This is a genomic window from Streptomyces sp. LE64, from assembly GCF_052606915.1.
The window spans coordinates 2,986,858-3,098,752 of sequence record NZ_CP199708.1; the positions used below are offsets into that span (position 1 = coordinate 2,986,858).

The 111,895-nt window shown below is 73.0% G+C and carries 106 protein-coding genes, 2 tRNA genes, 1 pseudogene and 1 CRISPR repeat array (2 of these 110 running past the window's edge); of the genes and pseudogenes, 47 read left to right on the forward strand and 62 right to left on the reverse strand.

Annotated features, from left to right (window positions below):
* Positions 1–278: the 5' portion of a YbaK/EbsC family protein gene (locus ACSMX9_RS13530; RefSeq protein WP_445402574.1), read on the reverse strand. Its footprint begins 214 nt before the window's first position; the window shows 278 of its 492 coding nt (coding positions 1–278); its start codon is at positions 276–278; the stop codon falls past the left edge of the window.
* A 131-nt stretch (positions 279–409) separates the two neighbouring features.
* On the opposite strand from ACSMX9_RS13530, the gene ACSMX9_RS13535 reads away from it, so the two are divergent.
* The 3 genes from ACSMX9_RS13535 to ACSMX9_RS13545 all read left to right on the forward strand — a co-directional run bounded on the left by ACSMX9_RS13535 (position 410) and on the right by ACSMX9_RS13545 (position 2,237).
* Positions 410–940, forward strand: a complete 531-nt coding sequence (locus ACSMX9_RS13535) for a helix-turn-helix domain-containing protein (RefSeq protein ID WP_445402575.1) — start codon at positions 410–412, stop codon at positions 938–940.
* A 287-nt stretch (positions 941–1,227) separates the two neighbouring features.
* Positions 1,228–1,974, forward strand: coding sequence for an AAA family ATPase (locus ACSMX9_RS13540; RefSeq protein WP_445402576.1), 747 nt, complete (start codon positions 1,228–1,230; stop codon positions 1,972–1,974).
* A complete protein-coding gene (locus ACSMX9_RS13545; RefSeq protein WP_445402577.1) occupies positions 1,971–2,237 on the forward strand; it encodes a hypothetical protein in 267 nt (88 codons plus the stop codon). Before ACSMX9_RS13540 ends, ACSMX9_RS13545 begins: the two co-directional genes overlap by 4 nt.
* On the opposite strand, the gene ACSMX9_RS13550 is transcribed toward ACSMX9_RS13545, so the two are convergent.
* From ACSMX9_RS13550 to ACSMX9_RS13570, 5 genes are all read right to left on the reverse strand, one after another.
* Positions 2,218–2,667: an NUDIX hydrolase gene (locus tag ACSMX9_RS13550; RefSeq protein ID WP_445402578.1), complete on the reverse strand. Its 450-nt coding sequence runs from the start codon at positions 2,665–2,667 to the stop codon at positions 2,218–2,220. The genes ACSMX9_RS13545 and ACSMX9_RS13550 overlap by 20 nt on opposite strands.
* A 155-nt stretch (positions 2,668–2,822) precedes the next feature.
* A complete protein-coding gene (locus ACSMX9_RS13555) occupies positions 2,823–3,038 on the reverse strand; it encodes a DUF397 domain-containing protein (protein WP_445402579.1) in 216 nt (71 codons plus the stop codon).
* A 111-nt stretch (positions 3,039–3,149) separates the two neighbouring features.
* The gene (locus tag ACSMX9_RS13560; RefSeq protein ID WP_445402580.1) at positions 3,150–3,347 is read right to left on the reverse strand and encodes a DUF397 domain-containing protein; all 198 of its coding nucleotides are present in this window, start codon (positions 3,345–3,347) and stop codon (positions 3,150–3,152) included.
* 134 nt (positions 3,348–3,481) lie between these two features.
* Positions 3,482–3,679, reverse strand: a complete 198-nt coding sequence (locus ACSMX9_RS13565; RefSeq protein WP_445402581.1) for a DUF397 domain-containing protein — start codon at positions 3,677–3,679, stop codon at positions 3,482–3,484.
* Between the two features lie 14 nt (positions 3,680–3,693).
* A complete protein-coding gene (locus tag ACSMX9_RS13570) occupies positions 3,694–4,560 on the reverse strand; it encodes a helix-turn-helix domain-containing protein (RefSeq protein ID WP_445402582.1) in 867 nt (288 codons plus the stop codon).
* Positions 4,561–4,871: 311 nt separating this feature from the next.
* On the opposite strand from ACSMX9_RS13570, the gene ACSMX9_RS13575 reads away from it, so the two are divergent.
* The 9 genes from ACSMX9_RS13575 (at position 4,872) to ACSMX9_RS13615 (ending at position 13,244) form a co-directional block, all read left to right on the forward strand.
* Positions 4,872–5,333: an ATP-binding protein gene (locus tag ACSMX9_RS13575; RefSeq protein ID WP_445402583.1), complete on the forward strand. Its 462-nt coding sequence runs from the start codon at positions 4,872–4,874 to the stop codon at positions 5,331–5,333.
* Complete coding sequence (locus ACSMX9_RS13580; protein ID WP_445402584.1) at positions 5,330–5,623, forward strand: hypothetical protein; 294 nt, start codon at positions 5,330–5,332, stop codon at positions 5,621–5,623. The genes ACSMX9_RS13575 and ACSMX9_RS13580 overlap by 4 nt, the downstream gene beginning before the upstream one ends.
* A gap of 857 nt (positions 5,624–6,480) precedes the next feature.
* Positions 6,481–7,131, forward strand: a complete 651-nt coding sequence (locus ACSMX9_RS13585) for an XRE family transcriptional regulator (RefSeq protein ID WP_445402585.1) — start codon at positions 6,481–6,483, stop codon at positions 7,129–7,131.
* 15 nt (positions 7,132–7,146) lie between these two features.
* Positions 7,147–8,337 (forward strand): M20 family metallopeptidase, encoded by a 1,191-nt coding sequence (locus ACSMX9_RS13590; RefSeq protein ID WP_445402586.1) that lies wholly within the window; start codon positions 7,147–7,149, stop codon positions 8,335–8,337.
* 138 nt (positions 8,338–8,475) lie between these two features.
* Positions 8,476–8,646 carry a hypothetical protein gene (locus ACSMX9_RS13595; protein ID WP_445402587.1) on the forward strand — a complete coding sequence of 57 codons (171 nt, stop codon included), beginning with the start codon at positions 8,476–8,478 and terminating at the stop codon, positions 8,644–8,646.
* An 81-nt stretch (positions 8,647–8,727) separates the two neighbouring features.
* A complete protein-coding gene (locus ACSMX9_RS13600) occupies positions 8,728–10,473 on the forward strand; it encodes an asparagine synthase-related protein (RefSeq protein WP_445402588.1) in 1,746 nt (581 codons plus the stop codon).
* Positions 10,474–10,589: 116 nt separating this feature from the next.
* Positions 10,590–10,757 carry a hypothetical protein gene (locus tag ACSMX9_RS13605; RefSeq protein ID WP_445402589.1) on the forward strand — a complete coding sequence of 56 codons (168 nt, stop codon included), beginning with the start codon at positions 10,590–10,592 and terminating at the stop codon, positions 10,755–10,757.
* Positions 10,754–11,248 carry a lasso peptide biosynthesis B2 protein gene (locus ACSMX9_RS13610; RefSeq protein ID WP_445402590.1) on the forward strand — a complete coding sequence of 165 codons (495 nt, stop codon included), beginning with the start codon at positions 10,754–10,756 and terminating at the stop codon, positions 11,246–11,248. The genes ACSMX9_RS13605 and ACSMX9_RS13610 overlap by 4 nt, the downstream gene beginning before the upstream one ends.
* Before the next feature lie 160 nt (positions 11,249–11,408).
* Positions 11,409–13,244, forward strand: a complete 1,836-nt coding sequence (locus tag ACSMX9_RS13615; protein WP_445402591.1) for an ABC transporter ATP-binding protein — start codon at positions 11,409–11,411, stop codon at positions 13,242–13,244.
* Positions 13,245–13,272: 28 nt separating this feature from the next.
* Here ACSMX9_RS13615 and ACSMX9_RS13620 read toward each other — a convergent pair whose 3' ends face one another.
* Both ACSMX9_RS13620 and ACSMX9_RS13625 read right to left on the reverse strand, forming a co-directional pair.
* A complete protein-coding gene (locus ACSMX9_RS13620) occupies positions 13,273–14,670 on the reverse strand; it encodes an MFS transporter (RefSeq protein ID WP_445402592.1) in 1,398 nt (465 codons plus the stop codon).
* Positions 14,667–15,404: a GntR family transcriptional regulator gene (locus ACSMX9_RS13625; RefSeq protein ID WP_445402593.1), complete on the reverse strand. Its 738-nt coding sequence runs from the start codon at positions 15,402–15,404 to the stop codon at positions 14,667–14,669. Before ACSMX9_RS13625 ends, ACSMX9_RS13620 begins: the two co-directional genes overlap by 4 nt.
* A gap of 259 nt (positions 15,405–15,663) precedes the next feature.
* Here ACSMX9_RS13625 and ACSMX9_RS13630 point away from each other — a divergent pair, with 259 nt between their 5' ends.
* Entirely contained in the window at positions 15,664–16,560 is an 897-nt protein-coding gene (locus tag ACSMX9_RS13630; protein ID WP_351238878.1) for a D-alanyl-D-alanine carboxypeptidase family protein, read from the forward strand.
* 335 nt (positions 16,561–16,895) lie between these two features.
* Positions 16,896–17,912: direct repeats of the CRISPR family, unit length 29 nt; unit sequence GTCCTCATCAGCCCTGGTGGGTTGGAAAC.
* A 203-nt stretch (positions 17,913–18,115) separates the two neighbouring features.
* On the opposite strand, the gene ACSMX9_RS13635 is transcribed toward ACSMX9_RS13630, so the two are convergent.
* The 4 genes from ACSMX9_RS13635 to pdhA (ACSMX9_RS13650) all read right to left on the reverse strand — a co-directional run bounded on the left by ACSMX9_RS13635 (position 18,116) and on the right by pdhA (ACSMX9_RS13650) (position 23,222).
* Positions 18,116–19,474, reverse strand: coding sequence for a hypothetical protein (locus tag ACSMX9_RS13635; RefSeq protein ID WP_445402594.1), 1,359 nt, complete (start codon positions 19,472–19,474; stop codon positions 18,116–18,118).
* A gap of 104 nt (positions 19,475–19,578) precedes the next feature.
* Complete coding sequence (locus ACSMX9_RS13640; protein WP_445402595.1) at positions 19,579–21,042, reverse strand: dihydrolipoamide acetyltransferase family protein; 1,464 nt, start codon at positions 21,040–21,042, stop codon at positions 19,579–19,581.
* A gap of 21 nt (positions 21,043–21,063) precedes the next feature.
* Positions 21,064–22,044, reverse strand: coding sequence for an alpha-ketoacid dehydrogenase subunit beta (locus tag ACSMX9_RS13645; protein ID WP_445402596.1), 981 nt, complete (start codon positions 22,042–22,044; stop codon positions 21,064–21,066).
* Between the two features lie 2 nt (positions 22,045–22,046).
* A complete protein-coding gene (gene pdhA, locus ACSMX9_RS13650) occupies positions 22,047–23,222 on the reverse strand; it encodes a pyruvate dehydrogenase (acetyl-transferring) E1 component subunit alpha (protein WP_445402597.1) in 1,176 nt (391 codons plus the stop codon).
* A gap of 333 nt (positions 23,223–23,555) precedes the next feature.
* On the opposite strand from pdhA (ACSMX9_RS13650), the gene ACSMX9_RS13655 reads away from it, so the two are divergent.
* Positions 23,556–24,230 (forward strand): response regulator, encoded by a 675-nt coding sequence (locus ACSMX9_RS13655; protein WP_445402985.1) that lies wholly within the window; start codon positions 23,556–23,558, stop codon positions 24,228–24,230.
* Positions 24,231–24,315: 85 nt separating this feature from the next.
* Positions 24,316–24,759, forward strand: a complete 444-nt coding sequence (locus ACSMX9_RS13660; RefSeq protein WP_351238868.1) for a pyridoxamine 5'-phosphate oxidase family protein — start codon at positions 24,316–24,318, stop codon at positions 24,757–24,759.
* Positions 24,760–24,786: 27 nt separating this feature from the next.
* Here the strand turns inward: ACSMX9_RS13660 and ACSMX9_RS13665 are convergent, their stop codons facing one another.
* From ACSMX9_RS13665 to lxmA, 11 genes are all read right to left on the reverse strand, one after another.
* Positions 24,787–25,527 (reverse strand): ABC transporter permease, encoded by a 741-nt coding sequence (locus tag ACSMX9_RS13665; protein ID WP_445402598.1) that lies wholly within the window; start codon positions 25,525–25,527, stop codon positions 24,787–24,789.
* Positions 25,520–26,335: an ABC transporter ATP-binding protein gene (locus ACSMX9_RS13670; protein WP_445402599.1), complete on the reverse strand. Its 816-nt coding sequence runs from the start codon at positions 26,333–26,335 to the stop codon at positions 25,520–25,522. Before ACSMX9_RS13670 ends, ACSMX9_RS13665 begins: the two co-directional genes overlap by 8 nt.
* Before the next feature lie 58 nt (positions 26,336–26,393).
* Positions 26,394–27,437 carry a F420-dependent peptide dehydroalanine reductase LxmJ gene (gene lxmJ, locus ACSMX9_RS13675; RefSeq protein WP_445402600.1) on the reverse strand — a complete coding sequence of 348 codons (1,044 nt, stop codon included), beginning with the start codon at positions 27,435–27,437 and terminating at the stop codon, positions 26,394–26,396.
* Positions 27,434–28,768, reverse strand: a complete 1,335-nt coding sequence (locus tag ACSMX9_RS13680) for a M16 family metallopeptidase (RefSeq protein ID WP_445402601.1) — start codon at positions 28,766–28,768, stop codon at positions 27,434–27,436. Before ACSMX9_RS13680 ends, lxmJ begins: the two co-directional genes overlap by 4 nt.
* Complete coding sequence (locus tag ACSMX9_RS13685) at positions 28,765–30,006, reverse strand: M16 family metallopeptidase (protein ID WP_445402602.1); 1,242 nt, start codon at positions 30,004–30,006, stop codon at positions 28,765–28,767. Before ACSMX9_RS13685 ends, ACSMX9_RS13680 begins: the two co-directional genes overlap by 4 nt.
* Positions 30,003–30,809 (reverse strand): class I SAM-dependent methyltransferase, encoded by an 807-nt coding sequence (locus ACSMX9_RS13690; RefSeq protein WP_445402603.1) that lies wholly within the window; start codon positions 30,807–30,809, stop codon positions 30,003–30,005. The genes ACSMX9_RS13685 and ACSMX9_RS13690 overlap by 4 nt, the downstream gene beginning before the upstream one ends.
* On the reverse strand, positions 30,806–31,813 hold the full coding sequence (locus tag ACSMX9_RS13695; protein ID WP_445402604.1) for a T3SS effector HopA1 family protein: 1,008 nt from the start codon (positions 31,811–31,813) through the stop codon (positions 30,806–30,808). Before ACSMX9_RS13695 ends, ACSMX9_RS13690 begins: the two co-directional genes overlap by 4 nt.
* Positions 31,810–32,961: a class V lanthionine synthetase subunit LxmK gene (gene lxmK / locus ACSMX9_RS13700; RefSeq protein ID WP_445402605.1), complete on the reverse strand. Its 1,152-nt coding sequence runs from the start codon at positions 32,959–32,961 to the stop codon at positions 31,810–31,812. Before lxmK ends, ACSMX9_RS13695 begins: the two co-directional genes overlap by 4 nt.
* Positions 32,948–33,991: a hypothetical protein gene (locus ACSMX9_RS13705; RefSeq protein WP_445402606.1), complete on the reverse strand. Its 1,044-nt coding sequence runs from the start codon at positions 33,989–33,991 to the stop codon at positions 32,948–32,950. Before ACSMX9_RS13705 ends, lxmK begins: the two co-directional genes overlap by 14 nt.
* Positions 33,988–34,620 carry a peptide terminal cysteine decarboxylase LxmD gene (lxmD, locus tag ACSMX9_RS13710; RefSeq protein ID WP_445402607.1) on the reverse strand — a complete coding sequence of 211 codons (633 nt, stop codon included), beginning with the start codon at positions 34,618–34,620 and terminating at the stop codon, positions 33,988–33,990. Before lxmD ends, ACSMX9_RS13705 begins: the two co-directional genes overlap by 4 nt.
* 154 nt (positions 34,621–34,774) lie before the next feature.
* Positions 34,775–34,990: a lexapeptide family class V lantibiotic gene (gene lxmA, locus ACSMX9_RS13715; protein WP_351238846.1), complete on the reverse strand. Its 216-nt coding sequence runs from the start codon at positions 34,988–34,990 to the stop codon at positions 34,775–34,777.
* A gap of 267 nt (positions 34,991–35,257) precedes the next feature.
* Between lxmA and ACSMX9_RS13720 the strand changes: the two genes are divergently transcribed.
* Both ACSMX9_RS13720 and ACSMX9_RS13725 read left to right on the forward strand, forming a co-directional pair.
* A complete protein-coding gene (locus ACSMX9_RS13720) occupies positions 35,258–37,030 on the forward strand; it encodes an ABC transporter ATP-binding protein (RefSeq protein WP_445402608.1) in 1,773 nt (590 codons plus the stop codon).
* Positions 37,031–37,098: 68 nt separating this feature from the next.
* On the forward strand, positions 37,099–37,617 hold the full coding sequence (locus tag ACSMX9_RS13725) for a hypothetical protein (protein ID WP_445402609.1): 519 nt from the start codon (positions 37,099–37,101) through the stop codon (positions 37,615–37,617).
* 96 nt (positions 37,618–37,713) lie between these two features.
* Here the strand turns inward: ACSMX9_RS13725 and ACSMX9_RS13730 are convergent, their stop codons facing one another.
* On the reverse strand, positions 37,714–37,983 hold the full coding sequence (locus tag ACSMX9_RS13730; RefSeq protein WP_351238840.1) for a helix-turn-helix transcriptional regulator: 270 nt from the start codon (positions 37,981–37,983) through the stop codon (positions 37,714–37,716).
* Positions 37,984–38,179: 196 nt separating this feature from the next.
* On the opposite strand from ACSMX9_RS13730, the gene ACSMX9_RS13735 reads away from it, so the two are divergent.
* Entirely contained in the window at positions 38,180–39,172 is a 993-nt protein-coding gene (locus ACSMX9_RS13735) for a helix-turn-helix transcriptional regulator (protein ID WP_445402610.1), read from the forward strand.
* A gap of 20 nt (positions 39,173–39,192) precedes the next feature.
* Here ACSMX9_RS13735 and ACSMX9_RS13740 read toward each other — a convergent pair whose 3' ends face one another.
* The 3 genes from ACSMX9_RS13740 to ACSMX9_RS13750 form a co-directional block, all read right to left on the reverse strand.
* Positions 39,193–39,441 (reverse strand): hypothetical protein, encoded by a 249-nt coding sequence (locus tag ACSMX9_RS13740; protein WP_445402611.1) that lies wholly within the window; start codon positions 39,439–39,441, stop codon positions 39,193–39,195.
* A 7-nt stretch (positions 39,442–39,448) separates the two neighbouring features.
* Complete coding sequence (locus tag ACSMX9_RS13745) at positions 39,449–39,676, reverse strand: hypothetical protein (RefSeq protein ID WP_445402612.1); 228 nt, start codon at positions 39,674–39,676, stop codon at positions 39,449–39,451.
* Between the two features lie 271 nt (positions 39,677–39,947).
* Positions 39,948–41,753 carry a protein kinase domain-containing protein gene (locus ACSMX9_RS13750; RefSeq protein ID WP_445402613.1) on the reverse strand — a complete coding sequence of 602 codons (1,806 nt, stop codon included), beginning with the start codon at positions 41,751–41,753 and terminating at the stop codon, positions 39,948–39,950.
* Between the two features lie 327 nt (positions 41,754–42,080).
* Between ACSMX9_RS13750 and ACSMX9_RS13755 the strand changes: the two genes are divergently transcribed.
* Positions 42,081–43,706, forward strand: a complete 1,626-nt coding sequence (locus tag ACSMX9_RS13755; RefSeq protein ID WP_445402614.1) for a protein kinase domain-containing protein — start codon at positions 42,081–42,083, stop codon at positions 43,704–43,706.
* 63 nt (positions 43,707–43,769) lie between these two features.
* Here ACSMX9_RS13755 and ACSMX9_RS13760 read toward each other — a convergent pair whose 3' ends face one another.
* From ACSMX9_RS13760 to ACSMX9_RS13770, 3 genes are all read right to left on the reverse strand, one after another.
* Positions 43,770–44,312, reverse strand: a complete 543-nt coding sequence (locus tag ACSMX9_RS13760; protein ID WP_351243755.1) for a bacterial proteasome activator family protein — start codon at positions 44,310–44,312, stop codon at positions 43,770–43,772.
* Between the two features lie 99 nt (positions 44,313–44,411).
* Positions 44,412–45,119 carry a hypothetical protein gene (locus tag ACSMX9_RS13765; RefSeq protein WP_445402615.1) on the reverse strand — a complete coding sequence of 236 codons (708 nt, stop codon included), beginning with the start codon at positions 45,117–45,119 and terminating at the stop codon, positions 44,412–44,414.
* A gap of 98 nt (positions 45,120–45,217) precedes the next feature.
* Complete coding sequence (locus ACSMX9_RS13770) at positions 45,218–46,195, reverse strand: NAD(P)H-quinone oxidoreductase (RefSeq protein WP_445402616.1); 978 nt, start codon at positions 46,193–46,195, stop codon at positions 45,218–45,220.
* A gap of 114 nt (positions 46,196–46,309) precedes the next feature.
* Here ACSMX9_RS13770 and ACSMX9_RS13775 point away from each other — a divergent pair, with 114 nt between their 5' ends.
* From ACSMX9_RS13775 to ACSMX9_RS13795, 5 genes are all read left to right on the forward strand, one after another.
* Entirely contained in the window at positions 46,310–46,729 is a 420-nt protein-coding gene (locus ACSMX9_RS13775; RefSeq protein WP_445402617.1) for a hypothetical protein, read from the forward strand.
* Positions 46,719–47,375 carry a hypothetical protein gene (locus ACSMX9_RS13780; RefSeq protein WP_445402618.1) on the forward strand — a complete coding sequence of 219 codons (657 nt, stop codon included), beginning with the start codon at positions 46,719–46,721 and terminating at the stop codon, positions 47,373–47,375. Before ACSMX9_RS13775 ends, ACSMX9_RS13780 begins: the two co-directional genes overlap by 11 nt.
* Positions 47,376–47,377: 2 nt before the next feature.
* Positions 47,378–52,141, forward strand: a complete 4,764-nt coding sequence (locus tag ACSMX9_RS13785) for a putative T7SS-secreted protein (protein ID WP_445402619.1) — start codon at positions 47,378–47,380, stop codon at positions 52,139–52,141.
* Positions 52,142–52,154: 13 nt separating this feature from the next.
* Positions 52,155–52,925, forward strand: coding sequence for a hypothetical protein (locus ACSMX9_RS13790; RefSeq protein WP_445402620.1), 771 nt, complete (start codon positions 52,155–52,157; stop codon positions 52,923–52,925).
* Positions 52,926–53,091: 166 nt separating this feature from the next.
* The gene (locus tag ACSMX9_RS13795) at positions 53,092–53,481 is read left to right on the forward strand and encodes a hypothetical protein (protein ID WP_445402621.1); all 390 of its coding nucleotides are present in this window, start codon (positions 53,092–53,094) and stop codon (positions 53,479–53,481) included.
* Positions 53,482–53,566: 85 nt separating this feature from the next.
* On the opposite strand, the gene ACSMX9_RS13800 is transcribed toward ACSMX9_RS13795, so the two are convergent.
* The 7 genes from ACSMX9_RS13800 to pdhA (ACSMX9_RS13830) form a co-directional block, all read right to left on the reverse strand.
* On the reverse strand, positions 53,567–54,520 hold the full coding sequence (locus tag ACSMX9_RS13800) for an IS481 family transposase (protein WP_445402425.1): 954 nt from the start codon (positions 54,518–54,520) through the stop codon (positions 53,567–53,569).
* Between the two features lie 283 nt (positions 54,521–54,803).
* On the reverse strand, positions 54,804–55,904 hold the full coding sequence (locus ACSMX9_RS13805) for a potassium channel family protein (protein WP_445402622.1): 1,101 nt from the start codon (positions 55,902–55,904) through the stop codon (positions 54,804–54,806).
* Entirely contained in the window at positions 55,892–57,244 is a 1,353-nt protein-coding gene (locus ACSMX9_RS13810) for a molybdopterin molybdotransferase MoeA (protein ID WP_445402623.1), read from the reverse strand. The genes ACSMX9_RS13805 and ACSMX9_RS13810 overlap by 13 nt, the downstream gene beginning before the upstream one ends.
* Positions 57,241–58,134: an NTP transferase domain-containing protein gene (locus ACSMX9_RS13815; protein ID WP_445402624.1), complete on the reverse strand. Its 894-nt coding sequence runs from the start codon at positions 58,132–58,134 to the stop codon at positions 57,241–57,243. Before ACSMX9_RS13815 ends, ACSMX9_RS13810 begins: the two co-directional genes overlap by 4 nt.
* 66 nt (positions 58,135–58,200) lie before the next feature.
* Positions 58,201–59,652: a dihydrolipoamide acetyltransferase family protein gene (locus ACSMX9_RS13820; RefSeq protein ID WP_445402625.1), complete on the reverse strand. Its 1,452-nt coding sequence runs from the start codon at positions 59,650–59,652 to the stop codon at positions 58,201–58,203.
* Complete coding sequence (locus ACSMX9_RS13825) at positions 59,652–60,662, reverse strand: alpha-ketoacid dehydrogenase subunit beta (protein WP_445402626.1); 1,011 nt, start codon at positions 60,660–60,662, stop codon at positions 59,652–59,654. The genes ACSMX9_RS13820 and ACSMX9_RS13825 overlap by 1 nt, the downstream gene beginning before the upstream one ends.
* A complete protein-coding gene (gene pdhA / locus ACSMX9_RS13830; RefSeq protein WP_445402986.1) occupies positions 60,659–61,840 on the reverse strand; it encodes a pyruvate dehydrogenase (acetyl-transferring) E1 component subunit alpha in 1,182 nt (393 codons plus the stop codon). The genes ACSMX9_RS13825 and pdhA (ACSMX9_RS13830) overlap by 4 nt, the downstream gene beginning before the upstream one ends.
* Before the next feature lie 223 nt (positions 61,841–62,063).
* Between pdhA (ACSMX9_RS13830) and ACSMX9_RS13835 the strand changes: the two genes are divergently transcribed.
* Positions 62,064–62,645, forward strand: coding sequence for an Lrp/AsnC family transcriptional regulator (locus ACSMX9_RS13835; RefSeq protein ID WP_445402627.1), 582 nt, complete (start codon positions 62,064–62,066; stop codon positions 62,643–62,645).
* A 4-nt stretch (positions 62,646–62,649) separates the two neighbouring features.
* Here ACSMX9_RS13835 and ACSMX9_RS13840 read toward each other — a convergent pair whose 3' ends face one another.
* Positions 62,650–63,240 carry a TetR/AcrR family transcriptional regulator gene (locus tag ACSMX9_RS13840; protein ID WP_445402628.1) on the reverse strand — a complete coding sequence of 197 codons (591 nt, stop codon included), beginning with the start codon at positions 63,238–63,240 and terminating at the stop codon, positions 62,650–62,652.
* Positions 63,237–64,751 carry a 3-hydroxyacyl-CoA dehydrogenase gene (locus tag ACSMX9_RS13845; RefSeq protein WP_445402629.1) on the reverse strand — a complete coding sequence of 505 codons (1,515 nt, stop codon included), beginning with the start codon at positions 64,749–64,751 and terminating at the stop codon, positions 63,237–63,239. Before ACSMX9_RS13845 ends, ACSMX9_RS13840 begins: the two co-directional genes overlap by 4 nt.
* Before the next feature lie 146 nt (positions 64,752–64,897).
* Here ACSMX9_RS13845 and paaN point away from each other — a divergent pair, with 146 nt between their 5' ends.
* Entirely contained in the window at positions 64,898–66,613 is a 1,716-nt protein-coding gene (gene paaN, locus ACSMX9_RS13850; protein WP_445402630.1) for a phenylacetic acid degradation protein PaaN, read from the forward strand.
* 148 nt (positions 66,614–66,761) lie between these two features.
* Here paaN and ACSMX9_RS13855 read toward each other — a convergent pair whose 3' ends face one another.
* The 4 genes from ACSMX9_RS13855 to ACSMX9_RS13870 form a co-directional block, all read right to left on the reverse strand.
* On the reverse strand, positions 66,762–68,045 hold the full coding sequence (locus ACSMX9_RS13855; RefSeq protein ID WP_445402631.1) for a BRO-N domain-containing protein: 1,284 nt from the start codon (positions 68,043–68,045) through the stop codon (positions 66,762–66,764).
* A 254-nt stretch (positions 68,046–68,299) separates the two neighbouring features.
* A complete protein-coding gene (locus tag ACSMX9_RS13860) occupies positions 68,300–69,085 on the reverse strand; it encodes a TrmH family RNA methyltransferase (RefSeq protein WP_445402632.1) in 786 nt (261 codons plus the stop codon).
* A 50-nt stretch (positions 69,086–69,135) separates the two neighbouring features.
* Positions 69,136–70,461 carry an HTTM domain-containing protein gene (locus ACSMX9_RS13865; protein WP_445402633.1) on the reverse strand — a complete coding sequence of 442 codons (1,326 nt, stop codon included), beginning with the start codon at positions 70,459–70,461 and terminating at the stop codon, positions 69,136–69,138.
* On the reverse strand, positions 70,458–71,345 hold the full coding sequence (locus ACSMX9_RS13870) for a DUF5819 family protein (RefSeq protein ID WP_445402634.1): 888 nt from the start codon (positions 71,343–71,345) through the stop codon (positions 70,458–70,460). The genes ACSMX9_RS13865 and ACSMX9_RS13870 overlap by 4 nt, the downstream gene beginning before the upstream one ends.
* Before the next feature lie 401 nt (positions 71,346–71,746).
* Here ACSMX9_RS13870 and paaA point away from each other — a divergent pair, with 401 nt between their 5' ends.
* The 5 genes from paaA to ACSMX9_RS13895 are packed head-to-tail and all read left to right on the forward strand — an operon-like array spanning position 71,747 to position 75,402.
* Positions 71,747–72,781 (forward strand): 1,2-phenylacetyl-CoA epoxidase subunit PaaA, encoded by a 1,035-nt coding sequence (gene paaA, locus ACSMX9_RS13875; RefSeq protein WP_445402635.1) that lies wholly within the window; start codon positions 71,747–71,749, stop codon positions 72,779–72,781.
* Positions 72,778–73,068 (forward strand): 1,2-phenylacetyl-CoA epoxidase subunit PaaB, encoded by a 291-nt coding sequence (gene paaB, locus ACSMX9_RS13880; protein ID WP_445402636.1) that lies wholly within the window; start codon positions 72,778–72,780, stop codon positions 73,066–73,068. Before paaA ends, paaB begins: the two co-directional genes overlap by 4 nt.
* Positions 73,065–73,799, forward strand: coding sequence for a 1,2-phenylacetyl-CoA epoxidase subunit PaaC (gene paaC, locus ACSMX9_RS13885; RefSeq protein ID WP_445402637.1), 735 nt, complete (start codon positions 73,065–73,067; stop codon positions 73,797–73,799). Before paaB ends, paaC begins: the two co-directional genes overlap by 4 nt.
* The gene (paaD, locus tag ACSMX9_RS13890; RefSeq protein WP_445402638.1) at positions 73,793–74,347 is read left to right on the forward strand and encodes a 1,2-phenylacetyl-CoA epoxidase subunit PaaD; all 555 of its coding nucleotides are present in this window, start codon (positions 73,793–73,795) and stop codon (positions 74,345–74,347) included. The genes paaC and paaD overlap by 7 nt, the downstream gene beginning before the upstream one ends.
* On the forward strand, positions 74,347–75,402 hold the full coding sequence (locus tag ACSMX9_RS13895; RefSeq protein ID WP_445402639.1) for a 2Fe-2S iron-sulfur cluster-binding protein: 1,056 nt from the start codon (positions 74,347–74,349) through the stop codon (positions 75,400–75,402). The genes paaD and ACSMX9_RS13895 overlap by 1 nt, the downstream gene beginning before the upstream one ends.
* A 31-nt stretch (positions 75,403–75,433) precedes the next feature.
* On the opposite strand, the gene ACSMX9_RS13900 is transcribed toward ACSMX9_RS13895, so the two are convergent.
* The 4 genes from ACSMX9_RS13900 to ACSMX9_RS13915 form a co-directional block, all read right to left on the reverse strand.
* The gene (locus ACSMX9_RS13900; protein ID WP_445402987.1) at positions 75,434–75,763 is read right to left on the reverse strand and encodes a rhodanese-like domain-containing protein; all 330 of its coding nucleotides are present in this window, start codon (positions 75,761–75,763) and stop codon (positions 75,434–75,436) included.
* Between the two features lie 86 nt (positions 75,764–75,849).
* Complete coding sequence (locus ACSMX9_RS13905) at positions 75,850–76,860, reverse strand: hypothetical protein (protein ID WP_445402640.1); 1,011 nt, start codon at positions 76,858–76,860, stop codon at positions 75,850–75,852.
* A 97-nt stretch (positions 76,861–76,957) separates the two neighbouring features.
* Entirely contained in the window at positions 76,958–78,475 is a 1,518-nt protein-coding gene (locus ACSMX9_RS13910) for a DUF2252 domain-containing protein (RefSeq protein ID WP_445402641.1), read from the reverse strand.
* 213 nt (positions 78,476–78,688) lie between these two features.
* Positions 78,689–79,048: a winged helix-turn-helix transcriptional regulator gene (locus ACSMX9_RS13915; RefSeq protein WP_445402988.1), complete on the reverse strand. Its 360-nt coding sequence runs from the start codon at positions 79,046–79,048 to the stop codon at positions 78,689–78,691.
* 416 nt (positions 79,049–79,464) lie between these two features.
* Between ACSMX9_RS13915 and ACSMX9_RS13920 the strand changes: the two genes are divergently transcribed.
* Complete coding sequence (locus tag ACSMX9_RS13920; protein ID WP_445402642.1) at positions 79,465–80,124, forward strand: FMN-dependent NADH-azoreductase; 660 nt, start codon at positions 79,465–79,467, stop codon at positions 80,122–80,124.
* Between the two features lie 70 nt (positions 80,125–80,194).
* On the opposite strand, the gene ACSMX9_RS13925 is transcribed toward ACSMX9_RS13920, so the two are convergent.
* On the reverse strand, positions 80,195–81,184 hold the full coding sequence (locus ACSMX9_RS13925) for a hypothetical protein (RefSeq protein ID WP_445402643.1): 990 nt from the start codon (positions 81,182–81,184) through the stop codon (positions 80,195–80,197).
* Between the two features lie 360 nt (positions 81,185–81,544).
* Between ACSMX9_RS13925 and ACSMX9_RS13930 the strand changes: the two genes are divergently transcribed.
* Together ACSMX9_RS13930 and ACSMX9_RS13935 are read left to right on the forward strand one after the other, a co-directional pair.
* Positions 81,545–83,812, forward strand: coding sequence for a heavy metal translocating P-type ATPase (locus tag ACSMX9_RS13930; RefSeq protein WP_445402644.1), 2,268 nt, complete (start codon positions 81,545–81,547; stop codon positions 83,810–83,812).
* 246 nt (positions 83,813–84,058) lie between these two features.
* On the forward strand, positions 84,059–85,477 hold the full coding sequence (locus tag ACSMX9_RS13935) for an MFS transporter (protein WP_445402645.1): 1,419 nt from the start codon (positions 84,059–84,061) through the stop codon (positions 85,475–85,477).
* 96 nt (positions 85,478–85,573) lie between these two features.
* On the opposite strand, the gene ACSMX9_RS13940 is transcribed toward ACSMX9_RS13935, so the two are convergent.
* The 3 genes from ACSMX9_RS13940 to ACSMX9_RS13950 form a co-directional block, all read right to left on the reverse strand.
* Complete coding sequence (locus ACSMX9_RS13940) at positions 85,574–86,131, reverse strand: DUF4240 domain-containing protein (protein WP_445402646.1); 558 nt, start codon at positions 86,129–86,131, stop codon at positions 85,574–85,576.
* Between the two features lie 58 nt (positions 86,132–86,189).
* Entirely contained in the window at positions 86,190–86,684 is a 495-nt protein-coding gene (locus ACSMX9_RS13945; RefSeq protein WP_445402647.1) for a GNAT family N-acetyltransferase, read from the reverse strand.
* A 208-nt stretch (positions 86,685–86,892) separates the two neighbouring features.
* Positions 86,893–86,976, reverse strand: a tRNA-Leu gene (locus ACSMX9_RS13950).
* 860 nt (positions 86,977–87,836) lie between these two features.
* Between ACSMX9_RS13950 and ACSMX9_RS13955 the strand changes: the two genes are divergently transcribed.
* From ACSMX9_RS13955 to pknB, 6 genes are all read left to right on the forward strand, one after another.
* Positions 87,837–88,658 carry an FhaA domain-containing protein gene (locus ACSMX9_RS13955; protein WP_445402648.1) on the forward strand — a complete coding sequence of 274 codons (822 nt, stop codon included), beginning with the start codon at positions 87,837–87,839 and terminating at the stop codon, positions 88,656–88,658.
* Between the two features lie 10 nt (positions 88,659–88,668).
* The gene (locus tag ACSMX9_RS13960; protein WP_351243816.1) at positions 88,669–89,181 is read left to right on the forward strand and encodes an FHA domain-containing protein FhaB/FipA; all 513 of its coding nucleotides are present in this window, start codon (positions 88,669–88,671) and stop codon (positions 89,179–89,181) included.
* A gap of 131 nt (positions 89,182–89,312) precedes the next feature.
* Complete coding sequence (locus tag ACSMX9_RS13965) at positions 89,313–90,938, forward strand: Stp1/IreP family PP2C-type Ser/Thr phosphatase (RefSeq protein ID WP_351243818.1); 1,626 nt, start codon at positions 89,313–89,315, stop codon at positions 90,936–90,938.
* 26 nt (positions 90,939–90,964) lie between these two features.
* Positions 90,965–92,392 carry an FtsW/RodA/SpoVE family cell cycle protein gene (locus ACSMX9_RS13970; RefSeq protein ID WP_445402649.1) on the forward strand — a complete coding sequence of 476 codons (1,428 nt, stop codon included), beginning with the start codon at positions 90,965–90,967 and terminating at the stop codon, positions 92,390–92,392.
* Positions 92,389–93,858, forward strand: coding sequence for a peptidoglycan D,D-transpeptidase FtsI family protein (locus tag ACSMX9_RS13975; protein ID WP_445402650.1), 1,470 nt, complete (start codon positions 92,389–92,391; stop codon positions 93,856–93,858). Before ACSMX9_RS13970 ends, ACSMX9_RS13975 begins: the two co-directional genes overlap by 4 nt.
* A gap of 172 nt (positions 93,859–94,030) precedes the next feature.
* The gene (pknB, locus tag ACSMX9_RS13980) at positions 94,031–96,085 is read left to right on the forward strand and encodes a Stk1 family PASTA domain-containing Ser/Thr kinase (RefSeq protein WP_351243824.1); all 2,055 of its coding nucleotides are present in this window, start codon (positions 94,031–94,033) and stop codon (positions 96,083–96,085) included.
* A gap of 79 nt (positions 96,086–96,164) precedes the next feature.
* Here the strand turns inward: pknB and ACSMX9_RS13985 are convergent, their stop codons facing one another.
* The 5 genes from ACSMX9_RS13985 to ACSMX9_RS14005 all read right to left on the reverse strand — a co-directional run bounded on the left by ACSMX9_RS13985 (position 96,165) and on the right by ACSMX9_RS14005 (position 100,232).
* Entirely contained in the window at positions 96,165–96,920 is a 756-nt protein-coding gene (locus ACSMX9_RS13985) for a class E sortase (RefSeq protein ID WP_445402651.1), read from the reverse strand.
* 41 nt (positions 96,921–96,961) lie between these two features.
* Positions 96,962–98,179 carry a class E sortase gene (locus tag ACSMX9_RS13990; RefSeq protein ID WP_445402989.1) on the reverse strand — a complete coding sequence of 406 codons (1,218 nt, stop codon included), beginning with the start codon at positions 98,177–98,179 and terminating at the stop codon, positions 96,962–96,964.
* Between the two features lie 248 nt (positions 98,180–98,427).
* The gene (locus tag ACSMX9_RS13995; protein ID WP_445402652.1) at positions 98,428–99,066 is read right to left on the reverse strand and encodes an aminodeoxychorismate/anthranilate synthase component II; all 639 of its coding nucleotides are present in this window, start codon (positions 99,064–99,066) and stop codon (positions 98,428–98,430) included.
* On the reverse strand, positions 99,063–99,248 hold the full coding sequence (locus tag ACSMX9_RS14000) for a hypothetical protein (protein WP_351243945.1): 186 nt from the start codon (positions 99,246–99,248) through the stop codon (positions 99,063–99,065). Before ACSMX9_RS14000 ends, ACSMX9_RS13995 begins: the two co-directional genes overlap by 4 nt.
* Positions 99,249–99,455: 207 nt before the next feature.
* Positions 99,456–100,232 (reverse strand): DUF881 domain-containing protein, encoded by a 777-nt coding sequence (locus tag ACSMX9_RS14005; protein ID WP_445402653.1) that lies wholly within the window; start codon positions 100,230–100,232, stop codon positions 99,456–99,458.
* Positions 100,233–100,376: 144 nt separating this feature from the next.
* Here ACSMX9_RS14005 and crgA point away from each other — a divergent pair, with 144 nt between their 5' ends.
* Positions 100,377–100,628: a cell division protein CrgA gene (crgA, locus tag ACSMX9_RS14010; protein WP_351243834.1), complete on the forward strand. Its 252-nt coding sequence runs from the start codon at positions 100,377–100,379 to the stop codon at positions 100,626–100,628.
* A 296-nt stretch (positions 100,629–100,924) separates the two neighbouring features.
* On the opposite strand, the gene ACSMX9_RS14015 is transcribed toward crgA, so the two are convergent.
* Together ACSMX9_RS14015 and ACSMX9_RS14020 are read right to left on the reverse strand one after the other, a co-directional pair.
* Complete coding sequence (locus tag ACSMX9_RS14015) at positions 100,925–101,815, reverse strand: rhomboid family intramembrane serine protease (RefSeq protein WP_445402654.1); 891 nt, start codon at positions 101,813–101,815, stop codon at positions 100,925–100,927.
* 115 nt (positions 101,816–101,930) lie between these two features.
* On the reverse strand, positions 101,931–102,458 hold the full coding sequence (locus tag ACSMX9_RS14020) for a peptidylprolyl isomerase (RefSeq protein ID WP_351243838.1): 528 nt from the start codon (positions 102,456–102,458) through the stop codon (positions 101,931–101,933).
* A gap of 230 nt (positions 102,459–102,688) precedes the next feature.
* Here ACSMX9_RS14020 and ACSMX9_RS14025 point away from each other — a divergent pair, with 230 nt between their 5' ends.
* Complete coding sequence (locus ACSMX9_RS14025; RefSeq protein ID WP_445402655.1) at positions 102,689–103,387, forward strand: DUF5324 family protein; 699 nt, start codon at positions 102,689–102,691, stop codon at positions 103,385–103,387.
* Positions 103,388–103,976: 589 nt separating this feature from the next.
* Here the strand turns inward: ACSMX9_RS14025 and ACSMX9_RS14030 are convergent.
* Positions 103,977–104,555, reverse strand: a complete 579-nt coding sequence (locus ACSMX9_RS14030; RefSeq protein WP_445402656.1) for a DUF6344 domain-containing protein — start codon at positions 104,553–104,555, stop codon at positions 103,977–103,979.
* Positions 104,556–104,882: 327 nt separating this feature from the next.
* On the opposite strand from ACSMX9_RS14030, the gene ACSMX9_RS14035 reads away from it, so the two are divergent.
* Positions 104,883–105,011 (forward strand): DLW-39 family protein, encoded by a 129-nt coding sequence (locus ACSMX9_RS14035; protein WP_003999697.1) that lies wholly within the window; start codon positions 104,883–104,885, stop codon positions 105,009–105,011.
* Positions 105,012–105,158: 147 nt separating this feature from the next.
* Complete coding sequence (locus ACSMX9_RS14040) at positions 105,159–106,550, forward strand: hypothetical protein (RefSeq protein WP_445402657.1); 1,392 nt, start codon at positions 105,159–105,161, stop codon at positions 106,548–106,550.
* A 9-nt stretch (positions 106,551–106,559) separates the two neighbouring features.
* Here the strand turns inward: ACSMX9_RS14040 and ACSMX9_RS14045 are convergent, their stop codons facing one another.
* Together ACSMX9_RS14045 and ACSMX9_RS14050 are read right to left on the reverse strand one after the other, a co-directional pair.
* Positions 106,560–108,044, reverse strand: a complete 1,485-nt coding sequence (locus ACSMX9_RS14045) for a serine/threonine-protein kinase (RefSeq protein ID WP_445402658.1) — start codon at positions 108,042–108,044, stop codon at positions 106,560–106,562.
* A gap of 45 nt (positions 108,045–108,089) precedes the next feature.
* Positions 108,090–108,638: a helix-turn-helix domain-containing protein gene (locus tag ACSMX9_RS14050; RefSeq protein WP_351243848.1), complete on the reverse strand. Its 549-nt coding sequence runs from the start codon at positions 108,636–108,638 to the stop codon at positions 108,090–108,092.
* Between the two features lie 175 nt (positions 108,639–108,813).
* Here ACSMX9_RS14050 and ACSMX9_RS14055 point away from each other — a divergent pair.
* The 3 genes and pseudogenes from ACSMX9_RS14055 (at position 108,814) to ACSMX9_RS14065 (ending at position 111,428) form a co-directional block, all read left to right on the forward strand.
* A tRNA-Ala gene (locus tag ACSMX9_RS14055) sits at positions 108,814–108,886 on the forward strand.
* Between the two features lie 597 nt (positions 108,887–109,483).
* On the forward strand, positions 109,484–109,945 hold the full coding sequence (locus ACSMX9_RS14060) for a PhzF family phenazine biosynthesis protein (protein ID WP_445402659.1): 462 nt from the start codon (positions 109,484–109,486) through the stop codon (positions 109,943–109,945).
* A 144-nt stretch (positions 109,946–110,089) separates the two neighbouring features.
* Positions 110,090–111,428 (forward strand): annotated as a pseudogene (locus ACSMX9_RS14065) (replication-associated recombination protein A).
* A 77-nt stretch (positions 111,429–111,505) separates the two neighbouring features.
* Here ACSMX9_RS14065 and ACSMX9_RS14070 read toward each other — a convergent pair.
* Positions 111,506–111,895 carry the 3' portion of a RidA family protein gene (locus tag ACSMX9_RS14070; protein WP_445402660.1) on the reverse strand. It continues 6 nt past the right edge of the window, so only the last 390 of its 396 coding nucleotides appear in the window; its start codon lies beyond the right edge, outside the window — the gene reads right to left on this strand; the stop codon is at positions 111,506–111,508.

The window sequence follows — 111,895 nt, forward strand, 5'->3', positions numbered from 1 at the left end:
GCCCGGCGCAGCTTTCCGCGCCCCCAACGGGCGGCGAGCGCCGTGGTGTCCACCTTGTGCCGGCCGCTGGTGAGGACGAGCACCGCCTCCTCGTCGGAGAGGAACACGAGGCTGTTGGCGATGGCGCCCACCTCGCACCCGAGGGCTTCGGCGGCCTCGGCGGCGGTGCGCGTCGAGGCCGCCAACTCGCGCACCTCGCCCGTGACGCCCGCCTCGGCGAGGACCCGCGCCACCTCCGCGCTGCGGGTGGGCAGGGTGGTGCCTTCCTGGGGTGCCATGCGCTTGCTCCTTCGTACGGTGCGGACCAGCGGCCATCACGTTCCATATACGGAACGTTCTGTGTGTGGAACGATAGGACCCCCAGGGGCCCGGATCAACCGACCCCCTCCGGAGCCGGGAAGGCACCCCTTTGGACCTCGCCGCCGACCTCGCCGCCGACGTCGGCGCACGGGTGCGGGAGTTGCGCGAGGCGCAGGGCCTGTCGCTCTCCGAACTGGCACGCAGGTCCACCCTCGGCAAGGGGACGCTCTCCGAACTGGAGAGCGGGCGCCGCAACCCCACCCTGGAGACCCTCTACGCCCTGACGACCGCGCTCGGGGTGCCGCTGAGCACCGTCCTGCACGACCTCGCGCCACCCGTGAAGGTCTCGGGTCACGCCGTCGAAGCCGTTCTCCTCGACCGTTTCGAGGCCGACGCCTCCGTCACGGAGACCTACCGCATCCGCATCCACTCCGGAGCCACGCAGCACTCCGCCGCACACGCCCCGGGCACCACGGAACACCTCGTCGTCCTCACCGGCACCGCCCGCGTCGGCACCCTCGCCGAACCGGCACTCATCGGCCCCGGTGCACACGGCAGTTGGCCCGCCGACGTCCCGCACCTGTACGAGGCCCCCGACGGTGACGTCGAGGCCGTGCTGATCGTGCGCCATCCGCGGTGACGCCTCGGGCGGCGCCTCCCGCTGGCTGCCCGTCGGGAACGTGTTGAACGCCGAGCTGGCCGATATCCTGGCCGGCCCCGAGGCCCAGCGGGTACGGGCGGAGCTGGCGGCCGACTTCGCCGCCCGCGCGGTGACCACGACGGACGGGAACCAGAACCCCTCTACGCCGTGCGACCCGCAGTGCGGGCCGTCGTGCGGACCGGCCTGCACCCCCTCCTGCCGGCCTACCGGGGCGGGTCCCTGTACGCCGAACGGGGGTTGCCAGCCGAACTACGACTAGGAGCAGCGTGTTCGTCGACCGGGTCTCCGTACCGCACGGATTGGCTCCCGACCAGGCCGAGCGGGCTCGGTGGCCGTTCACCGTGCCCGCGGTCGCCCAGCTCCTGAACGAGGGGCTGGCCTTCACCCGGCCGGTGACGTTCCTGGTGGGGGACAACGGATCGGGGAAGTCCACGCTGGTGGAGGCCATCGCGGAGAGCTTCACGCTGGACGCGTACGGCGGGCGTCTCGCCCGGCTCCGCGGACGGCCCGACGCGACAAGAACCCCGCTCGGCGAGGTGCTGCGCGCGGAGACCACCCGGGCCGGGGCCCGGATGCTCGCCGGGCCCCGCCGCCACAAGAAGGGCTTCTTCCTCCGGGCCGAGACCGCGTTCGACATGACCGAGAACCTCGGCGGCGTCCCCGGCTACTGGGACGAGGACACCAGCGCCATGAGCCACGGCGAGGGCTTCCTCACCATGTTCCGGACCATGTTCGACGCCCCCGGCTTCTACGTCATGGACGAGCCCGAGGCCGCCCTGTCGTTCACCGCGAGCCTCCAGCTCGTCGGGCTGATGCACCAACTCGGCGAGACCGGCGCGCAGGTCGTCTGCGCCACCCACTCGCCCGTCCTCGCCGCCACCCCCGGCGCGGACGTCATCGAAGTCGGCGACCACGGCTTCCACCGCACCACCTGGAAGGACCTGGAACTCGTCGACCACTGGCGCCGCTACCTGAGCGACCCGAACGCCTACCTCCGCCACATCGTCCCGTGACCACCACCCCGGCCACCGGCTCCGATGCGGTCGCCGAGGCCGACCGCCGCTTCCGCCTCTGGATGCGACAGAACCTCGACCGCGCCGCCGCCCGCTTCGGCCTCACCGTCACCGGTGAGCCCGTGTTCGGCTGGCGCAACCGCTCCATCAGCGCCCTCGGGGACAGCTCGGACGGAGCCCCCGAGGACGGACCGACGCTTCAATCACGCCCGACGGCCGCAGCATCGTCCTCACCCCGCGGACCTACCAGCCGTGCTCGGTGAGGCCGGCCCTGGCGTCGCCCCGCAGATAGCCGAACAGGCCGGCGGCGGGGTACTCGATGATGTCCTCGGGCAGCTCGTGAACGGCCCACCAGCGCAGGCCGAGGCACTTCTCGGGTTCGCGGTTGACGGGCTCGCCATCCCATGCGGTGGCCTCGAAGAACAGACCGATGCGCTCGGCGTCCGGGCCCTGCCGGTGGTGCACCACGTGCACCAGGCGCAGGTGTTCGGGATCGACCTCGACGCCGGTCTCCTCGCGCAGTTCGCGTGCCGCGCCCACGGTCAGCGGCTCGCCTGCGTCGAGCTTCCCCGAGGGGGCGTGCCATCTGCCGTAGCCGTACGGTCCCCCGCGCTGCGACAACAGGACCTTGTCGCCGTCGCGCAGGATCACGTGCGTGTCGATCACGGGGGCTGCCGGTGCTGCCGTGTTCATGAGTTCACCGTGGGGTCGTCGAATCGGGGGACTGCCGACGCTACCCCTGGCAGGGGGACAGCGGCGGCGATTCCCTACGCCCGTAGGCGTGGCGTCAGTGGTATCGAGTACGAGCACGTCGACACCCAGGGGTGATCCACGCGCCACGGTGGTGGCTACGCCTCCGCGGCGAAGCCCACGAACGTACGCCAGGCGTCGTGGTCTACGAAGAACGCCGGACGCTGACGGTCCTTCGAGTCACGAACACCCGTGCTGTGCGAGAGAAGGGCGACCTCCACGCAGGCGTCCTCAAAATCGCCGCTGTACGAGGACTTGAACCAGCGAGGAGAAACATCGAACTCGGTTGCCACCATGGGAAGTACACCTCTCATGCAAGGATCGACGGTGCTCAAACCCAGCATGCCCGAGACCCCATCGGACTGCCCCGTCCCAAGTACAGCAGTGGCGCACGACCGGCCTCCGGCCACGCGCCACGGTGGTGGCTACGCCTCCGTCGCGAAGCCCACGAACGTACGCCAGGCGTCATGCCCGACGAAGAACGCCGGACGCTGACGGCCCTTCGAGTCACGAACACCGGTGCTGTGCGAGAGAAGGGCGACCTCCACGCAGGTGTCCCCCTTCTCACTGCTGTACGAGGACTTGAACCAGCGAGGGAAAACGTCGAACTCGGTTGCCGTCATGGGAAGTACACCTGTCCTTCAAGGCTCGACGACGGTGCTAGAACCCAGCCTGCCCGAGACCTCACCGGGCTATCCCCCGCCGAGTACGGCACTGGCGCGCGACCGGGACTTCGGCCGCGCGCCACAGGTGCTGGCTACGCCTCCGTCGCAAAGCCCACGAACGTACGCCAGGCATCGTGGTCCACGAAGAACGCCGGACGCCGCCGATCCTTCGAGTCACGAACACCCGTGCGCTGCGGGAGGAGGGCGACCTCCACGCAGGCCCCCCCTTGGCTATCGCTGTGGGAAGACGTCTTCCAGAGATTCTGTTCGGGCATGTCCACGTCCGTCATCTGTATGTTGATGGCTACTCGATCTCTCGTGCTAGTCGTTGCAGGAATCCAGGTGTTGCGGACGGTCCCAGTGCCTCGCTACGCATCGCATCGAACCGCTGGTTGTACTTCCACACATCGATCCGCTTGTCCGTGACCGTGATGCTTCCGGGGATGTCCGCCTGAACCACGGGGTCCACGGGGGAATCGAAGTCCAGCAGGATGAAGTTGCTATCCGCCCGGTAGGCGGCCGAACTCTGCGGGAGGATCTGGACCGTCACGTTGTCTAGAGAGCAGAGGCGTTCGATCTCCTCGTACTGCTCCCGCATGACATCCGTACCGCCGATCACCCGTCGCAGGGCCGACTCGTCCAAGACGACCTTCAACACGATGGGGTTGTCCGGTCGGGTGATGAGGAGCTTCCGTTCCATCCGCAGGCTGACGTTGTTCTCGACGAACTGGGTTGTGGTCTCCTCGATGGGCTTGGCTGCCATGAACTGCGCTTGGGTGTAGCTCTCGCACTGGAGAAGGCCGAAGACGACCATGGGCTGCCACGCCCGGATCTCCCGCGCGTCCGACTCCAGCCCGACATACATCGGCATGCCAGACGGCATCGAGTCGCGGTAGGGGATGTACGGATCGCGGCTGAGCGAGTCGCGGTGGAGCGTGAGCAGAGCATCCCGTTGGTCGATGTCCTCGATCCCGTACCGGTCCAGGAGCCCTTCTAGGTCCTCAACCCTGGGCAGGCTGTTGTGTCCAGTCTCGACACGGCTGAGCTTCGTGTCGCTGAACCCCATCCCTGCTGCGGCTTCCTGGATCGTGATCCCCGTCCGCTCACGGAGAAGCCGAAGCTCCTTTCCTAATGCCCGTCTCCGGAACGTGGGACCCCGTCGTGCTGCCACGTGTATGTCCTTCCCTTGTTCCTGTCCGTCCATGACGCGCACGTGCCGGCGGTTCTGAGTGGCCTGTTGGCCATGCTCATAGGCCCTGTCCGCGTGCTGGCATGTGCCAATTTCTCCGCAGAGCGGATTGCGCTTGCGGGTAAAGCGAGTGATGCAGGACTGTAGTCGAGCGATTACGGAAAGCGCATCCGGTTCGCACTCATGCGCCCCCGCGCACGCGCCCCAGGGACGGGTGTGCGTTCAGCGGGCCCCCGGCCAGGGCCCGTTGCGGGGTCCCCCTCACCCCTCGGTACGAGAGAAGGCACCCTCACATGCCCAGCGCTCCCCCGACCACCGAGCCCGCGGTCACCAGAACACCCGCGGCGGAAACCGCGTTCTGCTTCGAACGGACCCCGGGCCGCCCGGGCACCTACCCCGCCCCCGCCGACCGACTGTGGGTCGGCCAGGTGCGCCGCATCACCGAAACCCGGCTGTGCTACTGGGGGTTGGAACGGCTCCAGGACGACGCGGGCCTCCTCGTCAGCGAGTTGCTCACCAACGCCCTGCTGTACGGGAGCGGTACGGCGGTGCACGTCCGGATCTCCTGCGCCCGGGACGAGGTGCGATTGGCCGTCCGCAGCGGCCCCGCCTGCACCGACCGGGTGCGGGTGTGCGAGGCGGGGCCGAGCGACGAGAGCGGGCGCGGCCTGCTGCTCGTCGCCGCGCTGACCGAGACCTGGGGCGTGGACCGGGAGGGGTGGGTGTGGTGCAAGCTGCCCGTACCGGCCGTATGAGGGCCTGGCTGCGACGGCTGTGCGGACGCCGCCGGCCCGCCGACCGCGCGTTGCCGGGCGGACGCCGTGCGGCGGGGCCCCGGCACGCCCGCCGGCCCACGTTCGTCGACGACTGCGGCAACCCCTGGTCCCGCCCCTGGACGACCCCGACCCCACCGCACGTCCACGCCCGGTACGCCCCGCTGCGCGGCGAGGACATCGCCTTGGTGCGCCCGTACGTACGGGCCGCGATGCTGACCCACGCGGACGACGACACCCTGTGCCTACGGGCGCTGGGCAGAACCGCGTGACCGGAGAGGGCCTGACGGTGCCGGTGCCCCGCGCCCGTACGGTCCGCTGTGTGCGCTGCGCACGGCGGACCGCCGCCGCCCTTCCCGTCCAGGTGAGCGGGCGGACCCGGGCCGCCTGCCCCCGCTGCGGCCCGGACCTCGCGCCCGGACCCAGCTGGGACGAATCGCCCCGTCCGGTGGCCGTCCCGGCCCAAACGATGCGCGGGCTGCGGTCCCCGTGCATGGGCGTACCAGTGGCGGCCCGGGCGAGCGGGCCGGTACCCACCACCGCCTCCGTCGTCCCACGCGGCCACCGCGCCGGCGCCCACGGCCCCTGAAGGGGGGCGACACCGCCGCCCGGCCCGAACCGTCCGGTCCGAGCGCCTGCACCACCTCGTAGCCGAGCCGGGGCAACGGCCGGGGCCGGGCAACAGGCGCCCGGACCGGCTCGACCAGTGGCATCGTCTGACGTGTTGCTCTCACGTACGACGACATCGCGGAGCAGCAGGCGGACACCGCACGCCTGCTGCTCCACCACATCCACGCCCCGCCGACTGACGGCCGGTTCATCCGTGGTGTCCTGCCTTCGCCGCCCCACCGCGGGCGTCAGGATCGTCACGGGTCATCGGCGCGAGAGTGCTCGGGATGACGTGACGGCCTGGGCGATCGGTGCGGTGGCCCGCCCGGGCACTGAACATCCAGCAGGCGGGGAAGGCTGGGGGAACACGTGGCGACGGATGGAGGGGACGGTGTCCGTGGCGGCGGCAGGCAGTGAGGGTTCGGCGCTCAAGCGGGCCCGGGTATCGCGGAACATGACGCTGGAGGAGGCGGCCGACGCACTGAACGCGATCACGGGCGGAGCGACGGATGCGAGTCTGATGAGTGCGTGGGAGTCCGGCCGTCGCCGTACGGGCAAGCGGAACCGGGCCGGGCTGTGCCGGCTCTACCGGGAGCTTCCGGAGGTGTTGTTCGCCCACCAGGACGGCGCGGCCACCAGCGTGCTGGAGACCTCCGGCACGGCGGTGGTGGTCCAGGTGCTGACTCGCTGGACGGACCTGGTGGAGGCGATGGTCGACGTCGCCTCAAGAGCGCGCGAACAGTTGGTCGTCACCGGCTCCCGCAGTCGGGAGAAGGCGTACCTGACGGCGATCGAGACGGCCGTGGCCCACCACCCGGACTTGATCCACTACCGGGTGCTCTACGGACCGCCCAGGCACAGGGCGCTTGCCGATCACCTGCTGCGTCTGCTTGAGCTGCGTGATCCGTCCGCTCGACACAACGGGGTCAAGACGCTGCACATCGGGATGGTGGAGCCGACGGAGGCGCTGGAGCGGTTCTTCGTCGCGTCGGAGACCGCTGCGGTGGTGCCGCTGCCGTCGTTCCACGGGGCGGAGGGGTTCGACTGCGGTGTCCTCCTGGGGCGCGAGGCGGCGGTGGGTCTGGTCCACCATGGGCGGGAGGCGTGCGCTTCGTCGCGCCCGGTGGAGACGGCCGAGGCCGTCCGCGCACTGCCACTGCGACACAACTGAGGGCGAGGGAGAAGTGTGATCGAGGACTTGTCGCAGGAGACCCGGGACCACACGGCGTCCGTGGTCGAGCTGGCAAGCGAACTGGTCCGGCGACCGAGCCGGGGCGGGATGGACGACTACGGGCCCGTCCTCGACGTGCTGGAGGACTGGCTCGTCGCTCGCGGACTGCCGCACCGCCGTCTGCACGACGGTGCGGGGGCCCCGGTGGGGTTGCTGGTGGAGATCCCCGGCGGGCAGCCGGGGCCGTGGTGGACGCTGGACGCGTGCGTGGACACCGCCCCGTACGGCGACGAAGCCGCCTGGTCCTTCCCGCCGACCTGCGGCGACGTCGTGGACGGCTGGCTACGGGGTCGGGGGGCGGCCGACTCCAAACTCGCCGCGGCGATGTTCTGCCACATCGCCGCCGATCTCGCGCCCCGCGCCGAGTCCCTGCGCGGCGGGCTCGCCGTGCTCCTCGACGTGGACGAGCACACCGGCGGCTTCGGCGGCGCCCGTGCCTATCTCACCGACCCGGCCGCGGCCCGCCCCGCCGGGGTGATGATCGGCTACCCCGGCATGGACGAGGTGGTGGTCGGCGGCAGGGGCCTGTGGCGGGCCACGATCACCGTTCATGCCCCTTCCGGACACTCCGGGTCCAGCAAGACCACCGTGGGCGCCGTCACCCGAGCCGCCCATCTCGTACGGCTCCTGGACGCCATCGAACTGCCCGGCGTGGACCAGGACTCGGAGTTCCCGTTGCCGCCGAAACTGTCGGTGACCGCCTTCCACGGCGGCGAGGGCTTCTCCGTCACCCCCGATCGGGTCGACATCAACGTCGACGTACGGACGACCCCCGCCTTCGACGCCGGCGACGCCGAAACACTGGTCCGCAAGGCCGTCGCCGAACTCGACGCCGAGTTGCCCGCCCCGGTGCCCACGGAGGTCAGCCCGGTCGCCGCCTGGCCGCCGTTCCGACTGGCCCAGGACGAGCAGCCCGCCGCCGCCCTGCTGAACACCGCCGCCGAGGCAGGGCTCACCGTCCGGCCGAAGACCGCGGGACCGTCGAACATCGGCAACCTGCTCGCCGGGGAAGGCATCCGGGCCACAGCCGGCTTCGGAGTGCCCTACGAAGGGCTGCACGGCATCGACGAGCGCGCCCACCTGGCCGAGTTGCCCCGGGTCTACGCGGTCTACAGGCGGGCGGTCCTCAGCCTTCTCGGCAGCTGACGTCCCAGCAGCGTCCCAACCTCCTCCCAGGTCCTTTCCCAGAAACCGCCCAACTCCGTCTCTGGGAACGGACCTGCGATCGCGGTGCCATGGAAGCAGCACCACCTCAAGCGTCCACCGAGACCAGGGAGGCCGGTCATGGCCGTACAGATCGTCTTCAGCACCAAGCCCACGGTCGAGAGCACCCCCACCACCACACCGAGCGCCAGGGGCTTCGCACCGCAGGTCAACACCCATCCGGTGGGGACCCTCACCCTGGGCCGCCAGTCCTTCAACGACTCGGACAAGGCCAACTACTTCGAAGGCTGAGGCACTCGGACACCATCGGGCGCCCGGGGTCCGGCCGCCACGGCAGCGGGACCCCGGGTTCGTCCGAAGGGGAGGCGAACGATGGAACCGGAGTGGATGACCGACGGCACCACGGCCGTGAACGGAACGGAGATCAAGGGACTCGGCGGGGTGCGCCGGGGCCCGGCCGCGCGGGTGCGTGCGGCCGCCGAAGGGCGAGCCGCGCTGGCGGTCGTGGGTGACTGCCCGGCCACCGAGCAGGAACTCCACGGCGCACTGTCGGCCGTGAGAGGGGGCCGATGGGTCGAGCTGACCCGATGGCCCGGCTCGTACTGGATCGCTGCGTACGACGGGCGGCAGCACTTCGTGTGCGGCGACCTGGCCGGAGTCCGCACCGTCTACTACGTGTCGCACGGAACGGGAACGACGTGGGCGACCAGGCCCGGCCTGCTCGGACGTCCCGTGGTGCCGGACCTGCCGCAGTTGGCGGCCCGACTGACGGTGGGTGAGCACCACTGGCCGCACCACAGCCCGTACGAGCAGATCCGCATGGTGCCCGGCGGTTTCGGGCTGCTGCTCGTGCCCGGGGCACCGCCACGGCTCGTCGACATCGCGGACGTCGAGCCGGCCCACGCACTGCGCGAGGGCGCCGAGCAGTTCGGGCGAGCGCTCACCGAAGCGGTCCAGCACCGCGTCCGCGCCGCCGGTACGTTGGTGGGCGCGGACCTGTCCGGCGGGCTGGATTCCTCGGCCGTCGTCGTGCTCGCAGCCAGCGCCGGCACCGTGCACGCGGTCACCTACGCCGACGGATACACCAGCGGCGAGGACATGGTCTTCGCGATCCGCATCGCAGAACACGCCCGGATCCCACACACCGTCGCCACAGGCACCGATGAGCAGTTGCCCTTCGGCTTCCCCACGGCGCAGCCGACCGGGGCGGAGCCGGTGCTGGAGGCCGCGACGTACGCCATGGACGCCGCCTACCTGCGTCCTGTGCGAGAGCTACCGCTGCACCTGACGGGACACGGCGGGGACATCGTGCTGGACGCCTCCAGTTCCTGCTGGGTCCGGCTCCTCCAAGACGGCCGCCGCCGCGAGGCCCACCGCCAGGTCGTCGCGTACGCCCGACTGCGCAACATCGCCCCGGGCCCCTACTGGAAGGCCCTCAAACAAGCCGCTGACCTGGGACGGAGCGGCCAGCTGGAGCAGGCGGCGGAGACTCTGGAACGCGGCCACCCCACCGGGGGAGACGCGATGACGGGCTGGACGTGGTGCCGTCTCGGAGCCGGGGCGTCATGGCTCACGACGGACGGACGGCACCAGGTCGCCGCACTGCTGCGGCAGGCAGCCCTGAGTCGGCAGCCGGAGCTGGCGGACCAATTCGACCAGTGGGCCGCCCTACGGTCGGTGGGCGCCTCCGCCCGCGGCTGGAGCCCCTACGGGCGGGCGCTCGGCGTGACCCCGGTGCACCCGTACCTGGACAACACCGTCGTACGATCCGCATTCGCCGTCCCGGCCCTCGCCCGACGCGGCCTGGTGACGTACAAGCCGCTGCTGCGAGCCTCGCTGCCCGAGCTTCCGGACTGGCTGACCTCACGGCGCTCGAAAGGATCGTTCACCGCCCACCGCATCGCCGGTCTCGCACGCCACCAGTCCTTCCTCGGCGCATTGATCGCATCGAGTCCGCTCGTGGCCAGCGGGCTGATCGACCCCGCGGCCGTGCGTGCGGCTCTCGCACGGGCGGCCCGGGGCCAGAGCGCCACGGTGATCGCCGACCTGCACCAGCTGATCGTCACGTGCTGGTGGCTGAGCGGTCGGACAGTAGGGAGTGGGGTGCCGGCGTGCTGACCCCAGCACCGCACGTCCACCATGCGACAGGGCCTCATGGCACGGCGGTTCTCGACATTCACCGCGGCGCATGGCTGATGCTCGATCCGGACGCAACGAGGATCTGGCATGCCGTCGTGGTCCAAGGCAGTACGGACGGACTCGCCGAGGAGATCGCCGTCCTCACCGGCCAGGACGTGCAGGCCGTCGACGACCAGATCGCCGCCTTCGTCGCACAGTTGCTGGCCGTGGGCGTGCTCGTGGACACCAACCGAATGCGTCCACGCAGGTGGTGGCGTCGATGACGGTCATGGTCCCCTCCACCCGGCCCACCGCCCCGGTCCGCGACCGTCTGGTGGCGGCCATCGCGCTCACGCTGTCCCTGATGATGAAACGGTGGCCACTGCGCTGGCAGATCGCCGTCGTGAGACTGCTCCGCAACCTGCCGCCCGCCCGCCTGGCCCGCCTCGAAGCCCTCAACTCAGCGGTGCTGACGGTGATCCCTTCCTGGTGGCCGGGCCGGGTCGCCTGCATGGAGATCAGCCTCGCCACCGTCATCGCCACCGCACTGACCGGCCGCCGGGCCTGCTGGGTGCTCGGCGCCCGCTTCCTCCCCGACTCCGCTCACGCCTGGGTCGAGGTCCCCGAAGGCGCGGTCGGCCGGAACATCGGCGATGCCGCCGACCGGCCGTGGCTGCCGGTCCTGTCGGTGCCGTGGACGACGGCCCTTGGCCACCGCCGTCCGGGGCGGCCCGGTTCTCGGCGCCCCGGACCACACCCCCACCCGAACGAGTGAACGTCACGCCTCCCAGTTGACGCCCGGATTCGGCAACCTGGGGTGATGGGCGGCGGGCGAAGAATCCCCTTGCTCCCCACCTCGGTTCGACTCCCTGATGGGAATCGTGAGTTCTCCTCCTACCTCGCCCTCCGTAGCCGGAGCAGGCCAGCCGCCCGTGATGGCTCTGGCCTCCGACCGGTACCTCGACGCGAGCGTCAACCTCTCCACGTGGGCCATGGCACGGCGGTTGCCCCGCACCCTCGCGGAAGCGGCCCGGCTCGGCTGGCGGACCGACAGCCGAGCCGTCCTGACGCTGCTCACCTGCCAGATCGCCGCCGCCGTCCTCACCGCGACCGCGCTCGCGGCCACCACCCGTGTGTTGGCCGCCGTGTTCACCGGCGGCGATGTCGCCGCCGGCCTGCGCGAGAACCTGACCGCCGTAGTGGTGCTCACACTCGCCACGGCCGGCCACTACCTGCTCGACGCCGGTGCCAGAGCCGCGGCGGCCCGGCTCGCTCCGAAGGCCCTACGCGAAGCCGACCTCCAGGTCATCACCGCCGCCACTGGCGCCGAGCTGGTCGCGTACGAGGACCCGGGCTTCGAGGACGCGCACGCCGCCGCCTCGGACGGGGCCGAGAGGATCGGCGACCTCATGCTCGACGCCCAGCTCCTCACGTCCGCCGCAGCCCAGATGGCCGCCGCGGCCACGGTCGTCACCGTCCTCCACCCGGTGCTGCTCCCCCTGCTGGCCCTCTCCCTGCTCCCATGCGCATGGGGCGCCGTGCGCGGGGCGCGGATCGACCACGCGGCCCACCACCGCAATCTCGCCGACTCCCGGCTGCGGAACGTGTTCCGCTCCTACGCCACGGAGCGGAACACCGCCGACGAGGTCCGTGCGGGGACCATGGCCGGGTTCCTGATCCGGCAGTACCGGATCGTCTCCAGCCGCCTGGAGGCCGAGCAGCTCAGGGCGACGAGACAGGCCCTTCTCGTGCAGGGCATCGGCGACGTGCTCACCGCGGTAGGCACCACCGCGACCTGGGGCGTGCTCGTGTTCCTCGTCGCCACAGGTGGGATGGAACTCACCGTTGCAGGTACCGCGGCCCTTGCCGTGCGCACGTCCTGTTCGGCCCTGGTCGCGACGGTCCGGGCCGGTGCCCGGCTGTTCCGCACCTCCTTGTCTCTGGACGACTGGACCCGCTTCCTGGCCGTGGCCGAGCCGTGGACGACGCGCCGCGGCACCGCCGCCGTTGCCGAGGAGGGGCCGCAGGTCATCACCGCCCGGGACGTCTCCTTCACCTACCCGAGCGCCGACCGGCCCGCGCTCGACGGCATCGACCTGGACCTCAAGCGGGGCGAGGTCATCGCACTGGTCGGCGAGAACGGCGCGGGCAAGAGCACCCTTGCCCGGCTCCTGACCGGGCTGTTCCTCCCCACGAGCGGTTCGGTGCAGTGGGACGGTGTGGACTTGGCGGACGCGAACCCGGCCGGAGTGCTCGCCCACGTCGCGCTCGTCCCGCAGGAATGCACCCGCTGGCCGCTGACCGCCCGGGAGAACATCACCCTGGGCCAGCCCCGCCCCGAAGGCGACGGGGCCGTGCACGCCTCCGCCGAGGCAGCCGGGGCCCACAGCGTCATCGCCGCCCTGCCACACGGGCTGGACACCTCACTGGCCCGTTCCTGGTGGGGAGGGCACGACCTGTCCGGCGGGCAGTGGCAGCGCCTCGCGGTCGCTCGCGCCTTCCACAGGGACTCTCCCGTACTGGTGATGGACGAACCGACCGCCGCCCTCGACGCCCGCGCCGAGCACCGCGTCTACACCCGGCTCAAGCACCTCGCCGCAGGCAGGGCCACCGTGTTCATCACCCATCGACTCGCCAACACCCGTCTCGCGGACCGCATCATCGTCCTCGATCAGGGACGTGTCGCCGAGATGGGCACCTTCGACGAGTTGACGAGTCGGGGGGCGAGCTCGATCTTCTTCGAGATGCTCAGACTGCAACAGGACCGGTGACACCGCCCGCCCCGTCCACGTTCCCCCGCTACGCCGCCGGGACGTGGACGGTGGTGACCCGGCTCGCCGCGTGTGACTCGCGCTCCCGGTGGGCGGCCCGGCGGTGCAGCCGTAGCACCTGGACGACGCCGAGGGCCTGGAAGACGAACACCGCGGAGAACGCCACCCGGAACGACCCGTCGGTCAGGTCCAGCAGGAGGCCCACGGCCAGCAGGGTCGCCATCGAGGAGACGAAGCCGCCCATGTTGACGATCCCGGAGGCGGTGCCCTGCCGTTCCGGGGGGTTGGCGGGTCGGGCGAAGTCGAAGCCGATCAGCGAGGCGGGGCCGCAGGCGCCGAGCACCGCGCACAGGGCGACCAGCAGGGCCAGCGGGGCCCGCTCCCCGGGCCAGGCCAAGGTCAGCGCCCAGAGGGTGGCGGTGGCGGCTACGGTGCCGAGGACCAGCGGCAGCCGGGCCGCGTGGCAGCGGGCGATGACCTGGCCGTAGACCAAGCCGATCGCCATGTTGGACACCACGATCAGGGTGAGCAGGTTCCCGGCCGTCGCCGGGTTGAGCCCCTGGGCGCGCACCAGGAACGGCAGCCCCCACAGCAACAGGAACACCATCGCCGGGAACTGTCCGGTGAAGTGGGCCCACAGCCCCAGCCGGGTGCCGGGTTCACGCCAGGCAGCGGCCAGTTGCCCGCGCACGCCCGGCTGCGGGGCGGTCGCCGACCCGTCCGGCGTCCGGGCGGTCGCCGGTCCGTCCGCCGGCGGCGCGGGGACCTCGCCCCGGTCGGGGGCGGCGGGTCGGGGCGGCTGGTCCCGCAGGAACAGCAACAGCACGAGGACCACCACCCCGGCGAGCGAACTCCCGCCGAAGGCCGCGGCCCAACCGAACCCGTCCAGCAGTCGGGCGATCAGCAGGGTGGAGACCAGGTTGCCGGCCATGCCGGCGAATCCGGCGAGTTGGGCCATCAGCGGGGCCCGGCGGGCCGGGAACCAGCGGCTGCCGAGGCGCAGCACGCTGATGAAGGTCATCGCGTCCCCGCAGCCGAGCAGCACGCGGGCCGCGAGGGCCGTCCCGTACGAGGGCGCGAGCGCGAAGCCCAGCTGGCCCGTGGTGAACAGGACGGCCCCGAGTATCAGGACCCGCTTGGTGCCGAACCGGTCCACCAGCAGCCCCACGGGTATCTGCATGCCGGCGTAGACGAGGAGTTGGACGATCGAGAACGCGGAGAGCGCGGAGGCCCCGATCGCGAACCGCTCCCCGGCGTCCAAGCCCGCCACCCCCAGCGAGGTGCGGAAGATGACGGCGACGAAGTAGACGGAGACCCCGATCGACCAGACGGCCACCGCCCGACGGCCCCCCGGGCCCGTTCCTCCCTTCCCGGGCGGCACACCGGAGGAAGCGGCACCGGCGGCATCGGCCGGACCGGCGCTCATCGGACGGCTCCCCGGGCGAGTTCGGCGACCCTGCCGATGTGCCGGTGCACCAGGTCGGCGGCGGCTTCGGCGTCACCCGCGCGCAGGGCGGCCAGGATCTCCTCGTGCTCGGTGAGGGCGCGGGCGATCCGGTCGGGGTGGGCGTGCATCACGGCGACCCCCATGCGCAGTTGGCGGTCCCGGAGCTGCTCGTAGAGGCGGGACAGGATCTCGTTGCCCCCGCTGCGGACCAGTTCCACGTGGAAGTGCCGGTCGCTGACGGCGGCTTCGGCGAACCGCCCCGCCGCCGCGTGGCGCTTCTGCTCCGCCAACAGCTCGGCGAGACGGTCGAGCAGGGCCGGCGGGGCGGGCACGGCCTTGCGGACGGCGTGCTCCTCCACCAGGCGACGGGTCTCGACCACATCGGCGATCTCCCGCGCGGACACGGGCAGTACCAAGGCCCCCTTCTTCGGGTAGAGCTTGATCAGCTCCTCGGCCTCCAAGCGCAACAGGGCCTCCCGCACCGGAGTGCGGGACACTCCGACCGCCGCGGCCAACTCGCCCTCGGTCAACAGCGTTCCGCCCTCGTAGCGGCGCTCCAGCACGGCACGCTTCAGGTGGTCGTAGACGCGGTCGGCGGCGGGCGGCTTGGGCGCACCGGACGGTGCGCGACGGGGTACCGGCTCGGTACCGGCGGGGTCCGCGAGCGCGTCGGTCTGCGGGACGGGCGCGGTCGGGGCGGCGGAAGCAGGCATGTGCACAGGTTAGATACAACAGCGGGACAGAGGGGAGGGACCGTCCGGATCGCGGACCAGTACGACTCCCGCCCACGCCTGCGACCGTCGCTCCTGCCGTTTGACGACAAAGTGACTTCGGGAAGATTTTTCGTGGGAGGCGGCGAACTCTTTACCTTCTCCGTGCATCCTTCCGTGCCGCCCGGCCGTCTTGCTTCGACGCGGTATTTTCCATGCCGCTACCACGCATGTACTTACAGGGGCGTTTGGAGCATTCAAGTTGACTACAGGCATCAAGGGCATTCGTCGTGCCTCCGCCGTCACCGTGTCCCTCACGGCGGGCGCGATGCTGGCGGGCGGCGTGACCGCGACGCAGGCCCACGCCGCCACCCCGGCACCGCCGTCCGTCACCGCCAAGGGCGGTTACGTGATGAACAACGCGACGGGCCGCACCCTTTACGGCAAGAGCGCTGACACCAAGCGCAACACCGGTTCCACCACGAAGATCATGACCGCCAAGGTGGTCCTGGGTCAGCGCAACCTGAACCTGGACTCCAAGGTCACCATCCAGAAGGCGTACAGCGACTACATCGTGTCGCGCACCGCCTCCTCCGCGCGGCTGATCGTCGGCGACAAGGTCACCGTGCGCCAGCTGCTCTACGGGCTGATGCTGCCCTCCGGCTGCGACGCCGCGTACGCGCTGGCCGACAAGTTCGGCACCGGTTCCACCCGGGCCGCCCGGGTGAAGTCCTTCATCGGCAAGATGAACGCCGAAGCGCGCCGACTCGGCATGAACAACACCAAGTTCGACTCGTTCGACGGCATCGGCAACGGCGCCAACCACTCGACGCCGCGCGACCTGACGAAGCTCGCGAGCAGTGCGATGAAGAACTCCACGTTCCGCACGATCGTGAAGACCAAGTACACCAAGCAGAAGGTCACCACCCGCAACGGCGGTTACCGCAACATGGAGTGGACCAACAGCAACAAGCTGCTCGGCACCTACTCCGGCGCCATCGGCGTGAAGACCGGCTCCGGCCCGGAGGCCAAGTACTGCCTGGTGTTCGCGGCCACCCGCAACGGCAAGACCGTCATCGGCACCGTGCTGACGTCCTCCTCGGACGCCAACCGCGCCAAGGACGCCAAGAAGTTGATGGACTACGCGTTCCGCCGCTGAGCCCCACCCGGTGACTCGGTTCCGGTTCACCGGTGCCTGACGGCCCCGCCCCCGTCCCTGTGCCCGTTTCGGTGCACGGGGACGGGGGCTTCCCTTACGGTGGTGGCATGGAAACCTCGTCGGCGCCGGTGGGTGAGGAACCGCGGCTTGGCCGCCTTCTCCGTCAGCCGGGTCGGTCGACAGGCCACCAGGCCGGTCAGTACGGCGGCAGGGTAGCGCTGGCGCCTGTTCGGCCACTCGTTTGACCTGCGGTGATGCACTACCGGAGGTTCGCTGCACTCTCGGACTTACGGGCACGGCTCGGGGGCGCGGTGAGCTGCGGCTTTACCCTCGGGGTCCTCATCAGCCCTGGTGGGTTGGAAACTAGGTCCGCCGGGCGGTCCACGGCGCGATGATGCTGGGTCCTCATCAGCCCTGGTGGGTTGGAAACTGCTTACCCAGCTCGACCCCGGCGGCGGCGAGCACCGGGTCCTCATCAGCCCTGGTGGGTTGGAAACGCGAGCGCGCGGAGCACCACCACCAGGCGGCACGTCCTCATCAGCCCTGGTGGGTTGGAAACGTGTACTCGGTCATGGTTCTCCAAGGGGAGACCGACGTCCTCATCAGCCCTGGTGGGTTGGAAACCCGGCCGCCCGCGGGACTATGTGGACGTGCAGGTGGGTCCTCATCAGCCCTGGTGGGTTGGAAACATGCCCATCTGCATCCGGAAGATGAACCAGTCTGGGCCACCCGTCCTCATCAGCCCTGGTGGGTTGGAAACCCAGCCGCCGGATGCACGACTTGAGCCACTGCGCGGTCCTCATCAGCCCTGGTGGGTTGGAAACACGATCATGATCGCTTCTCACTTTCCGTTCAGGAGCGTCCTCATCAGCCCTGGTGGGTTGGAAACCCGTAGGGCTGGCACAGCCGGGCCTGGTGGATGCTGGTCCTCATCAGCCCTGGTGGGTTGGAAACATGATGAGGCGGGGCTGCTGCTGGCCGCCGGCGAGCGCCCGTCCTCATCAGCCCTGGTGAGTTGGAAACATCGCCTGGTCCACCGTCAGCATCGGCGGACTCCTGTCCTCATCAGCCCTGGTGGGTTGGAAACAGGCCGGCGGGGGTGAGGTGGCCGCGGGCGCGCCAGGTCCTCATCAGCCCTGGTGGGTTGGAAACGCGAGGAGGTGCTCGACCATCCCGCGGGCCAGGAGGTGTCCTCATCAGCCTTGGTGGGTTGGAAACTTGCGGAGCTGTTCGAAGGCCGACTCCGCGCGGCGGATCGTCCTCATCAGCCCTGGTGGGTTGGAAACGGGCCATGCCACGTGAGCACGAAGTCCACGGTGCCGCGGCCTCATCAGCCCTGGTGGGTTGGGAACATCAGCGCCCCCCGGACGGCGTTGCGGATCCCTCGCCCGCGTCCGCAGCGCACCGCCCGGGCCGGCCGGCCCGGCCGACGCGTTCGAACGGACCCAGCCGGGCAGCCTCGGACGACGCCACGCGCACGGTGGCCGTCGCTTGCGGCACCCCCCACCGCCCGCCGGCTCCGGTCGCCGTGGCGGGCCCGAGTGGGGGGGCAGGGTCAGCGCTGCGCCGCCGACCTGACGGCTTCGGCGAGTACGCCCTCCACGGTGGCCAGGCGGGCGCGGTCCACCTGGGAGTCGTCCCGCCGGAGTTCGGTGACGTACTCCAGCGCCTCTTCCAGGGGTGAGGGGACCGATCCGGTCGGGAGCGCTCTGGACCGTTCGGTCAGGGTGTCCAGGGCCTTGCGGGTGAGCCGCTCCAGCGCGGGGCGTTCGTCGTCCGTGGCCACGAGTTGGGCCTCGTGCAGGGCGTGCACGGCGGCCACCTTCTCCACGATGCCCACCAGGGGCGAGTGCGGGGGAATGGGCTTGAACCCGACGCCGGGGATGAAGACCATCACCCCGTCGCCGGAGCCCAGTCCCTCCTGTTCCAACGGCCTCGCACGTCGCCGGGAGAAGGCGAGCCGTACCGTGCCCTTCGCCTCGTCCAGGGACATCACGAAGACCTGGAGGGGGCCGTCGTGGAACAGGTCGAAGACGTCGTCCTCACCGAAGGAGCGCAGGGTGCCCACGGTGGCCGGGAAGGCGGTGACCAGCTCCGCCGACACGGGTGTGTCACCCGTCGGGTCCGTGTGCGCGACGATCCAGTGCCCGGGGTCGGGCAGTCCCTTGTCCGCTCCCGTGTCGTTGCGGGCGCGGTACTCCACGAGGACCCCGCCCACCCGGACCCCGACCGGCCCCCGTGCGGTGGGTCCGGAGACCGCTCCGGTCAGGGCGGACAGTTCGACGACCACGCCGCCGGCCTGGTGCACGCTCCCGCTCTTGCTCAGGTCGACCAGGACGTGGGACGCCTTCGGGTCGAGCCAGCCGGTCTCGATCAGGGTCGGCACGCTCATGCCGGGGCCGGCCCGGTGCAGGTCGGGTGCGCCGGGGTCGTCGAGGCCGGGCACGTGGTAGGTGTGTCCGAGCCATCCCATGGCGCACCAGGGGTCCCGGTAGCGCTCCAACTCGCCGTTGACCGGGCCCCAGGCGTCCTCGGCCCCGAAGCGGTGGCCCAACTCGTGGCAGAGGCCGGCCGGCCCGAAGTCCACGGCGGCGATGTGCGTGATCGACCCCGGGGTGGTGCCCCCGCTGGAGTCGGGCTCGTCGATCACCGTCACCACGTGGTCGTAGGGGAGGGTGAAGCCGAGTTCGTCGGCGACGGCCTGCGTCGCGCCCATGCCCTTGGCATGCCACTCGGCGGAGGTGAAGGGTGCCTCCTGCCAGTCCCGCACCGTCCAGGTCAGATTGACCCGCCCGCCGGACTGGGCGGAGTAGAAGGCCGTCACCTCGGCCATGACCCGCTCGACCTGGGCTGCGGTGAAGGTGGTCCGCCGTGGCGAACCCTTGCACGTCAGGAGCAGGACACCGATCTGCACGGCTGTCTCCCTTCCGCGGCCAGGCTATGGCGCGCGGGCGGGAGGTGCGCGCGGCGAGGTCCGTCCGGGTGGTCCCGGGGCCCGTGGGCCCCGGGACCATCAGGTCACGCCCAGACGATCAGCCGCTTGGGGTCCTCCAGGACCGCGGCGGTGTCGGCGAGGACCTTGGAGCCCAACTCGCCGTCGACCAGACGGTGGTCGAAGGAGAGGGCGAGGGTGGTGACCTGGCGCGGCTTCACCTTGCCCTTGTGGACCCAGGGTTGGAGCTTGATGGCGCCCACCGCGAGGATGGCGGACTCGCCCGGGTTCAGGATGGGGGTGCCGGTGTCGACGCCGAAGACGCCGACGTTGGTGATGGTCACCGTGCCGCCCTGCATGGCCGCCGGGGAGGTCTTGCCCTCGCGGGCGGTGGCCACCAGCTCGGCCAGGGCGGCGGCCAGCTCGGGCAGGGTCTTGGCGTGCGCGTCCTTGATGTTGGGGACGAGCAGGCCCCGCGGGGTGGCCGCGGCGATGCCCAGGTTGACGTAGTGCTTCTGCACGATCTCCTGGTTGGCCTCGTCCCAGGCGGCGTTGACCTCCGGGTTGCGCTTGACGGCGACCAGCAGCGCCCGGGCCACCAGGAGCAGCGGGTTCACCCGCAGGCCGGTCAACCCGTAGCGGTCGGCGTCCCGCTTCAGCTCCTCGACCAGCTTCATCGTGCGCGTCACGTCGACGGTGATGAACTCGGTGACGTGCGGGGCGGTGAACGCCGAGCCCACCATGGCCTGGGCGGTCGCCTTGCGGACGCCCTTGACGGGGACCCGGGTCTCCCGGGCGTCGGCGGGGGCGGCCGTCCGCACGGCGTCGGCCTGCGGCGCCGGGGCCGGAACCGGGGTCGGCGCCGAGGGCACCGCCGACTCGGGGGCCGGCGGAGCGGCGGCGGCGTGCACGTCCTCGCGGGTGACGATGCCGTCGGGGCCGGTGGGCGTCACGCCCGCCAGGTCCACCCCCAGGTCCTTGGCCAGCTTCCGCACCGGCGGCTTGGCCAACGGGCGGGCCCCGACCTCGGCGGCCACCGGGGCGACGGGGGCGGCCGCCGGAACCGGGGCCGGTGCGGCGGGCACCTCGGCGGCCGGGACCACCGGGGGCGCCGGGTTCACCGGGGGCACCGTCCTGCGGGGCCGGCGGCGGGTGGAGCTCTCCGCGACCCCGTACCCCACCAGCACCGGCTGGCGGCCCTTGGGCGCCTCGTCGGCGGTTTCCGCGGGGGCGGTCGCGGTCTCCGCGGTCGCGGTCTTCGCGGTCCCGGAAGCAGCACCGGTACCGGAGGCCGCACGATCCCCCGTGTCCACGGTGATGATCACCTGGCCGACGTCGACGGTGGTGCCCTCCGGGTAGCGCAGCTCGGCCACCACTCCGTCGAAGGGGATGGGCAGTTCGACCGCCGCCTTGGCGGTCTCCACCTCGCACACCACCTGGCCGTCGGTCACGACGTCACCGGGTTTCACGTGCCAGGTGAGGATTTCGGCCTCGGTGAGGCCCTCGCCCACGTCGGGCATCTTGAACTCGCGCACGGACGTCTGCGTCATGGTCGTCACTCCTTCCCCGGCTCAGTACGCGAACGAGCGGTCGACGGCGTCCAGCACCCGGTCCAGGCCGGGCAGGTACTCCTCCTCCAACCGCGCCGGCGGATAGGGCGCGTGGTAGCCGCCGACCCGCAGGACGGGGGCCTCCAGGTAGTAGAAGGAGCGTTCGGTGATGCGGGCGGCGATCTCGGCACCGGCACCGAGGAAGACCGGCGCCTCGTGGACCACGACCAGGCGGCGGGTCTTCTCCACCGAGCGCTGGATCGCGTCGAAGTCGAGCGGGGAGACCGAGCGCAGGTCGAGGACCTCCAGGGAGCGGCCCTCCTCCTCGGCGGCGGCCGCCGCCTCCAGGCAGACCTTCACCATCGGCCCGTAGGCGACGAGCGTGAGGTCGGTGCCCTCGCGGGCGACCGTGGCGCCGTGCAGCGGGCCGGGGATGGCGTCGGGGTCGACCTCGCCCTTGTCCCAGTAGCGCCGCTTGGGCTCGAAGTAGATGACCGGGTCGTCGCTCTCGATGGCCTGCTGGAGCATCCAGTAGGCGTCCGAGGAGTTCGACGGGGAGACCACCTTCAAGCCGGCGACGTGCGCGAACAGCGCCTCCGGGGACTCCGAGTGGTGCTCGACCGCGCCGATGCCGCCGCCGTAGGGGATGCGGATCACGACGGGCAGCTTGACCTTGCCCAGCGAGCGGGCGTGCATCTTGGCGAGCTGGGTGACGATCTGGTCGTAGGCGGGGAACACGAACCCGTCGAACTGGATCTCCACCACCGGGCGGTAGCCGCGCAGCGCCAGGCCGATGGCGGTGCCGACGATGCCGGACTCGGCGAGCGGGGTGTCGATGACCCGGTCCTCGCCGAAGTCCTTCTGGAGTCCGTCGGTGACCCGGAACACCCCGCCGAGCTTGCCCACGTCCTCGCCCATGACCAGGACCTTCGGGTCCTCGTCCAGGGCGCGGCGCAGGGAGGCGTTGATCGCCTTGGCGATCGGTAGCTTCTCAACGGACATGGCTACTTGTCCTCCTCGTCCGCGAAGGACGCCTGGTAGGCGGTGAACTGTGCGCGCTCCTCGTCGACGAGCGCGTGCCCGTCGGCGTAGACGTGCTCGAAGGTGGCGAGCGGGTCCGGGTCGGGCATCGACCGCACCACCTCGCGCACCCGCTTGCCAAGCGCCTCGCTCTCCGCGTCGAGTTCGGCGAAGAAGGACTCGTCCGCGTGTCCGCGCGCCTCCAGGTGGGTGCGGAGCCGGGCGATGGGGTCCTTGGCCTCCCAGGCGACCCGCTCCTCGTCGTGCCGGTAGCGGGTGGGGTCGTCGGAGGTGGTGTGGGCGCCCATCCGGTAGGTGAACGCCTCCACCAGGGTGGGGCCCTCGCCGCGGCGGGCCCGGTCCAGCGCCCAGCGGGTGACGGCGAGGCAGGCCAGGACGTCGTTGCCGTCGACGCGCACGCCGGGGAAGCCGTAGCCCTGGGCGCGCTGGTACAGCGGCACCCGGGTCTGGCGCTCGGTGGGCTCGGAGATGGCCCACTGGTTGTTCTGGCAGAAGAAGACGACGGGCGCGTTGTAGACCGCGGCGAAGGTGAACGACTCGGCCACGTCGCCCTGGCTGGAGGCGCCGTCGCCGAAGTAGGCGACGACCGCGCTGTCCGCGCCGTCCTTGGCGACGCCCATGGCGTAGCCGGTGGCGTGCAGGGTCTGCGAGCCGATGACGATCGTGTACAGGTGGAAGTTGTTGGAGCTGGGGTCCCAGCCGCCGTTGTTGACGCCGCGGAACATGCCCAGCAGCAGCGTCGGGTCGACCCCGCGGGTCCAGGCCACGCCGTGTTCCCGGTAGGTGGGGAAGACGTAGTCGTCGGGGCGGGTGGCGCGGCCGGAGCCGATCTGCGCGGCCTCCTGCCCGAGCAGGGACGCCCACAGGCCCAGCTCGCCCTGGCGCTGGAGGGCGGTGGCCTCGGCGTCGAAGCGTCGGGTGAGGAGCATGTCGCGGTACAGCCCGCGCAGCTCCTCGGGGGTGACGTCCTCGACGTACGCGGCGTACTCGGCGAGCGCCTTGCCCGGCTTGACGCGCTTGCCCTCGGGGGTCAGAAGCTGGATGAGGTCGGGTTCGCCGCCCGGTGTCCTCCTCGCGGTCGCCCTCTTCGCGGTCGCCCGCGTGCGCGGCTCCCGCGCGGCAGTGCTCTCCACGGTCACGTGCTGCTCCTCCGTCGGTCCGGCCGCCCGGGTTCGCCGGGAGGGCCAGTGCGGTCGCCAGCCCCCGGTGCCTGCGCACGGGGTGGGTGCGCGCCGGGAACGGGCGTGACAGGTGTTCCGGCGAGCGCCCTGCACCAAGCACGTTACCCAGTGTCGCGCAAAGTCGCGAAACCCTTCTGACCTGCAATTTTCCTTGGATTTCCAAGTAAATCGCGCCCTCGGGGAACTCTTGCTGGTCAGGGCGTCGCACCGGGCTGCGGGGTGGCCGGAACAGGCGAACGGTAACCCGGGGACCTTCGGCGGGGGAAGGGAGCGTGTGTGACACTGACCCCTGTGCGAGAAGAGGGAAAAATTAGGGTATTCCTTCTGGACGACCACGAGGTGGTCCGGCGGGGCGTCCACGAGATGCTGACCGTCGAGGACGACATCGAGGTCGTCGGGGAGGCGGGCACCGCGGCCGAGGCCCTCGCCCGCATCCCGGCGGTCCGCCCGGACGTGGCGGTGCTCGACGTGCGGTTGCCGGACGGCAGCGGGGTCGAGGTGTGCCGGGAGATCCGGTCCGGGGACGAGTCCGTGAAGTGCTTGATGCTGACCTCCTTCGCCGACGACGAGGCCCTCTTCGACGCGATCATGGCCGGTGCCTCGGGGTACGTGCTCAAGGCCATCCGGGGCAACGAGCTGCTGGCCGCGGTGCGGGACGTGGCCGCGGGCCGTTCGCTGCTGGACCCGGTGGCCACCGCCCGGGTGCTGGAGCGGCTGCGCGACGGCGGCGGGGCCGGCGGGCGCCGGCGCGAGGGCGACGAGAAGCTGGCCTCGCTCACCGACCAGGAGCGCAAGATCCTCGACCTGATCGGCGAGGGGCTCACCAACCGCGCCATCGGCGAGCGGCTGCACCTGGCGGAGAAGACCATCAAGAACTACGTGTCCAGCCTGCTGTCCAAGCTGGGCATGGAGCGCCGTTCCCAGGCCGCCGCCTATGTGGCCCGGCTGGACGCCCGGCGGGGCTGAGGGTGGCGCGTGAGGGACTTTGGTCCCGGCCACCAGGGGCCGCCTCCCCTGGCGCGCCGGGCCCGCATGACCGACATTGAGCCGCATGCCCATGTCCCCGCCGACGCTCGGCCTCTTCGACCGCTCCCACGACGAGCAGCGGGCCCTGTCCCTGCTCGCCGGCACCGATCACGGGCGCGTGGCCACCAGCATGCGCGCGCTGCCGTTCCTCGCGGCGGCCCGGCACATCCTGGTGGCCGACCGGCTGCTGCTGCGCATGCACCGCGGCCACGGCTACCACCAGGCGTGCCTCGGCAGCGTCGTCGCCTACGGGGCGGACAACCTGGGGCACCGGGAGCCGGGCAGCACCGAGTGGTCGGTGCAGCTGGTGGGCTTGTGCACCGCCGTCCAGCCCACCGCGGCGGAGCTGCGGCTGTTCGGTCCGCTCCCGCAGGGCGTGGACGGCCAGTCCTACGACCCGGTGTACCTGCGGATCGAGCCGCAGCTGGTCACCCTGCACGAGTCGGACCCGGCGGGCCCGGCGGTCTGAGCGCGCCGGGCCGGGGCAGTGCCGTCCTCAGACGTCGCGCCGCAGGAACAGCTGCCGGCCTACCAGGGCGAGGACCGCGCACCAGACCGCGAGGACCAGGGCCCCGGCGGGTGCCGGGAGGGCGTCCGGGAAGGTGAGCCGGTCCCCCAGCAGTGCGTGCTGGGCGCCCTCGGGCAGGAAGCGGCCCGCCTCGGGCAGTCGGCCGAGCACCATCAGCTGGCCGACGGTCCCCCACACCAGCAGCCCGACGACGGCGACGAGCTGGTGGCGCACCACCCAGCCCACGGCCGCGCCCCACAGTCCGGCGAAGCCGCAGACGGCGACCGCGGCGGCGGCGACCCGCCAGCCCCGGCCGTCCAGCACCAGGGCACTGTCCCGGGCCGAGAGGGCGAGGGCGCCCACGCCGAGGGCGGCGGCGACCGCGAGCAGCCCGAAGACCAGGCCGGCGGCGGTGGCGGTGACCAGCTTGGCGGTGACCACGGTCGAGCGGCCCGGGGCGTGCAGCACGGTGCGGCCGATGGCGCCCGAGCGGAACTCCGCGGTGACCAGGACGGCCCCGAAGAGTCCGGCGAAGAGGGCGGAGGATCCGGCCATGTTGAGGACCCGGTGGGTGGTGTCGGCGGCGGCGCCCGGCGCGGCGAGGCCGTCCTCGGCGTAGACGGCGCCGAGCTGGCCGACCGCCGCCAGCAGCAGGGAGACCAGCAGCAGTGCCGGGAAGGCGGCGCCGGAGCGGGCCTTGAGGAGTTCGGCGGAGAGTTGGTTACGCATGGGACGGCTCCGGCGCGGCGGGGGCGGGGGCGGGGGTGGGGGTGGGGGAGGCAGCGGTGCGGCCTTCGACGAGGTGGAAGTAGGCGTCCTCCAGTCGGCCCGCGCCCTGGCGGACCAGCTCGTCGAGGGACCCCTGGAAGAGGACGGTGCGGCGCAGCACCACGATGTCGTCGACGGTCTGTTCGACCTCGGAGAGCAGATGGCTGGCGAGCAGCACGGTGCGCCCCCGTTCGGCCTGCTGTTCGATCAGCCGGCGCATCCAGCGGATGCCCTCGGGGTCGAGTCCGTTGAGCGGCTCGTCCAGGACGACGAGTTCGGGGTCGGGTAGCAGGGCGGCGGCCAGGGCGAGGCGCTGGCGCATGCCGGTGGAGCACGCCTGGTAGCGGGTGCGGGCGGCGGCGCCGGCCAGGTCGACCTGGTCGAGGACCTCGTCGACGCGGGTGTCGGGCAGGCCGAGCGCGCGGGCGGCGATCCGCAGCTGGTGGCGGACGGTCGGCCGGGGGGCGAAGCCGATGGCGTCCATGACGACGCCGATGCGGTGGGCGGCGTCGGGCAGGGTGCCGGGGGCGGCGCCGAGGACCCGGGCGGTGCCCCGGTCGGGGCGGGCCAGGCCGAGCAGGATGCGCAGCAGGGTGGACTTGCCGGCGCCGTTGGGGCCGAGCAGGCCGGTGACCCGGCCGGGCCGCAGGGCGAAGGTGACGTCCTCCAGTGCCTGGTGGGTGCCGAAGCGCTTGCTGACGCCCGAGAGGGTGACGCTGTGGTCGGCGTCCCCGCCCGGGGCCCGGTGGGTGTGGTCGTTGCCGGTCAAGAGACCTCTCCCTGGGGTGTTCGGGTGCGGTGCGAGGGGCCCGTCGCGGTGGGTTCCCTCAGCCAAGCAGGGCGGCGGGCGCCCGGGGGGCGGCGGCGGGGGCAGCATGCTGTTCGGCGGTGGCAGCTTGCTGCGGCCCGGCCGCGCGGCAGGCGGCGAGGACCCGTTCGAGGTCCTCGGCGGCGGCGTGGACGCCTTCGGTGAGCAGCACCGCGGACGGGTTGAGGAGGACCTCGTCGACGCCGGCGCGGCGGTAGCCGCCGAGGGCTTCGGCGATCTCCTCGGGGGTGCCGGCCAGGACGGTGCCGGAGTCCAGCAGGGCACGGGCGGTGCCGGCCGGATCGTGCGGGTCGGTGCGGACGCCGGCCCGGCGCAGCATGTCGGCGTAGTGCGGGGCGGCCAGGTGTTCGCGGGTGGCGGCGAGCGCGAGGCGCCGGGGGTCGCGGCCGGGCCCGGTGACCAGGACGTGCACGGCGGTGGCCACCCGCGGCGGGGCGGGCCGGTCCCGGGCCCCCTCGGCCAGGGCCGGGCACAGGGTGCGGGCGAGGTAGTCGGGCGGGGTCATCCAGGTGATCGCCACGTCGGCGACCTCGCCGGCGGTGCGGGCCATGCCGGGGCGGAGCACCCCGGCGCCCACCTCGACGGGGGCGTGCGGCAGCGGGGCGAGGGAGCCGTGCAGGTGGTGGTCGGGGCCGTCGTGGGCGAGGGTGCGGCCGTCCAGCAGGGCGCGGACGGAGGTCAGGTAGTCGCGGACGGCACGGCGCGGGCTGGCGTAGGGCCGGCCGGTGAGGCCGGCGACGAAGCCGGGGTTGCCGATGCCGAAGCCGGCGACCGCGGGCGCGTCGGTGAGCAGGGCCAGCGAGCGGGCCTGGACGGCGGCCTCGTAGGGGTGGCGCAGCGGCAGCAGGGTGACGGCGGTGCCGACCGGGACGGTGTGGCCCCGTCCGGCGAGGTAGGCCAGGGTCTGGTGGGGTTCGGCGCGGAAGGACTGGCAGAGCCAGAGCCGGCGGGCGCCGGCCCGCCGGGCGACGGCGGCGAAGGGGGCGACCAGCTCGGGGTGGTCGGGCTGGAGCGGGTAGAGCACCGCGGGCAGGGCCGTCACGCTGGGGACTCCGTCTCGTGCGGGTGGTGCCCGTGCGGGACGGGCTGGGGCGGGGCGGACGCGGCCGGGCCGGGCTCGGGCCTCGGTGGGGCGGGCGGGGTGTCGAGGGTGGCGAGGGCGGTGTGCCGGGGGTCGAGGAAACGGGCGGCGGCCTCGGCGACCCGGGCGGGGGTGAGGGCGGTGAGCGCGCTGCGGTGGTCGTCGAGCCAGTGCAGGGGCAGCCCGGCGGCGAGGAAGCCGGCCAGGGCGGTGGCCTCCTCGGCCCGGGTGGCGAGCGCGAACCGGGTGAAGCCCAGGGCGTAGGCCCGGGCCCGTTCGAACTCGTCGGGGGTGGGGCCGTCCGCGGCGAGTTCGTGCAGGCAGCCGGTGACCTCGGCGGCGATCCGGTCGGCCGTGCCGGGGGCGCCGGCGGCCTCGGTCTCCAGCCAGGCGCCGGCCCGGTTCTCGCGGAGGGTGGCGGACACCGCGTAGGCCAGCCCGTGCCGGTCCCGGACGCGGCGGGCGAGCCGACCGGAGGCGTGGCCGCCGAGCACCAGTTGGGCCAGGTGGAGGGCGGCGTCACCGCGGGCGGCGGGCCCGGCGGTGAGCACGAGCGCCTGGGCGGCCTCCGGGTCGGTGAGGCGGGTGCGGCCGGGGCGGGGCTCGGCCCGGGCGAAGGGCGGCAGCACCAGCCCGGAGGGGCCGCCCGACCAGTCCGCGAGCGCCTGCGCGGCGGTGTCCGCGGTGCGCCGCGGGTCGGCGTCCCCGGTGATCAGCAGGACCGATCCAGCCGGGACCACGGCCCGCCGGTGCAGGGCGTACAGGTCGGCGGCGGTCGGCGGGCGGGCGGCGTCCGGGGCGGGCGGGGCGAGCAGCGGGTGGGTGCCGAAGGCGTCGGTGAGCAGGGCGGTGCGCAGCAGGTTCCGCCCGAGCGGGCGGGCGCCGGGGGCGGGCAGCCGGGCGTGGGCGAGGGCGATCTCGCGCTCCTGGTGGACGGGGCGCAGCAGCAGGTCGGCGAGGAGGCCCAGGGCGCCGGGCAGCCCCTCGGCGAGCACCCCCGCCGAGAGCACCAGTGACTCGGGGGTGACCACGGTGGAGAGTTCGGCGCCCAGGTCGGCGGCCCGGTCGGCGATGTCCCGGCGGGTGCGCAGGTGCCCGCCCGGGGTGCGGGCGCCGGTGCCGAGGCAGGCGGCCAGCAGCCGTTGGGCCGCCGCGAGGCGGGGCGCGGTGCGGGCCCACGGCAGGACCAGGCGGATCTCGGCGAGCGGGGCGGCGGGGGTGTGCACGGCCACGAGGCGCAGGCCGTTGGGGAGGGTGTCGTCGGTGTGCGGGCGGTCCGCGGCGGGGGTCATGCGTCTCCATCGCCCAGGGCGGTCAGGGAGCGGGGGCCGGCGAGCAGGCCCCGGGCGGCCGTGGACACCTGCCGTCCGGTGGTGCGGGCGAGCGCCGCGGGCAGGGCGTCGATCCCGCCGGCGTCGGGGAGGAGCAGGGCGAGGTGGCCGTGGGTGACGGCGCGGGCGGTCAGCGAGTCGGCGCCCCGGTGGTGGGCGAGCAGCAGGGCGTTGCGGGCGCGGCGCAGCTCCCCGGCGGTCGGCGGCCGGTCGGCGATCCGGTGCAGGGCGTCCGTCCAGGCCGCGGCGGCCTCCTCGGCGCGGACGCCGGGGGCCCGGCCGAGGACGGCGAGCACGGGTTCGGGGGCGCGGGCGCCGAGCCACTGCCCGTACAGGCCGCAGGTGACCCGGGCGGAGGTGAGGCGGGGGTCGGCGCGGACCAGGGCGGGCAGCCGGCTGCGGCCGAGCACCTCGGCGAGGACCACCCGGGCGAGGTGGGCGGGCAGGTCGTGGGCGGGGGCGGGGAGCAGGTGGCCGAGGGCGACGGCGGGGGCCGGGGCGGGCAGGGGGGCGGTGGCGGTGGGCCGGGCGGTGGTGCGCGGGGGCGGGACGGGGACGGCCACCGGGACGGGCCCTTCACCGGGTGGGAGGTCGTCGAAGAGTTCCCGTATCCGATGGAGCACCGGGGCGGGGTCGACCTCGCCGACGACGGTGAGGGCCAGCGCCTCGGGGCGGTAGTGCCGGCGGACGAAGCCCTCGACGTCGGCGACGGTGGTCGCGGCCAGTTCGGCGGGGGTGCCGTAGGAGTCCCGGCTGCCGGGGTGCAGGGCGCCGAGCACCGTCTCCCAGAGCCGGCCGCCGGCGGCGGCGCCCCGGATCTCCTCGGCGATCACCGCGGTCTCGGTGCGCAAGGTCTCGGCGGCGGGGGCGAAGTCCCGCAGCCGGCGGGCCTCGCCGCGCAGGACGGCGTCGAGCACGGCGGCCGGGGCGACGGTGTGCAGCACCGTGCGGTCGCGGTGGGTCTCCGCGTTGCAGACCCCGCCCGCGGCGGCGACCCGAGCCGCGTGCCCCTCCCCGGCACCGCCCCGCGGGAACATCAGGTGCTCCACCAGGTGGGCGGTGCCGTGCCGGCCGGCCGGGTCCAGATCGCTGCCCGCGGCGACGGTGAGGGCCACCGCGACCAGCCCCCGTCCGTGTCCGGGCCGGGGCTCGACCTGGACCCGCAGCCCGTTGGGCAACCGGTGCTCGTGCAGGGTCATGTCAGCGGTCGGAAGACGGAGACGCACATCTTCCGGCTGTCGCCGCCGTCGAAGGGCTGCTCCCGCCAGCCGGCGTACCGGGCGGTCAGCTCCAGTCGGGCGATGCCGCCGAGCAGGTCGAGTTCGGAGGGCCACAGGTAGCGCAGCACGGTGGTGGCCGAGCGGGGTGCCGCGCCGTCCAGCAGCAGGGTGCTCTGCACCATCATGTTCTGCGAGGCGGGCAGCACCCCGATGGACTCGATCACGGCCCCGCGGTCCGCGACGGGGTGGGTGGCGACCTCGTTGCGCTTCTGCACGTGGTAGTCGCTGGGGTCGAAGGTCTCGGTGACGACGTGGCCCTCCGGCGCGGTGTGCCGGGCGACGGCGTGCATCAGCGCGATCTGCTCGTCGACCGCCATGGCGCAGCAGAGCACGTTGAACGGGGCCAGGACCACGTCGAAGGTGCGGCCCAGGTCGAGGGCGGTGAGATCGCCCAGGTGGGTGGTGACCCGGCCCTCGGGGTCCTTCTCGGCCAGTCGGGCGAGCATGGCCGGGGAGGTCTCCACGCCGTGCACCTCGAAGCCGCGTGCGGCCAGCGGCAGCGCCACCCGGCCGGTGCCCACGCCGAGTTCGAGGACGCTGGCCCCGGGGCGGGCGAGGGTGAGCAGGAAGGCGCCGATGTCGTCGAGGTCGGGGGTGGCCGGGTAGACCTCGTCGTACACCTCGGCGAGGGCCTCGCTGTAGGCGGTGGAGAGCGCGGCGCCGAAGCCGGTGGGCGCGGTGTCCTCGGTGGTCGGCGGGGTCTCGGTGGCGGTGTCGGTCACGTCGGGTCTCCTTCGGCGGGGGCGGGCACGTTGCGGGCGGGGCGCAGCGGGTCGATGCCGGCGGCCCGGAAGGCACGGGCGACCCGCTCGGTGCGGCCGTGGTCGGTGTGATCGGTGGCGTGGTCGGTGGCGTGGTCGATCAGGGCGGTGGCCAGGGCCAGGCAGCGGTGCTGGCCGAAGCTGAGGTCGCGCTGGCCGGGGCGCGGGTCGACCGGGTCCCAGGCGGCGGCGAGCCCGGGCGCCAACTCCTCGGTGAACAGCGACACGTCGGCACCCCGCCCGGGCAGGGGGCGCACGGCCGCCGTGACGGCCCGTTCGGCCGGCTCGTGCGCACCGTGCAGGTAGACCACCAGGGCGTCCCGGCGCGGGAAGTCCTCCGGGTCGGAGAGCACCTTGGCGTGGTAGGCGGCGCCGGCCTCCTCAAGGGCGGTGAGCACCGCCGCCCAGTGCCCGGCTGCCCCTTCGGGGCCGTCGAGGTGGACGAAGAGTCGACGGACCGGTCCGGCGGGGCGGGTCACCGGCCGCGAACCCATCACGTAGAAGAAGCCGGGGGAGAGCGCGGGTCGGGCGGCCTCCAGGGCCAGGCGCACCAGGTCGCCCGGGCCCGGGTCGTCCGGGGCGAGCAACCGGTCCAGGGGGACGCGGGCGGTGATCTCGGGCAACCGCACCACCGCCTGCCCGGCGTCCGGGCGCAGCGCCAACAGCAGGCCCTCGGCGGGCGTCCACCGGTGCGGCACGCCCGCCGCGTACCGGGCCTCCAGGGCCGGGTCCCGGGTGGAGCGCCGGGGGGCGGTCCCCGGGGCCGCCCCGCGCGGGGCGTTGCCCGCGTGGAACTCCTGGTACAGGGCGGTGGTCAGCCGGCCGCGCAGGTCGCGGGGGGAGTCGGCGGAGACCTCCCGGCCGGCGACGACGGCGTGCCGGCCGTCCGGGGTGACGCTGACCCGCCCGAGGGCGTCGAGGAGGTGCGGGGCGAGGGCCGCGGTGACGGGGGCGGGGACGGTCATCGGGGGCTCCCGGTCGGCAGGTGCAGCCGCAGGGTGGCGGCGGCCTCGGTGGGGCGGGTGAGCAGGGTGCGGCCGATGCCGGCGGCGGCCCGGGCCACCGGGCTGAGCGTGGCGTGCGCCTGGGCGGTGGCGATCAGCCGGTCGTAGAGGTGCCAGCCGGCGAACCCGGCGGCGCGTTCGGGGAGTTGCGGGTCGGGGGCGCGCAGCTCCCGGTAGCCCTGCCAGAAGGCGGCGATCCGGGGCAGGTGGCGGCGGATGCCCTCGCCGCCGCGACGCACCACCTCCTCGTGGGTGAAGTCGAAGCCGGTCGGGGGCGCGTCGGCGTCCCCGGCGACGGGGCCGGGGGCGAACACCGAGTAGGTGGCCTGGAAGAGCCACTCGCCGACGAAGGCACCCACGTCCCGGGCCGGGTCGGCGAGCCGGAACTCCTCCCAGTCGCACAGGTACAGCTCGCCGTCGGCCAGGATGAACTGGTCGAACCGCAGGTCGCAGTGGGCCGGGGTGCGGGGCGCGGCCCGTTCCAGGGCGCGCAGCCGGCGCAGCGCCCCGACCGCCCCCGGGTCGTCCTGCACCAGCTTCCAGGCCGCGATCTGGGCCATGCTGCGGTCCTGGAGGGCGCTCCACGGGAAGGCTTCCAGCCACTCCAGCGGCGGCAGCGGGGCGTCCCCGGCGTCGAGTGCGGCGCCCTGCGGGTCGAGTCCGTGCAGGGTGGCCACGGCCCGGCCCGCGGTGCGGCACAACCCTTCGTCGAAGTCGCCGTCCAGGGCGACTTCGGCGCCGGACCGGGCGCCGGACAGCAGTCGGTAGGCGCTGACCGCGCCCGGGCGGTGGGTGCCCAGGTGCTCGGGGAAGCGCAGGGCGGAACCGGTCGGCACCCGGGGGGCGAGCGCCTCGAAGGACAGCGCCCGGTCGAGTTCCCCGCTGCTGCCGTCGGGGTCGCGGGCGACCGTCTTCACGAAGACCCGTTCGCCGCTGGTGGTGCGGCCGGCCCAGTTGTCGTTGCGTCCGCCGTAGCCGGCCAGCCCGTCCGGCTCCAGCCGCCCCAGGCCCAGCGTGTCGAGGAGTTCCCGCACGCCGGGCACGGCGGTCGGGTCGGTGGGTCGGTAGCGCAACAGGGCCGGGCCGCCGGCCTGTTCAGGGGTGCTCATGGGGGTCTCCGGGGCTCGGGGGCAGCGTGGGGCGTCCCTCGTGGTCGATCAGGTCGGCGGTGAAGGCGAGGTACTCCAGGAGTTCCTCGTCCCAGCCCTGGTAGCGGGCGAAGTCCTGCATGTGGACGGCGATCCGGAGCACCGCGCAGCGGCCGGTCAGCACCGGGTCGGGGCCGGGTCCGTAGGCGTCCAGGAGGATCCGGCGCAGCGCGAGCGCGTCGGGCGCCGGCCCGCCGTCCGGGTGCGCGGGCACCCGCCAGGCGAGTTCGGCGAGTTCGCCGAGGAGCCAGCCGAGGTCCAGCTCCGGGCGGCCGGTGCCCAGGTCGGGGCCGGTGAGCAGCGCGGTCCGCCCCCGGTTCAGGGGGGGTATCAGGGCGCCCAGCGAGGCCCAGCCGTGCACCGGCCGCCGGACGCCGTCCGCGGCCGGGCCGCCGGCCTGCTCGGCCCAGTCCAGCAGTCGGGCGGTGCGGTCCGGCCCCCAGAACGCGCGGGCCCGGCGCCGCAGTGCGTCGTCCGAGGCGGCCCAGTCGCGCAGCCGCCGCAGTCCGGGCACCGGACCGGCCTCGGCCGCCGGCGTCCCGTCCCGGTGCAGGGCCCGCAGCCCGCGGGCCGCCGCGCCGAGCGCACCGGCGACCAGGAGGCGGGCCGCCGGACGGAAGTCGCGCAGCCAGCCGGCGGCCGAGGCCGAGCCGTGCACCCGGTACATCAACCCTTCGCCGACCGGGCGGGGCACGACGAGTCGGGCGCCGTCCGGCACCTCGGGCAGGGCCGACGACGGGGGCACCGGCCGGTGCGGCGCGGCATCGGCGCCCGGCCGCTGCCACCACCAGAACGACCCGTCCCCGGCGGACCACACCCGGGTGGTCGCCAGGCCGGTGGCGTACTCGGCCACCAGGTCCGGTCCGCTCGGGTCCACGTCCAGCCCGGTCGGTGCCGGGTCCGGCCCGATCAGGTCCGCGGGGAACGCGGCCGGTACGGAGGCGGACATGGCGGGGGCGGGCATGGCGGAGCCGACGTGCCGTGCCGTCATGGGGATCGCTCCTCTCCTTCCCGCCCGGTCGACGGGTTCCGCTCCGCGCGCCGGGCGGCGGTGCAGAGCGCGAGCAGTTCGGTCAGCGGTGCGGCACCGCCGTCGTCCACCTCGCCGGTGCTGGCGCTGACCGCGGACACGGTCGGCGCCACCACCACCCCGGGCCGGGCCCGCAGCGCCGCCAGATGGCCCTGGACCACCGGATTGCGGTGCGCGGCGGGGGGAAGCGCGGGGGCGACGCCCACCAGGGCGTCGGTGGAGTGCAGGGCCAGCAGCAACGGCGAATCGGCGAGTCCGAGCGCGTAGCGGCTGACGAAGTTCAAGGTGGCGGGGTGCACCAGCACCAGGTCGGGCCAGCGGGCCAGTTCGACGTGCGGCACCGGGGTGCCGGCCTCGTCGCCCCGTCCGTCCGGGCCGCCCCAGTCGTCGACGAGGACCGGACGCCCGCTCAGGACGGACACCGCCTCCGCCGACACGAAACGACGGGCGGAGCGGGTGAGCACGACCCGTAGTTCCCCCTGCCGGGGCGAATTCTTGAACCAGTTGATCCAGAAGGGAAGAAACGCGACGCTGAGCGCCCCGGTGCCCACCAGGAGAATCCTCCGGAATCCGGGATCGGCCTCGCCCAATTCCTCTGTCCGTTCCCTCGAATTCCTTGGACGTCCTTGGACTTCCTTTGACGTCCCGTGCCGCATCGTGATGTCCCTCGTTGCCGGCCGGGGCGGGCCGGCGCCGGGACCCGGTCGGGTCCGTCGCCGTCCCGCCCCGAGGCTCAGGGCGTGGTCAGCACTTGCTCTCGATGGTGCGGGCGGCCAGCGAACCCAGGGCCGCGGCGCACTGCTGCGAGGAACGGGCGCTGATGATGGTGGCGCGGATCGCCCACGGGATGGTGGGAGTGAACGCCGGGCCGGCCTCCTTGCCGTCCGCCAGGCCCAGCTCCTCGGCCGAGGTGTAGGCGGTGTAGCCGTCGAACAGGTCCTGCTCGGTCATGTTCTGCATGGGAGAAAACCTCCGGTAGACGTGCATCCGATAGCGGGCCGCGATCCGGCGTTCAAGCGGCGGCGGAGTTCCGGTGAATTCGCCTTCACCAGAATCCCGTTCGCCTTGCCGGCGACCCGGTGTCCCTTGCGGACATCCACATCCTGACCCAGCGGAATTCCGTCCCGCCATTGGCGTTACCGGCATCACCGCACCCGGCAATTCCCCTTCCGGCATTGCCGCTTGTGCCCATACCGTCGCGCGCGCGGAGGGGATAGAAAGGCAAGCGTGAACACACCTGACGCTGAACAGACTCCGGCTGAGCGGCCCGCCCTGCGTGCGCTGCTCGCCTACGCACGGCCGCACCGCGGGGTCCTCGCCCTGGTGTTGCTCCTCACCCTCCTCGGCAGCGCCGCCGGCCTCGCCCAACCCCTGGTGGTGCAGGACGTCCTCGTCGACCTCGCGGTCGGCGACGGGCTGGCGGACGAGATCCTGCTGCTCACCGCCCTGTTCCTGTTCTCCGTCGGCCTCACCTGGGGACAGGCGTGGTTGAGCGAGCGGACCGCGGAACGCGTGGTGCTCCAGGTGCGCAAGGGACTCATCGCCCGGCTGATCCGGCTGCGCACCGCCGAACTCGACCGGGTCGAACCGGGCAGCCTCACCACCCGGGTCACCTCCGACAGCACCCTGGTCCAACACGCCGCCACCGGCGGACTGATCCAGCTGGTGGACGGCTCCATCCACCTGATCGCCACCATCGTGCTCATGGGCGTGGTGAGCCTGCCGCTGCTCGGCATCACCGCCGCCGTGCTCGTCGTCGTCGGCATCGCCCTGGGCGTGGTGATGCCCCGCATCCGCACCCTCACCACCCGGGCGCAGGAGTCGGTCGGCGAGATCGGCGCCGCCCTGGACCGGGCGCTGGGCGCCGCCCGCACCGTGAAGGCCAACGGCGGCGAGGCCACCGAGACCGCCCGCGCCGGCGCCGCCGCCGAGAAGGCGTACCGGGCCGGCCTGACCGGGGCCCGCTACCAGGCGCTGATCGCGGTCCTCGCCGGTCTGGTCGTCCAGGCGTCCTTCCTCGCGGTGATCGGCCTGGGCGGCGTGCTCGCCGCGACCGGCACCCTCGACCTGGCCGCCCTGGTGGCCTTCCTGCTCTACCTGTTCAACCTGGGCGGCCCCATCGTCTCCCTGGTCGGCGGCTTCAACTCGCTCCAGCAGGGCCTGGGCGCCCTCACCCGGATCGAGGAGCTGAACCGGATGTCCGTCGAGGACGACGTGGACCCCGTGGAGGGCGTGGACACCACCGGAGCCGCCGCCCCGGTCGCCCCCACCGTCACCGTCGCCGGCGCCTCCTTCGCCTACCCGGGCCGCGCCCCCGCCCTGGACGGGGTCGAGTTCACCGCCCCGGCCGGCGGGATCACCGCCCTCGTCGGCTCCTCCGGCTCCGGCAAGACCACCCTGTTCTCCCTGATCCAACGGTTCTACGACACCGACGGGGGACGCATCCTGCTGGACGGCACCGACATCCGCACCCTGTCCCGGGCCGACCTGCGCCGCCGCATCGCCTACGTCGAGCAGGACTCCCCCATGCTCGCCGGCACCCTGCGCGAGAACCTGCTCTACTCCGCCCCGAACGCCACCGCCGAGGAGGTCGCCGAGGTGCTGCACCGCACCCTGCTGACCGACTTCGTGGCCGGCCTCCCGGACGGACTGGACACCGAGATCGGCGCCCGCGGCCTGGCCCTGTCCGGCGGCGAACGCCAACGCCTGGCCATCGCCCGGGCCCTGCTGCGCCGCCCCACCGTGCTGCTGCTGGACGAGGTCACCGCCCATCTGGACGGCCGCAGCGAACGGGCCCTGCGCGCCACCGTCGAACGGGCCGCGCGAGAATGCACCGTGCTGCTGATCGCCCACCGGCTCTCCACCGTCACCTCGGCCGACCACCTGGTCCTCCTCGACCGGGGACGCGTCCTCGACCAGGGCACCCACCGGGACCTGCTGGACCGCAGCGCGTTCTACCGCGAGATGGCGGGCGGCCAACTGGTCGCCGCGACGGCCTGATCCCTCCGCCCGCCGGCGAACACCCCCACCACCGGCGGACGTTCCGACCCCCACCGAAGGAAGCGCACATGAACGACCTGAGCCCCGCCCCGCACCTCACCGAGGACGTCCTGTTCGGCGAGATAGCGGTCCGCATCGAAGGCCAGGAGCGGGTGACCGTGTCCGGGGCGAACATCCCCACCGCCGTCCTGGAACGCGACCCGTCCTCCGAGGTCGACCCGCAGATCGCCATCGGCACCCGCGACGCCGCCCACCTCACCCTCACCCTCGACGGCGTCCCCCTCGCCCTGCGGCCCGGCAAGGGCAGGTTCCGCCGGTCGACGTACCGGGTCCGGACCTCCCACCAGGGCGTGACCCACGTCCTGGTGCCCGACTCGATCCCCAGCAGCAGGTTCACCCGGGACAAGGTGCACCTGGCCGACTTCTCCAACGACGGCGACGAGATCGTCATCGTGGAGTGGCGGGAAGGCGCCTCCCCCGAGCCGGTCGACGCCGCCCTCGGCTACCTGCTCGCCGCGGCCTTCGGCACCGGCGGCTCGCCCGCCTGGATGATGCTGGTCGACGCGGTCAGCGCGGCGCTGCCGTAGCCGCCGCGCACACCCGGAAGGGGGCCGGTGGCCCGGAGCGAACTCCGGGCCACCGGCCCCCTTCCGTCACTCCCGTGACCGTCCGCCCCGCCGGGCCTATCCCGCGGCCCGGGCCGGGAAGTGCGGCCCGGCCGCGAGTTGCTCCGCGTGCAGATGGGACACCAGCGCCGCCTCGAACTTGGAGCGCAGGCTCAGCTTGCGCACGATGCTCGCGGTGTGCGCCCGCACGGTGCGCTCGGCGATGCCCAGGTGCCGGGCCAGCCTCCGGTTGGTCTCACCCGAAGAGAGCAAGCGGAGCACCTCCCGCTCCCGGTCCGTGAGCACGGAGAAATCCAGTGGCCCGTGGACTGCCGGCTCGGTCAACATTCTCACTTCACCCCTCCCCAACTGGCCTTTCGTTCCTCCACAACTGCGTCACAGCCCCTCATGGAACCCCCGTTTCTCCTTTACCGATGTCTTACGATCCCCGTGCGCGACACCATCGCCGCGGCCTGCGACCGGGCCCGCGGACCCGCTGGTGACGGGCGGCACCACACGGCAGCGCCAGCACTTCGGGGGAACAATGAGCGGCAGCAGCATGGCGGTACTCGGTCTCGATCCGACCGCGGAACGCCTCTACCGACACTTCCTGCGCAACCCGCACACGTCCGGCGAGGACGTGCACCTGCTGCACCACGCCCCTCCCGAGGAGGTCACCGCCGCCCGGGAGCGCCTGATCGCCCTCGGACTACTGCGGGTCGACGGAACGGGCGAACTGACGCCCACCGAGCCGGAGCTGGCGGTGGACCGGCTGATCCGCATCCGCCTCCAGACCCTGCACGAGGAGTTGCAGCAGGTCACCCAGGCCCGTCACCTGGTCGGCGAGCTGCGCCGCGAACAGGGCGCCGGCTCCCGGCCCGCCCAGGACGTCGAACGCCTGGAAGTGCTCTCCGAGATCCGCACCCGGATCGACGACCTGGCCTTCTTCGCCCGCGAGGAGATCCTCTCCGTCGAGCCGTACACCGAGTTGACCCCGGAGAACATCGCCCACGCCCGCCCCCTCGACGCCCGTTGCCTGCGCCGCGGCGTCCGCATCCGCAGCGTCATCCTCGGTCGGGCGCTCGACCATCCGCCGACCGCCGCCTACCTGCACGAACTGGCTGCCCAGGGAGCCGAGATCAAGGTGATCGACACACTCTCCGAGCGCATCCTGCTGTACGACCGCCAGACGGTCCTGGTGCCCGCCGACCCCGCCGACACCTCCCGCGGCGCCCTGCTCACCCGGCAACCCGGCCTCGTCGCCAACGCCTTCGCGCTGTTCCAGAAGATCTGGGACGAGGCCGCCGACCTGCCCGGCCCCGAGGGCTCCGAGGACCCGGCCGCCTACCCGCTCTCCGCGGTGGAGAAGCTGGTGCTCGCCGAGATGTGCCGGGTCGGCAAGGACGAGACGGGCGCCCGCAACCTCGGCATCTCGGTGCGCACCTACCGGCGGCACATCGCCGAGTTGCTGCGCGTCCTGGGCGCGGGCGGTCGGGCCCAGGCAGCGCTGTTGGCACGTGAAAGGGGCTGGGTCTGACGGGCCGCGCCCGCCGGGCCTCAGCGGCCCGGCGCGAGCGCCTCCCAGTGCGCTAAGGCCCGGTCCGCGAGGGCCTCGGCGAGCCAGTCCGCCACGGCGTCGGCCCCCCGGTCCCCGGGCGCAAGGACCCGCAACACGATGTGTCCGTCCTCGATCCGCTGGTGACAGCCCCAACCCACCGGCAGCAGCGCCACCAGCCGGATCGACGCGGTCTCCGCCGCCCCTGCCGCGGCGGTTGCGGCGGCCACCCGCACCTCGTGCCCGGCCACGGCCGCCTCACTGCCAACCATTGACGCCCCGCACGTCGTCCAGGGCGGTCCGCAGGGAGTCCCACAGCTTCCCGGACGACTCCACCACCACCGACCAGTGGGCCACCGCCGGGCGGACGTCCGCCGGGGACTCCCACCCGGCGGGCGACGCCTGGGCCGGCGCCACCGCCGCCCACGCCCCCACCACGGCCATCAGTACGGTGCTCCCCGCCCGGACACCAGCCTTGACGCTCATCATCGCCTCCACGAATCGACAGAAGATCGCTGGGAAATCGATGGGAAGAGGTCTTCCCCCCGTTGCTTGCCGGCGAGATCAAGCCTCTCAACGACGCGGTGGCCGAACCACGGCGAAACGTGTCAGCTTCCTGCGCAGGCGGGGGCACTTGATGCCACCGCGGAACGGCCGGTGGGTCCGGCCCCCGGAGTGCCGGGAACCGGACCCACCGGGTCCGCGATGTTCGTGTCGTCCCGCGCGGGTCGAGGGCGCGGGGGTGCTACCGGAGGGGCTACGAGGTGGTCGCGCCCTCGCTGCCGCCGGAGCCGGTGGTGCTGGCACCGCTCGCGCCGCTGGCGCCCGAACCGGCCGAGCCGGTGGTGCCGGAGCCGCCGGAGTCGGTGCCGCCGCCGGTCTCGCTGCCACCGGTCTCGCTGCCACCGGTCTCGCTGCCGCCGTTGGCGCCCTCCGTGGTCCCGGTGGAGGTGCCGCCCTCGGTGGTGCCGGTCGAGTCGCCGCCCTCGGTGGCGCCGCCGCCGGTCTCGCCGCCCTCGGTGGTGCCGGTGGAGTCGCCGCCCTCGGTGTCCGTGGGCGGGGTGGCCGGCTGGGAGGCGCCCTGGGTGGGCTGCTGTCCGCCGTGGGTCTGGCCGCCGCCGCTGGTGCCCGGCTGCTGGCCGCCCGAGGACGGGTACTGGTTGCCGCCGCTGGTGGAGCTGGAACCGCTGCCGCCGCCGCTGCCGGTGCCCCAGTTGTTGGGCTTGCTGGTGGTCGACTCCTCCTCCGGCTCCTTCTCCTTCTCCTTCTTCTCCTCGGGCTTCTCCGACTGGGTCGCCGGAGTCTCCTTCTTCTTCTGCTTGTTGTCCTCGGCGTTGTTGCCGGCCAGCTTCACGGCCAGGGCCACGCCCGCGATCACCGCGATCACCGCGAGGGCGGCCACCACCCACAGGTTGTTCCGGCGGCGCCCGCCGCCACCGCCCTGGGTGTCGTAGCCCTGGTCGTAGCCGCCGTACCCGCCGTCACCGGCCGGACGGACCATGGTCTGCTGGATCTGGGCGGTGCCCGAGTCGGGGTGCGGCAGCGCCGTGGTGGCGGCGACGCCCATCGCCGGGGTGTACCCGCCGTCGTGCCCGGCCACCGGACCGGTGTTCCAGGTGCCGGTGTGGCTGCCCTGCTCGTACAGCATCTGGATGCCGTACTGGATCAGCCCCCGCATCTCCTCCGCGGTCTGGAACCGGTCGTCCGGGTCCTTGGCGAGCGCCCGCATCACCAGGCCGTCCAGCTCCGGCGGCACCCCGTCGGACACCTCGGACGGCGGCACCGGCATGTCCTGCACGTGCTGGTACACCACCGACAGCGGGGTCTCCCCGGTGAACGGGGGCCGCAGCGCCAGCAGTTCGTAGAGCAGACAGCCCGTGGCGTACAGGTCGGACCGGTGGTCGACGGCCTTGCCGAGGGCCTGCTCGGGGGAGAGGTACTGCGGGGTGCCCATGACCATGCCGGTCTGGGTCATGGTCGACTGCGCGCCGTGCAGGGCGCGCGCGATGCCGAAGTCCATCACCTTCACGGCACCGTTGTGGGTGATGATCACGTTCGCCGGCTTGATGTCGCGGTGCACGATGCCGTGCTGGTGCGAGTAGGCGAGCGCCTCCAGCACCCCGGAGACGATGATCAACGCCTGTTCCGGGCCGGGGGCCTCGGCGTTGATCAGCAGGTCGCGGATGGTGCGACCCTCGACGATCTCCATCACGATGTAGGGGACCGTCTGGTGGCCGACCTGGTCCTCGCCGGAGTCGTACACGGCGACCACGGAGTGGTGGTTCAGACCGGCGACCGACTGCGCCTCACGGGTGAACCGGGCCTTGGACACCGGGTCCTCGGCCAGATCGGCGCGGAGCAGCTTCACCGCGACGGTGCGGCCCAAGCGGACGTCCTCGGCCGCGAACACCTCGGCCATGCCGCCCCGCCCCAGCCGGTGGGTCAGCCGGTACCGGCCGTCCCCGACCAGTCCGCCGTTGCCCCAGTTCTCCGGCGCGTCACCCATACCGCCACCAGATGCCTCGGGGTCGGACGGGCCCTGGGCGCGCTGCGTCTGTGCCATGGGTCCTCGCCGTCGTTTCTGCCCGCGTACGCGCGGTGGTTGTTACGGTCTCCGCCGGCCAACGCTACAGCCTCCGCCGGCCGCCACGGTCCGAGATGGACCGGCCATCAAACCCGTAACCCCGCGATAGGGGCAAATCCGTGGGCGCCCGGTGAAGGCTCCGTCACGCTTGCGCGACGCTTCGTTCGCGTACGGTCACGGAACGGGCATCGAACTTGACGTGTCGGTGGCCTCCGGCAGACTTGGCCGGGAATCGCACCATCGATACACCACGTGTGGGGGGCCGGGACGACCGTCACCCGCCCGTGCCTCTGGGGGACGCAGACCATGAGCCAGGACGGCGCGCAGGGCCGCTACACGGGGCGATCGGTCGGCGGGGGGCGCTACCAGCTGCGGGACCTGCTCGGCGAGGGCGGCATGGCCTCCGTCCACCTGGCGTACGACTCGGTGCTCGACCGGCAGGTCGCCGTCAAGACCCTGCACACCGAACTCGGCCGTGAGCCCGCGTTCCGCGAGCGGTTCCGGCGCGAGGCGCAGTCCGTGGCGAAGCTCACCCACACCAACATCGTCTCGGTCTTCGACACCGGCGAGGACGAGCTGAACGGCAGCGCCACCCCGTTCATCGTCATGGAGTACGTCGAGGGCCGGCCGCTGGGCTCGGTGCTGGAGTCCGACGTCCGGCAGTTCGGCGCGATGCCCAACGACCAGGCCCTCCAGGTCACCGCGGACGTCCTCGCCGCCCTGGAGATCAGCCACGAGATGGGGCTGGTCCACCGGGACATCAAGCCGGGCAACGTCATGATCACCAAGCGCGGCGTGGTGAAGGTGATGGACTTCGGCATCGCCCGGGCCATGCAGTCCGGGGTCACCTCGATGACCCAGACCGGCATGGTCGTCGGCACCCCCCAGTACCTGTCCCCGGAACAGGCGCTCGGCCGGGCCGTCGACGCCCGCTCCGACCTGTACTCGGTGGGGATCATGCTGTTCCAGCTGGTCACCGGGCGACTTCCGTTCGAGGCGGACTCGGCGCTCGCCATCGCCTACGCCCACGTCCAGGAACACGCGGTCGCCCCGTCGAGCATCAACCGGTCGGTGCCCCCGGCGGTGGACGCCCTGGTGGCCCGTGCGCTGCGGAAGAACCCGAACGAGCGGTTCCCCAGCGCGGAGGCGATGCGCGAGGAGTGCCTGCGGGTCGCCCGCTCGCTCCAGCCCGCGGCGCCCAGCATCGTGGCCGGCGCCCCGACCGCCAGCGGCGCCGGCGTCGCCTCGGCCGTCTTCCCGCCCGTCGACCAGCAGACCGCCGCCCCGCCGCCCGGCCCGGTGCACACGCCGTACCAGCAGCCGCAGCCCGGCCCCTACGGCCCGCCGACCCCGTCCCCCGGACCGGGCTACGGCTACCCGCAGCAGGGCTACCCGACCCCGACCGGGTACCCGCAGCAGCAGCCGGGCCAGCCCACCGCCTACGGGATGCCCCCGCAGCCCGGGCCGCCGGCCACCGGCAAGCGCAAGCCCACCCGCAAGCGGGCGCTCCTGTACTCCCTGCCCCTGCTGATCGCCGGCGCCGTGGTCTTCGCCAACAGCCTCATCAAGAACAACGGCGAGGAGCCGGCCGAAGCCGAGCGCACCCCCAGCGCCTCCGCGCCCGCGAAGGTCGAGGGCTACCGGGGTCCCGACACCACCAAGACCATCAAGACCACCGAGTGCACCGAGCCGGAGACCGCGTACGACGACGAGAACAAGGTCGAGATGCCGGACTTCGTGCTCCGGCACATCAGCTCGGTGAAGGAGTGCCTCCAGGCCGCCGGGTGGCGCTTCGAGGAGACCGAACTCAACGAGAACACCTACGGCGACGGGGCCGTGATGAAGCAGTTCCCCCAGGCGAACACCTCCTTCGACCCCGAGGACCCGCCGACCATCCAGCTCGACGTCTCCACCGGCAAGCCCGCGTCCTAGCCCCGGAACGGGTGGGGGGCACGGCGGTCGACCGCCGTGCCCCCCGCCCGTTCCGTCGGACCCCTACAGGTACGGGCCTCCGGTGCGGCCACCGGGGTGGACGTGGTCCTCGTCGCCACCGACGCCCGGGGGCAGCGCCCGACGCATCTGCTCCAACTGGGCGCGGGCCGCCATCTGCTGGGCGAACAGGGTGGTCTGGATGCCGTGGAACAACCCCTCCAGCCAGCCCACCAGCTGCGCCTGCGCGATCCGCAGCTCCGCGTCGCTCGGGGTGGCCTCGTCGGTGAAGGGCAGCGACAGCCGCTCCAGCTCGTCCACCAGCTCCGGGGCGAGACCGTCCTCCAGCTCCTTCACCGAGCTGGCGTGGATCTCCTTGAGCCGCTGCCGGCTCGCGTCGTCGAGGGGAGCGGCCCGCACCTCCTCAAGGAGCTGCTTGATCATGCTGCCGATGCGCATGACCTTCGCGGGCTGCTCCACCATCTCCGTCACCGGGACCTCGCGGGAGTCCTCGTCCGGGCCGGCGCCGCCGCCGAGCGCCATGCCGTCCTGGCCCACGACCAGGACCTGGGGGCTCTCCTGCGACCGTTCGTTCCTCGGCATCTCCATGCGCTCATTGTCGCGCACCGCGCCGCGGTGCGGGGTGCTGCCCCCGGATCCCGGTCGACTTCCGTCCGCGTCCCGTCCGCCCGGACGGGACGCACCCGCTCACCACCGGCGCAACCGCCACCCCAGGTACCCGAGGCCCAGCCCCATCAGCAGCAGCCCGCTGCCCAGCGAGAGGACCTGCGAACGCGGGTCCCGGGGAGCGGCGGGGTGCGGCACCGCCCCGTCCGCGGCCTGCTCGACGGCCTTGCCGCCGCCCGCCTCGGTGTCCACCCCCGGCGCCGCGTCGTCCTCGGCGGCACCGCCGTCCGGAACCGTCGCCCGCCCCGACCCGCGCTCCGGTGCGACGGGCCCGGTGGCCCTCGGGGCCGGGGTGGCGGAGCCCTCCCCGCCGGGCCCGGAGGGCTCCGCCGGGCGGCCGGGGCGCAGCCGGCCCTCGCCCGCGCGGCTCCCGGCCCGGGACTCGGCGGGGTCGGGGCGTCCCTCGACGGGGTCGGGCCCCGGGGAGGAGGGGAGGGACGAGGGCCCCGGCCCCGGGTCGTCCGGGCGGGCCGGGGCCGGGGCGCCCGGTACGGGCGGGGCCGGCACCACCGGTCCGCCCGGGGAGGCGGAGGGCACGGCGGCGGGGGGCCGTCGGGTCGGGGAGGCCGGGGCCGTGACCACGAGGGAGGGCACGGCGGTCGCCGGAGGCGGGACCGCCACGGCGGAGGTCGGGGACCGCCCGGGCCCCGGGTCGGGGGGAGCCAGCAGCAACGCGGTCAGGGCGAGGCCCGTTCCGACCCCGCCGAACGCACCCAGCAACGCAGCCACCGCGACCGCCCTCCGGACCGAACCGTCCCCGCGGCCACCCTCGCACCCCGGGCCGCACCCGGCACCTCCAGCGCCGCCGTCCGGGGGACGCCCCTCCCCTACGCGGTCAGCAGCACCTTCCCGACGTTGCCGCCCTCCTCCAGCACCCGGTGGCCGAGGGCCGCGTCCCGCATCGGAACGCTCCGGTCGACGACCGGCCGCACCCGCCCGGAGGCGACCAGCGGCCAGACGTGCTCCCGGACCTCGGCGACGATCGCCGCCTTCTCCGCCCCGGGACGGCCGCGCAGCGAGGTCGCCACCACCGCGGCCCGCTTGGCCAGCAGGGCGCCGATGTCCAGTTCGGCCCGGGTGCCGCCCTGCATCCCGATGATGACGAGCCGTCCGTTCTCGGCCAGCGCCCGGACGTTCCGGTCCAGGTACTTCGCGCCGACGATGTCGAGGACCACGTCCGCGCCCGCCCCGTCGGTGGCCCGCCGGACCTCCTCGACGAAGTCCTGTTCCCGGTAGTCGATCAGCAGGTCGGCGCCGAGCCCGGCGCAGCGGCGCAGCTTCTCGGGGGAGCCGGCGGTGACGGCGACCCGGGCACCGACCGCCTTGGCCAACTGGATGGCCAGGGTGCCGATGCCGCTGCCGCCGCCGTGGAGGAGGACGGTCTCGGCGGGCCGCAACCGGGCGACCATGAACAGGTTGGACCACACCGTGCAGGCCACCTCGGGCAGGGCCGCCGCCTCCACCAGGGACACCCCCGCGGGCTTGGGCAGCAGTTGCCCCACCGGCACCGCGACCCGCTCCGCGTAGCCGCCGCCCGAGAGCAGGGCGCACACCTCGTCCCCCACCGACCAGCCCGCCACCCCGGGACCCAGTGCGGCGACCCGCCCGGAGCACTCCAACCCGGGGTACGGCGACGCCCCGGGCGGCGGGTCGTACAGGCCGCGGCGTTGCAGCAGGTCGGCCCGGTTGACCGCGCTGGCGACCACCTCGACCAGGACTTCCCCCTCGCGCGGGGCGGGCTCGGGCACGTCCGCCCACCGGAGGACCTCGGGCGCGCCGGGGGCCGGGATCGTGATTGCCTTCATGCCCACCACGCTACCCAGCGGGGGGCGCGGGGCGGGGCGGCGGCCGGGAACCCTGCGCGCCGCCGAGGCGTCCCTCCCACGGACGACGGGCCGGCCCGGAGGGGGGATGGTGTGGTGGAGCAGCCGAGGACAGCGCTCGCCGAACGGATCGCGGAGCGGAGGAGGGGTCTCGGTGACCCGCGCGCGTTGGTCGGTGAGATGCGGCGCTCGATCCTCCTGGTGCCGACGGCCGGTGGAGGGCTCTGGTCGACGCGGTCGGGCGGGGTGCGGTGGATCTGCGGGTTCACCGACGAGACCGCCTTGGCCCGCTTCGCGCTGCGCCACGCGTCCGGTGGACGGCCCGTGGAGTACGCCGCGTTGCGGGGCGCGCGGATCGTGGACGAGGTGGTGCCGTCCTTGGGAGAGCCCGCCGGGCTGGCGGTGGACATCGCGACCGAGGACGGGTCGATGTTCTTCCCGCCGGTGGTCGGCGTCGTCGGGGACGGTGCGGCCGTGGACGTCGAGGCGGAGGAGGAGCACGGGAATGGCCGGTGACGGGGCGGACCTGCGGTTCGACAAGGCGTCCGTCGCGAAGTTCACGCAGGGCGTGGGCGCGACGATCGACGGGCTCGGCGAACTCGGCGGGGCCACGGGTTCGGTGATGGGCAAGGGCTTCTCGGAGTTGTCGATGACCGGGATGGAGGTCGGCCATCACGGCCTGTCGGCCGACTTCGAGGACTTCTGCGAGCGCTGGGAGTGGGGCGTGCGGGCCTTGGTCGCCGATGCCAGCGCGCTCGCGAACCGCCTGGGCCTGGCCGCGGGCACCCAGTGGGAACACGACAGTTACGTGGAGGGAGCGTTGAAGGTGGGCGTCAACTCCGTGATGGGCGGCAGTCCGTACGCCTCGGAGGAGGACATCGCCCGGCAGGACTGGGGCGAGGTGTTCACGCCGGACGCCCTGGAGCCGGAGTGGAGCGGGCAGTCGTGGGAGCGGGCCGGTCAGGAGATGGGGCAGACCTGGCAGGACACCGGCCGCACCGTCCTCACCGAGGGCCGGGGCGGGCAGCAGGCGGAGGCGCTCAAGGACGCCTTCGGCGTGTCCGACGGGCAGTGGGAGCGGGGGCTGGACGACGCCTTCGGCCCCTCGCCCCAGGAACGCGCCCGGCAGGCCGAGCAACCGGGTGAGTCCGGGGGGAACTGACCATGGGTGTGGGCGACTTCCTCAGTGACATCACGCCCGACTCGATCGAGAACGCGGTCGAGGACGGTGCGGAGTGGGTCGGCAACCGGGTGGAGGACGCAGGGAACTGGACCGCCGACCGCCTGGACGACGTCGGTTGGGAATCCGGTTCGGAGTGGGTGCGGGAGCAGTCCCGCTCCGTCGCCAACCGGATGGGCGCCGAGGTCGACGAGATGGACCTCGGGCAGACCGAGGACAAGACCAAGCTGGTCCACGGCAGTGCCGCCGAGATCCGCTCCACGGCCACGAAGCTCCGCGCCTTCCGCGCCGCGTTCGACGACGCCGGCGAAGGGCTCAGGGGCCTGAAGTCCACCGAACTGAAGGGCGAGGCGGCCGAGGCGCTGCGGACCGCGGTGAGCACCCAGCCGCCCAAGTGGTTCGCCGGGGCCGACGCGTGCGAGAAGGCCGCGGCCGCGATGGAGGGCTTCGCCGGCACGGTCACCTGGGCACAGGGGCGGGCACAGGTGGCGATCGACAAGTGGAAGGAAGGCACCGCGGCCTCCCGGGACGCCGCGGACGCCCACCGCAAGAAGGTCGACGACTACAACAGGGCGGCCGACCGCTACAACGCCCGGCCCGCCGACCAGCGCGACCCGTCCACCCTGCCGCCGTGCCCTGCTCCGACCTTCGACGACCCGGGCAAGAAGCTGATGCAGGACGCCCAGGACATCCTCGCCGAAGCCCGCAAGCAGCGGAACACGGCCGCGGAGACGGCGCGTACCGCGGTCCGCGCCGCCCGGGACCTGGCTCCCGCGAAACCCTCCTACGCACAGCAGGCGGGCGACGGGTTCCAGGAACTGCAGATCATGCGGGAGCACGTCGGCAGCGGCCTGATCAAGGGCACCGCGGGACTGCTGAACTTCGTCCGCGGGATCAACCCCCTGGACCCGTACAACATCACGCACCCCGCCGAGTACGCGACCAACCTCAACAGCCTGGCCGCCGGGGTGGTGATCGCCGCCAACGACCCGGTGGGCACGGGCAAGCAGATGATCAGCGACTTCATGCGGGACCCCTACGAGGGCTTCGGCCGGCTGCTGCCGGACGTCGCGCTGACCGCGGCCACCGCCGGCGGCGGCGCCGCGGTCAAGGCGGTGCGCGTCGCCGAGAACGCCGCCGACGCCGCGAAGGCGCGCAAGCTGGTCGACGACGACCCCGACGGCGCCCACAACACCGCGGACGGCGACCGCAAGAAGGGCGGCGACCCGGTCGACCTCGCCACCGGCCGGATGTTCCTCCCCCAGACCGACGTCGCGCTGCCGGGCATCCTGCCGCTGGTCTTCACCCGCCGCACCGAGTCCGGTTGCGCGGTGGGCCGCTTCCTGGGGCCCGCCTGGACCTCCACCGTCGACGAGCGGCTGGAGATCGACGCGCTCGGTGTCCTGCACGTGACCGCCGAAGGACTCCTGATCCCGTACCCGCACCCCGTGCCGGGCGCTCCCACGGAGCCGGCGACGGGCGGCGCCCGCACCCTGTTGGCCCGTGACGCCGACGGCCACTACACGGTCACCGCCGCCGACAGCGGCCTCACCTTCCACTTCACCGCCCCGACCGAAGGCGAACCGGGGGAGGACGGCCGCGCCTGGCTCTCCGGCATCACCGAGCGGAACGGCCACTCCCTCACCGTCGACCGCACCGACAGCGGTGTGCCGACCGCGCTGGTCCACTCGGCGGGCCACCACCTGAAGCTGTCCGTCACCGACGGGCTGATATCCGGTCTGTCCCTGGTCGGTGCCGGTGAGGCCGGCGCCGACCTCCCCCTGATGAGCTACGGGTACACGAACGGCGACCTCACCACCGTCACCAAGCCGTCCGGGGCCACCACCACCTTCGTCTACGACGACCGCCGTCGGGTCACCGCCTGGATCGACTCCAACGACAGCCGTTACGACTACCTCTACGACGACCGCGATCGCGTCGTGGCGGAGGGCGGCGAGGCCGGCCACGTCCAGATCGCCCTGGCCTACACCGATCCGGACCCGGAGACCGGCCACCACACCACCACCCTCACCACCGCGTCCGGGCACACGACCCGGCACCTGTTCGGCCCCCGCTGCCGTCTGCTGGCGCTCACCGACCCGCTGGGCCACACCACCCGGTTCACCTACGACCCGCGCGGCAATCCCCTGAGCCGCACGGACCCCCTGGGCAACACCACGTCCTTCTCCTACGACGAGGACGGCCGGCTCGTCTCCGCCACCCGCCCCGACGGCAGCGAACTGCGGACCGTGCGCGGCCCGTTCGGGCTTCCGGTGGAGGTCCACGGCCCGGACGGCACCCGGACGGTCCACACGTACGACGAACGCGGCAACCGCACGACCGTCACCGATCCGGCGGGCGCCACCACCCGTCACGCCTACGACGACGCCGGCCGACTCACCTCCGTCACCGACGCCCTCGGGGCCACGACGCACGTGGTGTGCGACGCGTCGGGGCTGCCCCGGGCAGTGACCGACCCGTCCGGAGGCGTCACCCGCACGGACCGCGACGCCCTCGGCCGCCCGGTCCGGACCACCGACCCGACGGGAGGGGTCACCCACTTCGCGTGGAACGCCGACGGCCAACTCGCCCGGCGCACCGCACCCGACGGCACGACCGAGGCGTGGACCTACGACGGCGAGGGCAACTGCCTCACCCACACCGACGCCTCCGGTGGCGTCTCCTGCTTCGAGTACACCCACTTCGACCTGCCCCTGGCCCGCACCGGGCCGGACGGCGTCCGCTACGAGTTCGAGCACGACGCGGACCTCCAGCTCACCCGCGTCACCAATCCACAGGGGCTGACCTGGGACTACACGTACGACGGCGCCGGCAACACCGTCTCCGAAACCGACTTCGACGGACGCACCCTCACCTACCGCATGGACGCCGCCGGCCGGCTCGCCGCGCGCACCGACGCGCTCGGCGGCACCATCGCGTTCGAACGGGACCGGCTCGGCCAGGTGGTCCGCAAGGACGTCGACGGCCGGGTGACGACCTACGCCCACGACCGTGCCGGACGTCTGCTGGAGGCGGTCGGGCCCGACGGCGAACTCCGCTACCAGTACGACCGCCGGGGCAACGTCAAGACCGAACTCGTCGACGGGCGTGCCACCGTCTACGCCTACGACGCCCTGGGCCGCCGCACCCGCCGCACCACCCCCACCGGTCACGTCACGTCCTACGCCTACGACCCCGGCGGTCGGCCCGGGCGCCTGACCACCGGCGGGCACGGCATCGACTTCACCCACGACGCCGCCGGCCGGGAACTCACCCGCACCGTCGGCGGCACGATCACCCTGTCCTCGACCTGGGACGAGGCCGGACGCCTGGCCGAACACCGCATCAGCGCCGGGGCGCGCACCCTCAACAGCCGTTCCTACGCCTACCGTGCCGACGGCCACCTGCTCTCCGTGGCGGACCGACTCTCCGGCACCCGCACCTTCGACCTCGACCGGACCGGACGGATCACCGCCGTCCACGCCGAGGGCTGGACGGAGCGGTACGCCTACGACGCGGCCGGCAACCAGACCAGCGCGTCCTGGCCGTCCCGCCACCCTGGCCACGAAGCCACCGGCGAGCGCGCCTACACCGGCACCACGATCACCCGGGCCGGGGGCGTCCGCTTCGAACACGACGCCCTCGGCCGGGTCACCCTGCGCCAGAAGACCCGGCTCTCCCGCAAGCCCGACACCTGGCGCTACGCATGGGACACGGAGAACCGCCTCACCTCCGTGACCACCCCCGACGGCACCCGCTGGCGATACCGCTACGACCCCCTCGGCCGCCGCACCGCCAAACAACGCCTGGCCGCCGACGGCGAGAGCGTGACCGAGGAGATCCGGTTCACCTGGGACGGCCTCACCCTGTGCGAACAGACCGGCCACCAGCCCGGACAGCCTCACACCGTCGCCCTCACCTGGGACCACCGGGACCTCGTCCCCCTCGCCCAGACCGAGCGCATCCTCACCGCCGACGACCGGCAACAGGAGATCGACCGCCGGTTCTTCGCCATCGCCACCGACCTCATCGGCACCCCCACCGAACTGGTCGACGAATCCGGCGACATCGCCTGGCGGACCCGCTCCACCCTCTGGGGCACCACCGCCTGGGCCCGCGACAGCAGCACCTACACCCCGCTGCGCTTCCCCGGCCAGTACTACGACCCCGAAACCGGCCTCCACTACAACCACTTCCGCCACTACGACCCCGAAACCGGCCGCTACACCTCCCCGGACCCCCTCGGCCTGGCCCCGGCGCCGAATCCGGTCGCCTATGTGGACAACCCGCACAGCGGGTGCGATCCGCACGGGCTCATGCCCAAGTACACGAGGGAGGAAAGGGCTCAACAACGGACCCTGAAAGCAGTGGACGAGATCATCGAGAGGGCGGCGGACGGAAATTTCCGGAAACATCGCGATTACCATGGGGACACTAGGCACGGCTTCACGGATGAGCGAGTACTGGAAGTCCTGAAGAATCCGGATGCTGTCTACCTTTCGACGGGATCGGCGGGAAGACTACTCTTCCGACAGGGTGAAGACTTGGTCGTTACCGAAGGAGTCGGCTCCAGATCCGGTCAGGCCATCACAGCGTACGGACCATCAGGAATCAAGGGCGAATCCGGCGCGACAGCGCTCGGAGGTAATCCCACAGACCCCGGGGCACCCATCACTCACGACGATGTCGTGAGTGGCAGGATTCCAACCAAGGATGGCTTCATGGCCTCTGGTAAGCAGATCAGGTAAGGCGGCATCATCCATGAGATTGACTTTTGACGACGACTGGCATGCGACGGTTACGGATGAACCGCTGCATCTTGCGCCTCGTTTCTTCGGCACGTCCATCCATGTCGTCAGATACGCAAACGTGGTAGAGCGGGATCAGTTCTTCCGGGACACCTTCGGCAGCCAGGAATCCCTGTCCGATTTTCGGGACATCCTCAGGTTCTCCCCAACCAGCCGAAAACTCGTTGGGTTCGAGTTCCAAGTGCTGGAGAATTCCGCCACTGTTGAGGAATCCAAACGGGTTCCCACCGTGCCCACGGTGCGCCCGGGCGGCCTCCTCGCAGAGGAGATACAGGACTTTCGACAAAATCCCGCTACGGTGCTCTGCCGTGCTCCGGGAGACACGGAGCTGACCTGTCTGCGCGATCTCGATGTTCTGGACGAGCCCTTGCAGGCTCGTATCGGCATCGCCCCCGACGTGGCCCTCCTCGTCCAGCACAACAGTGTCGTCGGCTGGAGCATTGCCGACCCCGCGAGGTATCTGACGAACCCGCACGCCGATCCCGACCCGGCGCCGCCGTCCATCAGCATCCGTCGGTTGTTCACCGAGTGCATGAACCTGATCACCACACCACTGATCTACGAGGTAATGGACGGTGAACCAGCAGCCTCGGCCCGTCTTCGAGCCGTCAATGAAGCCCTGCACGATCAGCGCGGGGACCGGCACCGGGCGGACACACTCCTGGAGATCATCTCCTCCCTGGTCGATATCTACCTCGACGAGCCCAGCGAGGGGAATCCGTGAGCAACCGGCCCGGGCTCAGCCACGACTGCACGGTTCCCGGAGTGCAGATCAGATGAGGTATTGATGATCAGTAACCTATTGCTCGACGGCGGCTGGCGTGCCACGCACGGTGACGGGCCACCCTCTCACCTTCACCCCTCGCTTCACGGGTGATTCGGTGTGCCTCGTGGACTACGCGAACGTGAAGGAGCGAGAACGCTCCGCCCTGGACACCTTCGGCAGCCAACACTGGTTGTGGGACACACCCGACGTCTTCCGGTTCGACCGGACCGCCCGGATGTTGGTCGGCGCCGAACTCCAGTTGCCGTACGCCTCTGCGTACGGCGAGACCTCCGATCGACTTCCCTCCCTGCCTCCCGTGCGCCCCGGCGGGCTGCGCGCGGACGAAGTCCGGGACTTCCGGCACGAGATGTGCACCGTGGTGTGCCGCGGGCCCGATGACTCCGTGCTGATCAACCTGCGCGACCTCGCCGTCCTCGACGAGCCCTTGCAGGCCCGCGTCGGCATCGCCCCCGACGTGGCGCTCCTCGTCCAGCACGACACCGTCGTCGGCTAGAGCCTCACCGAACCCGCCGTCGTCGGCAACCCGTCGACTGTTCACCGAATGCCTGGACCTCCTCACCCCAGCGGTGGTCGATGACCTAGTTGTATTGCCCTGTGAGGTTAGGGACGCGGCTGGCGGGTGGTTTGCCTGCGAGTGCGGTGTGTCCGCGGTGGTGATTGTAGGTGTGGAGCCACTGTGGGAACGCTGCCCGGCGTTCTGCTTCTGACTGGTAGGGGCGGGCGTAGGCCCACTCGTCCAGGAGGGTGCGGTTGAGGCGTTCGACTTTGCCGTTGGTCTGCGGGCGGTAGGGCCGGGTTCGCTTGTGGGTGATCCCGGCCGCCGCGAGCAGGTCGCGCCAGGCGTGGGACTTGTAGCAGGAGCCGTTGTCGGTCAGGACACGCTCGACGGTGATGCCGACGTCGGCGTAGTAGGCCTGTGCTCTGGCCCAGAAGGCGGTGGCGGTTTCCTTCCTCTCATCGGCGTGGATCTCGCTGTAGGCCAGGCGGGAGTGGTCGTCGACGGCGGTGTGGATGTACTGGTAGCCGACGCCGGACTTGGTTTTCCGGCCCGCCTGGCGGCCGAGGGTCTTGTGGCCGCCGCCGTCGGGGATGTTCCCGAGCTTCTTGATGTCCACGTGCACGAGTTCGCCGGGCCGGTCGCGTTCGTAGCGGCGTATGACGGTCCCGGTGGCCCGGTCCAGATGCGTGAGCCGGGCCAGGCCGAACCGGGTCAGGACGCGATGGACGGTCGAGGGCACCAGACCCAGCAGATGCGCGATGCGGGCAGGTCCCCACCGCCGCGCGAGGCGAACCTTGATGATCCGGCGCTCGGTCCGTGTCGGTGTCCGTCCGGGACTGTGGTGCGGGCGGGAGGAGCGGTCGTTCATCCCGGACTCGCCCAGGGCCTGGTAGCGGGCCGCCCACCGCTGAGCCGTGGTCGGTGAGACCTGGAAGCGTTCGGCGGCCCGCCGCAGCGGCCAGCCGTCCTCGACCACACAGCGGGCCAACCGCAGCCGTCCGGTCTCGGTCAGGGGTGCATTACGGTGGGGCATGAGGGCCTTCTGCTGATCGGTGTAGACATCGCAATCCACACCGAACCCGGAAGGCCCTCACCCATTCAAGACGCCTCAGCCGAGACCTACATCACCCGTCCACAACCTCCCGGGGCAATACACCTAGTGGACGGTGAACCCGCCGCAGTGGCCCGCCTACGAGCAGCCGACGAGGCGCTGCGCGTGCAGCAGGAGGACCGCCGCCGGGCAGATGCCCCACGGGAGATGATCGCCGCCTATGTGGAGGACTGAGGCAGCGGCTGACGGGCCTTCACCGGTGCGGTCAGCCCCCCGGCTGCTGCCGGGGCTCCGCGGGCACCCGCGGGGAGGCGCGGACGATGGTGATCAGGCGGTCGGTCAGCTGGAGCGGGCCGAGGGAGGGGTCGTCGTAGCCGAGCACGCGGTGGCCGCGGACCACGCTGACCACCAGGTCCTCGGTCTCCCGGGCGGTGAGTCCGACCTCGGCCTTTATGACCGGCCGTTCAACGATGTCGAGCCCGCTGCCCTGGTGGATGAGGTCCTCCATCACCCGGCCCGCGCTGGGGCTCAGCACCGAGAGGCCGAGGAGCCGACCGGCGGCGCTGGCGCTGGTGATGACGGCGTCGGCGCCCGACTGCCGGAGCAGCGGGGCGTTCTCCTCCTCGCGCACCGCCGCCACGATCTTGGCGCCCCGGTTCAGTTGGCGGGCGGTGAGGGTCACCAGGACCGCGGTGTCGTCTCGTTGGGTGGCGATGATGATCTGACGTGCCTTCTGCACCTCGGCGCGCAGCAGCACGTCGCTGCGGGTGGCGTCGCCGATCACCCCGACGTACCCCTCGGCGGTAGCCGCCTCGATCACCCGGACGGAGGGGTCGACGACCACCACGTGGTCCTTCTTCAGCCCGGTTGCGCAGACGGTCTGCACCGCCGAGCGACCCTTGGTGCCGAAGCCCACGATGACGGTGTGGTCACGCAAGTTGGACCTCCAGCGGTTGAGCCGCCACTCCTCCCGGGTGCGCTCGGTGAGCACTTCCAGGGTCGTACCGACCAGGATGATCAGGAACACCACCCGGAGCGGGGTGATGACGAGGATGTTGGTGAGCCGGGCGCCGTCGCTCACCGGGGTGATGTCACCGTATCCGGTGGTGGAGAGGGTGACGGTGGCGTAGTAGAAGGCGTCCAACAGGTCCACCGAGCCGTCGGAGTTGTCCCCGTACCCGGCCCGGTCGACGTACACGATGAAGGAGGTGCCGACGAGCACCATCAGGGCCATCAGCAGACGCTGGGCGACCTGCCGCAGCGGGCGTTCCACCACCCTCTTCGGCAGCTTGATCCGGCCGGTCACCAGATGTTCGTCGGCCTGACGGGCGATCGCGTCTTGGCCCGGAAGTTTCACGTGAAACACACCCCAAGTGCGGACATGGACCAGGGAAGGTCGAGGATCTCCAGTTCCTGTCCCGCCCGACCGTCCCCGGGCGGGACGACGGCGAGGCCGTCCGCGGCGGCGAGGCCCCGGAGCATCGCCGGCCCGCCGTAGTGCAGGGGCAGGGCGGACTCCCCGTCCAGGGTCACCGGGACGAGTCGGGTGTCCTCCGGGTGCCCGGGCACCGTCTCCCGCAGCCGGGCCGGATACGGCTCGGGTGAGCCGCGCCCCGCGAGGGTGCGGAGCAGGGGTTCCGCGAGGGTCAGTAGTCCGGCCACCGCGGCGAGCGGATTGCCGGGCAGACCGACCAGGAAGCGGGTGCGACCACTGGTGGGGGCGGGGAACCGGGCGAGCAGCATCGGGTGGCCGGGGCGCACCCGCACCCCGTCGACCAGGAGGGTGGCGTCCAGCCGGTCGAGGGTGTCGTGGACGTGGTCGACGGGGCCGGCGGCGGTGCCGCCGGTGGTGAGGACCACATCGGCGGTGGCGGAGGCCACCGCGGCGTAGAGGGCGGTGGCGTCGTCGCCGAGGTGGCGGAGTCCGGTGACCTCCGCCCCCAGGGCGGTCAGCCACGGGGGGAGCAGCGGGCCCAGGGCGTCCCTGATCAACCCGTCGTGCGGCAGGCCCTCGCGCAGCAGTTCGTCGCCGAGGACGAACACCTCCGCGGTGGGGCGGGGCAGCACGTCGAGTGCGTCGTACCCGGCGGCGGCGGCCAGGCCGAGGGCGGCCGGGGTGACCAGGGCGCCGGCCGGCAGCAGGGGGTCGTCCCGGCGGCACTCCTGGCCCCGGGCGCGGATGTCCTGGCCCTGGGTGACGATCCGGTTCGGGTGGAGGCGTCCGTGGTGGTCGGTGCGGGCGTGCTCGGTGCGGAGCACTGCGGTGGTCTCCGCCGGGATCCGGGCGCCGGTGGCGATCGGCACGGCCTCGCCGTCGGTGAGGGGTTCCTCGGTGCCCGCACCGGCGAGGACCCCGGTGTCCCGGACGGCCCAGGGGGCCGGTCCGGAGACCGCCCAGCCGTCCATGGCGGCGGTGTCGAAGGGCGGGAGGTCGGTCAGGGCGGTGAGCGGTTCGGCGAGGACCAGCCCGGTGGCGGTGTGCAGCGGGAGGGTGACGGCGGGGCGGGCCCGGCGGGCGGCGGCCCCCGCGGCCTCGGCGCGGCGACGGGCGGCCGGCCAGTCAAGGGCGGCGTCGTCCGGGTCGGTGCCGGGTCCCGCGGGCCGCGGGGGCACGGGGCGGTGCCGGTCGGGTTCCGCCGGCGGGCGGGTGAGGGCCTCGTACAGGGCCAGGTGGTCGTCGGCTGACGGCGGGTCGATGGTGCTCATGCGGCATCGGGCCCGTCGTCGGTGGTGCGGGCCGGGGCCTCCGGGGCGGTGGTGGGTTCCTCCGCCCAGCGGGCGGCCAGTGCGGTGGCACGACGTGCGGCCTCGGCCACCGCGTCGGGGCCGCCGCCGGCGCGGGCCGCCGCGTAGCCGACCAGGAACGTCGTCAGGGGTGCCGCGGGCCGCGCCACCCCGTGGGCGGCGTCCCGGGCGAGATCGAGCAGTAGCGCGGTGTCGACGTCGAGGTCGATGCCGAGTTCGTCCGTGACCGCGGTCATCCATTCGTCCAGCACCCGCCCATGCTCCCTGATGCGGGCCCGGGCCGAGGCGATGTCCTCCCAGGTGTCGCAGTCGAAGGAGGCGAGGGGGTCGGGGAGCCGGCCGGTGCGGAGCCGGGCCAGCAGGGGGCGCAACGGCAGCCCGGCCAGACCGCCGTGACGGTGTGCGTGGGCGGCGAGCGCACGGCGCAGGGCCGTGGTCCGGTAGGCGGCGACCAGCGGTTGTTCCCGGCCGGTGGCGTCGGTGAGGAGCACCGCGTCGACCGGTCCGGCGTCCAGGGCGGCGAGGAGTCCGCGCACCGTGGTGGCGGTGAGGAACGGCAGGTCGGCGGAGAGGGCCAGGGTGATCGGGGCGGTGGTGTGGCGCAGACCCGCCTCCAGCGCGGCCAGCGGTCCGGCCCCGGCCGGTTCCTCCCGTGCCCACCGCACGGGCCGTTCGGTGGGGCGGGGGTCCGCGACCACGACGGTGGTCCGCGCACCGGCGCAGGCCGCGAGGACCCGGTCGAGCAGGGTGCGGCCCCCCACCCGTACCCCCGGCTTGTCGGCGCCGCCGAGGCGACGGGCGGCACCCCCGGCGAGGACCACGGCGTCATGGGCGCCCTCGTGCGCAGTCACCCCATGAGTATGGGCGGTGGCCGGAACCGTGCCGCCCCGGGGGTGGGCGGACGGCCCGGTACCGGTTCAGAGGATGCGCAACAGGACGGCGGGCCGTTCCACGCAGTCGGCGACGAAGCGGAGGAATCCGCCCGCGGTGCCGCCGTCGCAGACCCGGTGGTCGAAGGTGAGGGTCAGCTCGACGACCTGACGGACGGCCAACTCCCCCTCGTGGACCCAGGGCCGCGGGATGATCCGCCCGACGCCCAGCATGGCCGCTTCGGGGTGGTTGATGATCGGGGTGGAGCCGTCGACGCCGAAGACCCCGTAGTTGTTGAGCGTAAACGTGCCACCCGTCAGCTGTGCGGGCCCGAGCCCGCCCGAGCGGGCGGACTCGGTGAGCCGGGCGACCTCCTCGCTGAGGGACTGCGTGGTGTGCGCGTGGGCGTCCTTCACCACGGGCACGACCAGGCCGCGCGGGGTCTGCGCGGCGAAGCCGAGGTGCACCGCGTCCAGGCGGACGATCTCGCGGGCCTCCTGGTCGACGGTGGCGTTCAGCTCGGGGTGCCGGGCGAGCCCGGCGACGCAGATCCGGGCGAGGAGCGCCAGCAGGGAGATCGGCGGGCCGCCCGCCTCGTTCATCGCCGCCCGGGTGCGCAACAGCTCGGTGGCGTCGGCGTCGACCCAGACGGTCGCCTCGGGTATCTCGCGGCGGCTGCGCACCAGCTTGTCGGCGACCGCGCCCCGTACCCCGCGCAGCGGCACCCGGGTGGCGCCGGGTCGTTCCCCGCCGGAAGCGGCGCGCTCCACGGAGGCGGGGTCGGCCGCCCGGGACGGCGGGGGCGTGGGGATGCCCGCGGCCGGCGCGGGGTCCTCGGGGGCGCGCCTGCCCCGGGCGCGGACGGCGTACTCCACGTCGGCGCGGAGGATCAGTCCGTCGGGTCCGGAGCCGGCCAGCTCCATGAGGTCGATGCCGTGTTCCCGGGCGAGCCTGCGCACCAGGGGCGAGATCACCGGGACGGGACCCTCGCCGCGCACCGGCTCCTCCGGTTCGCCGCGGGCCGGCGAGGGGAGGGCGACCTCGGGCGGCCGCACCGGGGCCGGGCCGGCGCCGAGCAGGGACCTGCGCACCCGGCGTCGACGGGCGGGGGCGGCCGCGGTGCCGTAGCCGACCAGGACGTTGCCCGAGGTCCCGTCGCCGCCGGTGGCGGCGGACAGCGGCGCCTCGGTGGCGGGGGGAGCCGCCCCGGCGGCCTCCCCGGCCTCGGGCGCCTCGACCGGCCGCGGGGCCTTGGCGCCCACCGCGACGGTGATCAGCGGGGCGCCCACGGGCAGCTCCGTGCCCTCCTCGCCGAAGCGGGCGGTGACCACGCCGGCGTAGGGGCAGGGCACCTCGACCCTCGCCTTGGCGGTCTCGACCTCGACCACCGGTTGGTCGACGGCGACGACCTCGCCCACCCTGACCAGCCAGCGGACGATCTCCGCCTCGGTCAGTCCCTCACCCAGGTCCGGCAACCTGAACTCCAGCACCTGTGCCATCAGCCCTCCGCCTCCCACTGAAGTCGGGCCACGGCGTCCAGGATCCGGTCGACGCCCGGCAGGTGGTGCCGTTCGAGCATCGGCGGCGGATACGGGATGTCGAACCCGGCCACACGCAGTACTGGTGCCTCAAGGTAATGGAAACAGCGCTCGGTGACCCGCGCCGCGATCTCGCCGCCCGGTCCGCCGAAGCCGCCCGCCTCGTGGACGACGACGGCCCGACCGGTGCGGCGCACCGAGGCGCACACCGTCTCGTCGTCGAACGGGACCAGGGAACGCAGGTCCACCACCTCCAGCTCCCAGCCCTCGGCCTGCGCCGCCTCGGCCGCCTCCAGGCAGACCGGGACGGACGGCCCGTACGTCAGGAGCGTGGCGCTGCGACCCGTGCGCCGCACCACCGCGCGTCCCAGGGGTTCAACGGCTGCGGGGCGGTCCGGGTTCCAGGCGGCCTTGGACCAGTACAGCCGCTTCGGCTCCAGGAAGAGGACCGGGTCGTCGGAGGCGATGGCGGCCCGCAGCAGGCCGTAGGCGTCCGCCACGGTGGCCGGGGTGACCACGTGCAGCCCCGGGGTGGCCAGGTAGTACGCCTCGGAGGAGTCGCTGTGGTGCTCCACGCCACCGATGCCGCCGCCGTAGGGCACCCGGATGGTGAGCGGCAGCGCCAGGGCCCCGCGGGTGCGGTTGCGCATCCGTGCGACGTGCGAGACGAGTTGCTCGAACGCCGGGTAGGCGAAGGCGTCGAACTGCATCTCGACGACCGGGCGGAGCCCGTACATGGCCATGCCCACGGCGGTGCCGAGGATGCCGGCCTCGGCGAGCGGGGTGTCGGCGCAGCGCTGCTCGCCGAACTCGGCGGCGAGCCCGTCGGTGATCCGGAAGACCCCGCCGAGGGTGCCGACGTCCTCCCCCATGACGTGCACGGTCGGATCCTCGGCCAGGGCGTCCCGCAGGGCCCGGCTGAGGGCCTGGGCCATGGTCGCGGGCTTGGCGGCGACGGGGGCGGCGCTCATCGTGCGGTCTCCTTCCACACCTCGTGCTCGCCCTCGCCGGGCGGGTCCGGTCGTTCGTCGGCCGCCGGGTCCGCGGCGCGGAGTTCCTCCCGCAGCTGCTCGGCCTGCTCGCGCAGTTGGGGGGTGGGTTCGGCGTAGACGTGCGCGAAGAGCTCCCCGGGGTCGAGCACCGGGTCCCGGTTCAGTCGGGCGCGCAGCTCCGCGGCCATCGCCTCGGCCTCCTCGCGCACCGCGGCCAGGCCCGCCTCGTCCAGCAGTCCGCGGCCGGTGAGTTCCCGTTCGGCCAGGTCGACGGGGTCGTGGGCGCGCCAGACCTCGACGTCGGCGTCGGTGCGGTAGCGGCCCGCGTCGTCGGCGTTGGTGTGGGCGTCGACACGGTAGGTGATGGCCTCGACCAGGGTCGGGCCCTCGCCCTCGCGGGCGCGGCGCACCGCTTCGGCGAGGACCTCGTGGACGGCCAGCACGTCGTTGCCGTCGACCAGCCGGCCGCGCATCCCGTAGCCGACCGCCTTGTGGGCGAGGGAGGGGGCCGCGGTCTGCCGGTCGAGCGGGACGGAGATCGCGAAGCCGTTGTTCTGCACCAGGAAGACCACCGGGGCCCGCCACACCGCGGCGAAGTTCAGGGCCTCGTGGAAGTCGCCCTCGCTGGTGCCGCCGTCCCCGACCAGCGCCAGCGCCACCACGTCGTCGCCCCGGAGCCGGGCCGCGTGCGCGAGGCCCACGGCGTGCGGGAGCTGGGTGGCCAGCGGGGTGGAGAGCGGCGCCACCCGGTGCGCCACGGGGTCGTAGCCGGTGTGCCAGTCGCCGCGCAGCAGGGTGAGCGCCTCCACGGGGTCGACGCCGCGGGCGATGACCGCGAGGGTGTCGCGGTAGCTGGGGAAGAGCCAGTCGCGCTCCTGGAGGGCGTGGGCCGCGGCGACCTGGCACGCCTCCTGCCCGGTGCTCGACGGGTAGACGGCGAGCCGGCCCTGCTTGGTGAGCGCGGTGGCCTGGGTGTTGTAGCGGCGGCCTCGCACCAGGGCGGCGTGCAGGGTGCGCAGCAGCTCGGGGTCCGCCTCACGGCCGGCGGGCGTGCCCAGCACGCGGTACGGGACCGGGTCGGGCAGCAGCGGGGCGGGGTCGGTGAGCGGGGTCCACGCAGGGGGCGGGCCGGGGGTCCGTGCTCCGTGCTGGTCCATGACCGGTGTGCCGTGACTGTTGACGTTCACGCGTGCACCTCCTTGTCGACGGCGACGGGCTCCCCGCGGGGAGCGGTCGGGACGCGCGGAACGGACACGCGCCTCCCCTACCGATTGTTCGGTCAGTGGCACATTTTGGCTACAGGCCCGTTCGGGCTGTGGACAAACGGTTCTCCACAGCCTGGGATGGGTGCAGGACGTCCATGGCGGGGAGGCGGGGGGCATGGCAACCGAACGAATGGTCCACGGACCCGAGGGACCCGAAGCGCCGGCGGAGCCCGGCCAGGAGGAGCTCCGGACCTGCGGGAAGCCGGGTGCGGGCGCCCCCGCACCCACCGCCCCGCCGCCCTACGTCCCGCCGCGCCCGCTGGACGGGATCGACCGGGACATCCTCCAGATCCTCCAGGCCGACGGTCGGGCGTCGATACGGTCGGTCGCGGAGCAGGTCCACGTCTCCCGGGCGAACGCCTACGCCCGCATCAACCGGCTCCTCGACGACGGGGTCATCCGCGGCTTCGGCGCCCGCATCGACCACGAACGCGCCGGCCAGGGCGCCTCCGCCTACATCACCCTGAAGATCGTCCAGAACTCCTGGCGCACCGTGCGCGAGCAGCTGCGCGCACTGCCGGGCGCCGCCCACATCGCCCTGGTCAGCGGCGACTTCGACGTGCTGCTGCTGGTGCACTCCGCGGACAACCGGGCCCTGCGCGAACTGGTGCTCACCCGGCTCCAGGCCATCCCCGAGGTGCTGAGCACCCGCACCCTGCTGGTCTTCGAGGAGGACCACCTCGACCCGGAGCCCTGACGGCTCAGGACGGCCGGCGCAGCCCCTCGAAGACCAGGCGCACCACGGCCTCGCAGACCTCCCGGTCGCCCTGGCCGCGGGTGTCGGGGCGGTACCACTCCACGATCGAGTTGATCATGCCGAAGAGCAGTCGGGTGGCCAGCCGGACCTCCATGTCGCTGCGGACCTCGCCGTCGACCACGGCGGCCCGGAGCAGCTCGGCGACCCGGTGGTCGAACTCCCGCCGGCGCTCCAGGGCCCACCGCTCGGTGTCGGTGTTGCCGCGCACCCGCAGCAGCAGCGTCACGTAGGGCAGCTCGTCTATCAGCACCTCCACCATGCGCCGGGTGACGTGCTCCAGGCGCTCCACCGCGCGCCCGGTGCGCGCCCGCTCCTCGTCGAGGATGCCGAAGAGCCGGTCCAGGGCCCGGCTGACGGCCCGGCGCAACAGCTCCTCCTTGCCGGAGACGTGGTGGTAGATGGAGGACTTGGAGATCCCGGCAGCCTTGGACAGGTGCTCCATGGAGGTGCCGTCGTAGCCCCGCTCGTTGAAGACGGTCACCGCGACGGCGAGCAGGGACTCGGGCGTGTACGTGTCGCGCTTGACGGCGGTCATGGGGCGGACTCCCGGTTCTCGGAGGCGTAGGCGTGACGGTAGAGCGCCAGCGACGGCGCGTAGCGGCCCGAAGGGTCGCGCAGGTGCAGGTCGTCCAGGAGGGAGTGCGCCCAACTGCGCCCCAGCTTGCGGCTCCACTCGAAGGGGCCCAGGGGGTAGTTGACGCCCAGCCGCATGGCGGTGTCCACGTCCTCCTCGGTGGCCAGGCCCCGGGCGACGGCGTCCACGGCCAGGTCGATCAGCCGGGCCACCGTGCGCGCCACGATCATGCCGGGCACGTCACCGATGACGCTCACGTCCTTGCCGAGCGCCTGGAACAGCCCGGTGGCCTCGCGCAGGGTGCGCGGCGAGGTGTCCTGGGAGGCGGCCAGCGCGATGCGGGTGGCGCTGCGGTAGTCCAGGGCCAGGTCGAAGTAGACGACGTCCCGGAACTCCACGGAGGTCTGCCCGTCCGCCAGCGCCAGTTGCCCGCCGCCGGGCAGCACCAGCCGGGTCCCGTGGTCCTCGTCCTCCTCGCGCACCGGGATGCCCGCCGCCCGTATCAGGTCCAGCAGGTCGGCGGCCGGCCCCAGGTCGCCCTCGACGACCACGTGCGCGGGCGGCGGCACCGGTTCCGCGGTGTGCGGTTCGGGACGCTCGGCACCCTCCCCGTACTCGTACCACCCGCGGCCCGCCTTGCGGCCCAGGGCGCCCGACTCGACCAAGCGGCGCTGGGCGAGCGAGGGGGTGAACTTCACGTCCCGGAAGAGCGCCTCCCACACCGCGTGGGTGACGGTCTCGTTGACGTCCTGTCCGATCAGGTCGGTGAGTTCGAAGGCGCCCATCCGGAAGCCGCCGCACTCGCGCAGCACGGCGTCGATGGTGGCCGGGTCGGCGCCCTGGTACTCGTACACGGCGAACGCCTCGGCGTAGAAGGGCCGGGCGATGCGGTTGACGATGAACCCCGGGGTGTCCGCGCAGGCCACCGGGGTCTTGCCCCAGCCGCGGGCCAGTTCGTAGGCGCGGGTCGCGGAGGAGAAGTCGGTGGCGGTGCCGGAGACCACCTCCACCAGCGGCAGCAGCGGCGCCGGGTTGAAGAAGTGCAGCCCCACCAGCCGTCCCGGCGCCCGCAGCGGCCCGGCGATGGCCGTCACCGACAGCGAGGAGGTGTTGGTGGCCAACAGGCAGTCGTACCCCACCACCGCCTCCAGCTCGCGCAGCATCCGCTGTTTGACGTCCAGCCGCTCCTGCACCGCCTCCACCACCACCTGCGCGCCGGCCAGCTCCCGCAGCGAGCCGACTGGCTCCAGCCGGTCCAGCGCCGCGTCCCGGTCGGCCGTGCTCAGGCGCCCCTTGGCGACCAGTCGGGCCAGTCGGTCGCCGATCGCGGTCACCGCCGCCACCGCCCGGCCGGGTTCGGCGTCGTGCAGCAGCACGGGGTGCCCGGCGACGGAAGCGACCTGGGCGATGCCCTGCCCCATCGTGCCGGTCCCCACCACCGCCACCGGGGTGCTGCGGTCGATAGTCGTCATGCTCGCAGATCCTTCCGCACCGGGTCGGCCACGGCTCCGCCGGACCCCTTGTACCGACCGATCGTTCGGTTACTCTAGCCCTGTCCGCCCGATCCTGCCCAGTTCGCCGGCCGAGCCGAAGCCGACCCCGAGGAGGAGTTGGTCCCATGTCCGCCGACACGTCCACCGAACCCCAGGCCCCCGCCGCCCCGCACCCCCTGCTCCTCGCCCGCCGCCCCGTGCTGGACCGGGCCCTCGAAGCGATCCGGACCCGCGCGTACTGGTCCCCGCACCCCGAACACCCCAGGGCCTACGGCCAGGACGGCGGCCCGGGCCCGGCAGAGGGGCAGGCCGCCTTCGAGGCCCTCCTCGGCACCCGCTTCGCCCTCGACCAGCCCGGCACCGACGACTGGGTCGGCCCGGAGACCTCGCCCTACGGCATCGACCTCGGCATCGAGTACCCCCACCCCGACCCGGACGTCCTGCTCCCCGCCATGCGGGCGGGCCTGGCCGACTGGCGCGCCGCAGGCCCCGAACTGCGCGCCGCGGTCTGCCTGGAGGTCCTCGCCCGGATCAACGCCCGCAGCCACGAGTTCGCCCACGCCGTCATGCACACCAGCGGCCAGGCGTTCACGATGGCCTTCCAGGCCGGCGGCCCGCACGCCCAGGACCGCGGGCTGGAGGCCGTCGCCTACGCCTACGCCGAGCAGGTCCGCGTCCCCGCCGCAGCCGAGTGGACCAAGCCGCAGGGCAAGCGGGACCCGCTGACCCTGACCAAGCGGTTCACCCCGGCCGGCCGGGGCGTCGCCCTGGTCATCGGCTGCAACACCTTCCCCACCTGGAACGGCTACCCCGGGCTGTTCGCCTCCCTCGCCACCGGCAACGCCGTCCTCGTCAAGCCCCACCCCCGCGCGGTGCTCCCGCTGGCCCTCACCGTCCGGGTGGCCCGCGAGGTGCTCGCCGAGGCCGGCTTCGCCCCCGACCTGGTCGCCCTGGCCGCCGAGCGCCCCGGCGAGGGCCTGGCGAAGACCCTGGCCCTGCGCCCCGAGGTCAGGATCATCGACTACACCGGCTCCACCGCGTTCGGCGACTGGCTGGAGACCCACGCCCGCCAGGCCCGGGTCTACACCGAGAAGGCCGGCGTCAACACCGTCGTCGTCGACTCGACCGACGACTACCGGGGCATGCTCGCCAACCTGGCCTTCTCCCTCTCCCTCTACAGCGGCCAGATGTGCACCACCCCGCAGAACCTGCTGATCCCGCGCGAGGGCATCACCACCGACGCCGGCCCCAAGGAGCACGCCGAGGTGGTGGCCGACCTCGCGCGGGCCGTGGACGGCCTCCTCGGCGACGAGGCCCGGGCGAACGCCCTGCTCGGGGCACTGGTCAACCCGGAGGTGCGGGCCCGGCTGGACGCCGCTCCGACCCTCGGCGAGGTGGCCCTCGCCTCCCGCCCGGTCGCCCACCCCGACTTCCCCGACGCGGTGGTCCGCACCCCGGCCCTGATCGCCGTGGACGCCGCCGGGGCCGCCGCGGAACCCCCCTACCTCAGCGAGTGCTTCGGCCCGGTGGCCTTCGTCGTCGCCACCGACTCGACGGCCGCCTCCCTGGAGTTGCTGCGCCGCACCCTCCGCGAGAAGGGCGCGCTGACGGTCGGCGCGTACACCACCTCCCCGGCGGTGGCGCGGGACGTGGAGGAGGTCTGCCTGGAGGAGTCCGCGAACCTCTCCCTCAACCTCACCGGCGGCGTCTACGTCAACCAGACCGCCGCCTTCTCCGACTTCCACGGCACCGGCGGCAACCCCGCGGCGAACGCCGCCCTCTGCGACGGCGCGTTCGTCGCCGACCGCTTCCGGACGGTGGAGGTGCGGGGCACGGTGTGAGGCCCGGCGCCGGTGGGTGGACCCGAGGGGTGGCCCGGAGCCACCCACCGGCGGGGGCCGAAGGGTTGTGGGTCGCGGGGCAAGGCCCTGACCTGGGAGAACCAGGTACCGTAGACGTGAGTGAGGGTACCGACCCACTTGCGACCCACTACCGGCTGCGCGGGGGCGCCACGCCCAACTCCCGCAACACCCGGGCGATCTGCTCCGGCGAGCCCTGCACCCGGAGGTCCCCGACCGTCAGCAGCAGCCCCGCCCCGGCGGGTTGCTCCGGCGGTGCGTCCGCCGCGCGGTCCCGGGCCTCCGGTTCGCCCTCCCGCGCCGTCCGCGCGGACCACCGCACCACGTCGGCGAACTTGACCGTGCCGCAGGGGCGCAGGGCCCGGCTGCCCCCGATGCCGACCCGTTCCACCGCCGTACAACGGAAGTACGGCCCGTAGGGCGGCCCGCTGTCCGCCGCCGGCTCCGGCACGCACCACTCCATCCGACCGTGGCGGCAGTGCACCGTCCCGTCCGACAGCACGGTGATCCCGGCCTCCGGGCCCTCGATGTCGGCGAGGACGTGGAGCCGTCGGCCCACGGCTTCGGCCAGGTTCCCCGCCATGCGTGTATGCTGCTGACCGAGATCGGTGTCCCCCCGTCGGATCGACGGCAACAGTTCGGCCGTCACCCAGCGTTGGAACGGGATCGCGGCGGGCTTCCGGGAACGGAGCACCAGGGTGTACAGACCGGTCTCGCTGATCAGGTTCAGCTGATGTGGGTCATGTGAGTACACGCTCTGATCTGCGGAAACAAAGGTACCGTCATCAATAGTGACGGTACCTACCCTCAAGTCCAGCAACCTGATGTCCAGCGGATCCGCCTTCCGACGGGCCTCACGCGGGTTCTTGATGCCCAGCACCCGGCACACGTCGGCCAGGGCGAACCAGGGCTCGCCGTCGACCATCACCACCCGCACCGGGTCGTCGGTCAACGGGAACGGGACGGTGGTGAGGGCGAGTCCGGGGACGGGCTCCCCGTCCCGGCCGTGGCCGGCCGGCCCGGGCAGGGAGGCGAGCAGCGCGGAGCGCACCCGACGGGCGACCGCGCTGGAGCGCAGCAGCATCGCGAGCACCAGGGCGGTGCGCGGGGTGAAGACGGCGATGGTGCGGGCGCCCACCCCGCGTTCCGGCAGGTTCGCCGCGAGGAACTCCCTCAACTCGGCCCCCCGGAGCTGTCGGTGGTCGAAGTCGGCGAGTTCCTCGGCGTGTCTGCGGACGACGCGGCGCAACAGCACGGCGTCCACCTCGAAGTAGTCGGCGAGCATCGCGGCCGTGGTCAGTCGCCCGTCGGGGAGCAACGGCAGCGGCTTGACCGCGGTCAGGGCGTGCACCCGGTCGGCGAGGGCGGCGCGGACGGCGCGGGAGTCCAGCAGGGACTCTTCGGTGTACGTCATCGTGGGCCTTTCACGGGGCCCTCTTCCGAGGGCGCGCGGCATGACGGCGTACGCCCCCTTCGGGAACCCGGGGACGGACGGGGGCCGTTGCCGACCCCGCGCGCAAGGACCCACCCGCTACCCATCGCTTGGCCATCGCCGGCCGCCCGCCCCGGACGGGGCCTCACGGGCGGACCGGCACCCCTGGAGAACTCGTCCACCTCACTGCTCGACGGTCCTCGCGCACCGGGTACAACGAGACGGTTGTGCGATCGTCACGTCGTCTTTCGAACGGACCGGGTCGACCAGTGGAACAGCGTCATCGCCACACTGGTGGCGAGGTTGTAGCTGGAGACGCGCGGGTTCATCGGCAGCGAGAGCAGCCGGTCGGCGCGGGCCCGCAACGGGGCGGAGAGCCCGGTGCGTTCGGAGCCGAAGGCGAGGACCGCGTCATCGGGAAGGGTGACGTCCCGGAGGTCCTCGCCCTCGGCGTCCAGGGCGAACAGCGGCCCCGCCGGGAGTTCCGCCACCTCGTCCACCCGTTCGACGGCGGTGGCGAAGTGGAGCCCGGCGCCGCCGCGCACCACGGTGGGGTGCCAGGGGTCGAGGGTGCCCGTGGTGACCACCCCGGTCGCCCCGAACCCCGCGGCCAACCGGATCACCGCGCCGGCGTTGCCCAGGTTGCGGGGCTGGTCGAGGACGATCACGGGGGAGGTGCGGGGCAGCCGGGCCAGGGCTGCGAGGTGCGCGGCGCGGGACGGGCGGTCCGCCAGGGCGGCGACGGCGGTGGGGTGCAGGCGCGGGACGAGGGTGCGGAGTTCGGCCTCCTCGACCTCCACCAGCAGGGCGCCCAGGGGGTCGACCACATCGGGGGCCAGGTCGGCGGCGAGGGCCAGCACCGCGGCCCGGTCGGCGGTCAGGGCGACCGGCAGCCGGGCACCGAAGCGGAGGGCGTGCTTGACGGCGTGGAAGCCGTCGAGGAGCACCGCCCCCTGGGCCAGCGCCCGCCAGGTGCGCACGGCCCGGCCGGGGTCGGTGTGCGGGGCTCCCGTCGTGTTCATGCGGATCAGCCTACGGCGGGCCGGGCGTCCCCCGGCCCGCCGTGGTCACCTCACCCCGGGCTGGTCACGCGCGGTGGGACGCCGTCCCCGGTCGCCGGCGCGCCCCGGTCCGTGGCCCCGGGCTGCGGGCCGTCCCCGGCCGTCCCGGGCCGGGGCCCGGGGACGGGAGCGGGTCCGGCGGGCAGGTCGGGTCGGGCGGCCCCGAGGGCCCTGCCCGCGCCGGGGACGCCCAGCCGCGCCGCCCGGCCCAGTACGGCGCGCCACGCCCGGCCCGCCGCGCGGCCGAGCCGGCGCAGGAACGAGGTCGGCAGGAAGACCGCGTCGGCGGCGATCATCGCGAGCGAGAAGAACGGCAGTCCGAGGGTCACCGCGATCACGGAGTGCTCGATGATCATGACGGCCAGCAGGACGTTCTTGACCTTGCGGTTGAAGAGCGTGAAGGGGAAGGCGACCTGGACGATGACCGTGCCGTAGGTGACCAGCATGATGAACGTGCCGGACTGGGTCATCAGGTCGGAGAGCGCGGGCCAGGGCGAGAAGTAGTCCAGGTGCAGCGGGTAGTAGGCGGCCGTCCCGTCCTGCCAGCGGCTCCCCTGGACCTTGTACCAGCCGGCGGTGGCGTAGATCAGACAGGCTTCCGCCATGATGATCAGCAGCCCGGTGTTGTGGACGACGTTGGCCAGGACGTCGAAGAGACGGCGGTCGGGGTCCTCGGGCCCCTTGCGGTCGGCGAGCCACCACAGCCCCTGGACGACCCACAGGCCCCAGAAGACCAGCAGCCAGCCCCAGCCGGCCTTGCCGCTGAACGTCACGGCGCAGAGGGCGATGCCGAGCGCCCCCCAGAGCACGGGGCCCACGCGGTCGTGCGCGGGGCGCTCGCCCCGGGCCAGTGCGGCGGCCCGGCGGCGGGCCCGCCGGGCGTCCAGGGACCACACCTGACCGCACCGGGTGAGCACCAGGTAGATCGCCACCAGGTGGATGACGTTGTCGCCACCGTCGCCGACGAAGATGCTGCGGTTCAGGAGGGAGAGCACCCCGACCATGAACAGCACCGACATGGTGCGGGTCCGCCAGCCGAGCAGCAGCAGGGCGCTCGACAGCACGGCGAGCCCGTAGACGGCCTCGAACCAGAGCCTGCCGTCCGACCAGAGCAGCATCGTGAAGGCGCCGTTGTCGGCGACCAGGTCCCGGGCCATCCCCCAGTCCCAGGGACCGTCCGGCCCGTACAGTGCGTGGCGGTGGGGGAACTCCCGCACCAGGAACAGCAACCAGGTGAGGGCGAACCCGATCCGGACGATCGCCGACTGGTACGGCCCCAGGGCGCTGCCCGTGGCCCGGTCGACGCCCCGCTTCAACGCGCTGCCGGCCCCGCTCACCGTGCCGCCTCCGTCCGGTCGTCCCGCGCCCGCGGGTCACCCGCCGCGTCCAGCGGCCTGTCGTCCTCCGTCACCGGCCACCAGGGCAGTTGTCGGAAGACGGGGTTGGTGTCGATGATCTCCTTGCTCCACCGCGGTGGAGCCACGTTGGTGGTGGAGACCCGCACCTGCACCCGCTCCAGGGCGCCGTCCTCCAGGCCGTCCAGCCGCATGACGACGATGCGGCGCAGGTAGCGCTCGGACAGGGTGCCGCGCATGCCGTTGGGCTGGTTCTGGGCGTCGTGGGTCGAGGCGAAGAAGTCCCAGGCTCGGCGGAGTTGGTTCTGCTGGGTGTGGCTGGGCACCGGGTTGCCGTCGATCGCCCGTCCGTCCTGGGCGGACAGGTCGTGCCAGCCGGTGGCCCGCGGTTCCCCGTCCGCGCCCCGCAGTTCCGCCCGGGCCTGGACGGCGATGTTCTGCTGGAGGGGGTTGGGGGCGAACAGCTTCCAGTTCTGTTCGAACTCGGGGAGGACCCAGGCGTCCACGGTCTCCCCGTGCTCCTTGGTCAGCGTGTTCGAGGGCGCCACGTGCAGGAACACCAGCCCCAGGTGGAGCCCGGCGGCGGCCACGACCAGGGCGAGGGCGAGGAGGGCGGCGAGCTGCCGCCCGGGGGTGAGCCCGGCTATGCCCGGCCGGGGCGGGGCCCCGGGCCCGCCGGGGGCCGCTCCGTCCGGTTCGGGGCTCCCTGGCTCCGCGGCGACGGGGGCGGCGGGCCCGGGGGCCGGCGCGCGCTCCGGCGCGGGTCCGGCCCGGTCGGCCTCCGGCCCGCCTGGCCCGGCGTCGTCACCCCCCTGCCGCTGCCGCGCGCGCTCGGCGCCGCCCGCCCCGCTGTCGTACGACTCCATACCGCCTGCTCCCCGCTCCCGCTCCCATGGCGTGCCGCCCCGTCCGGTGCATCGGAACGGTACTCAGGGCCGCCCGCCCGGCACAGCGCCATGGAGTTATCCACAGGGTTGACACCTTACGGGCAGGGTCCCACCATGGAATCACCGAACCGAACGATCGGTCGGCCAACGGGACCCCGACCCCGCACCCCGGATCGGGACAACACCGGACCATCACCCCGGGCGCCGAACGGAACGAAGAAGGCGAGCGGGAACAAAGCGGGAAGGAGGGGGCGCGGAGGGGGAGGAGAAGGCGCGGAAGAAAAACGGGGAGCAGGGCGAGCGGGCGGGGCCCGGAGGGCCTCGCGCGCCCCGCGCACGACGGCGGAGCACCACGGAGCGGACGAGAGGAACGGACCGGCATGGCGACCACAGCGACGGCGCGGCAGGCCCCCGGCAGCGGCCCGGGGGGCGGTGGAGCCGGGGACCCCGGGCACCCGGAGCACGACGCGGAGGCCGCCCGCACCGCGGCCTTCGACGCCGCGGTGGCCGCCGAGGAACGCATCGAGCCCCGGGACTGGATGCCCGACGCCTACCGCGCCACCCTGGTGCGCCAGATCGCCCAGCACGCCCACTCCGAGATCATCGGCATGCAGCCGGAGGCGAACTGGATCACCCGCGCCCCCTCCCTGCGCCGCAAGGCCATCCTGATGGCGAAGGTCCAGGACGAGGCCGGCCACGGGCTGTACCTCTACGGGGCCGCGGAGACCCTCGGGGTGGGCCGGGACGAACTCCTCGACGCCCTGCACTCGGGACGCCAGAAGTACTCCTCCATCTTCAACTACCCCACCCTGACCTGGGCCGACGTCGGGGCCATCGGCTGGCTGGTGGACGGGGCCGCGATCACCAACCAGGTCCCGCTGTGCCGCTGCTCCTACGGCCCCTACGCCCGGGCCATGGTCCGGGTCTGCAAGGAGGAGTCCTTCCACCAGCGCCAGGGCTTCGAACTGCTGCTCGCCCTCAGCCGGGGCACCCCGGCCCAGGCCGCGATGGCCCAGGACGCGGTGGACCGCTGGTGGTGGCCGTCCCTGATGATGTTCGGCCCGCCCGACGACGAGTCGCCGCACTCGGCGCAGTCCACGGCCTGGCGCATCAAGCGCCACTCCAACGACGAACTGCGGCAGCGCTTCGTCGACATCTGCGTCCCCCAGGCCGCCCACCTCGGCCTCACCCTCCCCGACCCCGACCTGCGGTGGAACGAGGAACGGGGGCAGCACGACTTCGGCGCCATCGACTGGACGGAGTTCCGGGAGGTCCTGCGGGGCAACGGCCCCTGCAACGAGGAGCGCGTCGACCGACGCCGCCGCGCCCACGAGGACGGGGCCTGGGTGCGGGAGGCCGCCGCGGCCCACGCCCACAAGCGGCGCACCCGCGCCGGAGGGAGGACCACGGCATGAACGAGCCGAGCGAGTGGCCCCTGTGGGAGGTCTTCGTGCGCTCCCGCCGCGGACTGTCGCACACCCACGCCGGCAGCCTGCACGCCCCGGACGCCCAACTGGCCCTGCGCAACGCCCGGGACCTCTACACCCGCCGCGGCGAGGGCGTGTCCCTGTGGGTGGTGCCCTCCACGGCGATCACCGCCTCCTCGCCCGACGAGAAGGACCCGTTCTTCGCCCCGGCCGCCGACAAGCCGTACCGGCACCCGACCTTCTACGACATCCCGGAGGGGGTGCACCACCTGTGACCTCCCCGCCGCCCCCCGCTCCCGCGGCCACCGCCCCGGCGCTGGCCCTCGGCGACGACGCCCTGGTCCTCTCGCACCGCCTCGGCGAGTGGGCGACTCGCGCCCCGGTGCTGGAGGAGGAGGTCGCCCTCGCGAACATCGCCCTCGACCTGCTCGGCCAGGCCCGCGTCCTGTTCTCACTCGTCGGCGACGAGGACGAGCTGGCGTACCTGCGGGACGAACGCGCCTTCCGCAACCTCCACCTGGTGGAACAGCCCAACGGGGACTTCGCCCACACCATCGTCCGCCAGCTCTACTTCTCCACCTACCAGCGGCTGCTCTACGCCGAACTGGCGCACGGCACCACCCCGTTCGCCCCGCTCGCCGCGAAGGCCGTCCAGGAGGTGGCCTACCACCAGGACCACGCCGAGCAGTGGACGCTGCGCCTGGGCGACGGCACCGAGGAGAGCCACCGACGGATGCGGCGGGCCACGGCGGCCCTGTGGCGGTTCACCGGCGAGATGTTCGAGCCGCTGCCCGGCCTCGACGTCGACGGCGCCGCCCTGCGCACCGCCTGGCTCGCCTCCGTCGGCGCGGTGCTCGACGCGGCCACCCTCCCGCTGCCCGAGTCCGCCGCCACCGGCGGGTGGCGCGCGGACGGCGGACGGCAGGGCGTCCACACCGAGCCGTTCGGACGGCTGCTGGCCGAGATGCAGCACCTGCACCGCAGCCACCCGGGGGCGTCGTGGTGACCACCGCCGGCCACGACCGGCACCCCGACCCCGCGGCCACCGCCGCGCGGGAGGAACGGCTGCGCCACCTCGCCGGCTCCGTCCCCGACCCCGAACTCCCCGTGCTGACCCTCGCCGAACTGGGCGTGCTGCGCGCGGTGCGGCTGCTCGGCCCCGACCGGGTCGAGGTCGAGCTCACCCCCACCTACACCGGCTGCCCCGCCGTCGACACCATGGCGGCCGACATCGAGGCGCTGCTGCACGCCCACGGCGTCCCCGAGGTCACCGTCCGCCCCGTGCTGGCCCCGCCCTGGAGCACCGACGACATCACCGAGGAGGGCCGCCGCAAGCTGCGGGAGTTCGGCATCGCCCCGCCCCGCGCCGTGCGCACCGGCCCGGTCCCGGTGCCCCTGGGCGCCACCCGCACCGCGGTCACCGCGCCCGTGGCCTGCCCGGTCTGCGGCTCGACCGACACCGAACTGCTGAGCCGCTTCTCGTCCACCGCCTGCAAGGCGCTACGGCGCTGCCGCACCTGCGCCGAGCCCTTCGACCACTTCAAGGAGGTGTGATGGCCCGCTTCCACCCGCTGCGGGTCACCGCGGTCGACCGGCTCACCGACGACGCGGTGGCCCTCACCCTCGACGTGCCCGAGGCCCTGCGCCCCGTCTACCGGCACGCCCCCGGACAGCACCTGGCGCTCCGGCGCACCCTCGACGGCACCGAGGTGCGCCGCACCTACTCCATCTGTTCGCCCGCGCCCGGCCCGGAGGGTCCGCGCACCCTGCGGGTGGGCGTGCGCCTGGTCGACGGCGGCGCCTTCTCCACCTACGCGCTGAAGGAGATCGACGTCGGGGACGAGGTGGAGGCCATGACCCCGGCCGGCCGCTTCACCCTGGATCCGGCGCCCGGTCGGTACGCGGCGGTGGTCGGCGGCAGCGGCATCACCCCGGTGCTGTCCATGGCGCGGACCCTGCTCGCCCGGGAACCCGGGGCCCGGTTCTGTCTGCTGCGCAGCGACCGCACCACGGCGTCCACGATGTTCCTGGAGGAGGTGGCGGACCTCAAGGACCGCTACCCGGACCGGTTCCAGCTGGTGACCGCCCTCTCCCGGGAGGAACAGCGGTCCGGGCTCCCCCCGGGCCGACTGGACCGGGAGCGCCTGGTCGACCTGCTGCCGGCACTGCTTCCGGTGGCCCGGGTGCGGGGCTGGTTCCTGTGCGGCCCGCTCGGACTGGTGGAGGGCGCGGAACGCGCCCTGCACGACCTCGGGGTGGAACGCGCCCGCGTCCACCAGGAGGTCTTCCACGTGGACGCGGCACCGCCGCCCCGGCCGCCGCGCGCCCCGGCCCGCAGCTCGGTCACCGCACGGCTGGACGGGCGGGCCGGCAGCTGGCCCGTCCAGGACGGCGAGACCCTCCTCGACACGGTGCTCCGCAACCGTCCCGACGCCCCCTACGCCTGTCGGGGCGGGGTGTGCGGGACCTGTCGGGCCTTCCTGGTCTCCGGCGAGGTCGCCATGGACCGCAATTTCGCCCTGGAACCGGAGGAGACCGACGCCGGGTTCGTGCTGGCCTGCCAGTCGCATCCGCTGACGGAGCGGGTGGAGCTGGACTTCGACCGCTGACCGACCGCGTCCCTCGGCCCGGGGACGGTGCTCAGATCACGTCGCCCGGCTGGCCCCGGTCGTCGACCACCGGTCGGCCGGAGGCCGCCCAGACCTGCATGCCGCCCGCCACGTTCACCGCGTCGATCCCCTGGTTCACCAGGTACATCGCGACCTGCGCCGAGCGTCCGCCCGAGCGGCAGATCACATGGACGCGGCCGTCCTGCGGCGCGGCCTGCGTCAGCTCCCCGTAGCGGGCGACGAAGTCGCTCATCGGGATGTGCAGGGCGCCCGCCGCGTGCCCCGCCTCCCATTCGTCGAGTTCCCGGACGTCCAGGAGGAAGTCGCCGTCCGAGAGGTCCACGACGGCGACCGTGGGCACAGCAGATCCGAATTGCATGCCCCCGACGCTACCCGACCCGACCGGCCGGCCCCGCCCTCCGGCGCCGCCGGAGCCGGGCGGCCCCGTCAGGCGCCGCCCGCGGTCCCCCCGCCCTCCGGACGCGGCCGGTCCTTGCGGCGCGGGGCCGCGGTCGGCAGGTCGGCGGGGTCCACGCCGGGCACCGGGATCGTCGGTCCCGAGCGGACCGCGGCTTCGAGGCCCCGTTCGGCGAGCTGCTCCGCGAGCGCGGCCAGCTCACCCTCCCGCTCGGCGACCTGCCCGCGCAGCTGCCCGGCGATCTCCTCCAGCAGACCGTCCGGGTCCTCCGGCGCCATCCGCAGCATCGACCCGATCGCGCTCTCCTCCAGCTCGCGGGCGACCACCGCCAGCAGTTCCTTGCGCCGGGACAGCCACTCCAGCCGGGCGTACAGCTCCTCGGTGCGGGTGGGCCGCCACTCGGCGGGCGCGGGACCCGCGGCCCACTCCTCGGACAGCTCCCGCAGCAGGGCCTCGTCACCGCGCGAGTAGGCCGCGTTGACCCGGGTGATGAACTCCTCGCGCCGCTGGCGTTCCGTCTCGTCCTGGGCCAGGTCGGGGTGCGCCTTGCGGGCCAGTTCCCGGAACAGCTTGCGGGCCGCCTCACTGGGCCGGACCCGCTCCGGCGGGCGCACCGGCTGGTCCGTGAGCATCGCCTCGGCCTCGGGGGAGAGCCCGTCCCCGGAGAGCCAACCGTCGAAGAGTTCCTCCACGGCCGGCATCGGCAGCACCCGGGCCCACGCCTCGTCCGCCGCCCGCCGGTCCTCCTCCGCCCCGCTGAGGGTGGCCCGGGCCTCGGCGATCCGGGCGTCCAGTTCGTCCAGGCGGGTGTACACCGGGCCCAGCTTCTGGTGGTGCAGCCGGGAGAAGTTGTCGACCTCGACGCGGAAGGTCTCCACCGCGATCTCGTACTCGATCAGCGCCTGTTCCGCGGCCCGCACGGCCCGTTCCAACCGCTCCTCGGGACGGGCGGCGACGGGGGCGGCGGAGGCATCGGCGGCGGGCCCGAGGGGCTCGGCGTCCGGGGCGGGCTGGGTGCCCTCGGCTTCGGGACTCGTCACCCGGCCAGCCTAGGCCACCGCCGCCGCCCCGGAAGCCCCCGTCGACGACCACCGGGCGCTCCGGCCCGGCGCGGGCCGGGCCGGAGCGCCGGGCGGCTCACTCCTCCGTCTCCGCGGCGATCCGACCGCTGCGCACCGCCTTCACCAGCACGGCGTGGTCGTCCTCGGTGCGGTCGGCGTAGGCGACCGCGAAGTCGGCCACCGCCTCGTCGAGTTCGTCGTTCTTGCCGCAGTAGCCGGCGAGGACCCGGGGGTCCGCGCTGTGGGCGTGGGCGCGGGCCAGCAGGGCGCCCGTCATCCGGCCGTAGTCGTCGAGCTGGTCCGGTGCCAGGGCGGCCGGGTCGACGCTGCCCTTGCGGTTGCGGAACTGGCGCACCTGGTACGGCCGGCCGTCGACGGTGGTCCAGCCGAGCAGCATGTCGCTGACGACCTGCATCCGCTTCTGCCCCAGCACCACCCGGCGGCCCTCGTGGCCGGCCGGCGGGACGGGGAACCCGGCGGTGGCCAGGTGCGGGACCAGCACCGAGGGACGGGCCTCCTTGACCTGGAGGACCAGGGGCTCCCCCTGGTGGTCGAGGAGCAGGACCACGTAGGAGCGGGTGCCGACGCTGCCGGTGCCGACCACCCGGAACGCCACGTCCTGCACGCTGTACCGGGCGAGCAGGGGCAGTCGGTCCTCGGCGACCGCGGCCATCCCGTCGACGTACTCCGCCAGCGAGGCCGCGACCGCCGCGGCCTCCCCGTCCGGGACCCGGCGCAGCACGGGCGGGGCGTCGAGGAAGCGGCGCCCGCCGCCGAGGACGGCCTCGGTGGACTTGGCCGCGAACCGGCCGCTGGTGTTGTTGCGGGCCTTCTCGGAGACCTTGCGCAGGGTGCCCGCGAGATCCTGGGCGTCCGCGTGGGAGACGAGTTCCTCGTCGGCGATGGCGTTCCAGGCGTCCAGTGCGGGCAGCCGGGCCAACAGGCGCAGGGTGCGCCGGTAGGCGCCGACCGCGTCGTAGGCCGCCTGTCGGCAGGTGCCCTCGCCGGCCCCCGTCTCGCGGCCGGCGAGGACGAGGGAGGCGGCGAGCCGCTTGACGTCCCACTCCCAGGGGCCGTGCACGGTCTCGTCGAAGTCGTTCAGGTCGATGACGAGTTCGCCCCGGGCGTCCCCGTACAGGCCGAAGTTGGCGGCGTGCGCGTCGCCGCAGAGCTGGGCACCGACCCCGGTGGTGGGGGTGCGGGCGAGGTCGTGCGCCATGAGTCCGGCGGCACCGCGCAGGAAGGCGAACGGGCTGGCCGACATGCGGCCGACGCGGAGCGGGGCGAGTTCGGGCAGCCGGCCCCGGCTGGACTCCTCGACGGCGGCGACCGCGTCGGGGCGCCGGTCGTCGAGGACCAGGCGGGCGTGGGCGGCGCGGGGCACCCGGGTGCGCAGGGCCTTGCCGAGTTCCTTGGCCGACGCCCGGGCCCCCTCGTCCGGTGCGTGCTGCGGGGCGAAGCCCCGGACCTGCGGCAGCCGGGTCGAGCGGGGGCGCCCCGGCGCGGTGCCGGTCCCCGTGTCCGGCGTCGCCGTCGGCGGGCGCCCGTCACCCGTTCTCGTGCCGCATCCCGTTCCCACCAGGCCCTCGGCCATCCGGTCCCCCTCCGTGCGCGGTGTGCACCGCTCGCGTTCCGCGTGCCGCCGTCCGGGCGCCGACCGGTGACGACCGGCCGATGGCGCGCGCGGACGGGCATCGCGACCGTCAACGGGACGAAACGGTACCCGCCGATCGGGGTGTCGCGGCAGCCCCGTGGACGGGGGAACGCGCGGGGCGGGTGCGGGGGCCGCGCCGAGGGGCCGGCGGGGTCACTCGGGTTTCCCGGACGGGGGGCCGGCCCGTTGCGCCCCCGGCACGATCTGTTCGCGGCAGGCCGCGGCCTTCTCCGGGAGGTGGGTCTCGGCCCACTCCCCGAGCGCGGCGAGCGCGGGCTTCAGCGCGACGCCCGACCGGGTCAGCCGGTACGCCACCCGCAGCGGCGGGCCCTCCACCACCTCGCGCAGGACCAGGCCCTCACCGGCCAGTTCGCTGAGCCGGTCGGAGAGCATCCGCTCGCTGATGCCGGGGATCGCCCGGCGCAGTTCGGAGAAGTGCACGGGCCCCTCCAGCAGCACGCTGATGACCAGCCCGGTCCACCGCTTGCCGAGCAGGCCGAAGACCCGGGTCATTCCGCCGTCGACGGTGGCGCAGGCCCGGGGGTCGTGCGCTTCCGCCGCCGCGCCCGGCGCCCGCACCGGGGCGCGGTGGGCGGCGACGCCCCCGGTCCCGGCGCCCGGGAGCCCCGGGGACTCGGCCTCCCCGCCACCGGCGCCGGGGGCTGCCGGCGCCTTCGGTGCCGCTGCGTCCTGGGCGAGCACGTCCGCCCCGCCCGTCCTCTCCCTCGCCACGTCCCTCGCGCTCCTCTCGGGGGTCGCCATGGCCCCCCAGGGTACCGCTCCGGATCCTCGGGATGAAAAAAAGTAAGTAACTGTGTTAGTAATAGCTACGAAAGGAAGGGCAGCACGTGATGCCCCGTGCACCGCCCGGCGCCGTGCGGGCGTACGGGCGCTTCCCGCGTTGCCCGCCACCCCGATCTGGAGACCTGATGGCCACCCTTCTGCACCTGGACTCGTCCCTCTTCCCCACCGAGGGCTCCACCTCGCGCACCGTGACCGGCGCCTTCCGCGAGGCGTGGGAAGCCCAGCACCCCGACAGCTCGGTGGTGTACCGGGACCTGGCGGCGACCCCCGTCCCCCACCTCGACGTGATCGGCGCCTCCGCCGGCTTCGCCGACCCGACCACGCACACCCCGGAGCAGGCCGCGGCCTTCGCCCACCGGATCGAACTGGTCGAGGAGCTGGAGGCCGCGGACGCCGTGCTGATCGGCGCCCCGATGTACAACTTCTCGATCCCCTCGACCCTCAAGACCTGGCTCGACCAGGTGATCCTCCCCGGCCGCACCCTCGGCCCGGAGTCCAGCCTGAAGGGCAAGCACGTCACCGTCGTCGCCAGCCGCGGCGGCTCGTACGCCCCGGGCACCCCCCGGGAGGAGTTCGAGTACGTGCAGAACTACCTCGGCGCGGTGCTGACCGAGATGCTCTCGCTGGAGGTCGACTTCATCGTTCCCGAGCTGACCCTGGCGCGGACCAACCCGGCCATGTCCGAGCTGATCCCGCTCGCGGACGCCTCCCGCGAGAAGGCCCTGGGCGACGCGGACGTGAAGGCCCGGTCCCTGGCGGACCGGCTGGTCGCCTCGACGGTCTGACGCACGCCGAGGACGGCGGGGGTGCGGAGCGACTCGCTCCGCACCCCCGCCGTCGTTCCCGGGCACGGGCTCAGTGCTGGTGGCCGTCCTCCCCCGCACCGTCGGAGGGCGCCTCCGCGGGTGCCGAGGGAGCGGCCGCACCGCCGGCCCGCACGGTGAACTCGGCGGTCCGCACCTTCCCCTCGTGCTGGAAGTCGAGGAAGAGGCGGTAGGTCCCGCTGCTGGGCGCGGTGGCGGTGAAGGACACCTCGGGCCCCGGCTCGGTCTTCCCGTCGCCGGGCTCGCCGTTCGGGTGGACGTGCAGGTAGCCGAGGTCCCCGGCGCGCAGCGCCACCAGGTGGCCGTAGGCGCCCAGGTAGGGCTGGAGGTCGGTGACGGCCCGGCCGTCCTTGCTCACCGACAGCCGCAGTTCCTCCGCCGCACCGGGGCGCAGCCCGCCGTCCAGGGTGACCGCGTACCCGTCCACGGTGGCCGTCCGGGCCGGGGCGGGGACCGCCTCCGGGCGGTACGCGCCCGAGACCGCGAGGTCGGTGCCGAGGGTCAGGTTCCGGGCCTCGCCGCCCCGGTCGGCACCGGGCGTGAAGTCGGCGAAGATCCGGTAGTCGCCGGCCCGGGGCAGCTCGACGGGCGTGGACCAGGTGCCGTCCGCGGCACGGACGGGGTGCAGGTGGCGGTAGGTGTTCAGATCGCGCGAGGCCACGATGAGGTGCAGGTCCTTGCCGTGCTCGCGGGTGAAGGAGGTGAGCGCCTCGCCCCGGTCGTCCCGGATGACGAACTCCAGGTCGGCCTCGCGCCCGGCGGGGACGCGCGGGGTCAGCAGGTCGACGGCGTAGCCGCCCTCGGCGCTCTGGAGCCCGCCGGGCCGGTTCGCCTCGGCGGCCGGCTCCTCCTTCCCACCGGCCCGCTTCCCGCCGGCGTCCGCCCCGTCCTGCTTCGCGTGCGTCCCGTGCGCCGCGGGCTCCGGGTTCACCGGGTCGACGCCCACGCCCACGCCGTAGGCCGTGCCGAAGGCCGCCGCCAGGACTGCGGCATAGGCGGTGATCTTCACTGCGGTGTTCATGACTGTTGCTCCTGACGGCGTTGACGGCGGAACCACGGGCGTACGGGTGCGACCACTGGGGTGGGTGCGTCCGGTGGGGGCGCACGGGGTGGACAGTGGAAGGGAGGCGGACGGGCCCGGTGCCGCGTACGGCGACGGCGTGCCCGTGGTCCGCGGCCTTGCCGCGCACCCCGCGCGGTGGAGCCGAGGGCCCGCTCCCCCCTACGAAGCTATACCCCTAGGGGGTATATTTCCAGTCCCGACGAACCCTTGTTTTCGATAGGGGCCGGGGGTATACATGACTTCGACGCCAGATACCCCCATAGGGTATATTGGGAAGCATCGGGTCCACCGCTCGGGCCCACCAACCGAGGAGCAGTGATGAGCAGCACGCTCGCCCCGACCGAGCAGGTCGAGCTGGCCATCGGCGGCATGACCTGCGCCTCGTGCGCCGCCCGCATCGAGAAGAAGCTCAACCGCATGGACGGGGTCGAGGCGACCGTCAACTACGCCACCGAGAAGGCCAAGGTCAGCTTCTCCGGCGAGGTCGCGGTGGCGGACCTGATCGCGACGGTCGAGGCCACCGGCTACAGCGCCACCCCGCCCCCGCCGCCGAACGCCGCCCGGGACGCGGGCGGGGCCGGGGACACCCGGCGCGAGGACGCGGCGGACGACGAGCTGCGCCCGCTGCGCCAGCGCCTGGTCACCGCGGTCCTGCTGTCCGTCCCGGTCATCGCGATGGCGATGGTCCCGGCCCTCCAGTTCGAGTACTGGCAGTGGCTGAGCCTCACCCTCGCCGCCCCGGTGGTCGTCTACGCGGCCTGGCCCTTCCACCGCGCCGCCTGGACCAACGCCAAGCACGGCGCGGCCACCATGGACACCCTGATCTCGGTCGGCACCTCGGCCGCGTTCCTGTGGTCGCTGTGGGCGCTGTTCTTCGGCACCGCCGGCGAGCCCGGCATGACCCACCCCTTCGAGCTCACCATCGCCCGCACCGACGGCGCCGGCAACATCTACCTGGAGGCCGCGGCCGGCGTGACCGCGTTCATCCTGGCCGGCCGCTACTTCGAGGCCCGCTCCAAGCGCAAGGCCGGCGCGGCCCTGCGATCGCTGATGGAGCTGGGCGCGAAGGAGGTCACCGTCCTGCGCGAGGGCCGCGAGGAGCTCATCCGCATCGAGGACCTCTCGGTCGGCGACCGGTTCCTGGTCCGTCCCGGCGAGAAGATCGCCACCGACGGCACCGTGGTGGAGGGCTCGTCCGCGGTGGACGCCTCCATGCTGACCGGGGAGTCGGTCCCGGTGGAGGTCCAGGTCGGCGACGCCGTCACGGGCGCCACCCTCAACGCCGGCGGACGCCTGGTGGTGGAGGCCACCCGGGTCGGCTCGGACACCCAGCTCGCCCGGATCGCCCGGCTCGTCGAGGACGCCCAGAACGGCAAGGCCGCCGCCCAGCGCCTCGCTGACCGCATCTCCGCCGTGTTCGTGCCCGTCGTGATCGCCCTGGCGCTCGGCACGCTGGGCTTCTGGCTCGGCAACGGCGCCGGCCTGACGGCCGCGTTCACCGCGGCGGTCGCCGTCCTGATCATCGCCTGCCCCTGCGCCCTGGGCCTGGCCACCCCGACCGCGCTGATGGTCGGCACCGGCCGGGGCGCCCAGCTCGGCATCCTGATCAAGGGCCCCGAGGTCCTGGAGACCACCCGCAAGGTCGACACGATCGTGCTGGACAAGACCGGCACGGTCACCACCGGCCGGATGACCCTGCTGCGCACCCACACCGCCGAGGGCCAGGACGAGGCCGAGGTGCTCCGGCTGGCCGGCGCCCTGGAGCACTCCTCCGAGCACCCGATCGCCCGGGCCGTCGCCACCGGCGCCGAGGAGAAGGTCGGCCCGCTGCCCGCCCCCGAGGACTTCGCCAACGTCCCCGGGCTGGGCGTCCAGGGCGTGGTCGAGGGACACGCGGTGCTGGTGGGGCGCGAGCGACTGCTCACCGAGTGGGCGATGGAACTGCCCGCCGAACTGAAGCGCGCCAAGGACGAGGCCGAGGCCGCCGGGCGGACCGCGATCGCGGTGGCCTGGGACGGCGAGGCCCGGGCGGTGCTGGAGGTCGCCGACGCGGTCAAGGACACCAGCGCCGAGGCCATCCGCCGGCTGCGCGGCCTGGGGCTGACGCCGATCCTGCTGACCGGCGACAACCGGGCGGTCGCCGAGTCGGTGGCCCGCGAGGTCGGGATCGACGAGGTCATCGCCGAGGTCATGCCCGAGGACAAGGTCGCCGTGGTCAAGCGCCTCCAGGGCGAGGGCCGTTCGGTGGCGATGGTCGGCGACGGGGTGAACGACGCCGCCGCCCTGGCCCAGGCGGACCTGGGCCTGGCGATGGGCACCGGCACCGACGCCGCGATCGAGGCGGGCGACCTGACCCTGGTCCGCGGCGACCTGCGGTCCGCGGCCGACGCGATCCGGCTCTCCCGCAAGACGCTGGGCACCATCAAGTCCAACCTGTTCTGGGCCTTCGCCTACAACGTGGCGGCCCTGCCGCTGGCCGCGGCGGGCCTGCTCAACCCGATGATCGCGGGCGCCGCGATGGCGTTCTCCTCGGTCTTCGTGGTGGGCAACAGCCTCCGGCTGCGCGGTTTCCGCGCCGCCGGCTGAGCCGCCCGCCCCGGGGCGCCCACGGGCCCCGTACCGGTCACCCGACCGGTACGGGGCCCTTCGCGTTCCCGGGCCGGGGCCACGCCCCCGATCCGGCGCGTCCGGATCGGCGCCGCCGGCGCACGCACCCGCGAAAGCGCCGGAATTCTTTGCCGAACCACCCTTCCCAGATACCCCCTCGGGGTATAAGGTCAAGCTCAGCTCAAGATACCCAGGGGGGGTATCTGAATCGAAGGGTGCTGAACGATGTCGACCGTCAACCCACGGCGCTGGTGGGCGCTTCTCGTACTGGCCACCGCCCAGTTCATGGTGATCATGGACACCTCCATCATCGGAGTCGCCCTCCCCGAGATGCAGCGGGACCTGGGCTTCTCCCAGGGCGACCTCCAGTGGGTCTTCAACGCCTACGTCATCGCCTTCGGCGGGCTGCTGCTGCTCGGCGGACGCCTCTCCGACCTGCTGGGCGCCCGACGGATCTTCGTCTCCGGCTGGGTCGTCCTGATCGCCGGCTCGGTGGTCGCCGCCGCCGCGAGCACCGCCTGGGTCGAGATCGCGGGTCGCGCGGTGCAGGGCGTGGGCGGGGCACTGATCGCCCCCGCCTCCATGACCCTGCTGATGATGCTCTTCGGCCACGACTCCAAGGAGTTGGGCAAGGCGCTCGCCCTCTACGGCGCGGCGGCCCCCGCCGGCGGCACCGCCGGCGTCTTCCTCGGCGGCGTGTTCACCGAGTGGGCGAGTTGGCCGTGGATCTTCATCATCTACGTTCCGATCGGCATCGCCACCCTGTTCGCCACCGGCCTGCTGCCCTCCGTCGCCGGCCGCCGCGGCTCGGTGGACCTGCTGGGCGCCGTCTCCGTCACCGCCGGACTGGCCCTGGCCGTGTTCGCCGTGGTCCGCGCCCCCGAGGTGGGCTGGGGGACCACCCAGACCGTGCTGCAACTGGCCGGCGCCGCCGCCCTGCTGGTCCTCTTCCTGCTGGTGCAGCGCTCCGTCAGGACGCCGCTGATGCCGCTGGGCGTGTGGCGGACCCCGGGCCTCGGCGTCTCCAACCTCGCGATGACGCTGCTGGGCGCGGCCTGGATCCCCATGTGGTACTTCCTCAACCTCTACCTCCAGCAGGTCCTCGGCTACGGCGCCTTCGCCAGCGGCGCGGCACTGCTGCCCATGACCGGACTGCTGATGGTCTTCATGACCCTCATCACCGCCCGGCTGCTGGGGCGCTTCGGGCCCAAGCCGCTGATCACGGGCGGTCTGCTGGTGCTGGCCCTCGGCCTGCTGTGGCTGTCGGCCGTCGAGCCCACCGGCACCTTCCTGGTGGACGTGCTGCCCGCCTCCCTGGTGGCGGCGACCGGCATGTCGCTGGCCTACATCCCGGCGATGATGTCCGCGATCTCCCACGTCCCGCAGGAGCAGGCCGGACTGGCCTCGGGCATCGTCAACACCACCTACCAGGTGGGCTCGGCGCTCGGCCTGGCCGCCCTCACCGCACTCGCCACCTCGCAGGGCGCGGGCGCCCTGGGGGACCTGCCGGCCCTGACCGAGGGCTTCTCCGCCGCCTTCCTCGGGGCCGCGGCCCTCGCCGCGCTCGGCGCCCTGGCCACCGCCCTGCTGATGAAGGGCCCGCGGGCCCAGGCGGCGCCGTCGACCGAGCGGGCGAACGCCTGACCGCCGCGGGAGCCATGCCGCCTCCCGCGCGACCGACCGGCCCTGGTGAGCCCCCCGCGCCCACCAGGGCCCCGTCGTCGCCGCGGCGTCACCGCCTCAGAGGTAGCGGGCGGCGAGCCGCGGCAGCCGGCGGGCCATCTCCTCGTCGTCGTCGAAGTCGAACTCCTCGCCCATGTCGTCCACGACGACGAGCGGCGCCTCGCGCTGCGCCCGGTAGCGCTGCCAGAGCTCCTGGAACTCCGTCCCGCCGCCGGTGATGCGCTTCAACGCGTCGCTCGCCGCGTAGTTGACGCCCTCGTAGAAGAAGTCGGCGTCGCTCGGGGCGCCTTCGCCGCCGGCCACCGCGGGGTGGTCGGCCAGGGCGTCCGGGTCGGCCGCCACCGTCTCGTACCAGTGCCGGCCCGCCGCTATCAGCCCGGCCCGGAAGTCCATGAAGCCGTCGTCCGAGCAGCCGCCGCCGACGAGGTACGCGGCGGCCCACACGTCCCACCGGTACACCGCCTGCCGCAGGTCGTCGAAGTGCGCCTGGTAGCCGAGGACGTCCTCGGCGCCCCGGGCGGCCAACTCGTCGACCAGCGCCTCGTCGAACGGCTTCGCCGCCGTGGTGGCCGACCGCGCGGCGTCGATGACGCCCCAGAATTCGTTGATGTCCACCCGACCAGCCTCGCACCGGGGTCTGACAGCGGGCCCGCGACCGCACGGGAGCCGCCGCTCACCCCTCCCCCGGGCCGAGTTCCTTGCCGTAGCAGACCTCCACGTACGGCCCGGTGCGGTACGCCGGGATCTCGCGGTAGCCGTGGCGGACGTACAGCGCCCGGGCCTCGACCAGGTCGAGGCGGGTGTTGAGGACGGCCCGGCAGGCACCGAGCCGGCGGGCCTCCTCCTCCAGCCTCGCCAGCAGCAGGCCGGCGCCCCCGGTGCCCCGGAAGGCCGGCCGCAGGTAGACGCGGGTGACCTCGGCACGTTCGGGGTCCAGCATCAGCACCCCGCCGCAGGCGGCGGGCGCGCCGTCGACCCGGCCCACGACGAACCGACCGGTGGGCGGCGCGAGGAGTTCCGCACCGTCGCCGCCGAGGCCCAGGTCGACCTCCGCGGCGGTCGCCGGCCGCCGCCAGTAGCGGCTGGCGACCTCGTCGTAGTAGTCGCGGCGCAGTCCGGTGGCGTCCGCGGTGTCGAAGGCTTCGGGGGCCAGGTGCCACGGGGTCATGGGGCCATCCAGCCGGAACGCACCCGCCCCCGCCAAGCGGTTTTCGGGGCGGCGGGGAGGAAACCGGCGCGCCGTCCGGCGCCCTGAGACCTTCCTCACAGGGTCGCGACGACCCGACACCGGCCCGGAACGAAAAGAACGGCCGGCATCGTCTTCACGATGCCGGCCGTTCCGATGTTTCACCGGAGCACCCGGAGGTGCTTCCTTGTGCGCGAGGGGGGAGTTGAACCCCCACGCCCTTTCGGGCACTGGAACCTGAATCCAGCGCGTCTGCCTATTCCGCCACCCGCGCTTGGGTGTTGCCTTCGAGCCCCTCACCGCTTGGTGCGGCGCCTTCCGACATGCAGAAGACTAACACGCTGGGGAGGGTGCGTTCACCTCCGTATGCACCGCCCCGCGCACGGGGTGTCCCCGCAGGTCGGAGCGGTCCCGGCCGCCCGGATCGCCGCCCGGGGAGGTCCGGCGACGGCGCGCCCCGGCCCCGGAGGGCGGCGGGGGCCGGCGTCCGGAGCGGGGCCGGTGGAACGCACCACCGCATCCGGACGTTCTCCTCCTACGGAAGGCGACACGGACGCACCGCCCGCCGCGCCGCCGGCCGGGAGGGTGGCGGCGCGGCGGGGAGCGGGCACGGAGAAGGGGGAGGGGCGGAGGAGGGCGAGTCCCGGCACCCGCGCACGAGCGCGCCGGGACGGGCGGGACCGCGCAGCCGCGGGGCGACGACGGACAGCGGCGGACGGAGGCGGGACGGGGGGCGTGCCGGAGCACCGGGCGGGGTCCGGAGGACGCCGCGGGGCTTCACGAAGCCATCACGACCGTCCCCGTACCGTCCCGAGCCGGCACCAGGAGGCCCCCGAGCCGCCGATGCGGACCGGAGCGCTCCCCGAGTGCGGGACACTGACCCGGAAGCACCTCTACGATCCCCCTGGAACACGTTGTCGAGGGGGCCATGGGGCCACCGCGACGGGGAAGGCTCGTAGGGAACCGGCACAGCCGTCCGCCCGGGGACGGATCACCGGCCCCGACCACGGGGGACGACCTGTGAAGGTCGACACTCAGGGGCCGGCGGGACAGGGGGAACCAGCCAATTCACCGGCGCGTGGATACGATCAGTAAGCAGTACCAGGACGGCAGCCAAGGAGAAGGAGGTGCCCCGTGGGAGTCCTGAAGAAGTTCGAGCAGCGCCTCGAAGGTCTGGTCAACGGCACCTTCGCCAAGGTCTTCAAGTCCGAGGTCCAGCCGGTCGAGATCGCCGGCGCGCTCCAGCGCGAGTGCGACAACAACGCCACGATCTGGAACCGCGATCGCACCGTCGTCCCCAATGACTTCATCGTGGAACTGAGCGCCCCGGACTTCGAGCGCCTGAGCCCCTACTCGGGTCAGCTCGGCGACGAACTCTCCGGAATGGTCCGCGACTACGCCAAGCAGCAGCGGTACACGTTCATGGGACCGATCAAGGTCCACCTGGAGAAGGCCGAGGACCTCGACACCGGTCTGTACCGGGTGCGCAGCCGCACCCTCGCCTCCAGCACCTCGCAGGCGGGGCAGGGCCCGGGCCCGGGCGGCGCTCCCGCCCCCGGCGGGCGGCCCGGCGGCTACGGCTACCCGAACCAGCCGCCCGGCGCCCCTCCGATGCCCTCCACCCCGCCGCCCGGCCGGCCGGCCGGCGGACCGGTCGGCGCCCCGTCGGGAGCGCAGACCCGGCACTGGATCGAGATCAACGGCACCCGCCACCAGATCTCCCGCCCGACGCTGGTGCTGGGCCGCAGCACCGACGCCGACGTACGGATCGACGACCCCGGCGTGTCCCGCCGGCACTGCGAGATCCGGACCGGCGCCCCCTCGACGGTCCAGGACCTCGGGTCCACCAACGGGATCGTGGTGGACGGGCAGCACACCACCCGCGCTACGCTCCGCGACGGCTCGCGGATCGTCGTGGGGAGCACCACCATCATTTACCGGCAAGCCGAAGGGTGAAGCGGGGGCAATGTCAGAGCTGACCCTGACGGTCATGCGGCTGGGTTTCCTGGCCGTACTGTGGCTGTTCGTGATCGTGGCCGTCCAGGTCATCCGCAGTGACCTCTTCGGCACCCGGGTGACCCAGCGGGGGGCCCGTCGCGAGGGCGGACGCGCACAGCAAGGGGGACGCCAGGCAGCGCCCCCGCCGCAGCGGAGCCAACAGGGCGGCGGTCGCCAGCGCCGCGGCGCCCCCACCAAGCTGGTCGTCTCCGAAGGCAGCCTCACCGGGACCACGGTCTCCCTCCAGGGGCAGACGATCACCCTGGGGCGGGCCCACGACTCCACGATCGTGCTCGACGACGACTACGCCTCCAGCCGCCATGCCAGGATCTATCCCGACCGGGACGGACAGTGGATCGTGGAGGACCTCGGGTCCACCAACGGCACCTATCTCGACCGCGCGCGGCTGACGACCCCGACCCCGATTCCGCTGGGCGCGCCGATCCGCATCGGCAAGACCGTCATCGAGCTGCGGAAGTAGTGCAACGTCATGAATGAGCGCCAGCGGAGCGCACGCGCCGGAGCGGTCCGTACGACGACGGACACCGGTGCGTTCCCGACCGGAGGGTGGGCACGGTGCGGAGGTACCCGGAGCCGACGGGCGAGGTGCGCATGAGTCTGTCACTGCGCTTCGCCGCCGGATCGCACAAGGGCATGATCCGCGAGGGCAACGAGGACTCCGGCTACGCCGGTCCCCGGCTCCTCGCGATCGCGGACGGCATGGGCGGCCAGGCCGCCGGCGAGGTCGCCTCGTCCGAGGTGATCTCGACGCTCGTCACCCTCGACGACGACGTGCCCGGATCCGACATCCTGACCTCGCTCGGCTCCGCCGTGCAGCGCGCCAACGACCAGCTCCGGTCGATGGTCGAGGAGGACCCGCAGCTGGAGGGCATGGGCACCACGCTCACCGCCCTGCTGTGGACGGGCCAGCGCCTCGGCCTGGTGCACGTCGGGGATTCCCGCGCCTACCTGTTGCGGGACGGCGTCCTGACCCAGATCACCCAGGACCACACCTGGGTGCAGCGGCTGGTGGACGAGGGCCGGATCACCGAGGAGGAGGCCACCACGCACCCGCAGCGCTCGCTGCTGATGCGTGCGCTGGGCAGCGGCGACCACGTCGAACCGGACCTGTCGATCCGTGAGGTCCGCGCCGGCGACCGCTACCTGATCTGCTCGGACGGACTGTCCGGAGTGGTCTCCCACCAGACGATGGAGGAGACCCTCGCCAGCTACCAGGGCCCCCAGGAGACCGTGCAGGAGCTGATCCAGCTCGCGCTGCGCGGCGGCGGCCCCGACAACATCACCGTGATCGTCGCCGACGTCCTCGACATCGACAGCAACGACACCCTGGCCGTCAACCTCTCCGACACCCCCGTGGTGGTCGGCGCGGTCGCCGAGAACCAGCACCAGCTCCACGAGGGCAACGCCATGCAGACCCCGGCGGGCCGCGCCTCGGGGCTGGGACGGCAGGTGCCGGGCCAGGGCGGCGGTCGCGGCGGCGAGTTCGGCCCGCCCGGCAGCGGCGACGCCTACGCGCCCGACGACGGCTACGGCGCCTACGACGACGAGGACTTCGCCAAGAAGCGCGGTGGTCGTCGCTGGTTGAAGACCTCCTTCTTCGTCGTCCTCGCGCTCGCCGTCACCGGCGGCGCGCTGTACGGCGGCCACCGCTGGACGCAGACGCAGTACTACGTCGGCACCAAGGACGAGCACGTCGCGCTCTACCGGGGCATCAGCCAGGACCTCGCGTGGCTGAGCCTGTCGAAGGTGCAGAAGGACCACCCCGAGATCGAACTCAAGTACCTGCCGCCGTACCAGCGCAAGCAGGTGGAGGCGACGATCGCCGAGGGCGGCCTCGCCCAGGCCACCGACAAGATCAACGAGTTGGCGACCCAGGCGTCCGCCTGCCGCAAGGACGCCGAACGGCGCGCCGCCGAACGGGCGAACGCCAAGCCCGGCGAGGGCGAGGCCGGCGGCACCACCGGCGGCGGGACCGGCTCCGACGCGCCGGGGCAACCGGGCGCGTCCGCGACCCCGGGTGCCGCCGCGGGCGGCGGCGGGGCACGGCCGGCGTCCCTGAAGCGGGCCCCCACGCCGACGCCCCAGACGTCCACGTCGGCCACGCCGACGCCCGAGGGGAACGAGAGCCGCGAGCCCGCCTCCCCGCCCGCACCCACACCCGGCCCCAGCTTCTCCGCCGAGGAGCAGAAGCTGGTCTCGCTGTGCGGTAAGCAGTAAGCAGCCGTGAGGGGCCCTGTCACACCATGAGCAGCAATTCGACGACGCACACCTCCACCATCGGCGCCATCGGCGCGCCCAGCAGACGCAACACCGAGTTGGGCCTGCTGGTCTTCGCGGTGGTCATCCCGGTCTTCGCCTACATCAACGTGGGCCTCGCCATCGACGGCGAGATGCCCACCGGCGTGCTCGGCTACGGCATCGGTCTGGGACTGCTGGCGGGCGTGGGCCACCTGGTGGTGCGGAAGTTCGCGGCCTACGCGGACCCGCTGCTGCTGCCGCTGGCGACCCTGCTGAACGGGCTGGGGCTGGTGGTGATCTGGCGGCTGGACAAGTCGCCCCGCCTGCACGCCCTGGCCGAGGGGCAGGGCAACGCGTTCGTCGCGGCGGCCCCGCGCCAGCTGCTGTACTCGGCGATCGGCATCGCCCTGTTCGTCGCGGTGCTGCTGCTGCTGAAGGACCACCGGATCCTCCAGCGGTACACCTACATCTCGATGGCCGCGGCCCTGGTGCTGCTGCTGCTGCCGCTGGTGCCCGGGCTGGGCCGGGACGTGTTCGGCGCCAAGATCTGGATCAGCGTCGCCGGCTTCTCCATCCAGCCGGGCGAGTTCGCGAAGATCGTGATCGCGGTGTTCTTCTCCGGCTACCTGATGGTGAAGCGCGATGCGCTGGCGCTGGCCAGCCGCCGCTTCATGGGGCTGTACCTGCCGCGTGGCCGTGACCTCGGGCCCATCCTCACCATCTGGGCGGTCAGCCTGCTGGTGCTGATCTTCGAGAACGACCTGGGCACCTCGCTGCTGTTCTTCGGCATGTTCGTGATCATGCTGTACGTGGCCACCGAGCGCACCAGCTGGATCGTGATCGGCCTCGGCATGTCCGCGGCCGGCGCGGTCGGCGTGGCGTCCTTCGCCGGCCACGTGCAGTCCCGGGTGGACGCCTGGCTGGACCCCTTCGGCTGCTACGACGCCTCCGGCGCCTGCACCCAGATCGCCCAGTCCGTGATGTCCTTCGGCTCCGGCGGGGTCCTCGGCACCGGGCTCGGCCAGGGCGACTCCGACCTGATCGGCTTCGCCGCCAACTCCGACTTCATCTTCGCCACCTTCGGCGAGGAGCTCGGGCTCGCGGGCGCCATGGCGATCCTGCTGATCTACGGGCTGATCATCGAGCGGGGCCTGCGCACCGCGCTGGCCGCCCGCGACCCCTTCGGCAAGCTGCTGTCGGTCGGTCTGTCCGGGGCCTTCGCGCTCCAGGTCTTCGTGGTCGCCGGCGGCGTGATGGGCCTCATCCCGCTGACCGGCATGACGATGCCGTTCCTCGCCAACGGCGGTTCCTCCGTGATCGCCAACTGGGCGCTGATCGGCATCCTGATCCGCATCAGCGACACGGCCCGCCGCCCCGCGCCCGCGCCCGCTTCGAACCCCGATGCCGAGATGACCCAGGTGGTCCGCCCGTGAACAAGCCCGTGCGCCGGATCGCGATCTTCTGCGGCCTGCTGATCCTCACCCTGCTCATCCGCGACAACTGGCTCCAGTACGTCCGCGCCACCGACCTCCAGGAGAACTCCAAGAACCGCCGCATCTCCATCGAGCGGTACGCCCAGCCGCGCGGCGACATCATCGTCGACGGCAAGTCGATCACCGGGTCCACCAAGACCAACGGCAGCGACTACGCCTACAAGCGGACCTACAAGAACGGTCCGATGTGGGCGCCGGTCACCGGCTACGCCTCGCAGGCGTTCGGGGCGACGCAGTTGGAGTCCATCGAGGACGGCATCCTCACCGGCAACGACGACCGGCTGTTCTTCCGCCGCACCCTGGACATGCTGACGGGGGAGAAGAAGGAGGGCGGCAACGTCGTCACCACCCTCAACGGCGCCGCCCAGAAGGCCGCGTTCGAGGGGCTCGGCGACAAGAAGGGCGCGGTCGCCGCGATAGACCCGACGACCGGCGCGGTCCTGGCGCTGGCCTCGACCCCGTCCTACGACCCGTCGAGCTTCGCGGGCAACTCCACCAAGACGGACACCCCCGCCTGGGAGAAGCTCCAGAAGGCCAACGACCCCGACGAGCCGATGCTGAACCGGGCGCTGCGCCAGACCTACCCGCCCGGCTCGACCTTCAAGGTGGTCACCGCCGCCGCCGCGCTGGAGCACGGGCTGGTCGACGACCCGGACGCCAAGACCGACACCCCGCTGCCGTGGACCATGCCGGACACCACCCGTCCGCTGGAGAACGACGGCCCGCTGCCCTGCAAGGACGCCACCCTGCGGGAGGCGCTGAAGGTCTCCTGCAACACCGTCTTCGGCAAGGCCGGCTCCGACCTCGGCAAGGACAAGATGCGGGAGACGGCGGAGAAGTTCGGCTTCAACTCCGAGCAGTTCGTCCCGGTCCGCTCCTCGGCCTCGGTGTGGCCGAAGGAGATGGACCGCCCGCAGACCGCGCTCAGCTCGATCGGCCAGTTCGAGACGGCGGCGACCCCGCTCCAGATGGCGATGGTGGCCGCCGCGGTCGCCAACGACGGCAAGCTGATGCAGCCCTACATGGTGGACGAGCTCCAGGCGCCCAACCTCGACGTGATCGAGAAGCACTCCCCCAGCGAGCTCAGCCGCCCGCTCTCCGAGGAGAACGCCCAGAAGCTCCAGTCCATGATGGAGACCGTCGTCGACGAGGGCACCGGCCGCAACGCGCAGATCAACGGCGTGAAGGTGGGCGGCAAGACGGGCACCGCGCAGCACGGCGTCGACAACAGCGAGAAGCCGTACGCGTGGTTCATCTCCTACGCCAAGACGGACTCCGGTTCGCCGGTCGCCGTCGCGGTGGTCGTGGAGGACAGCCAGGCCAGCCGGGGCGACATCTCCGGTGGCGGACTGGCCGCCCCGATCGCCAAGTCCGTGATGCAGGCGGTCATCAACAGCAAGAAGTGACCCCGGTCACGTTCCTTTCACATCGGTGCACGTTGCGATACCGGTCCTGTATCGGGTGACGTACACGGCCGGGGCAGGTAGGACGATCCGGGTACGGTGAACCCCGGACAGCACACCGCCGGACCGTACGACGACGGTACGGTCGGGACCGACGGAGAGGGCTGGAATAGCTATGGAAGAGCCGCGTCGCCTCGGCGGCCGGTACGAGCTGGGCCAGGTGCTCGGCCGCGGTGGCATGGCCGAGGTGCACCTCGCGCACGACACCCGGCTCGGCCGCACCGTCGCCGTGAAGACGCTGCGGGCCGACCTGGCCCGCGATCCGTCGTTCCAGGCCCGGTTCCGCCGGGAGGCCCAGTCCGCCGCCTCGCTCAACCATCCGGCGATCGTCGCGGTCTACGACACCGGCGAGGACTACATCGACGGCATCTCCATCCCGTACATCGTGATGGAGTACGTCGACGGTTCCACCCTGCGGGAGTTGCTGCACTCGGGCCGCAAGCTGCTGCCGGAGCGGTCGATGGAGATGACCATCGGCATCCTCCAGGCCCTGGAGTACTCGCACCGCAACAACATCGTCCACCGCGACATCAAGCCCGCGAACGTCATGCTGACGCGCACCGGGCAGGTCAAGGTGATGGACTTCGGCATCGCCCGCGCGATGGGTGACGCCGGCATGACGATGACGCAGACCTCCGCGGTCATCGGCACCGCCCAGTACCTCTCCCCGGAGCAGGCCAAGGGCGAGACCGTCGACGCCCGGTCCGACCTGTACTCCACCGGCTGCCTGCTGTACGAACTGCTGACGGTGCGTCCGCCGTTCATCGGGGACTCCCCGGTGGCGGTGGCCTACCAGCACGTGCGCGAGGAGGCCCAGCCGCCGAGCGTCTTCGATCCGGAGATCACCCCGGAGATGGACGCGATCGTCCTGAAGGCGCTGGTCAAGGACCCCGACTACCGCTACCAGTCGGCCGACGAGATGCGCGCCGACATCGAGGCGTGCCTGGACGGCCAGCCGGTCGCGGCGACCGCGGCCATGGGCGCGGTCGGCTACGGCGGGGGCTACCCGGGCGGCTACGGCGACGAGCAGGCGACCACCGCGCTGCGGCCCCAGGACAACGCCGCACCGACCACGATGCTGCCCCCGGTCCCCGCGGGCGGGGACGGCTACGACTACGACGACCGGCCGGGCCGCCGCCGGCAGAAGAAGAACGGCGCCTCCACGGTGCTGCTGGCCGTGGCCGGCGTCCTGGTGCTGGTGGGCGCCATCCTGATCGGCAAGTGGCTCTCCTCGGACACCGAAGCCGACCCGATCAAGGTGCCGAACCTGGTGGGCGAGAAGCTGTCGGTCGCCGAGGAGCGGGTGGACAACGCCCGGCTCAAGTCGACCGTGACCCGCAAGCCGTGCGAGGACCAGCCGAAGGACAACGTCTGCGCGCAGGACCCCGCCCCGGGCACCGAGGTCGACGAGAACGAGGTCATCACCCTGACCGTGTCGACGGGCGCCCCGAAGGTCGCGGTGCCCAACGTCATCGGCGACGACATCGAAGCGGCGACCGACCGCCTGGAGGAGAAGGGCTACGACTTCAAGGTCGAGACGGAGTTCAAGCAGTCCGAGGAGCCCGTGGGCAGCGTCCTCGACCAGGACCCGAGCTCCGGCACCGAGGTCGAGAAGGGCTCGACCATCACCCTGACCGTGGCCAAGGCCAGGGAGCGGGTGGCCGTGCCGGACCTGGCCGGCCAGACCTGTGACGCGGCCAAGCAGCAGCTCCAGGACAACAACCTGGTCGGCACCTGCACGGAGGTCGAGTCCTCCGAGGTGGAAGCCGGCAAGGTCCTCGCCCAGTCCCCCACGGCGGGCACCCCCGTCGTCCCCGGCTCCACGGTGTCCGTGCAGATCGCCAAGGCGCCGCCGGAGGAGGAGGAAGAGGAGGAGGAGCAGCCCCAGCAGGTGCAGGTCCCGCAGGTGATGAACAAGACGCTCGGCCAGGTGAAGCAGGAGTTGGCCGCCGCGGGCCTCCAACTCGGCGGGGTCGGCGGCCCCAAGGACGACAACGCCATGGTGGTGGCGGCCAACCCGCTGCCCGGCACCCAGGTTCCGGCGAACACCGCGGTCTCGGTGCAGACCATGCCGGGCCAGCCCTCCGGAACCCCCGGCGGGGGCGACGGCGACGGCGACAACGACGAGATCGGCTTCTTCGGCGGATCGTTCGGCGGACGCCGGTACTGACGCGGCGCACGACGGAAGGGGCCCGGCACCGCCGGGCCCCTTCTCCGTTCCCCGTCCCGCCCGGAACCGGCGGGCCCGGTCAGCGCAGTTCGGCCGGGGGCGTCCGCTCGGCGTCGACCTCCTCGGTGCGCACCAGCTTCCCCCACACCACGTACCGGTAGGTGGAGGTGTACTTGGGCGTGCAGGTGGTGAGGGTGATGTACTGCCCGGCCCGCTTGGCGCCGGACTCGCGGGGCACCGGGTCGAGGACGTCCACGTTGTACTTCGAGGTGCTCGGAAGCATCGCGTACACCTCGTACACGTACCAGGTGTCCTGGGACTCGAAGACGATCGGGTCGCCCTTCTCGATCCTGTCGATGTCGTGGAACTTGGCCCCGTGCCCGTCCCGGTGCGCGGCGAGCGAGAAGTTCCCCTCGCCGTCCTGCGGCAGGGCCGACCTGACCGGCTTGGTGTAGTAGCCCGCGACCCCGTCGTTGAGGAGGTCCGTCGCGGTGCCCTTCCTGACCAGGATCTCCTCCCGCCCGTTCATCGTCGGGACGTGCAGGAAGCCGATGCCGTCCTTGGTGTCCAGGGCCCCCGGCCCCTTCGGGCCGCCGCCGTCCCCGGCCCAGGTGTCCCGGACCCGGTCGCCCTGTTCGTCGGCCTTCCGGTCGGCGACGACGTTGGTCCACCACAGCGAGTACACGACGAACAGGGCGAGCACCAGCCCGGCCGTGATCAGGAGTTCGCCGAAGACGCTGACCGCCGCGGCCGCCCTCCCCCGTGCCCGCGGCGCCGGCGCCTGCTCCCGTGCGTCCCCCTCGGACCGCTCCCGCGGCCCTCTCCTCGCTACCACTGCATCGTGCCCTGTCTGTCCGTGCGTGCCGTCCGGGTGGCTCAGTCGACGAGCGCGTCCGGTTTCCCCTGGGAACGCGGCCGTTCCTCGGCCATCTTGCCCCAGACGATCAGCCGGTACTTGCTGGTGAACTCGGGGGTGCAGGTGGTGAGCGTGACGTAGCGGCCGGGTTCGGTGAAGCCGGACCCGGGCGGAACCGGGTCGAGCACCGCGACGTTGCTCGGCGGGGTCTGGGGCAGGATGCTGGCCATCTTGTAGACGAAGTAGGTGTCCTGCGTCTCGACCACGATCGGGTCGCCCGGCTTGAGACGGTTGATGTAGCGGAACGGCTCGCCGTGGGTGTTGCGGTGGCCCGCGACCGCGAAGTTGCCCACCTTGTCCTGCGGCATCGCGGTCTTCAGGCTGCCCTCGGCGTAGTGGCCGACCATCCCCCGGTCGAGGACCTTGTCCTTGTCGATGCCCTCGGCCACCGGAACCACCACGTCCAGGGTGGGGATGTGCATCAGGGCGAAGCCCTGCCCCGGCTCGAAGGAACCGGGGGCCCGCTCGCCCTTGGCCCAGTCCTCCTGGATCCGGTCGGCGGCCCCGTTCGCCTGCGCCTGCGCCCGGACGTTGGTCCACCACAGCTGGTACGTGACGAAGAGCAGCATCAGCACGCCGACGGTGATGAAGAGTTCGCCCAGCCCCCGGCTGACGACCACCCCGACGGTGGGCTTGCGCGCCCGGGCCGCCCGCCGCGCCTCCGCCCGGCTCAGCGGCGCCGCGTCCTCGTCACCGTGCTCGTCGTCCTCGTCGTCGTACGCGTCCTCGTGGTCGTCGTAGGTCTCGTGGTCGTCCTCGCGCCCGTGGCGGTCGCCGGCCGCGGGGCGGGCGTCCCCGCCGGTGTAGCGCTCGTAGGCGTCGGCCGCAGCCTCGACGAGGCCGCTGGACGGCCCGTACGCCGCCGCGGAGCCGTGCGGAGGTGTTCCGGCACCCGGATGGTCTCCGAGGGGTGGATGGGGCGCGTAGGGCTGTGGGGACGGGGTGTCCACGGGAACGGGGGACGGCGCGTACGCGGTGGGCGCGACGTCGTGGGGCCCGCCGGGATGCTGCACCCCGTACGGCTGGCCGTCGAGGGGGTACTGGCCCGGGTACGGGGGCGCGGGGGCGGCGGGCCACCCCGCGCCCCCGGCAACGGGGTCGTACGGTGCGGGCTCCGGACCGGGCGTCCCGCCCCAGTCCCGGGCGTAGCCCTGGGGGTCGTACCACTCGCCGGGCAGGCTCTGGACGCCCGTTCCGTAGGTGGTGCCGTACCCGAACGAGGAGTCGGGCAGCGGGTCGTACAACGGGTCCGCGAGGTCCCGCACGGCCGCCTCGTACCCGTCCGCGGCGCTCCACGGCGCGGCGGGCTCCGATGCGCCCTGCGGGGCCCCGTACGAGAGCTGCCCGTGGCCGGGGTCCCCGTACGGAGCGGTGGGCCGGCCGCCCGGGTCCACCGGTCCCGAGTCCCGCTCGGGCCGGACCGCTGTCACGCGGAGGCCCTGCCCACCACGGGGGCGAGCCCCGCCGATCTGGCCACCGCGTCGCCGTACCCACACTCCACGAGCCAGTTGGCCAGCATCCGGTGCCCGTGCTCCGTGAGCACGGACTCGGGGTGGAACTGCACGCCCTCGACGGGAAGCTCCCGGTGGCGCAGGCCCATCACGATCCCGTCGTGGGTCCGTGCCGTGACCTCCAGTTCGTCCGGCACCGTCGCGGGCTCGGCGGCCAGCGAGTGGTAGCGGGTCGCGGTGAACGGGGAGGGCAGTCCCGCGAAGACCCCCCGCCCGCCGTGCTCCACCAGCGAGGTCTTTCCGTGCAGCAGCTCCGGGGCGCGGCCGACGACCCCGCCGTAGGCGACGGCCATCGACTGCATCCCGAGGCAGACCCCGAAGACGGGCACCCCCGTCCCGGCGCAGTGCCGGACCATCTCGATGCAGACCCCGGCCTGCTCCGGCGCACCGGGCCCCGGGGACAGCAGCACCCCGTCGAACCCGTCCTGCGCGTGCGCGGGGGAGACCTCGTCGTTGCGGAGCACCTCGCACTCGGCACCGAGTTGGTAGAGGTACTGCACGAGGTTGAAGACGAAGCTGTCGTAGTTGTCGACTACCAGAATCCGCGCGCTCACTGGGCCCTTCCCTCGTCGACGGTGACGTCGTTGAAGGGGAGCAGGGGTTCGGCCCAGGGGAACACGTACTGGAAGAGCACGTAGACGACCGCGAGCACGAGGATCAGCGAGAGGATCGCCTTCACCCACGCATTGCCCGGCAGATGTCGCCAGATCCAGCCGTACATGCCGTCCCTACTCACCGTCGGTGTTGCTAGTGCGCCCACCAGAGTACGGGGACGGGGCCGGGAACAGCGGGGGTTGGTGGGCAAACCCCCTCACCGGGCGGGGCCCAGCCCCGCCCTGGGGGTCGCCGCGGCGGGGAAAGCGACCGGCTTGCCCGGTTCGGCCGCCGGGGCTGTCGGGAATGTTCCACGTGAAACACCTGCTGGGAGATGCGTCACGGGGACTCAGCGGACCGGTTCGGCCTGGTGGAGGTCCACGGCGCCGGCGTAGCCGGGGAGGGTCACCGTTCCCTCCTCGTCGACCTTCCACCCCAGTCCGTAGGCGTTGACGTACAGCATGTAGTTCTGGATCGCGGGTGCGGCGGTGAGGGCCCGCTTCAGCTTCGCGGTCTCCCCGACTGCGGTGATCTTGTACGGGGGGGAGTAGACCCGGCCCTGGAGGATCAGGGTGTTGCCCACGCAGCGCACCGCGCTGGTGGAGATCAGCCGCTGGTCCATGACCCGGATGCCCCGCGCCCCGCCCTGCCAGAGCGCGTTCACCACGGCCTGGAGGTCCTGCTGGTGGATGACCAGGTCGTCGGGCTGGGGCTCGGGGTAGCCGGGCAGCTTGGGGCGGGCGTCCGGCGGGGCGTCGTTCAGGGTGACCGTGAGGGCCGAGCCCCGCAGTTCCCGGGTGCCCGCCTGGTCCTCCAGCGCCTCCAGCCGGGAGTCCGGGGCGGCACCGTCGCGCCCCTGCTCGGCCAGGCCCGCCACGTCCTCGCGCAGGACGCGGAGGCCCCCCTCCAGCTCGCCGTTGCGGTGACTGCGTTCCTCGATCAGGTCGGAGAGCTTCAGCAGGGAGGCGTCGGTGCGGATGTTGGTGCCCTTGGCGGTGTTGAAGCTGGTCACGAAGAGGAGACCGGCCAGGGCGAAGACCGCGGCGGTGAGTGCGCGCGCCGGGCGCCAGCGCCGCGGCGGGGCGGGGGTGGTGCGCACACCGGGGGAGTCGGCAGAATTGCTCAACGTACCCTTGCTCCTTACCGCGCCGAGGAAGCACTACGCTAACGGACGCCCGGGGGAGCGACTCCCCCAGCTCCGCTTGCCCGCTCCTCGGAGCCCGTCCACCGTCCCGCGCGGCCACGCAGCGCATCGACAGGAGAGCCCCTCGTGCCGAAGTCACGTATCCGCAAGAAGGCCGACTACACGCCCCCCACGGCGAAGCCCACCGCGATCAAGCTGACCAACCGCAGCTGGATCGCCCCGCTGATGCTGGCGATGTTCTTCGTCGGCATCGCCTGGATCGTCGTCTTCTACGTGACGGACGGCTCGCTACCGATCGACGCCCTGAACAACTGGAACATCCTGGTCGGCTTCGGCTTCATCGCGGTGGGCTTCGGCGTCTCCACCCAGTGGAAGTGATCCGCGCCTAGGATTCCTGCCCGGCCCCCAGGGCCCGCGGGGCCCTTCGGGCTGCCGGGCCGGGGTACCGGGCGTCGAGTTATCCACAACCCTGTCCACAGTGGGGAAAAGGTCAGACGATCTGTGGATAACCCATGGGACGTTGACGCCGATGTGACTGACCGATCGGCAATCCGAAAACAGGTTCGCCCCTTGCCCCGTCTGGGAAAACCCAGCTCCCCCTCAGGGGCACAGGTGTTCCCCACCCCCTGCACGAGATCCGCCACGCACTGTGGACAACCTCGCGGTGCTCGGGCTCAGACGAGCGTGGCCGTCCGCACCACCACGGCCACCACGGCCACCAGCAGCACGGCCGCACAGGTTCCCCACTGCACCAGGGAGCGCCGTTCGCGGGGGGCGTGCACCATGCCGTAGGCGATGGCCACCCCCGCGATCAGACCGCCCACGTGCGCCTGCCAGGCGATGCCGGACATGGTGAAGGTGAAGATCAGGTTGATCGCCAGCAGGGCGAGCACCGGACGGAGGTCGTAGTTCAGACGCTTGACCAGCACCGCCGTGGCCCCGAACAGCCCGTAGATCGCACCCGAGGCGCCCAGCGAGGCATGGGTGGGGTCGACCAGTACGTAGGTCAGCGCTCCACCCGCGAGACCCGAGATCAAATACAGCGCGAGGTACCGCGTCCGGCCGAAGGCCGCTTCCAGCGGACCGCCGAGCCACCAGAGGCTGAGCATGTTGAAGGCGATGTGCCAGACCTCGGAATGCGCGAACATCGAGGTCACCAGCCGGTACCACTGGCCGTCCGCCACGCCCTCGACGGCGAAGTGCGGCGCCGGCCAGGCACCGATCAGGAACAGATCGGTGACCAGACGCTCATTGGTCTGGATCGCGATGAAGACGAGGACGTTGATCGCCAGGAGGATCTTGGTGACCAACCGGGAGTCCCGGACGAGGGGCGCCCCCGCGAGGGTGCGGGGCTGGTTGGCGGTGGGACCGTGCCCGGTGCCCGAGCCCTGGCGCACGCACTCGGGGCACTGGAAGCCCACTGAGGCGCTGATCATGCAGTCCGGGCATATCGGCCGCTCACAGCGCGTGCAGCGGATACCGGTCTCCCGCTCCGGGTGCCGGTAGCACCGCACGGGATTCTCGGCGTCCCGTGTGCCCTGCGGCCCGCCTGGCACCTGGTCCATGGGGGTTCTCCCCTCCATCCAACTCGTCCGAAGGCATGCGGGGGCCCGGACGGACGGCCCCGCCCTTCCATGACGGACGGACGGGGCCGTTTGTTCCCGGGCGCCGCCCGGGGCGTCAGCGCGTCTCGACGACGACCGACTCGATGACCATGTCCTGCACGGGACGGTCGGTGCGCGGGTTGGTCTGGGTGCCCGCGATCAGGTCCACGACCTTCTTGCTGGCGTCGTCCGCGACCTCACCGAAGATGGTGTGCTTGCGGTTCAACCAGGCCGTGGGCTCGACCGTGATGAAGAACTGCGATCCGTTGGTGCCCGGACCCGCGTTGGCCATGGCCAGCAGGTACGGACGGTCGAACTGGAGGTCCGGGTGGAACTCGTCCTTGAACTGGTAGCCGGGGCCACCGGTGCCGTTCCCCAGCGGGTCGCCGCCCTGGACCATGAATCCGGGGATGACCCGGTGGAAGACCGTGCCGTCATACAGCCGGTCGGTGGACCGCTTACCGGTCGCCGGGTGGACCCACTCGCGCTGGCCCTCGGCGAGCTCGACGAAGTTCTTGACCGTCTCGGGCGCGTGGTTGGGCAGGAGCCGCACCACGATGTCGCCTTGGTTGGTCTTCAGGGTGGCGTACAGCTGCTCAGCCACGATCTGCCTTCCGTTGTCCTCTGTGACGTTCCGATCCTCGCACGAGCCGGCACGCACCGAGACCGGCCCCGCCCGGATCATGGGCTTCCGCCGGGGGAGGCATGACCCGGATGCCCCTTCTCACATGCCGGTGCGCGGGACGACAGGCATGATCCCCATAAGGGCGGAAAGGCGAACGGTGACGCGCTGGGGGGCACCCCAGGCTTTCCGCCACCGAGGAGGAGGTTCTCGTGACCCGCATCGACAGCGTGCGCGCCGCGACCGGTTCCGCGAAGGACAGCGTGCTGCACGCCGCGGAAGCGGTGGCGCCCTACGCGGACACGGCCAAGGAGCGAGCCGTGCACTACGCCCACTCAGCCCGGGTGCGAGTGGCGCCCAAGGTGTCTTCCGCGGCCCAACTGGCAGCCGATCAGGCGCGTGTCCAGTACGTGGCCCATCTGGCGCCCCGCATCGAACAGGCCCGTACCCATGTCCCCCCGAAGGTCGACCACGTGGCGCACGAGGCCACTGCACGTGCCCGGGTCGCCGCCCGCCAGGCCGCGGAGTACTCCCGGCCCCGGCTCCAGCACGCGGTGGCCGCCGCCGGCCCGGCGCGGGACGAGGCCGCCTCCCGCGGGGTGGCCGCACTCGCCGCCCTCCGGGGACAGGTCTCCGCGGACGAGGTGCACCGACTGATCCGACGGTCCGCCCGGCGCTCCCGGGCCCGACGGGTGGGGAAGGGCGTCCTCTTGCTGGGCGTCACCGCGGGTGTCGCCTTCGCGGTCTGGAGGTGGTGGGACAGCCAGGCCAACCCGGACTGGCTGGTGGAACCCCCCGCGGCGACGGAGGTGCCGGAGACCGCGGACGTGGATTCCCCCTCGGCACTCGACCCCGAGGTGGAGGCCAAGCAGGCGCAGACGGACGCCGCCTCGGACTCCGACCGCGAGTGAGCCCCGGGCGCGGCGTTTCACGTGAAACGCCGGGCCTGCGCTCCACGTCCGCCGAAAGCGCCCTTCGGGCCAGGTCGACTTCGTTCGGGGAAGGGGCGGGCGGGGTCACGGGGGTCCGGGGCGGCCGGGCACGCGGAAGGTCGCGTCCCGGCGGGAACGCTTGGGGGGTGCGGCGCCACGGGGGAGGGAACGCAACAGCGGCTCACCGCTGGGCGGGGGCGTGCGGTCCCGTGCGGGCGTCTGCGGGGGTGGCTCAGTCCGTTCGTCGTCGGGGTGTCGGGATCGTCGTCGTCCCGAGTTCCCGGTCCATCCGTCAGCGGCTACTGCGGGTCGGTGCCGTCGTCATGAGGAGCGGTGGGTGCGGGGGCGGTCCGCACGACCGGGAGTCCGAGGGTCGGGCTCCGGTCCGTAGGCAGTCGGTCCGTGGGCAGCCGGTCCGTGGGCAGCCGGTCCGTAGGCCGTCCGCGGGGTCCGGGTCGTACGGCGGGGGCTGTCGGGGGCGCACGACGCCGCCGGGTTCACACGGGGCCGGACGCACGACGGGGAGGGCGAGGGGGAGAACCGGATGCGCGGGGCTCGCGCCGGGTGCTCAGGAAGCGGCGGCAACGAGCGGTCCCGGTACGGCGGGAGCGTCCGGACCGGTGGGGCCCGACGGGACGAGGCCGTGGCGACCTTGGCGGGCGGAGCCGTGGGGGCGCGGCAGCGGAACCGCGCCGGAGTTGCCCCGGACGTTGGCCGGGGCGCTCACGGGAGCCTGGTCCGGGGAGGACGCGGGGAGCTGTGCGGGGATCAGCGGACGGGACGGGGCCTGTGCGTCGCGGTGCGGTGCGGGTTCCCGGAGGCCGGGATCGGCGAGGGCGGCGTTGACCATCTCGGTCAGGGCCGCGTCGAAGTCCTGGGACGCGGTGCAGGCGCGGCAACTGGGGGAGGAGCCGTGCGCCTCGGCCCGGATCCGTTGCTTCATCGTCGGTGGCAGGGACCTGAGCTGTCGTCCGGGCGCCGCCGCCGGGACCCGGGCTTCGCGCACGGTCGGGGCGGGGTGGCGGGTGGCCTCGGTCCGCACCACCGGGGTGGCTGCGGCGGGGGAGGCGAGCCCCAGGGCGGCGAGCACCGCGACGATCGCGGCGACGAGCGCTGTCCACAGCGCCGCGAGCTTGTTGCTGACCATGATTCCTCACTTTCGGGTTGGGCGATTTGCGTACTTTCCTCATCATGTGTATGCGGAGCCGAGAGGGAAGGACCGACGGGGAGTGGCGCCGCGATCGTCAGATGAACACCACACGGATGGAGTCATTCGCCCGGAAAAAACCCCTCATGCGGCGAACATCCCCATGTGGTAGAGCAAGAGCGGAGCGCAGCCCTCCGCGGAACCCGCGTCGGGACGCCCCTCCCGGCGGCGGTCCACAGCTCCCCGGTAGGTCACCGATCGGTATCGACCGGTGTGTATAGTCGGGCGCCAGAGGTCCCCTACGTCAACGAAAGACGAGGTCGCGCGGTGAAGAAGCTTCTCCTGGTCGCCCTGGCCGCCATCGGCGGGCTCCTCGTGTACCGCCAGATCCAGGCGGATCGCGCCGAGCAGGACCTGTGGACGGAGGCGACCGACTCCGTGCCCACGGGTTCGTGATCAACCACAACCTTCACTCCGAAGGCCCTGGCCAACCGAACGGCCGGGGCCTTCGTGCGTTCCGGTCGGGTGGCGGCCGGGGCGCCGGATCGCACGGGTGGCACGGTCGCCGCGGGCGATGACTCCGGCCGACGAGGGGATGGGCGCGTGAGGGCGCGGCTGGCGAAGCTGTGGTACCGCGGGTTCGGGGGGATGGTGGCCGCGGGGACGGTGCTGTGCGCGGCGGTATCCGCCACCGGCCCGGCGGCGGGCGCACCACGGGAACGGCCCGAACCATACGCGTTCGCCCCGGACGCCCGCTCGGTCGAGGGGGCGTCCGGGACCGCCCAGGCCCGGCGCCTGGCACCCGGCAAGACCTACCGGAGCGTGCTGCCGAAGGCCGGCAAGCGCTACTTCCGACTGGAACTGGGGGCGACGGAGAACGCCTACGTCTCCGCGACGGCCGTTCCCGCCCCCGGTACCGAGGTCACCTTCAAGGACGGCTACTCCCTCGCGGTGGAGAACGGCGACGGCATCACCTGTCGCTCCGCCCGCGCCCGCTTCGGCTCCTCCGAGAGCCCCCGTCCGCTCACCGCCTGGGCGGCGCGCACGACCGGTCCGGGCTCCGGCAGTTGTCGGAACGCGGGCCCGTACTACGTGGTGGTCGAGCAGGAGGGCGAGGCCCCGCGGACCGCCTGGGACCTGGAGCTGCGGTTCTCCGCGGAACCGCAGCTCAGCACGCCGGGCCCGAGCGAGGCCCCGACGCCCGAGGCGTCCCTCTCGCCCGCCCCGGTGGCGGGCGCGGCCTCGACCCGGGCGGGCGGCAGCGGCTTCGCGACCGCCCCCCGGCTGGCGCACGGCGTCTGGCAGGACCACATCCGGCCCGGGCAGACCCTCTACTACCGGGTGCCCGTCGACTGGGGCGAGCGGCTCTCCGCCCACGTGGAACTCGGTTCGCTCACCGACGGGGTGGCCGGGCCGGACGGACCCGACGGACCGGACGGCCCCGGCGGCGGTCGGGGCCTGGGCAGGTTCGTGCCCTCCGCACTGGTCGTCGACCTGTTCAACCCTGCCCGGGGCCCCGTCGACCAGGTCCAGAGCAGCTACGACGGCAAGCAGAAGGTGGCCGCCCTCGGGACGCTGCCCCCGGTGCGGTACGAGAACCGGTTCGCGGGTTCCGACCGGGTCAACGGCATGCGGTTCAGCGGACGGTACTACCTGGCCGTCCACCTGCGGGCCGCCGTGGCCGAGCAGTTCGGGGACGAACGCATCGGGGTGAAGCTGCGCCTCGGCGTCAAGGAGGCCCCCGCCGGCTTCGGCCCGGTGCCCGTGTACGACGGGCAGCCCCTGCCCGCCGAGGAGTTCCGACCCGCCGCCGAGGAGGAAGCGCCGGAGCCGGGAACGGACGGCCCCACCGCCTCCGCGTTCGCCCGGGGACCCGTGATGCGAACGGTGGCCTTCGCGGCGTTCGGCACCGGGACGGCGCTGGTGCTGGTGCTGGTGGTGTGGACGGTGGTGGCCCGGCGCGGGTCACCGGGCGCCGGCGCACCCCGGACCTAGGGCGACGGCTCAGGCCCGGGACAGGGCCCACAGACCCACGGCGAAGCAGATCAGCGCCAGCACGAGCAGCGGCACGGCGACCGTCGCCGGCGGCCCGGGCCGCCGGCGACGGCGGTGCCCCCGGGGAGGCTCCGCCGTCCCGGGAAGCCCCCCGCCGGCGCCGTCCGCCGGGCCGGGGCGAGGACCGCGGAGCGCCCGACCGCCCTGCCCGTCCGCCGTGTCGGCCTCGGCGAGGCCGACCGGATCGGCGGGAACGGGCCGGGAGTACGGGGGATAGCCGTCGTACGGCCCCGCCACGGCCCGCCCGGCGACCGCCGCCGGGACCGGCGGCCGGGCAACGGGCGGCAGCGCGGGCTGCGGCGGGTGCGCCGGCGGCGGGACGTACGGGTCGTGGACGGGCAGCGGCGGATGGGGGTGCGCCGCTGCGGGCGGTTGCGCGGGGGCCCCCGGCGGGGCGAGGGGATAGCCGTCCGCCGTGGGGGTGCGCGGGTCGGGGGCCGCCGGCGGGGGCGCGCCCGGGGCGAAGGCGCCCCCGGCGCGGGCGCCGGGGGTGTCCGGGCCGTGCGGGAAGGCGCGGAAGGCGTCGGGGACGCGGGGGAGCCCCGAGGCCCGTGCCTCGGGGCCCTCGGGGCCGAAGCCGGGCGGCAACTCCGCGATCTGGTGGAACACCTCCACCACTTCCTCGTCCGGCCCGGGCTCCGGCAGCATCTCCGCGGCCGAGGCCAGGGCCTTGCGGGCGCCGGTCGCGGTACGGAATCGACCGTCCGGATCGGGTTGGACCAGCCCCGCGATGACCTGCCACAGGGGCTCGTCCACCCCGAGCGGCGCCGAGGGGGTGCCGTGCTCGGTGAAGTGCTCGATCAGCGCCTTGGCGTCCGGTTTGGCGCCCGTGAGCAGGTAGAGGGCGACGAGACCGACGGCGAACAGGTCGGCGGGGAAGTCGGGTTCGGCCCCCAGCAGTTGCTCGGGGGCGAAGTAGCCGGGGGTGCCCACCACGTAGTCGGTCTCGGTGAGCCGCGGCTCGCCCTTGCGCATCGCGATGCCGAAGTCGGACAGCCGCAGATGGGGACGGCCCGCGCCGGTGGGCTCCAGCAGGATGTTCGCCGGCTTGATGTCCCGGTGGACGACGTCCTCCGCGTGCACGGCCGCGAGCCCGGCGAGCAACTGGTCCAACAGGGTGCAGACCAGCCGGGGCGGCAACGGCCCGTAGTCACCGATGAGATGGGCCAAGGAGCCGCCGGCGACGAGGTCCATGGTGAACAGGACCTTGTCGTCGTCGGCGGCCCAACTGGCGGGGGCCAGCACATGGGGGTGGTCGATGCGGAGCGCCTGCTCGCGCACGAACCTCAGCAGGGTGTGGGCGTCGCTCTGTTGGAGGACCTTGGCGGCCACGTACCGGCGCCGCCGGTGGTCCCAGGCGCGCCAGACCGCGCCCACTCCCCCGCGTCCGATCGGATCGACCAGTTCGTACCGGCCGGCGAAGACCTCGCCCATCGTCCTTCGTCGCTCCCCGTGTGGTGCCGCCGGCCGGGCGGCGGCTCAGCTCTGGTGTGCCTGGTAATGGGCGACCGCGTCCGCGGTGCGTCCGGCACCGTAGACCCGGAGGAACTCCGCCAGCTCGGGGTGGGTGGGTGCCAGGGAGTTCGCCGCGTCGATGATGTCGCCCGCCGCGGAGACCGAGCGCAGCAGCGACTGGATCTCGCGGACGACGCGCTTGACGGTGGGCGCACCCGAACTGTGGGTGGGCTGCGAGGTGGTGCTCAGCACCGAACCCCCCTGGGACTTCTTGATCTCGTCCATCCGCTCGGTGGCCTCGCCCGCGCTGACGCTGCCGTCCGCGACCTGGGCGGCGAGGTCCTGGAGCAGTTGGACGCGCTGCACGACCGCCGGGTTGCCGATCTTGGCGCGTTGCCCGCTCATCAGCTGCGACAGCATGGGCGCCGACAGGCCCAGCACGCCGGCCAGCCGGGCCTGGTTCAGACCGAGGTCCTCGATCAGCCTGCGGAAGAGGGCGCCCAACGGCTCCCCGTACCAGTTCCGCTGGAGCTCCCTCGCTCTTGCGGTGGCTTCCTGCTGCGCGGCGTCCATTGCGTCTCCCCATCGCTTCCCCAAGAACCGCGGTTCGCTGTCGCGAAGCGCGTGCGAGCATCCTACGGAGAGTGGTCGTTCCCGGGGACCCCAAACCTTTTGCGGAATTCCGGGGGTGACCCGGTACCCTGTTCCACGAGCGGATGGGCCCGACCGGGCGATCCGTCTCCCCCACGGGGCCTTAGCTCAGTTGGTAGAGCGCTGTCTTTGCATGGCAGATGTCAGGGGTTCGACTCCCCTAGGCTCCACTCGATAGCCTCCCTGACCTCATTTTCGCAGGTCAGGGGGGTTTCTCTTATGGTCTCCCGAACTGCTGCCGTGCCGGCGCGGGTGCCGTTGGCCCGCCTCGCCCCGCGGCCGGCCATCCGGGGGCGCGGGAGGAGCCGCCGCACCGGGAAGCCCGACGCCGACGAGAGCCGTGCGGAGCCACCTCCGGGCGGCCCCCGACGAGGGGTTCACCGAGAAGGACCGGTCCCACAGCGCGAGCCGGGCCGAGCCCGCGAGACCGTCGTCCGGGACGGCGAGGTCACACCCGTCCCGGCCCCGTTGGCAGCCCGACCGCTGCGGCCACAAGCCATTTCCCGTGGGGCAGGAATACGAAATTCCCCTTCCCCACCCGCCGACCGGGTCGGCGCCTGCGTGATCGTGGACGAACTCGTCTACTCGGCCCGCGACGTGACCAAGGTCGACGCCCGCCCGGGCGGTTACGAAGTCACCGGCGGCCACGGCGGAGTCGTCGCCGACCTCGGAGGCTACGGCCCCCGCAGCTCACCTACCTCCCGGTCCGCAGGCACACCCACCGCTCGGAACTGCGCCTCACCGTGCTGCCCGAGAGGGTGACCGGCGTGACCGGGTGCCTGGACACCACCGCCCTCGGCCTCGCGGACACCGGCAGCAGCCTGCCGATCGAGGTCTACGACAACGGGCCGCGGCACGTGTTCGTCGGCCTTGACGACCTGCCTGCGCTCTCCGCTCTGGAGCCGGACCAGAAGGCCCTCTCCCGGCTACCCGACATGGCCGCCAACTGCTTCGCCGGCTCTGGCACCCAGTGGCGGCTGCGCATGTTCTCGCCCGCCTACGGCGTGGTCGAGGACGCCGCCACGGGCTCGGCTGCGGGCTCGCTCCCGGTACGCTTGGCCCGGCACGGAATGATCCCGTTCGGAGAGTGGATCGACATCCGCCAGGGGGTCGAGATGGGGCGCCCTTCGACGATGCGCGCCCGTGTGACGGGGACTCCGGAGCAGATCGATTCGGTTCAGGTAGCGGGGTCCGTCGTGGTCGTCGCCCGGGGCACGCTGTACGTGTAGCCCCCGGGACGGTTTGACCGAACTGCCCCAGAGTGGAAGGCCACAGCGCATGCGCCCCAGAGCACCGTCTCCCGCCCGAACCGGGCACGACGAAGTGCCGTGCGCCGAGGCAGCGGGGAAGTGACGGCCGCCGGGGACGACGGGTTGTTCGCCTTACCGACCCCGGACGGCCCTCCGGCCGCCGAGCCCGCACGTGCCGCCCACGCGCTGGCGGCACGGATGCGGCCGCGCACACTCGCCGAGTTCGTCGGCCAGACGCACCTGCTGCGCCCCGGCACTCCGCTTCGGCGGCTCGCCGAGGGCGGGGAGGCGGCTTCGGTGCTGCTGTACGGCCCGCCCGGCACCGGAAAGACCACCTTCGCACGGCTGCTCGCCGCCACCGCCTCCCGGCACTTCGTCGCGCTCTCGGCGCTGTCCAGCGGAGTCAAGGAACTGCGCGACGTGATGACGGGGGCGCTCCGTCGCCAGGAGCGCCAGCAGCAGCGAACGGTGCTGTTCGTCGACGAGGTGCACCGCTTCTCCCGAACCCAGCAGGACGCGCTCCTGGGCGCCGTCGAGGACAGGCTCGTGCTGCTCGTCGCGGCCACCACGAAGAACCCGTCCTTCTCGGTGGTGTCCCCGCTGCTCTCCCGTCTGCTGGTGCTCCAGTTCCAGCGCCTGACCGAGGACGAACTCCGCGGGCTGCTACGCCGGGCGGTGCAGGACGCACGCGGTCTCGACGGTTCCGTCACCCTGGCACCGGCAGCCGAGGACGTCCTGGTCCGCCTCGCGGCCGGTGACGCCCGCAGCGCGCTGACCGCGTTGGAGGCGAGCGCCGACGGAGTGACCGGCACCGGCGACACGGTGGTCGACGTCGCAGCAGTGGAGCGGGCGGTCGCCGAAACCGCCGTGCGCTACGACCGGCAAGGGGACCAGCACCACGACGTCGTCAGCGCCTTCATCAAAGTCGATCCGCGGCTCGGACCCCGACGCCGCGCTCCACTACCTGGCCCGCATGCTCGTGGCCGGGGAGGACCCGCGTTTCATCGCCCGCCGGCTGGTGGTACACGCCACCGAGGACATCGGTCTCGCCGACCCCACGGCACTCCAGGCGGCTGTCGCCGCGGCTCAGACGGTGCAGCTCATCGGCATGCCCGAGGCTCGCCTCGCCCTGGCCCAGGCCACCGTGCACCTGGCCGTGGCACCGAAGTCGAACAAGGTGATCGTCGCGATCGACGAGGTGATGGCCGAGGTACGGGCGGGTGTCGTCGGCGAGATCCCCGCTCACCTCCGGTACAGCCGCTACGCGGGTGCCCGGGAGCTGGGCAACGGCGTCGGCTACCGCTACCCCCACCGCGCCCCCGCAGGCGTGTTGGAACAGCAGTACCCGCCGGACGATCTGGTGGGGAAGGACTACTACCGACCCACGCGGCACGGCGAGGAGCACGCCCTGGCCGAACGCCTCGGCCGGCTCCGACGTGCCGTCCGCGGCGAGGAGGAGTAGCGCCGGTCGGCCGTGGCCGTGTCCCGGCACGCCGAAGTGCCGGCCTCACGGGGGGCGAGGCCGGCACCCGGCCGCGGTCAGATGACCGCGGTGCCTTCCAGCTCGATCATCTGGCCGGGAACGGCCAGCCTCGCCACACCGAGCATGGTGGTGGTCGGCGCGACGCCGGCGGCGCCCAACCGGCCCGCCAACACGCCGTAGTGCTGGAAGAGGAGGTCGACGTCAGTCGTGTAGACGTTCAGCCGGATCAGGTTGGCCAGGGTCATACCGGCCTCGGCGAGCACCGCCTCGACGTTGTCGATGCTCAACGCAAGCTGCGCCGCCATGTCTCCCTGGTGTTCCGGCTTGCCCTCCTTGCTCATCGCCGTCTGACCGGAGATGTACAGGGTGCGGGAATGGCCGGAGACGACCTCTCCCTGGTTGAAGCCCATGTCGATCGACCACGACACCGGGTTGACCGCGTTACG

Bases quoted from the DNA above. Each gene is read 5' to 3' on its own strand.
- ACSMX9_RS13550 (WP_445402578.1), bottom strand. From the start codon at position 2,667: ATGAACACGGCAGCACCGGCAGCCCCCGTGATCGACACGCACGTGATC.
- ACSMX9_RS13555 (WP_445402579.1), bottom strand. From the start codon at position 3,038: ATGAGAGGTGTACTTCCCATGGTGGCAACCGAGTTCGATGTTTCTCCT.
- ACSMX9_RS13560 (WP_445402580.1), bottom strand. From the start codon at position 3,347: ATGACGGCAACCGAGTTCGACGTTTTCCCTCGCTGGTTCAAGTCCTCG.
- ACSMX9_RS13565 (WP_445402581.1), bottom strand. From the start codon at position 3,679: ATGACGGACGTGGACATGCCCGAACAGAATCTCTGGAAGACGTCTTCC.
- ACSMX9_RS13575 (WP_445402583.1), top strand. From the start codon at position 4,872: ATGCCCAGCGCTCCCCCGACCACCGAGCCCGCGGTCACCAGAACACCC.
- ACSMX9_RS13580 (WP_445402584.1), top strand. From the start codon at position 5,330: ATGAGGGCCTGGCTGCGACGGCTGTGCGGACGCCGCCGGCCCGCCGAC.
- ACSMX9_RS13585 (WP_445402585.1), top strand. From the start codon at position 6,481: ATGAGTGCGTGGGAGTCCGGCCGTCGCCGTACGGGCAAGCGGAACCGG.
- ACSMX9_RS13595 (WP_445402587.1), top strand. From the start codon at position 8,476: ATGGCCGTACAGATCGTCTTCAGCACCAAGCCCACGGTCGAGAGCACC.
- ACSMX9_RS13600 (WP_445402588.1), top strand. From the start codon at position 8,728: ATGGAACCGGAGTGGATGACCGACGGCACCACGGCCGTGAACGGAACG.
- ACSMX9_RS13610 (WP_445402590.1), top strand. From the start codon at position 10,754: ATGACGGTCATGGTCCCCTCCACCCGGCCCACCGCCCCGGTCCGCGAC.
- ACSMX9_RS13615 (WP_445402591.1), top strand. From the start codon at position 11,409: ATGGCTCTGGCCTCCGACCGGTACCTCGACGCGAGCGTCAACCTCTCC.
- ACSMX9_RS13620 (WP_445402592.1), bottom strand. From the start codon at position 14,670: ATGAGCGCCGGTCCGGCCGATGCCGCCGGTGCCGCTTCCTCCGGTGTG.
- ACSMX9_RS13625 (WP_445402593.1), bottom strand. From the start codon at position 15,404: ATGCCTGCTTCCGCCGCCCCGACCGCGCCCGTCCCGCAGACCGACGCG.
- ACSMX9_RS13640 (WP_445402595.1), bottom strand. From the start codon at position 21,042: ATGACGCAGACGTCCGTGCGCGAGTTCAAGATGCCCGACGTGGGCGAG.
- ACSMX9_RS13645 (WP_445402596.1), bottom strand. From the start codon at position 22,044: ATGTCCGTTGAGAAGCTACCGATCGCCAAGGCGATCAACGCCTCCCTG.
- ACSMX9_RS13660 (WP_351238868.1), top strand. From the start codon at position 24,316: ATGCCCATGTCCCCGCCGACGCTCGGCCTCTTCGACCGCTCCCACGAC.
- ACSMX9_RS13665 (WP_445402598.1), bottom strand. From the start codon at position 25,527: ATGCGTAACCAACTCTCCGCCGAACTCCTCAAGGCCCGCTCCGGCGCC.
- ACSMX9_RS13680 (WP_445402601.1), bottom strand. From the start codon at position 28,768: ATGACCCCCGCCGCGGACCGCCCGCACACCGACGACACCCTCCCCAAC.
- ACSMX9_RS13685 (WP_445402602.1), bottom strand. From the start codon at position 30,006: ATGACCCTGCACGAGCACCGGTTGCCCAACGGGCTGCGGGTCCAGGTC.
- ACSMX9_RS13695 (WP_445402604.1), bottom strand. From the start codon at position 31,813: ATGACCGTCCCCGCCCCCGTCACCGCGGCCCTCGCCCCGCACCTCCTC.
- lxmK (WP_445402605.1), bottom strand. From the start codon at position 32,961: ATGAGCACCCCTGAACAGGCCGGCGGCCCGGCCCTGTTGCGCTACCGA.
- ACSMX9_RS13705 (WP_445402606.1), bottom strand. From the start codon at position 33,991: ATGACGGCACGGCACGTCGGCTCCGCCATGCCCGCCCCCGCCATGTCC.
- lxmA (WP_351238846.1), bottom strand. From the start codon at position 34,990: ATGCAGAACATGACCGAGCAGGACCTGTTCGACGGCTACACCGCCTAC.
- ACSMX9_RS13725 (WP_445402609.1), top strand. From the start codon at position 37,099: ATGAACGACCTGAGCCCCGCCCCGCACCTCACCGAGGACGTCCTGTTC.
- ACSMX9_RS13730 (WP_351238840.1), bottom strand. From the start codon at position 37,983: ATGTTGACCGAGCCGGCAGTCCACGGGCCACTGGATTTCTCCGTGCTC.
- ACSMX9_RS13735 (WP_445402610.1), top strand. From the start codon at position 38,180: ATGAGCGGCAGCAGCATGGCGGTACTCGGTCTCGATCCGACCGCGGAA.
- ACSMX9_RS13745 (WP_445402612.1), bottom strand. From the start codon at position 39,676: ATGAGCGTCAAGGCTGGTGTCCGGGCGGGGAGCACCGTACTGATGGCC.
- ACSMX9_RS13750 (WP_445402613.1), bottom strand. From the start codon at position 41,753: ATGGCACAGACGCAGCGCGCCCAGGGCCCGTCCGACCCCGAGGCATCT.
- ACSMX9_RS13755 (WP_445402614.1), top strand. From the start codon at position 42,081: ATGAGCCAGGACGGCGCGCAGGGCCGCTACACGGGGCGATCGGTCGGC.
- ACSMX9_RS13760 (WP_351243755.1), bottom strand. From the start codon at position 44,312: ATGGAGATGCCGAGGAACGAACGGTCGCAGGAGAGCCCCCAGGTCCTG.
- ACSMX9_RS13770 (WP_445402616.1), bottom strand. From the start codon at position 46,195: ATGAAGGCAATCACGATCCCGGCCCCCGGCGCGCCCGAGGTCCTCCGG.
- ACSMX9_RS13780 (WP_445402618.1), top strand. From the start codon at position 46,719: ATGGCCGGTGACGGGGCGGACCTGCGGTTCGACAAGGCGTCCGTCGCG.
- ACSMX9_RS13785 (WP_445402619.1), top strand. From the start codon at position 47,378: ATGGGTGTGGGCGACTTCCTCAGTGACATCACGCCCGACTCGATCGAG.
- ACSMX9_RS13790 (WP_445402620.1), top strand. From the start codon at position 52,155: ATGAGATTGACTTTTGACGACGACTGGCATGCGACGGTTACGGATGAA.
- ACSMX9_RS13800 (WP_445402425.1), bottom strand. From the start codon at position 54,520: ATGCCCCACCGTAATGCACCCCTGACCGAGACCGGACGGCTGCGGTTG.
- ACSMX9_RS13810 (WP_445402623.1), bottom strand. From the start codon at position 57,244: ATGAGCACCATCGACCCGCCGTCAGCCGACGACCACCTGGCCCTGTAC.
- ACSMX9_RS13820 (WP_445402625.1), bottom strand. From the start codon at position 59,652: ATGGCACAGGTGCTGGAGTTCAGGTTGCCGGACCTGGGTGAGGGACTG.
- ACSMX9_RS13825 (WP_445402626.1), bottom strand. From the start codon at position 60,662: ATGAGCGCCGCCCCCGTCGCCGCCAAGCCCGCGACCATGGCCCAGGCC.
- pdhA (WP_445402986.1), bottom strand. From the start codon at position 61,840: ATGGACCAGCACGGAGCACGGACCCCCGGCCCGCCCCCTGCGTGGACC.
- ACSMX9_RS13835 (WP_445402627.1), top strand. From the start codon at position 62,064: ATGGCAACCGAACGAATGGTCCACGGACCCGAGGGACCCGAAGCGCCG.
- ACSMX9_RS13840 (WP_445402628.1), bottom strand. From the start codon at position 63,240: ATGACCGCCGTCAAGCGCGACACGTACACGCCCGAGTCCCTGCTCGCC.
- ACSMX9_RS13845 (WP_445402629.1), bottom strand. From the start codon at position 64,751: ATGACGACTATCGACCGCAGCACCCCGGTGGCGGTGGTGGGGACCGGC.
- paaN (WP_445402630.1), top strand. From the start codon at position 64,898: ATGTCCGCCGACACGTCCACCGAACCCCAGGCCCCCGCCGCCCCGCAC.
- ACSMX9_RS13855 (WP_445402631.1), bottom strand. From the start codon at position 68,045: ATGACGTACACCGAAGAGTCCCTGCTGGACTCCCGCGCCGTCCGCGCC.
- ACSMX9_RS13860 (WP_445402632.1), bottom strand. From the start codon at position 69,085: ATGAACACGACGGGAGCCCCGCACACCGACCCCGGCCGGGCCGTGCGC.
- ACSMX9_RS13870 (WP_445402634.1), bottom strand. From the start codon at position 71,345: ATGGAGTCGTACGACAGCGGGGCGGGCGGCGCCGAGCGCGCGCGGCAG.
- paaA (WP_445402635.1), top strand. From the start codon at position 71,747: ATGGCGACCACAGCGACGGCGCGGCAGGCCCCCGGCAGCGGCCCGGGG.
- paaB (WP_445402636.1), top strand. From the start codon at position 72,778: ATGAACGAGCCGAGCGAGTGGCCCCTGTGGGAGGTCTTCGTGCGCTCC.
- ACSMX9_RS13895 (WP_445402639.1), top strand. From the start codon at position 74,347: ATGGCCCGCTTCCACCCGCTGCGGGTCACCGCGGTCGACCGGCTCACC.
- ACSMX9_RS13910 (WP_445402641.1), bottom strand. From the start codon at position 78,475: ATGGCCGAGGGCCTGGTGGGAACGGGATGCGGCACGAGAACGGGTGAC.
- ACSMX9_RS13915 (WP_445402988.1), bottom strand. From the start codon at position 79,048: ATGACCCGGGTCTTCGGCCTGCTCGGCAAGCGGTGGACCGGGCTGGTC.
- ACSMX9_RS13920 (WP_445402642.1), top strand. From the start codon at position 79,465: ATGGCCACCCTTCTGCACCTGGACTCGTCCCTCTTCCCCACCGAGGGC.
- ACSMX9_RS13925 (WP_445402643.1), bottom strand. From the start codon at position 81,184: ATGAACACCGCAGTGAAGATCACCGCCTATGCCGCAGTCCTGGCGGCG.
- ACSMX9_RS13930 (WP_445402644.1), top strand. From the start codon at position 81,545: ATGAGCAGCACGCTCGCCCCGACCGAGCAGGTCGAGCTGGCCATCGGC.
- ACSMX9_RS13935 (WP_445402645.1), top strand. From the start codon at position 84,059: ATGTCGACCGTCAACCCACGGCGCTGGTGGGCGCTTCTCGTACTGGCC.
- ACSMX9_RS13945 (WP_445402647.1), bottom strand. From the start codon at position 86,684: ATGACCCCGTGGCACCTGGCCCCCGAAGCCTTCGACACCGCGGACGCC.
- ACSMX9_RS13960 (WP_351243816.1), top strand. From the start codon at position 88,669: ATGTCAGAGCTGACCCTGACGGTCATGCGGCTGGGTTTCCTGGCCGTA.
- ACSMX9_RS13965 (WP_351243818.1), top strand. From the start codon at position 89,313: ATGAGTCTGTCACTGCGCTTCGCCGCCGGATCGCACAAGGGCATGATC.
- ACSMX9_RS13970 (WP_445402649.1), top strand. From the start codon at position 90,965: ATGAGCAGCAATTCGACGACGCACACCTCCACCATCGGCGCCATCGGC.
- pknB (WP_351243824.1), top strand. From the start codon at position 94,031: ATGGAAGAGCCGCGTCGCCTCGGCGGCCGGTACGAGCTGGGCCAGGTG.
- ACSMX9_RS14015 (WP_445402654.1), bottom strand. From the start codon at position 101,815: ATGGACCAGGTGCCAGGCGGGCCGCAGGGCACACGGGACGCCGAGAAT.
- ACSMX9_RS14030 (WP_445402656.1), bottom strand. From the start codon at position 104,555: ATGGTCAGCAACAAGCTCGCGGCGCTGTGGACAGCGCTCGTCGCCGCG.
- ACSMX9_RS14045 (WP_445402658.1), bottom strand. From the start codon at position 108,044: ATGGGCGAGGTCTTCGCCGGCCGGTACGAACTGGTCGATCCGATCGGA.
- ACSMX9_RS14050 (WP_351243848.1), bottom strand. From the start codon at position 108,638: ATGGACGCCGCGCAGCAGGAAGCCACCGCAAGAGCGAGGGAGCTCCAG.